The sequence below is a fragment of the Pseudomonas sp. NPDC090752 genome, assembly GCF_055584805.1.
Genome location: NZ_JBVJLI010000001.1, coordinates 55,676 through 171,018, shown reverse-complemented (window position 1 = coordinate 171,018; position 115,343 = coordinate 55,676). Strand labels below are relative to the sequence as shown.

Annotated in this window: 74 protein-coding genes, 1 other RNA gene and 4 pseudogenes (2 of these 79 running past the window's edge); 47 read left to right on the top strand and 32 right to left on the bottom strand. The window is 63.3% G+C overall.

Annotation, left to right across the window (positions count from 1 at the left end):
* Positions 1 to 11,651, bottom strand: partial view of a non-ribosomal peptide synthase/polyketide synthase gene (locus tag ACZ6YA_RS00680; protein WP_465894797.1) — the 5' portion only. Its footprint begins 6,046 nt before the window's first position; the window shows 11,651 of its 17,697 coding nt (coding positions 1-11,651); it begins with the start codon at positions 11,649 to 11,651; the stop codon falls past the left edge of the window.
* Positions 11,651 to 21,310 (bottom strand): amino acid adenylation domain-containing protein, encoded by a 9,660-nt coding sequence (locus ACZ6YA_RS00675; RefSeq protein WP_465894796.1) that lies wholly within the window; start codon positions 21,308 to 21,310, stop codon positions 11,651 to 11,653. The genes ACZ6YA_RS00680 and ACZ6YA_RS00675 overlap by 1 nt, the downstream gene beginning before the upstream one ends.
* Before the next feature lie 186 nt (positions 21,311 to 21,496).
* Between ACZ6YA_RS00675 and ACZ6YA_RS00670 the strand changes: the two genes are divergently transcribed.
* Both ACZ6YA_RS00670 and ACZ6YA_RS00665 read left to right on the top strand, forming a co-directional pair.
* The gene (locus ACZ6YA_RS00670; protein ID WP_465894795.1) at positions 21,497 to 22,618 is read left to right on the top strand and encodes a cupin-like domain-containing protein; all 1,122 of its coding nucleotides are present in this window, start codon (positions 21,497 to 21,499) and stop codon (positions 22,616 to 22,618) included.
* 72 nt (positions 22,619 to 22,690) lie between these two features.
* A complete protein-coding gene (locus tag ACZ6YA_RS00665; RefSeq protein WP_465894794.1) occupies positions 22,691 to 23,656 on the top strand; it encodes a siderophore-interacting protein in 966 nt (321 codons plus the stop codon).
* A 40-nt stretch (positions 23,657 to 23,696) separates the two neighbouring features.
* On the opposite strand, the gene ACZ6YA_RS00660 is transcribed toward ACZ6YA_RS00665, so the two are convergent.
* From ACZ6YA_RS00660 to ACZ6YA_RS00650, 3 genes are all read right to left on the bottom strand, one after another.
* Positions 23,697 to 25,088 carry a diaminobutyrate--2-oxoglutarate transaminase gene (locus ACZ6YA_RS00660; RefSeq protein WP_465894792.1) on the bottom strand — a complete coding sequence of 464 codons (1,392 nt, stop codon included), beginning with the start codon at positions 25,086 to 25,088 and terminating at the stop codon, positions 23,697 to 23,699.
* 157 nt (positions 25,089 to 25,245) lie between these two features.
* Positions 25,246 to 26,568, bottom strand: coding sequence for an ATP-binding protein (locus tag ACZ6YA_RS00655; protein ID WP_465894790.1), 1,323 nt, complete (start codon positions 26,566 to 26,568; stop codon positions 25,246 to 25,248).
* The gene (locus tag ACZ6YA_RS00650; protein WP_400803529.1) at positions 26,565 to 27,248 is read right to left on the bottom strand and encodes a response regulator; all 684 of its coding nucleotides are present in this window, start codon (positions 27,246 to 27,248) and stop codon (positions 26,565 to 26,567) included. Before ACZ6YA_RS00650 ends, ACZ6YA_RS00655 begins: the two co-directional genes overlap by 4 nt.
* A 587-nt stretch (positions 27,249 to 27,835) precedes the next feature.
* Here ACZ6YA_RS00650 and ACZ6YA_RS00645 point away from each other — a divergent pair.
* The 4 genes and pseudogenes from ACZ6YA_RS00645 (at position 27,836) to ACZ6YA_RS00630 (ending at position 31,296) form a co-directional block, all read left to right on the top strand.
* Positions 27,836 to 28,459 (top strand): GAD-like domain-containing protein, encoded by a 624-nt coding sequence (locus ACZ6YA_RS00645; protein WP_465894788.1) that lies wholly within the window; start codon positions 27,836 to 27,838, stop codon positions 28,457 to 28,459.
* A gap of 215 nt (positions 28,460 to 28,674) precedes the next feature.
* Positions 28,675 to 30,019 (top strand): annotated as a pseudogene (locus ACZ6YA_RS00640) (DUF6861 domain-containing protein).
* 19 nt (positions 30,020 to 30,038) lie between these two features.
* Positions 30,039 to 30,656 (top strand): GAD-like domain-containing protein, encoded by a 618-nt coding sequence (locus tag ACZ6YA_RS00635; RefSeq protein ID WP_465894787.1) that lies wholly within the window; start codon positions 30,039 to 30,041, stop codon positions 30,654 to 30,656.
* Positions 30,657 to 30,675: 19 nt separating this feature from the next.
* On the top strand, positions 30,676 to 31,296 hold the full coding sequence (locus ACZ6YA_RS00630) for a GAD-like domain-containing protein (RefSeq protein WP_465894784.1): 621 nt from the start codon (positions 30,676 to 30,678) through the stop codon (positions 31,294 to 31,296).
* Between the two features lie 15 nt (positions 31,297 to 31,311).
* Here the strand turns inward: ACZ6YA_RS00630 and ACZ6YA_RS00625 are convergent, their stop codons facing one another.
* Genes ACZ6YA_RS00625 through ACZ6YA_RS00605 form a run of 5 tightly spaced genes read right to left on the bottom strand, consistent with a single transcriptional unit; the run spans position 31,312 to position 37,424 of the window.
* Positions 31,312 to 31,878: a nucleotidyltransferase family protein gene (locus tag ACZ6YA_RS00625; protein ID WP_465894782.1), complete on the bottom strand. Its 567-nt coding sequence runs from the start codon at positions 31,876 to 31,878 to the stop codon at positions 31,312 to 31,314.
* The gene (locus ACZ6YA_RS00620) at positions 31,875 to 32,846 is read right to left on the bottom strand and encodes an XdhC family protein (protein WP_465894779.1); all 972 of its coding nucleotides are present in this window, start codon (positions 32,844 to 32,846) and stop codon (positions 31,875 to 31,877) included. The genes ACZ6YA_RS00625 and ACZ6YA_RS00620 overlap by 4 nt, the downstream gene beginning before the upstream one ends.
* Positions 32,847 to 32,849: 3 nt before the next feature.
* Positions 32,850 to 34,061: a cytochrome c gene (locus tag ACZ6YA_RS00615; RefSeq protein ID WP_465894777.1), complete on the bottom strand. Its 1,212-nt coding sequence runs from the start codon at positions 34,059 to 34,061 to the stop codon at positions 32,850 to 32,852.
* A gap of 2 nt (positions 34,062 to 34,063) precedes the next feature.
* Complete coding sequence (locus ACZ6YA_RS00610; RefSeq protein ID WP_400803540.1) at positions 34,064 to 34,600, bottom strand: (2Fe-2S)-binding protein; 537 nt, start codon at positions 34,598 to 34,600, stop codon at positions 34,064 to 34,066.
* Positions 34,593 to 37,424 carry a xanthine dehydrogenase family protein molybdopterin-binding subunit gene (locus ACZ6YA_RS00605; protein WP_465894774.1) on the bottom strand — a complete coding sequence of 944 codons (2,832 nt, stop codon included), beginning with the start codon at positions 37,422 to 37,424 and terminating at the stop codon, positions 34,593 to 34,595. Before ACZ6YA_RS00605 ends, ACZ6YA_RS00610 begins: the two co-directional genes overlap by 8 nt.
* A 270-nt stretch (positions 37,425 to 37,694) precedes the next feature.
* On the opposite strand from ACZ6YA_RS00605, the gene dsbD reads away from it, so the two are divergent.
* Genes dsbD through dsbG form a run of 3 tightly spaced genes read left to right on the top strand, consistent with a single transcriptional unit; the run spans position 37,695 to position 41,003 of the window.
* Complete coding sequence (dsbD, locus tag ACZ6YA_RS00600) at positions 37,695 to 39,407, top strand: protein-disulfide reductase DsbD (protein ID WP_465894772.1); 1,713 nt, start codon at positions 37,695 to 37,697, stop codon at positions 39,405 to 39,407.
* Positions 39,407 to 40,243 (top strand): TlpA family protein disulfide reductase, encoded by an 837-nt coding sequence (locus ACZ6YA_RS00595; RefSeq protein WP_465894770.1) that lies wholly within the window; start codon positions 39,407 to 39,409, stop codon positions 40,241 to 40,243. Before dsbD ends, ACZ6YA_RS00595 begins: the two co-directional genes overlap by 1 nt.
* Position 40,244: 1 nt before the next feature.
* The gene (gene dsbG, locus ACZ6YA_RS00590; protein WP_465894768.1) at positions 40,245 to 41,003 is read left to right on the top strand and encodes a thiol:disulfide interchange protein DsbG; all 759 of its coding nucleotides are present in this window, start codon (positions 40,245 to 40,247) and stop codon (positions 41,001 to 41,003) included.
* Between the two features lie 345 nt (positions 41,004 to 41,348).
* Here the strand turns inward: dsbG and ACZ6YA_RS00585 are convergent.
* Positions 41,349 to 41,537, bottom strand: a pseudogene (locus ACZ6YA_RS00585) (phosphopantetheine-binding protein); the annotation flags it as partial.
* A gap of 366 nt (positions 41,538 to 41,903) precedes the next feature.
* Here ACZ6YA_RS00585 and ACZ6YA_RS00580 point away from each other — a divergent pair.
* A complete protein-coding gene (locus ACZ6YA_RS00580) occupies positions 41,904 to 42,650 on the top strand; it encodes a hypothetical protein (protein WP_465894766.1) in 747 nt (248 codons plus the stop codon).
* Positions 42,650 to 43,351, top strand: a complete 702-nt coding sequence (locus tag ACZ6YA_RS00575) for an ATP-binding cassette domain-containing protein (protein ID WP_465894763.1) — start codon at positions 42,650 to 42,652, stop codon at positions 43,349 to 43,351. The genes ACZ6YA_RS00580 and ACZ6YA_RS00575 overlap by 1 nt, the downstream gene beginning before the upstream one ends.
* A gap of 43 nt (positions 43,352 to 43,394) precedes the next feature.
* On the opposite strand, the gene ACZ6YA_RS00570 is transcribed toward ACZ6YA_RS00575, so the two are convergent.
* Positions 43,395 to 56,342, bottom strand: a complete 12,948-nt coding sequence (locus ACZ6YA_RS00570) for a non-ribosomal peptide synthetase (protein ID WP_465894759.1) — start codon at positions 56,340 to 56,342, stop codon at positions 43,395 to 43,397.
* A 306-nt stretch (positions 56,343 to 56,648) separates the two neighbouring features.
* Here ACZ6YA_RS00570 and ACZ6YA_RS00565 point away from each other — a divergent pair, with 306 nt between their 5' ends.
* On the top strand, positions 56,649 to 57,179 hold the full coding sequence (locus ACZ6YA_RS00565) for an RNA polymerase factor sigma-70 (protein ID WP_465894756.1): 531 nt from the start codon (positions 56,649 to 56,651) through the stop codon (positions 57,177 to 57,179).
* Between the two features lie 106 nt (positions 57,180 to 57,285).
* Here the strand turns inward: ACZ6YA_RS00565 and ACZ6YA_RS00560 are convergent, their stop codons facing one another.
* Entirely contained in the window at positions 57,286 to 58,299 is a 1,014-nt protein-coding gene (locus ACZ6YA_RS00560) for a GNAT family N-acetyltransferase (RefSeq protein WP_465894754.1), read from the bottom strand.
* 64 nt (positions 58,300 to 58,363) lie between these two features.
* A complete protein-coding gene (locus ACZ6YA_RS00555; RefSeq protein WP_465895317.1) occupies positions 58,364 to 59,164 on the bottom strand; it encodes a substrate-binding periplasmic protein in 801 nt (266 codons plus the stop codon).
* A 164-nt stretch (positions 59,165 to 59,328) separates the two neighbouring features.
* Between ACZ6YA_RS00555 and ACZ6YA_RS00550 the strand changes: the two genes are divergently transcribed.
* Entirely contained in the window at positions 59,329 to 59,880 is a 552-nt protein-coding gene (locus ACZ6YA_RS00550; protein WP_465894752.1) for a 3'-5' exonuclease, read from the top strand.
* A 74-nt stretch (positions 59,881 to 59,954) separates the two neighbouring features.
* Positions 59,955 to 60,239, top strand: a complete 285-nt coding sequence (gene ppnP / locus ACZ6YA_RS00545; RefSeq protein WP_322364316.1) for a pyrimidine/purine nucleoside phosphorylase — start codon at positions 59,955 to 59,957, stop codon at positions 60,237 to 60,239.
* Positions 60,240 to 60,352: 113 nt separating this feature from the next.
* Here ppnP and ACZ6YA_RS00540 read toward each other — a convergent pair whose 3' ends face one another.
* On the bottom strand, positions 60,353 to 61,045 hold the full coding sequence (locus tag ACZ6YA_RS00540; protein WP_465894749.1) for an alpha/beta family hydrolase: 693 nt from the start codon (positions 61,043 to 61,045) through the stop codon (positions 60,353 to 60,355).
* Positions 61,046 to 61,096: 51 nt separating this feature from the next.
* Between ACZ6YA_RS00540 and ccoN (ACZ6YA_RS00535) the strand changes: the two genes are divergently transcribed.
* The 16 genes from ccoN (ACZ6YA_RS00535) (at position 61,097) to ACZ6YA_RS00460 (ending at position 76,568) form a co-directional block, all read left to right on the top strand.
* Positions 61,097 to 62,521, top strand: coding sequence for a cytochrome-c oxidase, cbb3-type subunit I (gene ccoN / locus ACZ6YA_RS00535; RefSeq protein WP_465894746.1), 1,425 nt, complete (start codon positions 61,097 to 61,099; stop codon positions 62,519 to 62,521).
* A gap of 13 nt (positions 62,522 to 62,534) precedes the next feature.
* The gene (gene ccoO / locus ACZ6YA_RS00530; RefSeq protein ID WP_465894745.1) at positions 62,535 to 63,143 is read left to right on the top strand and encodes a cytochrome-c oxidase, cbb3-type subunit II; all 609 of its coding nucleotides are present in this window, start codon (positions 62,535 to 62,537) and stop codon (positions 63,141 to 63,143) included.
* Positions 63,144 to 63,148: 5 nt separating this feature from the next.
* Positions 63,149 to 63,343 (top strand): cbb3-type cytochrome oxidase subunit 3, encoded by a 195-nt coding sequence (locus tag ACZ6YA_RS00525; protein ID WP_465894743.1) that lies wholly within the window; start codon positions 63,149 to 63,151, stop codon positions 63,341 to 63,343.
* Complete coding sequence (ccoP, locus tag ACZ6YA_RS00520; protein WP_465894742.1) at positions 63,340 to 64,275, top strand: cytochrome-c oxidase, cbb3-type subunit III; 936 nt, start codon at positions 63,340 to 63,342, stop codon at positions 64,273 to 64,275. Before ACZ6YA_RS00525 ends, ccoP (ACZ6YA_RS00520) begins: the two co-directional genes overlap by 4 nt.
* Positions 64,276 to 64,743: 468 nt before the next feature.
* Positions 64,744 to 66,186 (top strand): cytochrome-c oxidase, cbb3-type subunit I, encoded by a 1,443-nt coding sequence (gene ccoN, locus ACZ6YA_RS00515; protein ID WP_194792513.1) that lies wholly within the window; start codon positions 64,744 to 64,746, stop codon positions 66,184 to 66,186.
* Positions 66,186 to 66,794 (top strand): cytochrome-c oxidase, cbb3-type subunit II, encoded by a 609-nt coding sequence (gene ccoO / locus ACZ6YA_RS00510; protein WP_046785292.1) that lies wholly within the window; start codon positions 66,186 to 66,188, stop codon positions 66,792 to 66,794. The genes ccoN (ACZ6YA_RS00515) and ccoO (ACZ6YA_RS00510) overlap by 1 nt, the downstream gene beginning before the upstream one ends.
* Positions 66,795 to 66,799: 5 nt before the next feature.
* On the top strand, positions 66,800 to 66,991 hold the full coding sequence (locus ACZ6YA_RS00505; RefSeq protein ID WP_400803686.1) for a cbb3-type cytochrome oxidase subunit 3: 192 nt from the start codon (positions 66,800 to 66,802) through the stop codon (positions 66,989 to 66,991).
* Positions 66,988 to 67,968 (top strand): cytochrome-c oxidase, cbb3-type subunit III, encoded by a 981-nt coding sequence (gene ccoP / locus ACZ6YA_RS00500; protein WP_465894740.1) that lies wholly within the window; start codon positions 66,988 to 66,990, stop codon positions 67,966 to 67,968. Before ACZ6YA_RS00505 ends, ccoP (ACZ6YA_RS00500) begins: the two co-directional genes overlap by 4 nt.
* Before the next feature lie 290 nt (positions 67,969 to 68,258).
* On the top strand, positions 68,259 to 69,674 hold the full coding sequence (ccoG, locus tag ACZ6YA_RS00495) for a cytochrome c oxidase accessory protein CcoG (RefSeq protein WP_465894739.1): 1,416 nt from the start codon (positions 68,259 to 68,261) through the stop codon (positions 69,672 to 69,674).
* A 15-nt stretch (positions 69,675 to 69,689) separates the two neighbouring features.
* Entirely contained in the window at positions 69,690 to 70,220 is a 531-nt protein-coding gene (locus ACZ6YA_RS00490; RefSeq protein WP_465894738.1) for a FixH family protein, read from the top strand.
* On the top strand, positions 70,217 to 72,661 hold the full coding sequence (locus ACZ6YA_RS00485; protein WP_465894736.1) for a heavy metal translocating P-type ATPase: 2,445 nt from the start codon (positions 70,217 to 70,219) through the stop codon (positions 72,659 to 72,661). Before ACZ6YA_RS00490 ends, ACZ6YA_RS00485 begins: the two co-directional genes overlap by 4 nt.
* Before the next feature lie 13 nt (positions 72,662 to 72,674).
* Positions 72,675 to 72,887, top strand: a complete 213-nt coding sequence (gene ccoS / locus ACZ6YA_RS00480) for a cbb3-type cytochrome oxidase assembly protein CcoS (protein ID WP_400803600.1) — start codon at positions 72,675 to 72,677, stop codon at positions 72,885 to 72,887.
* The gene (locus ACZ6YA_RS00475) at positions 72,880 to 73,563 is read left to right on the top strand and encodes a sulfite exporter TauE/SafE family protein (RefSeq protein WP_465894735.1); all 684 of its coding nucleotides are present in this window, start codon (positions 72,880 to 72,882) and stop codon (positions 73,561 to 73,563) included. The genes ccoS and ACZ6YA_RS00475 overlap by 8 nt, the downstream gene beginning before the upstream one ends.
* 95 nt (positions 73,564 to 73,658) lie before the next feature.
* Positions 73,659 to 75,041, top strand: a complete 1,383-nt coding sequence (gene hemN, locus ACZ6YA_RS00470; protein WP_465894734.1) for an oxygen-independent coproporphyrinogen III oxidase — start codon at positions 73,659 to 73,661, stop codon at positions 75,039 to 75,041.
* A gap of 187 nt (positions 75,042 to 75,228) precedes the next feature.
* The gene (gene fnrA, locus ACZ6YA_RS00465; protein WP_465894733.1) at positions 75,229 to 75,963 is read left to right on the top strand and encodes a Crp/Fnr family transcriptional regulator FnrA; all 735 of its coding nucleotides are present in this window, start codon (positions 75,229 to 75,231) and stop codon (positions 75,961 to 75,963) included.
* Positions 75,964 to 76,019: 56 nt separating this feature from the next.
* Positions 76,020 to 76,568, top strand: a complete 549-nt coding sequence (locus ACZ6YA_RS00460) for an adenine phosphoribosyltransferase (RefSeq protein ID WP_003254303.1) — start codon at positions 76,020 to 76,022, stop codon at positions 76,566 to 76,568.
* 142 nt (positions 76,569 to 76,710) lie between these two features.
* Here the strand turns inward: ACZ6YA_RS00460 and recR are convergent, their stop codons facing one another.
* Positions 76,711 to 77,313 carry a recombination mediator RecR gene (gene recR, locus ACZ6YA_RS00455; protein ID WP_400803610.1) on the bottom strand — a complete coding sequence of 201 codons (603 nt, stop codon included), beginning with the start codon at positions 77,311 to 77,313 and terminating at the stop codon, positions 76,711 to 76,713.
* Positions 77,314 to 77,369: 56 nt separating this feature from the next.
* On the bottom strand, positions 77,370 to 78,683 hold the full coding sequence (locus ACZ6YA_RS00450; RefSeq protein ID WP_465894730.1) for an MFS transporter: 1,314 nt from the start codon (positions 78,681 to 78,683) through the stop codon (positions 77,370 to 77,372).
* A 347-nt stretch (positions 78,684 to 79,030) separates the two neighbouring features.
* On the opposite strand from ACZ6YA_RS00450, the gene proC reads away from it, so the two are divergent.
* Entirely contained in the window at positions 79,031 to 79,825 is a 795-nt protein-coding gene (gene proC, locus ACZ6YA_RS00445; protein WP_465894729.1) for a pyrroline-5-carboxylate reductase, read from the top strand.
* A gap of 78 nt (positions 79,826 to 79,903) precedes the next feature.
* Here the strand turns inward: proC and ACZ6YA_RS00440 are convergent, their stop codons facing one another.
* Both ACZ6YA_RS00440 and dnaX read right to left on the bottom strand, forming a co-directional pair.
* Positions 79,904 to 80,239, bottom strand: a complete 336-nt coding sequence (locus tag ACZ6YA_RS00440) for a YbaB/EbfC family nucleoid-associated protein (RefSeq protein WP_008093501.1) — start codon at positions 80,237 to 80,239, stop codon at positions 79,904 to 79,906.
* 63 nt (positions 80,240 to 80,302) lie between these two features.
* Positions 80,303 to 82,336: a DNA polymerase III subunit gamma/tau gene (gene dnaX / locus ACZ6YA_RS00435; RefSeq protein WP_465894728.1), complete on the bottom strand. Its 2,034-nt coding sequence runs from the start codon at positions 82,334 to 82,336 to the stop codon at positions 80,303 to 80,305.
* 125 nt (positions 82,337 to 82,461) lie between these two features.
* Here dnaX and ACZ6YA_RS00430 point away from each other — a divergent pair, with 125 nt between their 5' ends.
* Positions 82,462 to 83,229, top strand: a complete 768-nt coding sequence (locus ACZ6YA_RS00430) for a substrate-binding periplasmic protein (protein ID WP_465894727.1) — start codon at positions 82,462 to 82,464, stop codon at positions 83,227 to 83,229.
* A 313-nt stretch (positions 83,230 to 83,542) separates the two neighbouring features.
* On the opposite strand, the gene ACZ6YA_RS00425 is transcribed toward ACZ6YA_RS00430, so the two are convergent.
* Positions 83,543 to 83,830 (bottom strand): hypothetical protein, encoded by a 288-nt coding sequence (locus tag ACZ6YA_RS00425; protein WP_465894726.1) that lies wholly within the window; start codon positions 83,828 to 83,830, stop codon positions 83,543 to 83,545.
* 1,009 nt (positions 83,831 to 84,839) lie between these two features.
* Between ACZ6YA_RS00425 and ACZ6YA_RS00420 the strand changes: the two genes are divergently transcribed.
* Both ACZ6YA_RS00420 and ACZ6YA_RS00415 read left to right on the top strand, forming a co-directional pair.
* A complete protein-coding gene (locus tag ACZ6YA_RS00420) occupies positions 84,840 to 86,180 on the top strand; it encodes a DUF6861 domain-containing protein (RefSeq protein ID WP_465894725.1) in 1,341 nt (446 codons plus the stop codon).
* 11 nt (positions 86,181 to 86,191) lie between these two features.
* Positions 86,192 to 86,800: a GAD-like domain-containing protein gene (locus ACZ6YA_RS00415; RefSeq protein WP_465894724.1), complete on the top strand. Its 609-nt coding sequence runs from the start codon at positions 86,192 to 86,194 to the stop codon at positions 86,798 to 86,800.
* Positions 86,801 to 86,823: 23 nt separating this feature from the next.
* Here ACZ6YA_RS00415 and ACZ6YA_RS00410 read toward each other — a convergent pair.
* The 8 genes and pseudogenes from ACZ6YA_RS00410 to ACZ6YA_RS00375 form a co-directional block, all read right to left on the bottom strand.
* Positions 86,824 to 86,934: pseudogene (locus ACZ6YA_RS00410) on the bottom strand (transposase domain-containing protein); the annotation flags it as partial.
* Between the two features lie 22 nt (positions 86,935 to 86,956).
* A pseudogene (locus ACZ6YA_RS00405) lies at positions 86,957 to 87,049 on the bottom strand (transposase); the annotation flags it as partial.
* Between the two features lie 166 nt (positions 87,050 to 87,215).
* Entirely contained in the window at positions 87,216 to 88,298 is a 1,083-nt protein-coding gene (locus ACZ6YA_RS00400) for a type I restriction endonuclease (RefSeq protein WP_465894723.1), read from the bottom strand.
* A gap of 270 nt (positions 88,299 to 88,568) precedes the next feature.
* An RNA gene (gene ffs, locus ACZ6YA_RS00395) (signal recognition particle sRNA small type) lies at positions 88,569 to 88,665 on the bottom strand.
* A gap of 176 nt (positions 88,666 to 88,841) precedes the next feature.
* Positions 88,842 to 91,172 (bottom strand): NAD-dependent DNA ligase LigA, encoded by a 2,331-nt coding sequence (ligA, locus tag ACZ6YA_RS00390; protein WP_465894721.1) that lies wholly within the window; start codon positions 91,170 to 91,172, stop codon positions 88,842 to 88,844.
* Between the two features lie 100 nt (positions 91,173 to 91,272).
* Positions 91,273 to 92,157, bottom strand: coding sequence for a cell division protein ZipA (gene zipA, locus ACZ6YA_RS00385; RefSeq protein WP_465894720.1), 885 nt, complete (start codon positions 92,155 to 92,157; stop codon positions 91,273 to 91,275).
* A gap of 203 nt (positions 92,158 to 92,360) precedes the next feature.
* The gene (gene smc / locus ACZ6YA_RS00380) at positions 92,361 to 95,849 is read right to left on the bottom strand and encodes a chromosome segregation protein SMC (RefSeq protein WP_465894718.1); all 3,489 of its coding nucleotides are present in this window, start codon (positions 95,847 to 95,849) and stop codon (positions 92,361 to 92,363) included.
* Between the two features lie 3 nt (positions 95,850 to 95,852).
* Positions 95,853 to 96,512 carry a GntR family transcriptional regulator gene (locus ACZ6YA_RS00375; RefSeq protein WP_465894717.1) on the bottom strand — a complete coding sequence of 220 codons (660 nt, stop codon included), beginning with the start codon at positions 96,510 to 96,512 and terminating at the stop codon, positions 95,853 to 95,855.
* Positions 96,513 to 96,779: 267 nt separating this feature from the next.
* On the opposite strand from ACZ6YA_RS00375, the gene xdhA reads away from it, so the two are divergent.
* The 4 genes from xdhA to guaD all read left to right on the top strand — a co-directional run bounded on the left by xdhA (position 96,780) and on the right by guaD (position 102,925).
* A complete protein-coding gene (xdhA, locus tag ACZ6YA_RS00370) occupies positions 96,780 to 98,234 on the top strand; it encodes a xanthine dehydrogenase small subunit (RefSeq protein ID WP_465894716.1) in 1,455 nt (484 codons plus the stop codon).
* Positions 98,227 to 100,626, top strand: a complete 2,400-nt coding sequence (xdhB, locus tag ACZ6YA_RS00365) for a xanthine dehydrogenase molybdopterin binding subunit (RefSeq protein WP_465894715.1) — start codon at positions 98,227 to 98,229, stop codon at positions 100,624 to 100,626. Before xdhA ends, xdhB begins: the two co-directional genes overlap by 8 nt.
* 138 nt (positions 100,627 to 100,764) lie before the next feature.
* Positions 100,765 to 101,610 carry a xanthine dehydrogenase accessory protein XdhC gene (xdhC, locus tag ACZ6YA_RS00360; protein WP_465894714.1) on the top strand — a complete coding sequence of 282 codons (846 nt, stop codon included), beginning with the start codon at positions 100,765 to 100,767 and terminating at the stop codon, positions 101,608 to 101,610.
* A 10-nt stretch (positions 101,611 to 101,620) separates the two neighbouring features.
* The gene (gene guaD / locus ACZ6YA_RS00355; protein WP_465894713.1) at positions 101,621 to 102,925 is read left to right on the top strand and encodes a guanine deaminase; all 1,305 of its coding nucleotides are present in this window, start codon (positions 101,621 to 101,623) and stop codon (positions 102,923 to 102,925) included.
* Here the strand turns inward: guaD and aqpZ are convergent.
* On the bottom strand, positions 102,922 to 103,620 hold the full coding sequence (aqpZ, locus tag ACZ6YA_RS00350; RefSeq protein WP_465894711.1) for an aquaporin Z: 699 nt from the start codon (positions 103,618 to 103,620) through the stop codon (positions 102,922 to 102,924). The genes guaD and aqpZ overlap by 4 nt on opposite strands.
* A gap of 160 nt (positions 103,621 to 103,780) precedes the next feature.
* Positions 103,781 to 104,536: a GntR family transcriptional regulator gene (locus tag ACZ6YA_RS00345; protein WP_400803644.1), complete on the bottom strand. Its 756-nt coding sequence runs from the start codon at positions 104,534 to 104,536 to the stop codon at positions 103,781 to 103,783.
* A gap of 283 nt (positions 104,537 to 104,819) precedes the next feature.
* On the opposite strand from ACZ6YA_RS00345, the gene ACZ6YA_RS00340 reads away from it, so the two are divergent.
* Positions 104,820 to 106,169 carry an NCS2 family permease gene (locus ACZ6YA_RS00340; protein ID WP_400803646.1) on the top strand — a complete coding sequence of 450 codons (1,350 nt, stop codon included), beginning with the start codon at positions 104,820 to 104,822 and terminating at the stop codon, positions 106,167 to 106,169.
* Positions 106,170 to 106,398: 229 nt separating this feature from the next.
* Here ACZ6YA_RS00340 and uraH read toward each other — a convergent pair whose 3' ends face one another.
* Positions 106,399 to 106,752 carry a hydroxyisourate hydrolase gene (gene uraH, locus ACZ6YA_RS00335; protein ID WP_401071647.1) on the bottom strand — a complete coding sequence of 118 codons (354 nt, stop codon included), beginning with the start codon at positions 106,750 to 106,752 and terminating at the stop codon, positions 106,399 to 106,401.
* A gap of 376 nt (positions 106,753 to 107,128) precedes the next feature.
* Here uraH and puuE point away from each other — a divergent pair, with 376 nt between their 5' ends.
* The 7 genes from puuE to ACZ6YA_RS00300 all read left to right on the top strand — a co-directional run bounded on the left by puuE (position 107,129) and on the right by ACZ6YA_RS00300 (position 114,083).
* Positions 107,129 to 108,055 (top strand): allantoinase PuuE, encoded by a 927-nt coding sequence (puuE, locus tag ACZ6YA_RS00330; protein ID WP_019471481.1) that lies wholly within the window; start codon positions 107,129 to 107,131, stop codon positions 108,053 to 108,055.
* Positions 108,055 to 108,570 carry a 2-oxo-4-hydroxy-4-carboxy-5-ureidoimidazoline decarboxylase gene (gene uraD, locus ACZ6YA_RS00325; RefSeq protein ID WP_465894710.1) on the top strand — a complete coding sequence of 172 codons (516 nt, stop codon included), beginning with the start codon at positions 108,055 to 108,057 and terminating at the stop codon, positions 108,568 to 108,570. Before puuE ends, uraD begins: the two co-directional genes overlap by 1 nt.
* Positions 108,571 to 108,621: 51 nt before the next feature.
* Positions 108,622 to 109,125 carry an ureidoglycolate lyase gene (locus ACZ6YA_RS00320; protein ID WP_465894709.1) on the top strand — a complete coding sequence of 168 codons (504 nt, stop codon included), beginning with the start codon at positions 108,622 to 108,624 and terminating at the stop codon, positions 109,123 to 109,125.
* A gap of 43 nt (positions 109,126 to 109,168) precedes the next feature.
* Positions 109,169 to 110,497, top strand: coding sequence for a urate hydroxylase PuuD (locus ACZ6YA_RS00315; RefSeq protein WP_403136246.1), 1,329 nt, complete (start codon positions 109,169 to 109,171; stop codon positions 110,495 to 110,497).
* Between the two features lie 171 nt (positions 110,498 to 110,668).
* Positions 110,669 to 112,024: a nucleobase:cation symporter-2 family protein gene (locus ACZ6YA_RS00310; RefSeq protein ID WP_465894707.1), complete on the top strand. Its 1,356-nt coding sequence runs from the start codon at positions 110,669 to 110,671 to the stop codon at positions 112,022 to 112,024.
* 137 nt (positions 112,025 to 112,161) lie between these two features.
* Positions 112,162 to 112,947 (top strand): outer membrane protein OmpK, encoded by a 786-nt coding sequence (locus ACZ6YA_RS00305; protein WP_465894705.1) that lies wholly within the window; start codon positions 112,162 to 112,164, stop codon positions 112,945 to 112,947.
* A gap of 353 nt (positions 112,948 to 113,300) precedes the next feature.
* Entirely contained in the window at positions 113,301 to 114,083 is a 783-nt protein-coding gene (locus ACZ6YA_RS00300) for an outer membrane protein OmpK (RefSeq protein WP_400803657.1), read from the top strand.
* A gap of 137 nt (positions 114,084 to 114,220) precedes the next feature.
* Here ACZ6YA_RS00300 and ACZ6YA_RS00295 read toward each other — a convergent pair whose 3' ends face one another.
* Positions 114,221 to 115,135: a DUF808 domain-containing protein gene (locus tag ACZ6YA_RS00295; protein WP_465894704.1), complete on the bottom strand. Its 915-nt coding sequence runs from the start codon at positions 115,133 to 115,135 to the stop codon at positions 114,221 to 114,223.
* A gap of 132 nt (positions 115,136 to 115,267) precedes the next feature.
* Here ACZ6YA_RS00295 and ACZ6YA_RS00290 point away from each other — a divergent pair, with 132 nt between their 5' ends.
* Positions 115,268 to 115,343: the beginning of a TetR/AcrR family transcriptional regulator gene (locus ACZ6YA_RS00290; protein WP_400803662.1), read on the top strand. The gene runs 536 nt beyond the window's last position; only the first 76 of its 612 coding nucleotides appear in the window; its start codon is at positions 115,268 to 115,270; its stop codon lies off the right edge, out of view.

Sequence of the window (115,343 nt, the reverse complement as noted above, 5' to 3'; positions counted from 1 at the left end):
ACGCCGGTCGGCACCGGCTGGCCGGCATCGTCGAGCAGGTAGATGTCGCGGCCCGGCAGCGCCGTGCCGATCGGCAAGGTCGCCGGCACCGCTTGCTCGCCCAGCACATAGGGCGTGCACTCCAAGGTAGTGGCGGTCACCGTGGCCTCGGTCGGGCCGTAGGTGTTGAACAGCCGCACATGGCCGAGCCCGGCCTTGTGCCAGGCCGCCATGCCTTCCGGCGGCATCGCTTCGCCGCCGGCATGGATCTGCCGCAACTGGCCATAGTCACGCGGGCCGATGGCCGCAAACTGCTGGGCCAGCAGGTTCCAGTACGCGGTCGGCAGCAGCGCCACGCTGATGCCGTGGGCCAGGGCCTTCTGGTAGAAGGTCTCGCTGTCCCACAGCTCGTTGCCGCGCAGCACCACGGCCGCGCCGCACAGCAGCGGCGAGTACAGCTGCTCGACGAAGGCGTCGAAGTTGAAGGTGGAGAACTGCAGCACCCGATCGCTTTCGACGATGTTCGAATACCACTGGGCGACGTACGCGTGCTGGGTCAGCGACACGTGGTTGATCGCCACGCCTTTCGGCCGCCCGGTCGAGCCGGAAGTGAAGATCACATAGGCCAGGTTGTCGCCGTGCACGCGGTTGTCGGGGTTGCTTTCCGGCCAGCCGGCGTCGTCGAGCTGGTCCAGCAGCAGGCACGGCACCTGCTCGGCAAAGCCCAGCTGCTCGTGCAGGCTCGACTGGGTCAGCAGCAGGCGCAAGCCGCTGTCCTCGATCATGTGCTGCAGCCGCTCACGCGGGAATTTCGGGTCCAGCGGCACATAGCCGCCACCGGCCTTGAGCACCGCCAGCAGGGCGATGATCATCGGCGCGTCGCGCTCCACGGCGATACCGACCAGCACCTCTGGGCCGACCCCCTGGGCGATCAGGCGATGGGCCAGGCGGTTGGCCGCTGCGTTGAGCTGGGCGTAGGTCAGTTGCTGGGTTTCGCTGATCAATGCCAGATTGTCCGGCACGCGCTGGGCCTGCTGCTCGAACAATACATGGGTCGGCTGCAGGCTTGGGTATTGGCCTTCGGCCAGGCCCCAGTCCTGGATCGGCGCGCGCTGGCGACCGCCTTCGAACAGGGTCAGTTCACCCAGGCAACGCTGGGCCGAACCTTCGACCATCTGCGCCAGCAGGTGCGCCAGGTTGGCACTGACCTGGGCGATGCCTTCGGCGGCGAAATGCTCGCGGGCGTAGGTGTAGTGCAACCACAGGCTGGCACCGGCGTTGACGCTGACAGTCAGCGGATAGTTGCTCTGCTCGTGGTTGCCAATGCTGCCGAAACGCAGGTCCACCGGCGCCGCCTGCAGCGCTTCGGACACCGGGTAGTTCTCGAACACCAGGATGTTGTCGAACAGTGCCTCACCGCCCTGCCCGGCCCAACGCTGGATGTCGTACAGCGGCGTATGCTCATGCTCGCGCAAGGCCAGGTTGAGCTGCTGGACCTGTTGCAGCCATTGGCTCAGCGGCTGCTCCACCTGCGGGCTGGCGAGCACCGGCAAGGTATTGATGAACAGGCCGATCTGTTGCTCAACGCCTTTGATGGCCGCCGGCCGACCGGCCACGGTGGCACCGAAGGCCACGCAATCCTGGCTGCTGTAGCGTTGCAACAGCAGCAGCCACGCGGCCTGCACCACGGTGTTGAGGGTGACTTTCTGCTGCCGGGCGAACTCGCCCAGGCGCTGCGTCAGTCGCTCTTCCACGTCATGGAAGTGTTCGCCCTGGCCATGCCCAACCTCGACCGGCTTGAGGGCCTGAGCGAGGCGGGTCGGTTCTTGCAGGCTGGCCAGCTGACCGCTCCAGAAGGCTTCGCTGGCCTGGCGGTCCTGGCCCAGCAACCAGCCGATGTAATCGCGGTACTGGGTCGCCCCACGGGCAACCGGATTGCCGGCATAGCGCTGCAGGACTTCGCCCAGCAACTGCGAGTTGCTCCAGCCGTCCATAAGAATGTGATGGCAGGTGTAGATCAGGTGATAGTCATCCTCGCCCGTGCGTGCCAGCACCAGGTTCAACAACGGTGCGGCCTCAAGGTCGAAGCCGCGCTCCAGCGCTTGGCTGGCCAAGGCGTCCAGTGCGACGTCAGGCGCCGCGTGGTCGCGCAGGTCATGCAGGGTGAACGGCAACTCGACGTGGCGCAGCACCACCTGCAGCGCCTGCTCGAACTGCCAGCTGAAGCCGGTGCGCAGGATCGCGTGGGCATCCAGGGACGCCTGCCAGGCCTGGCGGAATGCCTGCGGATCGAGGCCGCCGATGTCCAGGCGCATCTGGTTGATGTAGTCGCCACTGCCCTGTTCGTAAAGGCTATGGAACAGCATGCCCTGCTGCATGGGCGACAGCGGGTAAATGTCCTCGATGTTGGCGGCAGGGATCGGCAGGCTGTCCAGCTCGGCCTGGGTCAACGCCGCCAGCGGGAAGTCGGACGGCGTCACGCAGTAATGGTCCGTTTCCAGGCAATGCTCGACCAACGCTTGCAATTCGATTGCGTAGTTATCGGCCAGGGTCTGGATGGTCTGGCTGTCGAACAGCTCATGGCTGAACGTCCAGTCCAGGCTCAGGCAACCGTCATACACACGGCCATTGAGGACCAGCCAGTTGTCCAGCGGGGCATCAAGGCTCTGTTCACGCCCGCCGCGTTCGCTGGCCGGGACGAACAGCGCGCCCTCGTCATCGGCGAAGCTGCCATCGAACTGGCCCAGGTAATTGAAAGTGATGCGCGGCTGCGCCAGTGCTGCCAGTGCCTCGCGGGTAGCGGCATCCCCCAGGTAACGCAGCACGCCGTAGCCGATGCCTTTGCCTGGGATCGTCCGCAGTTGCTCCTTGATCGCCTTGATCGAATCGCCCAGGCCTGCGGCCACCGGCAGTTTCACCGGGAACAGGCTGGTGAACCAACCCAGGGTGCGGGTCAGGTCGATGTCGTCGAACAGCTCTTCGCGGCCGTGGCCTTCCAGCTTGATCAAGGCGGCCTGCTCGCCGGTCCAGCGGCAGATCACCCTTGCCAGTGCGGTCAGCAGCAGGTCGTTAACCTGGGTGCGGTAGGCCGCCGGGGCCTGCTGCAGCAACTGACGGGTGTGGGTGGCGTTCAGACGGGTCTGCACGGTATGCGCGTGATGCCCTTGCAGGCCTGCACCGGGTTTGGCATCCGGCAAATCACTGCACTGGCCTTGCAACTGTGCTTGCCAGTAACCCAGCTCCTGCTGCAGCTCAGCGCTGCGCGCATGGTCCTGCAAACGTTGCGCCCAGGTCTGGTATGCCGAGGTCTTGGCCGGCAGTTTCACCCCCTGGCCAGTCAGGCACTGCTGGTAGGCCTGCTGCAGGTCCTCGAACAGGATCCGCCACGACACACCGTCCACCACCAGGTGGTGGATCACCAGCAGCAAGCGCTGGCTGCCGTCTTCCAGGCTCGCCAGCACCGCCCGCAGCAGTGGGCCTTCGCTCAGGTTCAGGCTGCGTTGCGCTTCGTCGCACAGCGCCGTCAGCTGCGCCGCGTCGGCGACGCTGGCCTGCCACAGCAAGTCCGACGTGCTTTCGCCGTGCACTCCCTGCCAGCCTTGCTCGCCTTCGCTGAAGCGCAGGCGCAGGGCGTCGTGGTGCTGCACCAGCGCCTGCAGCGCTTGCTCCAGGGCCGCGCCCTGCAGTGGCGACTGCGGCATCAGCAGCACCGACTGGTTCCAGTGCTGACGCTCAGGGATCGCCGTGGCGAAGAAGCCCTGCTGCACTGGCAACAGCGGCGTGCTGCCGGTCACCGGGCCCTGGTCGATCTGCACGGCCGCTTCGGCACTGCGCACCACCTGGGCCAGGGCACGGATGGTTTGGTGCTGGAACAGCTCCTTCGGCGTCAGGTGCAGGCCCAACTGGCGTGCACGGCTGACCACCTGGATCGAGATGATCGAGTCACCGCCCAGCTCGAAGAAGTTGTCGTCCAGGCCCACTTGCGCCAGTTTCAGGACGTCTTGCCAGACGCCCGCCAGTTGTTGCTCCAAGGCACTCTGCGGCGCCACGAAGGCCTGGCTGCTGGCCGCTTCCGGCAGCGGCAGGGCCTTGCGGTCGATCTTGCCGCTGGGGCTCAGCGGCAGGCTGTCGAGCAGCATCAGGTGGGCCGGCACCATGTATTCCGGCAGGCTGGCCTTGAGCGCTTCGCGCAGCGCCTCGACCGGCGCCTGGGCCACCACATAACCGACTAGCTGCTGGCCGCTCGGCCCGGGTTGGGCCATGACCAGCGCCTTGCTCACGCCGGGCTGATCCAGCAGGCAGGCTTCGATTTCGCCCAGCTCGATGCGGAAGCCGCGGATTTTCACCTGGTGGTCCACCCGGCCGACGTATTCGATCACGCCGTCGGTGCGGTAGCGCGCCAGGTCGCCGCTGCGGTACATGCGCCCGCCGTTGCCGGCGAACGGGTCCGGCAGGAAGCGCTCGGCACTCAGCCCGCTGCGGCCGAAGTAACCCCGCGCCAGCAGCTCGCCACCGATCATCAGCTCACCGACCACGCCGGTCGGCACCGGCTGGCCGGCATCGTCGAGCAGGTAGATGTCGCGGCCCGGCAGCGCCGTGCCGATCGGCAAGGTCGCCGGCACCGCTTGCTCGCCCAGCACATACGGCGTGCACTCCAGGGTGGTGGCGGTCACCGTGGCCTCGGTCGGGCCGTAGGTGTTGAACAACCGCACATGGCCGAGCCCGGCCTTGTGCCAGGCCGCCATGCCTTCCGGCGGCATCGCTTCGCCGCCGGCATGGATCTGCCGCAATTGGCCATAGTCACGCGGGCCGATGGCCGCAAACTGCTGGGCCAGCAGGTTCCAGTACGCGGTCGGCAGCAGCGCCACGCTGATGCCGTGGGCCAGGGCCTTCTGGTAGAACGTCTCGCTGTCCCACAGCTCGTTGCCGCGCAGTACCACGGCCGCGCCGCACAGCAGCGGCGAGTACAGCTGCTCGACGAAGGCGTCGAAGTTGAAGGTGGAGAACTGCAGCACCCGGTCGCTTTCGACGATGTTCGAATACCACTGGGCGACGTACGCGTGCTGGGTCAGCGACACATGGTTGATCGCCACGCCTTTCGGCCGCCCGGTCGAGCCGGAGGTGAAGATCACGTAGGCCAGGTTGTCGCCGTGCACGCGGTTGTCGGGGTTGCTGTCCGGCCAGTTGGCCTCGTCGAGCTGGTCCAGCAGCAGGCACGGCACCTGCTCGGCAAAGCCCAGTTGCTGGTGCAGGCTCGACTGGGTCAGCAGCAGGCGCAGGCCGCTGTCCTCGATCATGTGCTGCAGCCGCTCACGCGGGAATTTCGGGTCCAGCGGCACATAGCCGCCACCGGCCTTGAGCACCGCCAGCAGGGCGATGATCATCGGCGCGTCGCGCTCCACGGCGATACCGACCAGCACCTCTGGGCCGACCCCCTGGGCGATCAGGCGATGGGCCAGGCGGTTGGCCGCCGCGTTGAGCTGGGCGTAGGTCAGTTGCTGGGTTTCGCTGATCAACGCCAGGTTGTCCGGCACGCGCTGGGCCTGCTGCTCGAACAATACATGGGTCGGCTGCAGGCTTGGGTATTGGCCTTCGGCCAGGCCCCAGTCCTGGATCGGCGCGCGCTGGCGGCCGCCTTCGAACAGGGTCAGCTCGCCCAGGCAACGCTGGGCGGAACCTTCGACCATCTGCGCCAGCAGGTGCGCCAGGTGGGCGCTGACCTGGGCGATGCCTTCGGCGGCGAAATGCTCGCGGGCGTAGGTGTAGTGCAGCAAGATATCGGCCCCGGCGCTGACACTCAGGGTCAAGGGGAAGTTGTTCTGCTCACGGCTTTGCACCTCACCAAAGCGCAGCGCATCCGGCGCACCTTGCTGCAGCGCTTCGGACACCGGGAAGTTCTCGAACACCAGCAGGGTGTCGAACAACCCTTCACCGCCCTGCCCGGCCCAGCGTTGGATATCGCTCAGCGCACTGTGCTCGTGATCACGCAGCGCCAGGTTGATGCCTTGCAGGCGTTGCAACCAGCCATCGAGCGCAAGCTCAGGTGCAGGCTCGGCCACCACTGGCAAGGTATTGATGAACAGGCCAACCTGCTGTTCGATGCCAGCGAGTGCCGTTGGCCGGCCGGCCACGGTGGCGCCGAAGGCCACGCAATCCTGGCCGCTGTAGCGTTGCAGCAGCAACAACCACGCGGCCTGCACCACAGTGTTGAGGGTGACTTTCTGCTGCCGGGCGAATTCGCTCAGGCGGCGGGTCTGGGCCGCGTCCAGGCGTAGCTTGTGCTCGCCCTGGCCACCGATCAGCGCGGTACTCGGCTTGATCACCCGGCTCAACCAGGTCGGCTCGGCCAAAGGCGCCAGTTGCTCGCGCCAGAATGCCTCGCTGGCCTGGGTATCCTGACGTTGCAGCCAGCCGATGTAGTCGCTGTATCGCCCCACTGCAGCCTGGGTGGCTTGGCCGGCGTAATGCTGCAGCACTTCACCCAGCAACAGCGAATTGCTCCAGCCGTCCATGAGGATGTGATGGCTTGTATAGATCAGCTGATGGCTGTGTTCGCCAGTGCGCGCCAAGGTCAGGCGCAAAAGCGGTGCCTCGCCCAAGTCAAAACCGCGCTCGCGCTCGGCCTCGACCAGCCGGGACAATACCAAGGGCTGGTCATCGCTATTACGCAGATCGACTTCGACGAAGGGCACGGACAGTTGTTTGCGCACCCACTGCAGGGGCCGCGCAAGGTCGCCTTGCCAGATGAACCCGCTGCGCAGGATGTCATGGCGCTGCACCACCGCCTGCCAGGCCTGCTGGAAGCGCGCCGGGTCAAGCCCGTCGACCGTCACGCACAGCTGGTTGATGTAGTCGCCCGACGCGTGTTCATAGAGGCTGTGGAACAGCATGCCTTGCTGCATCGGCGACAGCGGGTAGAGATCCTGCACGTCCTGCCAAGGCAGCTGCAGGTTGTCCAGCTGCGCCTGGTCGAGCGTCGCCAGCGGGAAGTCCGACGGCGTCACGCCGACACTTTCCGGGGTCAGGCAGTGGGCGATCAGGCCCTGCAGTTCCTGCTGGTAGGCCTCAGCCAGCTGCTCGATGGTGGCGCGCTCGAACATCTGCTCGCTGAAGGTCCAGCCCAGGCGCAACTCGCCACCGTAGACCTGGCCGTTGATGCTCAACCAGTTGCCCAGCGGTGCGGCGGCGCCTTGTTCAGCACCGGCGTCTTCGCTGGCAGGCACGAACAACGCGCCCTGCTCGGCGGCAAAACTGCCGTCGAACTGGCCGAGGTAGTTGAAGGTGATGCGCGGCTCCGCCAGGCCACTCAGGGCCGCGCGGCTCTCGGCGCTGCCCAGGTAGCGCAGGGCGCCGTAGCCAATGCCCTTGTCAGGGATGGCGCGCAGCTGTTGTTTCACCTGCTTGATCGCCTGGCCCAGCGTGTCGTCGCTTGCCAGTCGGACCGGGAAGGCGCTGGTGAACCAACCGACGGTACGGGTCAGGTCGACTTGTTCGAACAGGTCTTCGCGGCCATGGCCTTCGAGCTGAATCAACGCCGAAGCCTCACCGGTCCAGCGGCAGATCACCCGTGTCAGGGCCGTCAGCAGCAGGTCGTTGACCTGGGTTCGGTAAGCGGCCGGGGCCTGCTGCAGCAATTGCTGGGTCTGCTTGCCATCCAGGCGCGTATGCACCGTCTGGGCGTGGCGCTTTTCCAGGCTGGCGTGTTCACGTGCCTGGGGTAGGCCGGTAGGTGCGTCGGCCACCTGGGCCTGCCAATAGTCCAGTTGTCGGGTCAATGCTTCGCCGCTGGCGTGGGCCTGCAAGCGCTCAGCCCAGTGCTTGAATGCGCTGGTCTTGGCGGGCAGTTTGGCGGCCTCCCCTGCCAGGCACTGCGTATAGGCCTGCTGCAGGTCGTCGAACAAAATCCGCCACGAAACGCCGTCCACCACCAAATGGTGGATGACCAGCAACAGGCGCTGGCTGCCATCGTCCAGGGTCGCCAGCACGGCCCGCAGCAAGGGGCCATTTTCCAAATCCAGGCTGCGCTGGGCCTCGTTGCACAGCGCGGTGAGTTGCTCGTCACTGGCGACCGTGCCTTGCCACAGCAACGGTTCCCGGGCAAAGGCTGCCTGTTGCTGTGCCAGGTCACGGTGCCAGGCCAGGCCCGTTTCGGCGTCGAAGCGCAGGCGCAACGCATCGTGATGCGACACCAGCGCCTGCAATGCCGCCTGTAGCGCCTGAGGGTCCAGCGCCTGAGCCGGCTTGAGCAGCACCGACTGGTTCCAGTGGTGCGCGTCGGCAATGTTCTGCTCGAAGAACCACCGCTGGATGGCCAACAACGGCATGCTGCCTTCGACCGGCCCTTGGTCAATCCGGGCCACCTCGCCGAAGCGGGCGATGCCGGCCAAGGCTTGCACGGTCTGGTGCAGGAACAGGTCTTTCGGGTTGAGCGCAATGCCCGCCTGACGTGCGCGGCTGACCACCTGGATAGAGATGATCGAATCCCCACCCAACTCGAAGAAGTTGTCGGTAACGCCTACCTGCGGCAGCTTGAGCACGTCCTGCCAGATTTGCACCAGGGTCTGCTCGACCTCGCCGCTGGCCGCGACATGATGGCGCTGCAGTTGGGAGAGGTCCACCGCTGGCAGTGCCTTGCGATCGACCTTGCCATTGGGGGTGAGCGGCAAGTGCTGGAGGAACTGCACGTGCGCCGGCACCATGTAGTCCGGCAGATCGACTTTCAGCAGGGCCTTGATCTGCTCGCGACGCTTGGCCTGGGCCTCGCTGTCAGCCGCCAGCTCCCGGGCATCGTCCACCACCACATAGCCCACCAGTTGCTGACCGCTCGGGCCAGCCTGGGCGACCACCACGGCGTCACGCACGCCCGGCACCGCCAGCAAGCGTGCCTCGACTTCACCCAGTTCGATACGGAAGCCCCGTACCTTCACCTGGCGGTCGATGCGCCCCAGGTAATCGATGATGCCGCTGCCCCGTTGGCTCACCAGGTCACCGCTGCGGTAGAGCCTGGCGCCATGGCCGAACGGGTCCGGCACGAAGCGTTCGGCAGTCATCGCCGGGCGCTTGAGGTAGCCGCGGGCCAGGCCCTGGCCACCGAGGTACAGCTCGCCGGGGATGCCCAGTGGCAACAGGTTGAGGTCGGCATCGAAGACATACGCCCGGCGCTCGCCGACGCGGTCACCGATCGGTGCATAGGCGGCGCCGCACGGGTCTTGTTCGGCAGCCTTCCAGATCAGCGGCGTGACCACTGTTTCGGTAGGGCCATAGCCGTTGATGATGTAGGTCGGGCGCAGCGCACGGCGGGCCAGGGCATAGCTGGCCTCGGCCACCGCGTCGCCACCGAAGCAGTAGACCCGCACCGGCGGCGGATTGCCATCGCGTTCGGCATGTTCGGCCAACTGTTGCAGGTACACCGGCGGGAATGCCGCCACGGTCACGCCATGGGCGTGCATGGCGTCGTAGGTCTGCTCCGGGGTCCACAGCTGCGGGTCGCGGATCAGCAGCGAGGCACCGTGGGTCAGTGCGGTCAGCCAGCGTTCGTGCGCACCGTCAAAGGCGAACGACATGAAGTGCAGTTCGCAGTCGCTCGGGCTCATTTCGTAACGGGCACCGATGGCCCGGCAATGCATGGCGATCGGACCATGGGCGACCGCCACGCCTTTGGGCAGGCCGGTGGAACCCGAGGTGTAGATGACGTACGCGAGGTTGTCGGCAGCCACCGCGACCGCAGGCGCATGGTTGGGCTGCGGGGTCAGGTCGATCTGGTCCAGCGCCAGCGTCGCCAGGCCTTCTGGCACCGGCAGGCGCTGCAGCAGCGGGCTGTCGCTGAGTAACAGGGCCATGCCGCTGTCCTGCATCAGGTAGGCCAGGCGCTCACGCGGGTATTCCGGGTCGAGCGGAGTGTAGGCGCCGCCGGTCTTGAGCACGGCGAGCAGGCTGACGACCATCTCCAGGCCACGCTCCAGGGCGATGCCCACCAACACCTCCGGGCCGACGCCTGCACTGATCAGGGCATGGGCCAGGCGGTTGGCCTGCTGGTCGAGTTCGGCGAAGCTCATGCGCTGCCCGGCAAACAGCAGCGCGGTAGCGTCCGGGGTTTGCGCCGCCTGCTCGGCGATGCGCTCGTGCACCAACGGGCCCTCGATGTGGCGCAGGTCCGGTGCGTTGCGCTCGCTCAGCAGATGATAGAGCTCGGTTTGCGCCAGCAGCGGCAGCTCGGCGATGCACTGAGCTGGGTTGGCGACGATGCCACGCAGCAAGGTCAACCAGTGGCCGCCCAGGCGCGCGATGGTCGGGGCGTCGAACAGATCGCAGGCGTAGGTCAGCGAGGCCCACAGGCCGTCTTCCCCCTCGACGGTGTCCAGGGTCAGATCGAAGGAGGCGGTGTGGCTCTCCCAGAACAGCCCTTCGATGCTCAGCCCCGGCAGCTGCCGGGCACGGTTGTCGCGGGCCTGGCGGTCCTGGCGCTGGTGGTTGTACATCACCTGGAACAAAGGGCTGTGGCTCAGGCTGCGGTCCGGCTGCAGGGCTTCGACCAGCTGTTCGAAGGGCAGGTCCTGCTGGGCCTGGGCACCGAGTACCGCCTGCTTGACCTGCTGCAACAGCGTGCGGAAGGCCAGCGGCCCCTCGACCTCTGCGCGCAGCACCTGGGTGTTGACGAAGAAGCCCAGCAGGCGGTCGGTCTCGACCCGGTTGCGGTTAGCGCTGGGCACGCCGACGCGGATGTCGGTCTGCCCGCTGTAGCGGTGCAGCAGCACCTGGAACGAGGCCAGCAACAGCATGAACAATGTCACTTGCTCTTGCTGCGCGACGGCTTGCAAGGCTTCGCTGAGCGCACTGTCCAGCGGCAGGTCGAAGCGCGCCCCGCGTTGACTGGGCTGGGCCGAACGCGGGCGGTCGGTGGGCAGCTCCAGCACCGGCTGGCGCTCGCCCAGTTGCTCGCGCCAGTAGGCCAGCTGCTGCTCGCTGCCCCCGGCCTCCATCCAGCGCCGTTGCCACACGGCATAGTCGGCGTACTGGATGGCCAACGCCGGCAGGGTGACCGGGCGCTGCTCGGCAAAGCCCAGGTAGAGTTGCATCAGCTCATCGACCATCACCTGCATCGACCAGCCGTCCGAGACGATGTGGTGCTGGACCATTACCAGCACATGCTCGTCGGCAGCCAACGCCAGCAGACCGACCCGCACCAGCGGGCCGCACTCCAGGTCGAAGGGCTTGGCCACCTGCTGCTCGATCAACGCCTGGATGCACGCCTCGCGCTCATCCACCGCGCTGCCAGCCGGCAGTTCGAGCCGTTCGATGGCCAGGGGCAATTGGGCCTGCACCTGCTGACGCGGCCGCTCGCCATCGAGGACGAAGGTGGTGCGCAAGGTTTCGTGGCGCGCGACCAGGGCATCGAACGCCTGTTGCAGGGCCGCGACCTCCAGCTGGCCACGCAGGCGCAGTGCGGTGGGTATGTGGTAGGCGCTGGAGCCCGGCTCCAGCTGCCAGAGGAACCACTGGCGCTCCTGGGCAAACGACAACGGCAGGCTGTCGAGCTCGTCACGGATCTCGGGGATCGGCAGGTTGGCCGGCGAAACGTTTTGCTCGGCCATTTTTGCCAGGTACTGGCGACGCTTGTCCAACGGCAAGGCGATGAAGCGTTTGGCAATGCGCAGGGCGGCGGAACGGTCCATTACACCTCCTCCATTTCGTCGAGCAGGCTTTCCAGCTGGTTGAGGGTGGCGTTGTCCACGCCTTCACCGCCTTGTTCCAGCTGATGGGCCAGTTCGCCCAGGGTCGGGTATTGGAAAATCAATTGCGCAGTTGCCTTCATACCAAGCTCGAGTTGAATGCGTGAAACCAGACTCACGACGAGAAGAGAGTGACCGCCCAGGTCGAAGAAGTGGTCGTTCAGGCCGACCTTCTCGAGCTTGAGCACGTCCTGCCAGATCGCTGCCAGCTGGCATTCGACCGGGCTTTGCGGCGCCACATAAAGATGTTGTTGCTGTGCCACTTGCGGCACGGGCAGGGCCTTGCGGTCCAATTTGCCGTTGGGGCTGAGCGGCCATTGTTCGAGCAGCACCCATTGGCTGGGCACCATGTACTCGGGCAGGTTGGCTTTGAGGTGGGCCTTGAAACGCTCGCGCAGCAGCGCCTGGCGTTTTGCCTCAAGGTCCGCTTCGGCGGCCAGCACATAGCCCACCAGTTGCGCGCCGGCGGCGCCAGGCTGGGCCAGCACCACGGCTTCACGCACCTCGTTCAGGTCGAGCAGGCGTGCTTCGATCTCGCCCAGCTCGATGCGCTGGCCACGGATCTTCACCTGGTGGTCCAGGCGACCGAGGTACTCGAGGGCGCCGTCGGCGCGGTAGCGCACCCGATCACCGGTTCGGTACAGGCGCTCGCCATCGCCCAAGGGGCTGGCGACGAAGCGCTCTGCGGTCAGCGCCGGGCGGCGGTGGTAGCCACGCGCCAGGCCGACGCCACCGAGGTACAGCTCCCCGGCCACGCCCGGCACCACCGGCTGCAGCGCAGCGTCCAGCACGTGGGTCTGCAGGTTGGCGATCGGCCGGCCGATCGGCACGTTGTCGCTGCCCTCCTCCACGCAGGTCCAGTGGGTCACGTCGATGGCGGCTTCGGTCGGGCCATACAGGTTGTACAGCGCCGCCTTCGGCAGGCGCGCGAACACCTGGGCCTGGGCATCCAGCGGCAGTGCCTCGCCACTGCAGACGATGCGCCGCAGGCTATGGCAACCGCCCAGGTCCGGCGACTGCAGGAACACCTGCAGCATCGACGGCACGAAGTGCAGCGTGCTGATCGCGTGCTGCTCGATCAGCTCGACCAGGCGCGCCGGGTCGCGGTGCGCGCCCGGCTCCGCGACCACCAGTTGCGCACCGGTCATCAGCGGCCAGAAAAACTCCCACACCGACACGTCGAAGCTGAACGGCGTCTTCTGCAATACCCGGTCGCCAGCGCCCAGGCCGTAGGCCTGCTGCATCCAGTGCAGGCGGTTGCCCAGGGCCAGGTGGCGGTTGCCGGCGCCTTTCGGCTTGCCGGTGGAACCGGAGGTGTAGATCACGTAGGCCAGGTGTTCTTCGCTCAACGCGACCTGCGGGTTGGCGCATTCGGCAAGCTCGCCTTCAGGCGCGTCCAGCAGCAGGGTCGGCAGATCGGCCGGCAGCGGCAACTGCAGGCCGCGCTGTTGCAGCAGCAGCGCCATGCGGCTGTCGTCGATCATGTAGGCCAGGCGCTCTTCGGGGTATTCCGGGTCCAGCGGCAGGTAGGCGCCGCCGGCCTTGAGGATCGCCAGCAGGCCGATGACCATCTCCAGCGAACGCTCGGCGGCGATGCCCACCAGCACATCCGGGCCGACGCCACGGGCGATCAGCGCATGGGCCAGGGTGTTGGCGGCGTTGTTCAGCTGGCGGTAGCTGAGCTGGCGGGCGCCGAACACCAGGGCGGTGGCTTCGGGGCTGCGCTCGACTTGCTGTTCGATCAGGCGCTGCACGCGGCATTCGTCCGGGTAGCGCTGGGCGGTCTGGTTCCAGGCGTGCAGGGTCTGTTCTTGCGCGGTGTCCATCAACGCCAGCTCGGCCACCCGCGCCTGCGGCTCGGCGAGCATGCCGCGCAGCAAGGTCTGCCAATGGCCAGCCATGCGCTCGATGGTGCTGGCGTCGAACAGGTCGGTGGCGTAAGTCAGGGTAGCGCCGAGGCCATAGGCGGTCTCGAAGGTGTCCAGGGCCAGGTCGAACTGCGCGCTCTGGTGCTCGCCACTCAAGGTCTCGACCTCAAGCTGCGGCACCTGGAAGCCCTCGCCCAGCTGCTGATCGAGGGCGTTGCGGTGGTTGAACATGACCTGGAACAGCGGGTTGTGGCTGAGGCTGCGGGTCGGCTGCAAAGCTTCGACCAGTTGCTCGAACGGCAAGTCCTGATGCTGTTGGGCACCCAGGGCCGCCTGGCGCACCTGTTCGAGCAGCGCGTCGACGGTCAGCGTGCCATGGAAGCGCGCGCGCAGGACCTGGGTGTTGACGAAGAAGCCGATCAGCCGCTCGGTTTCCAGGCGGTGGCGGTTGGCCACTGGCACGCCGACGCGGATATCGTCCTGGCCGCTGTAGCGCTGCAGCAGGGCCTGGAACGAGGCGAGCAGCAGCATGAACAGGGTCACGTTGTGCTGCTGCGCCAGATGCTGCAGGCCGGCGGCCAGGTCGGCCTCCAGCGTCAGCGCCAGGCGCGCCCCACGGTAGCTCTGCAGCGCCGGGCGGGCATGGTCGGTGGGCAGTTCCAGCACCACAGGTTCCGCGCCCAGCTGCTCGCGCCAGTACACCAGCTGCCGCTCGCGTTCACCGGCAGCCAGCCAGTCGCGCTGCCAGTGGGCGTAATCGAGGTACTGCACCGGCAACGGCGGCAGCGCGGGCTGGCTGCCGTTGGCCAGGGCGGCGTAGCTCTGCATCCATTCGTCGACCATCACCTGCATCGACCAGCCATCGGAGACGATGTGGTGCTGCACCAGGGTCAGCACATGGTCGCGGGCGCCCAGGCGCAACACGCCAATGCGCAGCAGCGGGCCGTTGATCAGGTCGAAGGCCTGTGCGGTCTGCGCCTGGATGAAGGCCTGAACGCGCGCCGCATCGTCACCGTCGCCAGCGGCCGGTTGCACGCTGATCGGCAGGCGCAGCTGCGCATGGATGACCGGCCGCACCTGGTCTTGTTCCTGGATGAACGTGGTACGCAAGCTCTCGTGGCGCGCCACCAGCACGTTGAAGCTGTCTTCCAGGGCTTGCAGGTCGAGATCCCCGCGCAGGCGCAGGGCCATCGGGATGTGATAGGCGGTGCTGTGCGGCTCCAGCTGCCAGAGGAACCACTGGCGCTCCTGGGCGAACGACAGCTGCAGCGGCTGGTTGCGGTCGATGGCTACGATCCCCGGTGCGCGGCTGCCTTGCAGCTCACCGAGGGCCTGGGTGAAGGCCTGCAGCGTGCTGTGCTCGAACATCAGCGCCAGCGGCACTTCCAGGTCGAGTTCCTGGGCCACGCGGGACACTACCTGGGTGGCAAGCAGCGAATGCCCGCCAAGGTCGAAGAAGTGATCGGCCAGGCCTACCTGTTCCAGGTGCAGCACCTGCGCCCAGATGGCCGCGACCTTGCATTCGAGGTCGCTCACGGGCGCCTGGAATTCGCGGCGCGATTGGGCCAGGTCTGGCGCAGGCAATGCCTTGCGGTCGAGCTTGCCGTTGGGGCTCAGCGGCATGGCGGGTAGCCACACCAACTGCGCGGGCACCATGTAGGCCGGCAGGCGGCTGGCCAGTTCGGCCTTGAGCTGCTCTTGCCAGGCCAGCTGGTCGACGGGCTGGCGTGGGTCGGCGACGTAACCGACCAGGTGCTGGCCCTGGGCGTCGCGCTGGGCGACCACCACGGTTTCACCGGCACCGGCCACTTCCAGCAGGCGTGCTTCGATCTCGCCCAGCTCGATGCGCTGGCCACGGATCTTCACCTGATGGTCCAGGCGACCGAGGTATTCGAGGGCGCCGTCGGCGCGGTAGCGCACCAGGTCACCGGTGCGGTAAAGGCGCTCGCCATCGCCCAAGGGGCTGGCGACGAAGCGCTCTGCGGTCAGCGCCGGGCGGCGGTGGTAGCCACGCCCCAGGCCGACGCCGCCGAGGTACAGCTCACCGGCCACGCCCGGCACCACCGGCTGCAGCGCAGCGTCCAGCACGTGGGTTTGCAGGTTGGCGATCGGCCGGCCGATCGGCACGTTGTCGCTGCCCTCCTCCACGCAGGTCCAGTGGGTCACGTCGATGGCGGCTTCGGTCGGGCCATAGAGATTAAACAGCGCCGCCTTCGGCAGGCGCGCGAACACCTGGGCCTGGGCATCCAGCGGCAGGGCCTCGCCACTGCAGACGATGCGCCGCAGGCTATGGCAACCGCCCAGGTCCGGCGACTGCAGGAACACCTGCAGCATCGACGGCACGAAGTGCAGCGTGCTGATCGCGTGCTGCTCGATCAGCTCGACCAGGCGCGCCGGGTCGCGGTGCGCGCCCGGCTCCGCGACCACCAGTTGCGCACCGGTCATCAGCGGCCAGAAAAACTCCCACACCGACACGTCGAAGCTGAACGGCGTCTTCTGCAGCACCCGGTCGCCAGCGCCCAGGCCGTAGGCCTGCTGCATCCAGTGCAGGCGGTTGCCCAGGGCCAGGTGGCGGTTGCCGGCGCCTTTCGGCTTGCCGGTGGAACCGGAGGTGTAGATTACGTAGGCCAGGTGTTCTTCGCTCAACGCGACCTGCGGGTTGGCGCATTCGGCAAGCTCGGCTTCAGGCGCGTCCAGCAACAACGTCGGCAGATCGGCCGGCAGCGGCAGGTGCAGGCCGCGCTGTTGCAGCAGCAGGGCCATGCGGCTGTCGTCGATCATGTAGGCCAGGCGCTCTTCGGGGTATTCCGGGTCCAGCGGCAGGTAGGCGCCGCCGGCCTTGAGGATCGCCAGCAGGCCGATGACCAACTCCAGCGAACGCTCGGCGGCGATGCCCACCAGCACATCCGGGCCGACGCCACGGGCGATCAGCGCATAGGCCAGGGTGTTGGCGGCGTTGTTCAGCTGGCGGTAGCTGAGCTGGCGGGCGCCGAACACCAGGGCGGTGGCTTCGGGGCTGCGCTCGACCTGCTGTTCGATCAGGCGCTGCACGCGGCATTCGTCCGGGTAGCGCTGGGCGGTGTGGTTCCAGGTGTGCAGGGCTTGCTGAGCGCTGGCGTCGAGCATCGGCAACTCGCCAATCGCCTGGCCAGCATCGGCAACCATGCCACGCAGCAGGGCCTGCCAATGGCTTGCCAGACGCTCGATGCTGGCGGCCTCGAACAGGTCGGCGGCGTACACCAGGGCCACGGCGATGCCCTGCGGGGTCTCCAGGGTTTCCAGGGACAGCTCGAACTGCGCGCCGCCGCCGTCAAGCAGCAGCTCGCGGGCCTGCAACTGCGGCAGGCTGCTGCCAGTGGCGGTGGCGCCGAGGGTGCTGAGGTGGTTGTACATCACCTGGAACAGCGGGTTCTGGTTCAGTGCGCGCTGCGGGTTGAGCACTTCGACCAGGCGGTCGAACGGCAGGTCCTGATTGGCCTGGGCACCCAGGGTCACGTCCTTGACCGCTTGCAGCCACTGGCCGACGGCAAGCTCCGGCTGCGGGCACAGGCGCATCACCAGGGTGTTGACGAAGAAGCCGACCACGCCTTCCAGCTCCTGGCTGTTGCGGTTGTTCACCGGCACACCGATGCGCAGGTCCTGCTGGCCGCTGTGGCGCTGCAGCAACAGGGCGAAGGCACCGAGGAACAGCTGGAACAGGGTCACGCCCTGGGCCTGCGCCAGTTCGCGCAGCTGCCGCTCCAGGTCCTGCGGCAGGCGCAGGTCGAGGCGTGCGCCCCGGTCGCTGACCTGGGCGCTGCGTGGGTGATCGGTGGGCAGCTCCAGCACCACCTGCTCGCCGCCCAGGCGTTCTACCCAGTAATCCTGCTGGCGCTGCATCTCGCCGTGTTCCAACCATTGGCGCTGCCAGTGGGCGTAGTCGGCGTACTGCACGGCCAGCGGCTTCAGGGCAGGTTCACGGCCGGCGTTGAAGGCGCTGTAGAGTTCGACGAACTCGTGCACCAGCAGGCTCATCGACCAACCGTCGGAGGTGATGTGGTGCAGGGTCAGCACCAGCACCCACTCTTCGGCGCTGCGTTCGAGCACCTTGACCCGCATCAGCGGCCCCTGGTGCAGGTCGAACAGGCGGGTGATCTCGGCACGCACCGCCAGCTCCAGCTGAGGCTGGCTGGCGTCGGGCAAGGCGGTCCATTGCAAGTCCACGGCAGTGGCCGGCTGGACCTGCTGATAAAGCTGGCCATCGTGCTGAACGAAGGTGGTGCGCAACGATTCATGGCGCGCCAGCAGGCCATCGACTGCCTGCTGCAGGGCCTGGCGGTCGAGGTTGCCCTGCAGGCGCACGGCCAGCGGGGTGTGGTAGGCCGTGCTGTGCGGTTGCAAGGTCCAGAACATCCACTGGCGCTGCTGGGCGAAGGATGCCGGCAGGCGCTCGCTGCGCGGCAGGGCCGGGATCGCCGCTTGCTCGCGATAACGTTCGCAGTGCGCCAGCGCCTCGGCCAGTTCGCCCAGGTTGGCAGTGTCGAAGATGGCCCGCAGCGGCAGGTCCAGACCCAGCTGGCGGCGGACCCGCGAAACGATCTGCACGGCCAGCAGCGAATGGCCGCCCAGGCTGAAGAAGTTGTCCAGCAGCCCCACTTCCGACACCTTGAGCACCTGCTCCCAGATGCCGGCCAGGGCTTGCTGCTGCGCCGTTGCAGGCGGCACATGGGCATGCGCCGTGCGCTCCAGGGTTGGCAGCGGCAGCGCGCGGCTGTCGAGCTTGCCGTTGGCGGTCAATGGCATGGCCTCCAACGCCTGGAAGACGCTGGGCACCATGTAGTCCGGCAGGCGCGTGGCCAGCCAGGCCTTGAGTTCGTCCTGCTGCGCCTGGCCATTGCCGTCGGCGTATACCACGTAAGCCACCAGTTGCGCCTCGCCGGCCTCACCGACCAGCAGCACGGCGGCATCGCGTACCTGCGGCGCCGCGCGAAGTACCACCAGGACCTCTTCCAGGTCGATGCGGTAGCCGCGCAGCTTGACCTGGCGGTCGACCCGGCCGAGGAAGGCGAGCTCGCCACTGACCAGACGGCGTACCCGGTCACCCGTGCGGTACAGGCGTGCCCCCGGCGCGCCAAACGGGTCGGGCACGAAGCGCTCGGCGGTCATGCCGGGGCGGCCGTGGTAACCACGGGCAAGGCCCGCGCCGCCGATGTACAGCTCGCCATGGCTGCCCGGTGCCTGCAACTGCAGGCCAGCGTCCAGCACATGGGTGCTGAGGTTGGGCAACGGAAAGCCGAGCACGATCGGGGTGCCTGCCGCAGTCAGGTTGTGGGTCAGCACGCCCACGGTGGTTTCGGTGGGGCCGTAGTGGTTGACGATGTCGCAACGGCCCAGCGCGCGTACGCGCTCGACCAATGCCTGGGAGCAGGCCTCACCCCCGACCACCAGGCAACGGGCTGGCAGCACGCGTTCCGGGCGCTCGGCACCGAGCAACGCTTCCAGGTGCGACGGCACGATCTTCAGCACGTCGATACCGTGGGCCTGGACATAGTCCCCGAAGCGCAGCGGGTCGAGCGCGACGTCCTGCTCGATGACATGCAGCACGCGCCCGGAGCACAGGGCGCCGAACAACACGGTGTGGCCGAGGTCGGCTGCCAGGGTGGAAACCACCGCCATGCTGCTCGCGCCGTCCAGCGGCAAGGCCTGGGCGATGCCCTGCAGGTAGTTGCCCAACGACGCATGGCTGACGGCCACGCCCTTGGCGGTACCGGTGGACCCTGAGGTGTAGATGACATAGGCCAGGTGCCGGCCATCGACCTTGCGCTGTGGGCCCTGGGCGCTGCGCTCGGGGCGTGCCGGGTCGAGCAGCAGCGTGGTCACCCCAGCCACCTGTGGCAGGCTGGCCTGCAGCGCCTGCTGGGTCAGCAGCACGCCGATGCGGCTGTCTTCGATCATGTAGGCCAGGCGCTGGGCAGGGAATCCCGGATCCAGCGGCACATAGGCCGCGCCGGCCTTCCACACGGCCAGCAGGCCGATCACCATCTCCAGGGACCGCTCGGCAGCCAGGCCCACGCAGACTTCCGCGCCCACACCCAGCTCCACCAGCTGCTGCGCCAGCGCATTGGCACGGGCATCCAGCTCGCGGTAGCTCAGGCTGTGTTCGGCGAACACCAGCGCCTGCGCCTCGGGCACGCGCTGCACCTGAGCTTCGAACTGCTCAAGGGCGGTCGACGCTGCAGCCGCCGGGCGGCCATTGGCCTGTTGCAACAGTTGCTCGGCCTGCGCTTCGTCGAGCATTGGCAACTGGTCGAGCACCTGATCACTCGCACCGACCATGCCGCGCAGCAGCTGCTGCCAGTGGCCGGCCATGCGCGCGATAGTGGCGCCCTCGAACAGTTCGCAGGCGTAGGTCAGCGAGGCGTGCAGCTTGCCGCCGCGCTCGAAGGTGGTCAGGGTCAGGTCGAACGGCGTCGAACGGCTGCTCCACTCCAATGGGCGCAGCTCCAGGCCGTCACCGACCGCCATCACTTCGACGTCGGCGACATTCGGCAAATGGTTGTACATCACCTGGAACAACGGGTTGTGGCTCAGGCTGCGGTCCAGGTCGAGGGCTTCGACCAGTTGCTCGAAGGGCAGGTCCTGGTGCGCCTGGGCACCGGTGGCGGTCTGCTTGACCGCCGCCAGCAGGCTGGCCACCGATTGCTGACCGTGCACGCGGGTGCGCAGCACCTGGGTGTTGACGAAGAAGCCGATCAGCCCCTCCACCTCGGCGCGGTTGCGGTTGGCGATCGGCACACCGACGCGCAGGTCGGTCTGGCCGCTGTGGCGGTACAGCAGCAGGTTGAACGCCGCCAGCAGCACCATGAACAAGGTGACGTTGTGCTGGCGCGCCAGCGCCCGCAGTTGCTCTGCCAGGGCTTCGTCAATGACCAGTTCATGGCGCTGACCCCGCTGGCTGGCCACGGCCGGGCGCGGGAAATCGGTGGCCAGTTCGAGCAACGGGTGCTCATCGCCTAGTTGCGCGCGCCAGTAGTCGAGCTGACGCTCCTGCTCACCGGCCTCCAGCCACTTGCGCTGCCACAGGGCGTAATCCTGATACTGGATGGGCAACGCCGGCAGCTGGGCTTCACCGCCTTGCACGAAAGCTTGGTAGCACTGCACGAACTCATCGATCAACACGTTCATCGACCAACCATCGGCGACGATGTGGTGCAGGGTCAGCAGCAGCACATGTTCCTGCGCCCCCAGCACCAGCAGGGTGACGCGCAGCAGCGGGCCATTGGCCAAATCGAACGGGCGCAAGGCCTCCTGTTCGGCCAACTGGCGCACGCGGGCGTCCTGGGCATCGGCACTCAGTGCCTGCAGGTCGACCTGCTCGACCTGCAACGACTGTGTGGCCGGCACTTGTTGCACCAGCCCGTCAGCGTCTTCGGCGAACACCGTGCGCAGGGTCTGGTGGCGTGCCACCAGGCCGGCAAACGCACGCTCAAGGGCCGGCACATCCAGTGGCCCGCTCAGGCGCACGGCGCTGGGCAGGTTGTAGGCCCCGCTATGGCGATCCAATTGCCAAAGGAACCACATGCGCTGCTGGGCATAGGACAGCGCATGACGATCGTCGACCTCGACATCGGCGGCGATGGGGAACTGGGAGAAGTCGATGCGCTCAGCGCGCAAGCCATCCAGGAACAGGCGGCGCTTTTCCACTGGCAGCTCAATGAAACGGCGGGCAAGCTTCAGGGACTTCTCGGCATTCATCTGCGATCTTCCATACAGTTGGGTATCGAGCGTTGGCTCGGCTATCCCTACGGGACGTAAGTGGGCGCAAAAAAATTAGCCGAGCACGCGCCAGCGCTGGCGGCAGGCGCTTTCGCCCGGCACTGGCTAAATCGGCGCCGGCCCTGTTCGTCATTCCTGCACAACGAAAGACCGACAGGGGTTACCGTGGACCTTCAGAGCATCCTCAGCAAACTGTTCGCCAACGCCCATGCCGTGGGCATCGAAGGCGTGTATCAGTTCGTCTTTGGCCAGGGCCGGGCGTTCTGGTCCGAAGTGCGCGAGCAGAGCCGTACCGGCGCGGGCCGCCATGCCGCGCCCGATGTCACCATCGAAGTCGCCGAGCGCGACTTTCTCGGCATCATGGGCGGCACCGCCAACGTCGAGGAGCTGTTCGCCAGCGCGCGCCTGAAGATCACCGGCAACATGGGCCTGGCCACGCTGCTGCCGCAGATCATCAACAGCGCGCGACAAGGGGCGACGACCAGCAAAGTGGCGATGAACCAGCGCTACCCGACCCCGGCACGCATCAGCGAGAGGATCTCCGCTTCACAACCGGTACAGCGCGAAGTGTCCCGCATCAGCCGTGCGGACATGTCCGTCGAGCGCTTTCGCCGCGATTACCTGCCAATCGGCATGCCGGTGGTGCTCAGCGACGCCCTGCAGGACTGGCCGCTGTTTACCATGGGCCGCGAGGCGTCGCTGGAACACTTCGCCGAATTGCAGGGCATCACCCGCCACGGCGACTATGTGAAGAAGACTTTTTCCAGCGACCGCGATTTCCGCTCGACCTCCATGGCCGACTTCATCGCCTCGCTGGACACGCCGGCCAAGCCAGGCGACACCCCTGCCTACATGGGCAACAACATCGTGCCGGAAAAACTGCTGACGCTGATCCGCTTTCCGGACTACTTCGAGCACTCGCGCTTCATCGCCCCGCGCATCTGGATCGGCCCTAAAGGCACGCTGACGCCGCTGCACCGCGATGACACCGACAACCTGTTCGCCCAGGTCTGGGGCCAGAAGTCGTTCATTCTCGCAGCGCCTCATCATCGCCCGGCCCTGGGCACCTGGTCGACCAGCCCCAAGGGCGGCCTGGACGGCTGCGACTTCAACCCCGACGCCGCCGATTACCAGCGCTTCCCCGCCGCCCGCGACGTGCCGTTCCTGCGCGTGGTGCTGCAGGCTGGCGACTTGCTGTTCCTGCCTGAAGGCTGGTTCCACCAGGTGGAGTCGGTGTCCACCTCGCTGTCGGTGAACTTCTGGGTGAATTCCGGGCGCGGCTGGTGAGGCCAGCCAGCGGTTAATTTGCGCAGGCGTCGGCTCGTTCATAGGGAAAGACGCCTGCAAGAGACCGCCCGCATGCCCAGCCCCGCCCGCATGACCCAAACGCTCCAGCAAAGCCTGCGCCGCCTGATTGGCGGGCGCACTTCAGCCGTCACCGGTTACCGCGTGTTCGACCTGGCGCTCAGCCACCGCATCAGCCTGAGCCCATCGCTCACGCGCCTGGTGTTCACCGGCCCCGACGTCGCCGAAATGAACACCCTGGCGCCCGACCAGCGGGTCAAGCTGTTTTTCCCCGCCGCCGACGGCTCATTGCCCCGCTTACCCATCGAACAGCACTGGAAAGCCGCGCACAACGCGCTGCCACCCGAGCAGCGCCCGCCCATGCGCACCTACACCATTCGCGCCCTGCGCCGTGAAACGCTGGAGGTGGATGTGGATTTCGTCCTGCACGGCGTGAACGGCCCGGCTTCGGCCTGGGCCACGCACGCCAAGGTCGGCGACTGCCTGCAGATGGTTGCGCCGAACCTGGCCTTTGCCGGCGACCCCGGGGGCTATGAATGGAAGCCGCCGCACGGCGTGCGCAATGTCCTGCTGGTGGGCGACGAAACGGCGCTACCGGCCATTGCCGGGATTCTCGAACAGTTGGCCGACCAGCAACCCACCTTGGCCGTAGAGGCGTTCATCGAAGTGCCGCTGCAAGCCGACTGCCTGCCCTTGCGCCACAGCGCCGCGACGCGCCTGCACTGGCTGCCCCGCGAGCTGCTGCATGGCGAGCATGGCCAGGCCATGCGCCATGCCGTGAGCGAACTGGCCACACTCGCCCAGGGTCGCAGCGCCGAGGTCAAGCTGGAGGACGTGGATATCGACACGCGCATTCTTTGGGAGCAGGCCAGCACGCGTGACAGCGCGTTCTATGCCTGGGTGGCGGGCGAGTCGGCCACGGTGATGGACATCCGCCGCTACCTGATCAAGGAGCGCGGTTTGCCGCGCGACTGCCTGACCCTGATGGGCTACTGGCGCGCCGGGCGGACGTTCGACTAATGGGCAGTGACCGGGGGCCGCCTTGCGATCCCCGGTACATTTAGACGGCTGCCGCCAGCGCCTCGGCAAAGCGCTGCGCGACTTCGTCGATCTGCTGGCCACTGATGATCAGCGGCGGCAGGAAGCGCACCACCGCACCATGGCGCCCGCCCAGCTCCAGGATCAGCCCGCGCTTGAGGCATTCACGCTGCACCTTGGGCGCCAGTTCACGGTTGGCCGGTGGATGGCCAAGTGCATCACGCGCGCCTTGCGGGTTTACCAGCTCGACGCCGAGCATCAGGCCACGACCGCGGACATCACCCAGTTGCGGATAGTCCTTCTGCAGCACCTGCAGATGCCCACCCAGGCGCTGGCCCATGGCTTCGGCATGCTCGGCCAGGCGGTGCTCGACCAGGTAGTTGATCACCGCAGAGCCTGCGGCCATGGCCATCTGGTTGCCGCGGAAGGTGCCGGCATGGGCGCCTGGCTTCCAGGTGTCGAGCCAATCACGGTAGACCACCACCGCCAACGGCAGGCTGCCGCCGATGGCCTTGGACAGGGTCACCACATCCGGCACGATACCGGCGTGCTCGAAGGCGAACATCCGCCCGGTGCGGGCGAAACCGCTCTGGATCTCATCGACGATCATCGCCACGCCGGCCTGCTCGGTGATGCGCCGCACGCCTTTGAGCCATTCGATATCGGCAGGCACCACCCCACCCTCGCCTTGCACCACTTCGAGGATCACTGCAGCGGGCAACGGCACGCCGCTTTCCGGGTCGAGCAGCAGGTTTTCCAGGTAATGCAGGTTGGCCTTGACCCCGGCTTCGCCACCCAGGCCGAACGGGCAACGGTAGTCGTAGGGGTATGGCATGAACTGCACGCCGTTGCCGAGCAAGGCCCCCAGCGGCTGCTTGGGCCCATGGCTGCCCATCAGGCTCAACGCGCCCTGGCTCATGCCATGGTAGGCGCCCTGGAAGGCCAGCACCGTGCTGCGGCCGGTGGCGCTGCGCACCAGCTTGAGTGCGGCCTCCACGGCGTCGGTGCCGGTCGGCCCGCAGAACTGCACCTTGGCCTCGCGGCGCAGCGCTTCGGGCAGGATGCCGAACAGGTCCTGGACGAAGCGGTCCTTGACCGGGGTGGTCAGGTCGAGGGTGTGCAGCGGTATTTCATCGGCCAGCACACGCTGGATCGCCTCGATCACCACCGGGTGGTTGTGGCCCAGGGCCAAGGTGCCAGCGCCGGCCAGGCAGTCGATGAACTGACGGCCTTCGACATCCTCGACATGAATGCCACGGGCGCGCTTGAGCGCCAGCGGGATGCGTCGCGGGTAGCTGCGGGCGTTGGATTCCTGTTGCTGCTGGCGTTGCAGCAAGGGTGAGTCAGTGAACTCGTACAGCGGCTGCGGCGCGCTGGCGGGCGGAACCTGGGCAAGGCTGGAAGCGGTGGACATGGGTAAATCCTCGCAAGCAAGCGAATGTGCGGGTAGTTATCGCTTGGAAAACGCTTGGCTGCGGGGAGGATTTAGCCGTTTTTGTGGGATTTTTCAGTCTTCTGATTAGGACTTTTCGCGAGATCTCCCGCGAAAAGGCCGAATCAGATCGATAAGGTCAAACGCCCGAGCGCGCTGGCACTTGCAGCAGCACCCGCAAACCATCGCTCTGGCTGTCGAAACGCAGACTGCCGGCACACCGCTGCACGATCGCCTGGACGATCGCCAGGCCCAGCCCGCAACCGCCGCTCTGGCCATGCCGCCAGAAGCGTTCGGTCAGGTGCTGCAGATCATCGTCGGCAATCCCCGGCCCATGGTCGCGCACCATGAAGCCCACTTGCCCATCGGCCATCTGCACCTCCAGCTCCACCTCGGTATCACCGCCATGGCGCAGGGCGTTGTCCAGCAGGTTGCGCAAGGCTGCCACGGCCAGGGGCGCGGGCATGCCCAGGTAGATGCGCGTGGCCTCCTCCGGCAGTCGCAGGACGATACGCCGGTTATCACCCCCACCGGCATCCTGCATCGCCTGGCGGGCAACCTGCTCGGCGCTGCATTGCACGCCGTCTTCGAACGACAGGCTGCCTTCCACCCGCGCCAGCATCAGCAGTTGCTCCAGGGTGCGGTGCATGCGGTCGGTGCCCTGCTCTGCGTGCTCCAGGGCCTGCTCGCGCACCGCGCCGTCGGTCATGCGGGCGACCTGCAGATGGGTCTTGATCGCAGTCAGCGGGCTGCGCAGTTCGTGGGCGGCGTCGTCGGTCAGGCGCCGCTCGCGCTCGATCGTCTGGGCGATGCGCAGGAACAGCTGGTTCTGGGTATCGAGCAACGGTTGCAGCTCGCTGGGCAAGCCTGCCACCTGCAGCGGCTCGACGCTGTCGGCTCGACGCCGGCGCAGGGCATCGCGCATGCGGTTGAGCGGTTCCAGGCCCTTGCCCAGGCCGATCCACACCAGCCCGAGGCTGCCGAGCAAGGCCATCAGCACCGGTGCCGAGGCAGCCAGCAGGATCGACTGGTTCAGTGCCTCCCGCTCCATGTGGCGATCGGCGGTGGTGATGCGCACATCGCCATGGTTGTAGGTAAAGGTGCGCCACGACGCGCCGTCGATGGTCTGGTCACGGAAGCCGCTGCGCTCATCGTCCATGGCGCCGTCGTGCTTGTGGTTGCTGGCGAGAATTTCGCCGCGCAGCGAACTCACCTGGCAGGCCATGCCATCGGGCACGCTGAACTGGTCGGCGGAAAAGTGCGCATCCTCGCCTTTGGCAGCCAGCGGCTGCGGCAGCTGGTCGATCAGCCCGGCGACCATGCGTGCCGAGGCCACCAGGCGCTGGTCGAGGGAGAACATCATCTGCTGGCGCAGGTCGCGCAGCATCCAGGCCGCGGCCAGCACCCAGATGATGATGAAGGCACTGCCGAGGATCAGGCTCAGGCGAACCCGCAGGCTCATGATGCCGCCTCCTCGGGCGCCTGCGCCGGGCCAAGGCGGTAGCCCAGGCCGCGCACGGTCTCGACGATGCTGTTGCCGAGCTTGCGGCGCAGGTGGTGGATATGCACGTTGAGGGCATTGCTTTCGACTTCGTCGCTGAAGCCGTACACGCAGTCCTTGAGCTGCTCGCTGGACAGCACCCGGCCGGGGTTCTGCAGCAGCGCCTGGAGCAACGCCTGCTCGCGCCGCGACAGGTCGACATGCACGCCAGCCAAGGTCGCATCGCAGCTGCTCGGGTCGTAGCGCAGCGGACCATGCTCGATCACGTTCACCGCCCGCCCGGCTACACGGCGCAACAGGGTATGCAGGCGCGCGGCCAGTTCGCGCAGGTCGAAGGGTTTGAGCAGGTAGTCATCGGCGCCGGCCTGCAGGCCATCCACCCGGTCGGTGACCGCATCGCGGGCGGTCAGCACCAGCACTGGCAGGTCGACGCCCTGCTGACGCAAGCGGCGCAACAGCTTGAGACCGTCTTCGTCGGGCAGGCCGAGGTCGAGGATCATCACGTCGAACTGCGCGGCCTGAAGCATCGCCCGGGCACTGGCGGCGTTGGCCACGCGGTCGACGGTCAGGCCCTGGGCGGTGAGGCCGGCGCAGATGCCGCTGGCGATCAGGTCGTCGTCCTCGCAGAGCAGAACGTGCATGGTGGGGCTCCCGGAGTGGTGTGGCTGGGATTGCACTATGGGGGGATTAAGGGGGGATTATGGGCTTTTTTTGGTTGTGGGGTGGTTTTCAGGTGTTTGTCTTGAGGGGTGTGGCGCCCTTGAGATCGAGCGCCGCCCGCGCGGCGCATCGCGGCTAAAGCCGCTCCCACGGTCTACCTTTGGCCAATTTTGTCAGTGATATCTCCGCCGTCAGCCTTGGTGCATGGCTTGATATCGAGTTGTACACACAAGGCGGACAGCGAAAATGTCATAGGCAGAACTGGCCGAAGGTAGACAGTGGGAGCGGCTTCAGCCGCGAAGCGCCGCGCGGGCGGCGCTCGATCTCAAGGGCGCCGAAGCAATCACGCCATGCACCCCAGAACCCACCACAATCCCCACCAATCACCGACGATAAAGACTTTTCCTACAACCTTCTCAGAAATGATTACGCTCGATCCATGATGTGATTTCCCCCTGCACTTACCTGTCAGGGAGACACACATGTTTCTGAACCACCTCGTGCCATCCTGGCACGAGACCGAATCACGCATCATCGATGAAATGGGCTATCAGACGAGGAAATTGAAGTGGATAGGATATTTTCCAGATTCATTGAAAATTTTGGCCCAGCGATCGACCGCCGAGAAGTACCCACCTCGACAATTGAACGATACAAAAACAAACTCCCACCCAAATTACTTGAGTATTGGTCAGAGCACGGGTGGGCTGGCTATGGGGAAGGAATTTTCTGGCTGGTAAATCCACAAGAATATGAAGCCGTGGTCTCATATTGGTTAGAAAACACCAAACTTAGCTCGTACGACACCTACCACTTAATTGCAAGAAGTGCCTTCGGAGACCTATACCTTTGGGGTGAAGCCACTGGCTTTTCGTTAAAGATCACAAGCGTTAGCTCTCAATTGGTATTCTACAAAAAGGAATTCACAAAAGAACAACTCAACGCAGAAATCCAAGGCTTCATACTTTCGAGGAAAGTCGATTCTAATGACTTCAACGATCTGTTCAAGCCTGCGCAAAAAAAACTCGGCAATCTCAAATATGTCGAGATGTACGGTTTTGTCCCCGCACTAATGCTTGATGGATCCGACTCGCTGGATCATCTCAAAAAAGTCAGCGCCGTCGAGCATTTAGTCTTTCTGGCACAGCTAACAGACCTTGAGCCCTACCCTTTCTCCGCCACACCGACGTAGGAGCGGATTCATCCGCGATGCGCCGCGCGGGCGGCGCTCTATCTCAAGGGCGCCAAAGCAATCGCGCCAAGAACCCAAGAACCCAAGAACCCAAGAAACCACCACAATCCCCACCAATCAGCGACGATAAAGACTTTTCCTACCGCCTTCTCAGAAATGATTACGCTCGATCCATGATGTGATTCCCCCTGCACAAACTTGTCAGGGAGACACACATGTTTCTGACCCACCTCGCGCCCTCATGGCACGAGATCGAATCACGCATCATCGACGAAATGGGCTATCAAGGAGGTGCCCATTTCGTCGATCAGTACAACCAACCGGTCGCCTCACTGGCGCTCAATATTCGCCGAATCCGGGCCGTCCAATCCGCTTTCAACCAAGCCGAATGGCAAGCCGCACAACTCTTGCGCCAACGCTTCGCCGACCTGGACATCGCCAGCATCCTCGACGAACTATTGGTTGTGGTCCGGCAGATGGCAATGATCGTCGTCGGCAGTGCCGTTACCGGCGGCGCCATCGGTGCCGGGATCGGTGCCTTTGGCGCAGGTGCCGGGGCTTTTCCCCTCGCCGGGGTCGGTGCCGCAATGGGCCTGAAGGTCAGCGGCTGGATCCTCGGCATACTCGGCCTGTCGTCCATCGCCGAGTTCTTCATCGAAGGCTTGCCGCGCATAGGCGGGTACTACCTGGACGGCATCCGCAGCGCCTGGGAAGGCACGCACGACGAAGGCTTGAGCCCGTTCGGCCGGGATGATCCGAATGCGATATCGCGGGCCGCGCATTCAATTGCCCTTGGCCATGTGGAAGTCGTGGTGCTGTTGCTGGGGGCCATTGTTTCGCACCTCACTCGGGGGCGCGGCGATGCCCGGATGCTGGCGCAGGAAATGGCGGCCAGCAACAAGGGGGCGCGGCTTGGGCAATGGATGCTCAAGCATGAAGAGGGGTTGAAGACGCGGCCGGACTTGCAGATGCCGGAGCGGCGCAGGGGAGCGGTTGATGATCCACAGCCCGCGCCGGCTAATCGGCCTGCGGGGAAAGACAAGGAGCCTTCGACAGGCAAGCCCGGTAGCATGCCGCTGCATACGGTGGCGTGCTTCAAGGCTGACAACTTGCCTGCCTCCAAGCATGGGGAGTTTGAGCGGCAACTGAAAGGGCAACAGGATGGATTGAACCGGCTAACCATTGCAGAATTTCTGGAAAACGTTGCTAACCCTGTGAAGCGTGACCCAAAGCTTGCAAAAAAAGCACGGCAAGACTTGCACATAGAACTAAAGGATAGAATTCACAAAGAATTATCGAAAACAATGGGACCGCGCGAAGCAAAAAGATTATCAGAAATACAAGCAAAGGAAACGATGTCAACGCTCGCAGCCCTGCATAATCCAGACTTAGCTGCAGGCGGACGGGACGCTATCTCGGACTTTGGCGACAGGCAGGTTAACTCGAGCATTGGACCTCAGTGGCGAAGTAGGATAGGCAAACTTAGGCAGTCCGCCGAAAAAATGGCGGCTACCGGTGGTCAATCAGGCCTTCTAAATGTAAAAACTACACAAGTGCTAGCACAGGCGGGAATTATCACATGGACGAAGCATTTTCAGTTTTTATTGAAACAGTCGGAGAGCCAACCTATAGACAGGAAGTGCCGACATCAACCATAGAGCATTACAGAGGAAGATTGCCGGCTCAACTTCTGCAATACTGGGCTGAGCATGGGTGGTGTGGCTACGGCAATGGAATGCTATGGACAGTGAACCCACAAGAATATGAGGGAGTGGTGGAGTCACTTCTTGAGAGCGCAAACTTACAGACGCACGACAAGTTTCACCTCACCGCTCGCGGAGCATTTGGAGACCTTTACCTTTTTGGTGAGAACACAGGGTTCTCATTAAAAATTGCAGCACACATTGGGCGATACATAGGAAACAGAGATAAAGTAACTCCGGCGGACATGGGCAGACTTGTGCAGAGCTTTTTTGCGAGTAGAGACTTAGGCTCGAATGATTTCGACAACATGTTTGAGCCTGCCACAAAGCGCCTCGGCGCGTTGGGACCGGATGAGATGTATGGCTTTGTTCCCGCCTTGGCGTTCGGCGGGTCCATTCGTTTAGAAAATCTAGAAAAACTCAAGACAATTGAGCATTTGTTCTTAATATCTCAGATTTGCACAATCGAACCCTACAGCTTCTCCGACTTTTAAACACATAAGGAACTAACCAATGAACGCAGTCTTCTCCATCTTCCTCGAAACCCTCGGCAACCCCATCGGCCACCAACCCGTCCCGCCTTCCGCCCTCGACCATTACAAGAACAAACTTCCCAACCAACTCCTCGACTACTGGAAAGAACACGGCTGGTGCGGCTACGGCGACGGTCTTTTCTGGCTGGTCAACCCGGGCGAATACGAAGCCGTAGTGGACGCCTGGGTGGGAGGTACCCCCCACGACAACTATCACCTCATCGCCCGCAGCGCGTTTGGCGAGTTGTACCTGTGGGGAGAAAACACCGGCACTATCCTGACCATTGCGGCCTACCACTCCCGATACTTCTTGAGTACTCCAAGCGCCAACAGCGAAGAACGCGACAGCAAAATCCAGAGCCTGCTCATGTGGGCCATGACGGAGAACATCGGCCTGGATCTTTTCGACGAGGCCCGAGAAACGTTGGGCGATTTGGAAGCTAACGAGATGTACGGCTTCGTGCCTGCCCTGGTGCTGGGAGGTTCTGCCACGCTGAAGGGTCTGCAGCGACTCGACGCCGAAGTGCATCTGATTCTGCTCTCGCAGATGGCTGAACTTCAGCCGTACGAACTCGACGAAGAGGAAGAAGAAAACGATTAGGCGCAACGAATGCGCTCAGCGATAAACCGCATCAGGCCGATCCACGTCCTGCAGCACGCCGGGGTCTTGCACTTCAAGCCTGTTGCAATACGCCAGATGGGCCTTCACCACAGAACGCGCCCCTTCATCACCCGTCAGGCGTGAAAGTGCCGGCCAGAAATCGCGCCCGAACAACACCGGATGCCCCTGCTGCCCGTCATGCCGTGGCACGACGATGGTGGATGCACCCGCAGCAGCAATCAGCTGGCTGAAGGTGGCCGGAGCGATCCACGGCATATCACCCAGCAATATCGCCACCGCCGATGCATCACTGTCGATCAGCGACGCAGCACCGGCTGCCAAACTGTGGCCCATGCCCAATGCAGCCTGCGGGCTGGCAATGACCCGGCAACCGGCAGGCAACCCAAGGTCATCCCCGCGCTCACCTTCGCGCAGCACTACCCGTACATCACTGAACACCGAGCAAGCCCGTTCGACGCTGTGCAGCAGCAAGCTGCGCCCATCGGCCAGCGTGGCGCGGCGTTTATCGCCACCGAAACGCACGCTGCTCCCCGCCGCCAATACCAGCGCAACGACGCTCACAACGCTGCCCGCTCAATGCCGTTACGCATGCGCAGGATATCGGCCAGCACTGCTAAAGCGATCTCAGCCGGAGTCTTGCTGCCCAGGTTCAGGCCGATAGGCGCATGAATGCGCGTCAGCTCGTCGCTGTTCAGGCCGCCAATGCGCTGCAGCCGCTCGCGACGCTTGTCGGAGGTGGCTTTGGAGCCCATCACGCCAATGTAGAACGCCTCGGTACGCACTGCTTCAAGCATGGCCAGGTCATCGATTTTCGGGTCGTGGGTCAATGCAACCACTGCTGTGTCGGCATGGCAACCCCCGTTGGCGATGAATTCCGACGGCAGTTCGCGGCGCACCTCGACACCCTCCAGCACCACACCTTCGAGCACCTCGTCACGCGGGTCGCAGAGGATGACTTCAAAGCCCATCCCCTTACCGAACTCGGCGCAAAAATGCGCGACGCTGGAGTAACCCGCCAACAGCAGGCGCTGGGCGGCGCCGACCCGCAGGCACACGCGGCTGCTTTCACGTTCCACACGCGGGCCTTGGGTTACATCATTGGTGAGCTGACGAACGCCCTGCGGCAGGCTCACTTCGCGCACCAGCCGACGCTGCCCCTGCAGGGCACTTTGCAGGGCCCGCAGGTGCCCCTGCACCTCGCAATCGGCCGGGAGGTTTTCCACCAGTACGTCGAGCACGCCGCCACAGGGCAGGCGAATGCTCGAACGTCGGTCGCTGCCATCGCCGTAACGCACGATCGCCAGCGGCTCGGGAAACTCGCCCAGTGCTACACGTTCGAGAAAGTCGTCCTCGACGCAGCCGCCCGACAACGAACCCACCCATTGCCCGCCGTCATTGACCGCCAGCAACGAGCCCGGCGCGCGAGGCGCCGAGCCGTAGGTGGCAAGCACCGTGCACAACCACACCCGCTGGCCGCAGCACGACCACTGCAACGCCTGGCGCACGACCTGCAGATCAAGATGTTGCACGCATCACTCTGCCTTCAGCTCGGCGAGCTGCTGCACACTCAGGTCACCGGGCAATCCACCCCAGGCCTGACGCAGGTAGTTGACCATATCCGTAACCTGGTCATCGTTAAGCTTGTCAGCGAAGCCCGGCATCGGCTGCATGCGTTCGAAGCCGGTGAACTGCTGCTCACGGATGCCGTCGACGATGGCCTTGACCAGGTTGCGCGAGTCTTCCTGGCGCAGCACCGTGTTGCCCTGCATGGCCACGGCGATATGCGGCTTGCCCTCGCCGTCGACGCCGTGGCAACCGGCGCAGACGTTGAGGTACTGCTGGCGGCCGCGCTTGGCGCTGTCGGTGAGCTGGTCCAGCGGCACCGCCTTGATGACCTTGGCCGCTGGCGGCTGGTCGCCGAGCAGGTAGGTGGCCATCGCCGACAGGTCGGCGTCTTCCAGGTGCTGGGTGCTGTGGTGCACCACCGGGAACATCTCGTTGAACATGCTGCCCTGGGCACTGATGCCGTGCTTCAGGAAAGTAGTCAGGTCGGGCTGGGTCCAGCCGCGCTCAGCCAGGTCCTGGGCCAACAGGCTAGGCGCCAGGTAGCCGTTGAGCAGGCCGCCGGTCAGGCGCTGGTGCTGCTGCAACGCGCCGATCGGGTTACGCGGGGTGTGGCATTCGCCGCAGTGGCCCATGACCTCGACCATGTACTGGCCGCGCTGCCACGCCGGGCTCTTGCCCTCGGTGGGCTGCAGCTGCACGCTCTTTCCGTACAGCATGTTCCAGCCGGCCAGGCCCATGCGCACGTTGAACGGGAAGCTCAGCTTGGTTTCCGGGGCCGGACGGTTGATCGGCGGCACGGTCATCAGGTAAGCCAGAATCGCGTCCGAGTCTTGCCGGCTGATCAGGTGGTACGAGGTGTAGGGCATGGCCGGGTAGAGGTTGGCGCCATCCTTGCGCTTGCCTTCGGTGACGGCGGCGAAGAACTCGTCGGCCGAGTAGTTGCCGATGCCGTATTGCTTGTCCGGGGTGATGTTGCTGCCATAGATGGTGCCGAACGGCGAATGGATCGGCAGGCCGCCCGCATAGGGCGCGCCACCTTCAGCGGTGTGGCAGGCCATGCAGTCGGCGGCACGGGCGAGGTATTCGCCGCGCTTGATCTGTGCCGGGTCATCCGCCTGGGCAGCCATCGACACGGCGAGGCCAAGCGCCAGCGCCAGGCTGGAACGTACGAACGCCATGTTCAACCCTCCTTGACCAGGCCGAGGTCGTTGAGGACCGTGCGGGTGGCGTCGTAGTAACGCACATAGCCGGTGCAACGGCAGATGTGGTGCCCAAGGCTTTCTTCGATGCGGTCTTCCAGCTCGCTTTTCTTCACCGGCTGGCGCTGGGCGTTTTCCACCAGCACGGTCGCCGCGTTGACGAAGCCCGGTGCGCAGTAGCTGCACTGGAAGGCGAACAGGTCGACGAACTTCTGCTGGATCGGGTTCAGCGTGACGTTGCCGGCCTCGTCCTGCTTGGCATGGCTCTCGACGGTGCGGACTTGCTTGCCTTCGAAGTAATGGGCGCCGGTGATGCAGGTGCGCACTTCCTCGCAGGTGCCGTCGGGGTTGTCGACGATCACCACGCAGGCGTGGCAGATGCCCTGGCCGCAGCCCAGGCGCGAGCCCGTGAGGTTCTGGTGTTCGTGCAGGTAGTCGATCATCGCCAGGTCATCGGGGACCTCGACCGGACCGACAGGTTGACCGTTGAGGGTCAGTTGAAGCGGACGGTTAGCCATTGAGGGCCTCCTTGATGCGGGCTGGAGTAATCGGAAGGTCACGCACACGCTTGCCGATGGCATGGGCCACAGCGTTGCCGATGGCACCGACCACCGGGATCATCACCACCTCGGCGATGCCCTTGGACGGGTCGGTCGGCGACAGCGGCGGGAGGATCTCGGAAGTCTGTTTCCACACCGCCACGTCCTTGGCGTACGGCAGGCGATAGCGGTTGAAATTCCAGTCGCCCTCCCCCGGGCCGCCTTCGTGCAGTGGCATCTCTTCGGTCAGCGCGTGACCGATACCCATGGCGATGCCGCCTTCGAGCTGGCCCTTGACCAGTTCCGGCACCAGCACGCGGCCGCATTCGACCCAGCTGTGGTGGTTGAGGACCTGAACTTCGCGGGTGCCCTTGTTGACCTTCACTTCGACGATGGTCGCCACCGGGCTGTAGTAGGTCACCATGGCGTTGTTCAGCTGGGTGGCCGGGTAAGCCGCGTTCTGCCGGTCGAGCAGGTGGAAACCGTTGCTGGTCATCTGCGCTTTCTTGGCGTTCGGCGCACCGTCGCCATACTTCACAGCTACCGCATCGAGCGGGAAGCGCTCGCGCACGCCGTCGATGACGAAATCGGCTTCGGCCCAGCTCCAACGGTTGAAACCGTGCACGCTGACGCCGGTGACCAGGCCCATTTCATGGGCTTTCTTGGCAAGCTCGGCGAACGGGATCGGTGCCAGGCCGTTGCCGGTCAGCTCACCATTGACCCACACCGCGTTCTCGCGGCGCACCACCAGCGGGTTGGCCTGGCCGCCGAACGGGCCTTGGCGCCACAGCGACAGGGCGGCGGGCCACAAGCCGTGGTTGAACAGCACGCGCGCCGCTTCACGGGTGGCGTGGCTGAAATAGAAGGCCGAGTTGGTCGCCGACGATGGCGACGCCAGCTTGCCGACCCAGCGCGGGTCGCGCAAGGCAGCGTCCTGCTCGGCCTGGCTGATCAGGTAGGGATTGCCGCTGGTGGTCAGTTGCAGTTCCGGCCACTCGGTGGCGGCGGTTTTCACCTCATCGGCCGAGCGGCCGAGGAAGTCGCTGACCACCAGGGCCTGGGAGGTGGACATGCCGGTGCCCAGCTCGGTACCGATATGGCGCAGGCTGATGCGGCCATCGGCGGTGAACTCGACGGCGGCCATCGGCGCTTCGGAACCGGTGCCGAAGTCCTTCTGACAGATGGCGAAACCGACGCCGTACCAGTGGTCCTTGTCCTTGGCGTCCATCTCGCGCTTGCGTGCGTCACGGTTGCGCCACCAGTCGTGGGCGGCGGCCTTGTCGAGGATCTCGTGCAGGCGCAGGGCACCGGCCGGGACCGCGCCCTGGGTGTTCTTCATACCCGATTTGAGCGCGTTGGCACGGCGCAGGTCGATGGCATCGACGCCCAGTCGCCCGGCCACTTCGTCGACCATCATTTCGGTGGCGGCCATGGTCTGCAGGGTGCCGTAGCCACGCATGGAGCCAGCCTCGACGCCACGCGAGTGGTAGGCAGTCACGGACAGGTCGTTCTGCGGCATGTAGTAGATCGACTGCGCCGCCGTGGCGCCAACTGCGGCCACGGATGGGCTGTAGTTGATGCGGCCACCGCCGTCGCAGCTCATGTCGGCGCGGAAGATCTTGAAGCTGTTGTCCTTCTTGTCCACGGCCAGTTGGTAGCGGATGTCGAAGGCATGGCGCTTGATGCCGCTCTGGAACTGCTCGTAGCGGTCGTTGGCCAGGCGGATCGGCACACCGGCGCCATACAACGCAGCGACCGCAGCGTAGAAGACGAAGATGTTGTTGTCCTTGGAACCATAGCCCACGGTGTAGCCCGGGTGCATGTTGAGGTTTTTCAGGGCGAAGCGCGACGGCTTGATCATGTGCACGCATTCTTGCGCCACTTCGAACGGGCACTGGGTGGCCACGACGAAATGCAGCGTGCCGGTGGCGGCGTCGTACCAGCCGTTGCCGTTGTCCGGCTCCAGCGCGGCCGGCTCGATGGACGGGGTTTTGTAGCGTTCGTCGAACACCAGCCAGTCTTCGGGCGGGCTGTCCAACTGCTCGCTAATGCGCTTGGCGTAGAAAAGGCCCTGTTCGGTCAGATCGCCATGCTGGTTGGGCTGCTTGGACCACACCGGTTTGCGGTTGAGGATGGTCGGGAACAGCATGGTGTTTTTCAGGCTGGAGAACTCGTCCTCGTCGAACGGCGTGGCACCGCCCACGCGCACGAAACGGAAGCTGCCGTACGGGTCACGCTGGTACAGCGGAGCCTGGGCGCCGTAGCGGATTGCCTTATCGTTGAACTGCAGCTTGCGTTTGGCCTGGCGGAAACGCTCGAAATCGTTCCAGATCAGGATCGCCACCGGGTGGCCGATGAACATCGGTACCTTGCCGGGGGGCAGCAGCGGGTCGGGCGAATGGGCTTCGGGCCAGGCGATGCCGTCCTGTTCCAGGTCGGCGGAGGTGACGATGCGGTCCGGTTGCAGCTCGGCGCCCAGCAAGCCGAGGTCGAAGCCAGCATAGATACGGTCCGCCTTGGTGGTCTTGAGCAGCATGGCGTGGCCTTGCTGGGTGGGCCAGCCGGGCATGTCTTTGGCGCGGATGTCGCGGGCGAAGACTTTGTTGCCGCACACCTTGGACAGCGCATCGTTACGGAAACGCGCCTTGCCGTCGTGGTTCATCCACTTCTGCGGCGAGGTGGTGACGCGGTCCTCCATCAGCGCGGCGAACGCCTGGCTGCCGAGCGGCGCCATCGTCACGCCGACACCGGCGATCAGGCCACCTTGCAGGAAGGAGCGCCGGGAAATATCACGGTTGGACATGCTTGATCCTCTGGGCAGAGCGGTGTCTGCCCATCTTTTGATTCTTGTGTCGGAGTACTCGGAAGGGGCCAGCCCGCGGGGAGCAGCATGAAGCTGACCATAAAGTCAGTTTTATACAGGAAATTTTACCTGTCCGCAAAGTCAAGCTGACAGTATGTCGCGGTGTTTCACCTGCTGATCCAGGCAAAGGCTTGCAACGATCCGGGTTAACCTTGGGTTAATCGTTAAAGGCCAGCATGGCCCCACTTCTCGTACTGCCAAGGCGAAGACATGCGCGTTTTCCTGCTCTTCCTGACATTGCTGCTGGCCGGCCCGTTGCAAGCCAACCCGTTTGAAACCAAGCCCGATTTTCTGCCGGTGAACCAGGCGTTCGTCCTGACCCACGACCGCCAGGCGGATGGGCAGATGCGCCTGTTCTTCCAGATCAAGCAGGGCTATTACCTGTATCAGAAGCGCCTCAAGTTCGATGGCCTGCCCGCCGAGCAGCACCCGCAACTGCCCCCTGCCCTGAATCACCACGACGAGTTCTTCGGCGACAGTGCGGTGTATCGCGACCAGCTTGAACTGCTGCTGCCGGCCAATGCCCAGGGCCAGTTGCGTCTAGGCTGGCAAGGCTGCGCCGATGCCGGCCTGTGTTACCCGCCGCAAACCTCCGTGATCGACCTGGGCGGCAGCGCCGCAGCGGTTGCCGACCAGGCCAGCGATCAGGCCCTGGCCAGCGGCCTGCAAAGCGCCAGTTTGGGCTGGAGCCTCCTGGCGTTCTTCGGCCTTGGGTTGCTGCTGGCCTTCACACCGTGTTCGCTGCCCATGCTGCCAATCCTGGCTGGCCTGGTGTTGGGCAATGGCGCCAGCGCGCGGCGCGGCTGGCTGCTGGCTGGGATTTACGTGTTTAGCATGGCCCTGGTATATGCCGCGCTGGGCGTGGTCGCCGCGCTGCTGGGCGCCAGTTTGCAGGCCTGGCTGCAACAACCTTGGTTACTGGGCAGCCTGGCAGCGTTGTTCGTGCTGCTGGCGTTGCCCATGTTCGGAGCATTCGAACTGCAACTGCCGGCTGCCGTGCGAGATCGCCTGGACCGCGCCGGGCAAGGCACCCGTGGCGGTAATCTATACGGCGCTGCTTTGCTGGGCGCGCTATCCGGGCTGCTGCTTGGCCCGTGCATGACCGCGCCGCTGGCCGGTGCGCTGCTGTTCATCGCGCAGAGTGGCGATGTGCTGCAAGGGGCACTGGTGCTGTTCAGTCTCGGTTTGGGCATGGGCCTGCCGCTGCTGTTGCTGGTGACCCTGGGCAACCGTTACCTGCCGCGCCCAGGCGCCTGGATGAATCGGGTGAAAGGCGTGTTCGGCTTCGTGTTCCTGGCCATGGCCCTGTATACGGTGCGCAGCCTGTTGCCCGCGCCACTGCTGCTGGCCTTGAGCGGCGCGTGGCTGGTGGCCCTGGGCTGGGCCATGTGGCCGGCCCTGCAGCGTTTGCCGGCCTTACGCGCCGTGCCGCTGCTCGGTGCGTTATGGGGTGGCCTGCTGCTGGTCGGCGCTGCTGCCGGGGGCGATGACCTGTGGCAACCGCTGCGACCGTTCGCCGGCAGCGGTGCACCGGCGGCCGCGCAGCACGCAGAAGACGCCTTCGTAACCGTCAGCAACCCGCAAGATTTGCAACGTGAGCTGGATGCCGCCAAGGCGCGCGGCCAGTGGGTGATGGTCGACTACTATGCGGACTGGTGCGTGTCGTGCAAAGTCATGGAAAAGCAGGTGTTCGCCCGCCCTGACGTGCAAGCCAGCCTGGCCGGCGTGCACCTGCTGCGCCTGGACGTGACCGCCGATACACCGGCCAGCCACGCCCTGTTGCAGCGCTATCAAGTCCCCGGCCCGCCGAGCATTCTCTGGCTCGGCCCGGAAGGCGAGGAACGCCGCGCGCGGCGCCTCACCGGCGAGGTGGATGCGGCCGCGTTCCTGCAACACTGGACGCAGACCAGGAGCCAAAGTTGATGCTGACGGTAACCCTGGGGCCGCTGACCATGGCCCTCAACCATTTGCTGATGCTGGCTGCCCTGGGCATCGCCACTCTGATCGGCTGGTGGGTCGCCAGGCGTGGCGGCGAGAGCCCGGAATCGGCGCTGTTCAACCTGTTCCTGATCGGCCTGCTCTGCGCCCGCGTGGGTTTCGTGCTGGTCTACTGGCCGATGTACCGCGACGACCTTGTGCAGGTCATCGACATCCGCGATGGCGGCTTCCTGCTCTGGTCGGGGCTGATCGGCATCGTCCTTGCCACCCTCTGGCAAGGCTGGCGTCACCCTGGGTTGCGCCGCCCACTGGGCTGGGCTCTTTTCAGTGGCGCGCTGTTCTGGGGCCTGGCCAGCCTGGGCAGTCACCTGTACAGCAAAGGCACCGAGCTCCCCGAGCTGAGCCTGCGCAATGCCAGCGGGCAATCGGTCGCGCTGCACAGTTATCGCGGCAAACCGCTGGTGATCAACATCTGGGCCACCTGGTGCCCGCCCTGCCGACGGGAAATGCCGGTGCTGCAACAGGCCCAAGGCGAATACCCCCACGTCACTTTCCTGTTCGTCAACCAGGGCGAGACCCCGGAAAACGTCAGCACCTTCCTCGCCACCACCGGCCTGAGCCTGACCCACGTGCTGTTCGACGGTACGGGCGTGCTGGCCCAGCAGGTCGGCTCGATGGCGCTGCCCACCACCCTGTTCTACGACGCCAACGGGCGGTTGGTCGGCAGCCATCTGGGCGAGCTGTCCCGGGCCAGCCTGCACCACGCCCTGGAACCTTTCGACCGGGCCACCGCGCCCACCCCTGCCGCACAAGGAAACTGACATGCGATTGACTGCCCTGCTGCCCCTGTCCCTGGCCCTGCTGGCCGCCCCACTGGTGCAGGCCGAAGCGCTGCCCAAGGCGATCCAGCAACTGCAAGCCAAGGGCGCCGTGATCAAGGGCAGTTTCGATGCGCCCAACGGCCTGCGCGGCTATGCCGCCGAGTACCAGAACAACGGCATCGCCTTTTACCTCACGCCCGACGGCAAGCACGTGCTGGTCGGCAGCCTGTTCGACGAACAAGGCAAAGACCTGAGCGCCGAGCCACTGGAAAAGCTGGTGTATGGCCCGATGTCCAAGGCCATCTGGGCCAAGCTGGAAAAGACCAGCTGGATCGCCGACGGCAAGGCCGATGCCCCGCGCAAGGTCTACCTGTTCAGCGACCCGAACTGCCCGTACTGCAACATGTTCTGGCAACAGGCGCGGCCTTGGGTGGAGTCGGGCAAGGTGCAGCTGCGGCATATCATGGTCGGCATCATTCGTGAGGACAGCCCGGGCAAGTCGGCAGCGCTGCTGGCGGCCAAGGATCCTGCCAAGGCGTTGGAGCAGCATGAGAAAGCTGGCAAGGCGAGCAACTTGAAGGCATTGGACAAGGTGCCCGAGGCGGTGCAGCAGAAGCTGGACGGGAACCTGGCGTTGATGGAGGAGATGGGGTTGCAGGCTACTCCGGCGATTTTCTATCAGGATGAACAGGGGAATCTGCAGAGCCAGCAAGGGGCTCCGCGGCCGGAGATGCTGGGGAAGATTCTCGGTAAGCGTTGAGGTGCATGTCTTGGTTTCTTTAGCGCCTGTGAGATCGAGCGCCGCCCGCGCGGCGCTTCGCGGCTGAAGCCGCTCCCACATTTATTGCAACGTGCCATGGCCTGATAGGCCATAGTTACCAGCCTTGTTGGCACGACGCAATATTTCGGCTGGCGCTGCCGCCGCCTCGCACATCTTCAGTCATGCACCAAGGCGAACAACCGTGGCCTCACTGACATAGGCACGTTGCAACAAATGTGGGAGCAACTTCAGCCGCGAAGCGCCGCGCGGGCGGCGCTCGATTTCACAGGCGCAGCAATAGCATCGACATGCGACAAGGGGCACAAAGCCCCTGCGTACCCCTCCAAGCCCCTCCAACTCCGCCATCAGATCACTCAACCGATCCACCTTGCCCTCATCCAGCGCACCGCCCTGCAACCCGCGCACGTACTCAGCCAATTCCTCGACCGTACTGCACTCGAACATCGCCCGCAGCGGCACATTGAACTGCAACTGCTTCTGCACCCTCGAGGCAATCTGCGTCGCCAGCAGCGTAGGGCATCTACTCCAGCCAAATTCCATCCGGTAAAACTTACGACTCGACATTCAAGCGCGGTCGAGCGCGCGAGTATAACTGCACGACACAATTAGCAACACTTGAGCCAACCCAAACATCAATTGCAGATAAATACCTTATCGCACGCACCACTCAGAATCCCCCTACAACAACTCAAGAAAATAAAAAGCAAACAGCGAAAAAATCAGCCACATGTAGGAAAAAACTTAAGAGCATTCTCACATTAGCTGTTAATTACAAACAACCACAAGCACAGCAATTACTTACTCATTACATCGAATCATTGACATAGGTGATGCGCACCTCTACACCTCTACATAGGCACCCAACCATGGCCCATTCCCATGAAACTAACTCTCACACTGCTCACCCTCAACGCCCACAAAATCCTTATCATCACCAGAGTACTGATAACGGAGCACACCCGAGAACCCACCGCGCTATTATGGTCCGCGATTGCCCCGTGTATATTATTCGTCATGACCACTCAGTCGAACCACACCCCTCAGCCCTATATCAACGCGGCCGCGTGGTTCTATTCATATATCTCAGCAAGCATCGCCTTTTTCGGATTCAGTTTTTACTTGATAGGCAGAAGAGAAAGCGGCTTTATCCGCTCATTCATTTATGAACGCACAGCAATAAGACGCTTCTTAATCGCGCACACTCTCAGCTACTCAGCCATCAGCCTCTTTTATGCCTTATTATTTTACCTGGCAACAAAACCCTTCTTTGGAGGTTATTCACTGGGCGAACTGCTGTATTTACTAGCCTGCTTCTACACCAGCTACCTTCTCTTTACATCCATCGGCCTTGGCATCGTTTCATTGCCGATCAAATTCAACACCGCCAGCACTCTATTTTCCCTTATGTCATTTCTCATGCTGATTTCAGGATATGCAGGCACTCTTCAAAGCCAAGACGTTTCGCATACGTTAGCGCAATACAACCCATTGCACTTCAGCACTCAGCTCTTTCTTGAAAAGTCTGTTCCAACCCAGAGCCTCCTCATTGCATTGACGACTTCATTCGCCGCACTTTACCTCACAGCGCGCTATTTCAGAATTCAACCCATCTGGAGTCGATACTGATGCGCTTACTGAACATAGAAGACCTAAGCTTTAGCTACCCCCACACAGATATAATCGACCACATAACGCTCCACGCAAACCAAGGTGAAATGATAGGTCTACTGGGTTGCAATGGCGCTGGCAAAACAACCCTCTTTGACCTGATATGCGGCATAAAAACATCCTCGCATGGTAAAATTACAAACGTCGCAAAGCGGCCGACTTATCTGACTCAGATCATTACTCCCCCACCTTTATTACGAATGAAGGATGTAGGTAATCTAATCAGCAGCCTCAATGCGAATAACACTCCCTGCCACACCACACGACTCTCGAAGTTGATCCAATGGTCGCCGTCCTTAGCTAATCGATACGAGGCTATATCCCAAAAAAAATCCTCCACCTGTAGTTATGGAGAAATCCGCAGTTTCTTCACACTTACACTACTGCTTTTGAATAGTGATCTGATCATCCTGGACGAGCCCACAGCTGGTGTTGACCCAGAATTCCGCCATTACATATGGCTCGGCATCAAAAACGCCTGCAAAGAAGGCGCGAGCGTGTTGATTTCCTCACATTACACCGAGGAAATCACTAACAACTGTGACCGTTTTTACATGCTTGCCAAATGTCGTTTGGAAGCATTCAACAATGGAAAGGAGTTCATGGCACGTCACCGTGCGGCTTCGCTTGACGAAGCATTCATCAATGCCTCGATGTGACACTTCACTGGCGAAAAGGGGCGCATAGCGCCCCCTTCGTCCCTCAAAGCCCCTCCAACTCCGCCATCAGATCACTCAACCGATCCACCTTGCCCTCGTCCAGCGCGCTGTCCTGCAACCCGCGCACGTACTCAGCCAACTCCTCCACCGTACTGCACTCGAACATCGCCCGCAGCGGCACATTGAGTTGCAGCTGCTTCTGCACCCGCGAGGCAATTTGCGTGGCCAACAGCGAATGCCCGCCCAGTTCGAAGAAGTTGTCGTGCACCCCTACCCGCTCAGCCTTGAGCACGTCGGCCCAAATGCCGGCGAGCACCTCTTCCAGCTCGTCACGCGGTGCCAGGTAGGCCTGGCTGTGCTGGCCGCCGATGTCGATGGCCGGCAGGGCCTTGCGGTCGAGCTTGCCGTTGGCGTTGTGCGGCAGGTTGTCGAACCAGCCCCAGTGCAGCGGGACCATGTATTCCGGCAACTCGGCGCGCAGGCGTTGCTTGACCTGCTCCAGCAGCACAGCGTCGGCGCTGATGCCTTGGTGAGCCACCAGATAGCCGACCAGGTGCTTGCCGTTGACGCCCTCCTGCACACCCACGGCGGCATCGCGGATCTCGGTTTGCTCGTGCAGGCGGGCTTCGATTTCGCCCAGCTCGATGCGATAGCCGCGGATCTTCACCTGGTGGTCGATGCGCCCCACATATTCGAGCACACCATCCGGCCGTTGCCGTGCCAGGTCACCCGTGCGGTACAGGCGTTCGCCTGGTGCGCCGTGCGGGTGCGGAATGAATGCCAGAGCGGTGCGTACGGGGTCGCCGACATAGCCTCGGCCCACGCCGGTACCGGCGACGCACAACTCGCCCACCGCGCCCAGCGGCACAAGGGTTTGATCCTCGCCGTACAGGTACAGGCGGTTGTTATCGGTCGGTGTGCCGATCGGCAGGTAGCTGCCCTGGGTCGAGGCCAGGTCGACGCGGAAGAACGCCACGTCATCGGAACACTCTGCCGGGCCGTAAGCGTTGACCAGGCCGATGTCCGGGTAGCGCTGCAGCCATTGCGCGGCCAGCTCCGGCGGCATGGCTTCGCCAGTCGGCAGCATCCAGCGCAGGCCGTCCAGCGCCTGGTGATCGTTGGCCAACATGCCCTGGATCAGCGAAGGCACGCTTTCCAGCACGGTGATGCCGGCGGCCTGTACATGGGCCAGCAGGCCCTGCGGATCGTGGGCGATGGCGTTCGGCACGATCTCGACCTTGGCGCCGAACAGCGGCGCGGCAAGGAACTGCCAGACCGAGATGTCGAAGCTCTGCGAGGCGGTCTGGGCGATCACGTCGTGCTCGCTCAGCGCCAGGTACGGTACCTTGCTCAGCTGGTTGTTGAGCATGCCGCGCTGCTCGACCATCACGCCCTTCGGCAAGCCGGTGGAGCCTGAGGTGTAGATCACATAAGCAAGGTTGTCCGGCCCGCTGTGGATACCTGGGTTGTGGCTGGCGACGTTGCTCGCCTGCACTTCTTCCCACACCAGTAGTTGCGGTCTGGCCACGCCAGCCAGCTCATCGAGCAGCAAGCGCGCCTGTTCGGCACAGGCGGCGCTGCACACCAGCACCGGCGTGCGGCTGAGTTCGACGATGCGCTGCAGGCGCGCCGACGGCAGGCCTGGGTCCAGCGGCAGGTAGCCAGCGCCGGCCTTGAAGCTGCCGACGATCATGCCCAGCAGCGGCAGGCCGCGCTCGGCCAGCAGCGCGACCGGTTGATCGAGGGTCACGCCCGCAGCGACCAGGGCATGGCCCAGGCGGTTGGCCGCGAGATTCAACCCGGCATAGTCGTAGCTTGCCTCCAGGCAACGGGCCACGGTGCGCTCGGGGTGCGCGGCGACCTGCGCCTCGAACTGCGCCACGTAGCTCTGCTCCAGGGCATAGGCGTGTTCGGTGCGGTTGCAGTCGTTGAGCAGGAAGCGCTGTTCGTCCTCACCCAGCAGCGGCAGTTCGCTCACCTCGCCTTCAAAGCCTTGCACCAGCGCCAGTAGCAGGCGCTTGAACTCGGCCAGCAGGCGTTCGACGGTTGGGTAGTCGAAGTAGCGCTGGTCGAACGACAGGTGCAGGCCCAGGTCGTCGCCTGGGTAGCACACGGCGGTCAACGGGAAGTTGGTGTGGGTACGGCCCGAGTCGGAGCTGGCGTTCAGGTGCTGGGCGTGGTCGAGCACGGCGGTTTCCACCGGGGCGTTCTCGAACACGAACAGGCTGTTGAACAGCGGCTGGCCTTTGGGCAGCTCGCTGCATTCCTGGATGGTCACCAACGGCAGGTATTCGTACTCGCGCAATTCCATGTTGCGTTCCAGCAAGCCTTGCAGCCACTGGCGCACGCTGCGGCGCTGGCCAAGTTCCGGCAGTTGCACACGCAAAGCGATGCTGTTGATGAACAGGCCGACGGTGCGCTGCATCTGCGGCATGCTCACCGGGCGCCCGGCCACGGTCACGCCGAAGGCCACGTCGCGTTCACCGCTGTAGCGGGCCAGCACCAGCGCCCAGGCCGCCTGGGCGAAGGTGTTGATGGTCAGCTGGTGGGCCTGGGCGAGTTCGCGCAGGCGCACGCCGTCGCTGACGTCGAGGCGGGTGTAGCAGTCGCCGACGACCATGCCGTCACCGGCGTGGTCATTGCGCAGCGGGCGGTCGCTGGGGATCGCCGTGGCATGTTCGAAGCCGGCCAGGTTGGCCTGCCACCACCCACGTGCTTCATCGAGGTCCTGGCGTTGCAGCCAGCCGATGTAGTCGCGGTAGCGCGGTGGCACCGGCAGCTGAGCCTGGCGGCCTTCGCCGAGGGCCTGGTAAAGCTCGAAGAAGTCGTTCATCAGCAGCGAACGGCACCAGGCATCGATGAGGATGTGGTGGTTGCTCATCATGAACCAGTAGCGCGCGTCGTCCACGCGCACCAGGCGCAGGTGGAACGGCGCCTCGCGCAGCAGTTCGAAGCCCGCTTCGCGCTCCTGCTTGTGCAGGGCTTGCAGGCGCTGCTCCTGGGTCGCCTCGTCGAGGCCGCGCCAGTCCTGGTAATCCACCGGCGTGTTGCCCGGTTTGTGGATGATCTGCAGCATCGCTTCGCCGGCACTCCAGCTGAACGATGCGCGCAGCGCCTCGTGGCGCGCAACCACCGCCTGCCAGGCCTGGGCAAAACGTTGCGGGTCAAGGGCGCTGTTGATGCGGTAGCGGTCCTGCATGTAGTAGATGCCGGTGCCCGGCTCCAGCAGGGTATGCAGCAGCAGGCCCTCCTGCATCGGGGTCAGCGGGTAGACGTCCTCGATCTGCGCGGCCGGGATCGGCAGCGCGTCGATCTGCTCCTGGGTCAGGTGCGCCAGCGGGAAGTCCGAAGGCGTGAAGCTGCCGTTGCCCTCGGCCAGGCAGTGGCTGACCAGGGCCAGCAGTTCCTGACGATAGGCCTCGGCCAGGTTGGCGATGGTCTGTTCGTCGAAACGCTCACGGCTGTAGGTCCAGCGCAGTTGCAAGGCACCGCCGTAAACCTGGCCGTCGACGCTGAGCCAGTTGGGCAGCGGCGCGTCCAGGTCGTGGGCCAAACCTGCCGGGGCGTCTAGCGGCTGGAACAGCGCGGCAGCGTCGAACTGCTGGTCGAACTGGCCGAGGTAGTTGAAGGTGATGCGTGCCTGGGGCAGCGCGGCCATGCTTTCACGCCCGGCGGCGTCGGCCAGGTAGCGCAGCACGCCGTAGCCCTGGCCTTTGTGCGGCACCTGGCGCAGCTGCTCCTTGATGCGCTTGATCGAGGTGGCGCGGGCGCTGTCGCCCTCACCGGCCTGCGGGTTCAGTCGCAGCGGGAAGGCATTGGTGAACCAGCCAACGCTGCGGGTCAGATCCATGTCTTCGAACAGGCCGTCGCGGCCGTGGCCTTCAAGCTGCACCAGCACCTCGTCGTCGCCGGTCCATTGGCACAGGGTGCGCGCCAGGGCGGTCAGCAGCAGGTCGTTGACCTGGGTGTGGTAGGCCGCCGGGGCCTGCTGCAGCAACTGGCGGGTCTGCTCGACGTCCAGGCCGATGGCCAGGGTGTCGGCGTGCCGGTGCCGGTTGCCGCCTTGCGGGTGATCACACGGCAGTTCGTGGCGCACATCCCCGAGCTGGCCTTGCCACCAGTCGAGTTCGTCGCGCAGCGAGTCGCTGCCAGCATAGCTGACCAGGCGCGCGGCCCAATCGGCCATGGCGTGGGTCTTAATCGCCAGCGGCTGGCCACGGTAGAGCGCCTGCAGGTCTTCGAGCAGCACGCGCCAGGACACACCGTCGACCACCAGGTGATGGATCGCCAGCAGCAGGCGCTGGGCGCCCTGCCCGTCACTGACCAGCAAGGCGCGCAGCAGCGGCCCCTGTTCCAGGTCGAGGCTGCGTTGCACGTCGGTGTACAGCGCCTGGCAGTCGTCGAGGTCGGCCACCGTGGCGGTCCACAGCAGTTGCTCGCCGGTCGATGCGGCGAAGTCGCCCTGCCAGCGGCCATTGGCCTGGGTGAAGCGCAGGCGCAGGCTGTCGTGGTGCTCCACCAGTGCATCCAGGGCGCGCTCCAGCAGGGCGCTGTCCAGCAGCTGGCGCGCTTCGAGCAAGACCGCCTGGTTCCAGTGCTGTGGCTGGGCCACCTCACTGTCGAAGAACCAGTGCTGAATCGGCGTCAGGGCGCTACGTCCCTGGCGCTGCGCCTGCTCGATGCTGCTTGGCGCTTCGCTGCGGCGGACCACGGCGGCGAGGGTCTGGATGGTCTGGTGCTGGAACAGATCACGCGGGGTGAACTGCAGGCCCAGCTGACGGGCGCGGCTGACCACCTGGATGGACAGGATCGAGTCACCACCCAGCTCGAAGAAGTTGTCCTGCACGCCCACGCGGGAGACGTTGAGCACCTCGCGCCAGATCTGCGCCAGTTGTTCCTCCAGCGCGTTGGCCGGCGCCTGATAGTGCTGGCGCGCCTGTTCCAGGTCGGGCATCGGCAAGGCGCGGCGGTCGAGCTTGCCGTTGCCCATCAACGGCAGGCTGGCGAGCAGCACCAGGTGCGCCGGCACCATGTAATCCGGCAGGTGCTGGCGGGCATCAGCCTTGACCGCCTCGCGCAGCTGAGCCTGGGCCTCGCTATCGGCGCCGGCCTGCTTGCACACCAGGTAGCCCACCAGTTGCTTGCCACCGGGCAGGTCGAGAGCGAGTACTACCGCCTCGTCGACATCGGCATGCTCCTGCAGGCGGCTTTCGATTTCGCCGAGCTCAATGCGGAAGCCGCGGATCTTCACCTGCTGGTCGGCACGGCCGATGTACTCCACCAGGCCGTCGGCGCGCAGGCGCACCAGGTCGCCGGTGCGGTACAGCCGCCCGCCGTCATGGCTGAACGGGTCGGCGACGAAGCGTTCGGCACTGAGGCCGGGGCGGTCGTGGTAGCCCTGGGCCAGGCCGGCACCGCCGACGTACAGCTCACCGATGCCGCCTTGCGGCAGCAGCGCCAGGTCCTCGTCGAGGATATAGGCGCTGCGGGCACCAATCACCCGGCCGATCGGCACGCTGCCGGCGTCGGCGGGCAGTGTGTCGGGCGCTACGCACGCCAGCGGCATGACCACGGTCTCGGTCGGGCCGTAGGCGTTGATGAACTGCTGCGGGGCGAAGGCTTGGCGGATACGCGTCAGGTGCTCGCCGGTCAGCGCTTCGCCACCGGTGATCACCAGGCGCACCGGCAGTTGCTCGCCCTGCCCGGCCAGGTACTGGGCCAGCTGGCTGCCATAGCTTGGGGTGAAGCCAAGGACGCTGACCTGCTGCTCGCGCACCAGCTGGCAGATCTCTTCGGCGCCCCATTGGCCCTGGGCACGCAGCACCACGCGGGCACCGCACAGCAGCGGCACCAGCAGGCGTTCGCTGGCGGCGTCGAAGTTGATCGAATAGAAGTGCAGTTCGCAATCGTCGCTGCGCATGCCGAAGGCGTCGATCACCGCTTGGCAATGCATGGCGATTTCGCCGTGGCTGACTACTACGCCCTTGGGCTTGCCGGTGGAGCCGGAGGTGTAGATCAGGTAGGCCGGGTGTTGCGGCAAGTTGAGGTTGTCCAGCGGCGCATCGCTGTAGGCCGACAGGCTCGCGGCATCGTCCTCCAGGCTCCAGCTGGCCACGCCGCCGGGCAACTCGCCGAGGGTTTCGAGCAGCGCGCGCTGGCTCAGCAGCAGGCCGATGCGGCTGTCCTCGATCATGTAGCGTAGGCGGTCGAGCGGGTACTCCGGATCGAGCGGCACGTAGGCGCCGCCAGCCTTGAGAATGGCCAAAAGGCCGACGACCATCTCCAGCGAACGCTCCAGGGCCAGGCCCACGCGCACCTGCGGGCCGACACCACGCTCGCGCAGGGCGCGGGCCAGGCGGTTGGCCTGCTGGTCGAGTTCGGCATAGCTCAGATGCTGGCCAGCGAAGGTCAGCGCGCCGGCCTGCGGCGTGCGCGCGGCCTGGGCGGCGAACAGGCCGTGCAGGGTCTGGTCGAGGGCGTAGTGATGTTCGCCCTGCAACTGGCCGATCATCACTTGCTGTTCGGCGTCGGCCAGCATCGGCAGTTCGCACAGGCGCTGCTCGGGGTCGTCCAGCAGGCCGATCAGCAGCTGCTGCCAGTGCTCGGCCATGCGTGCGATGCGCGGTTCGTCGAACAAGTCGCGGCTGTAGGTCAGGCAGCAACCCAGGCGGCCGTCGAGGTCGGTGACTTCCAGGTACAGGTCGAACTTGGTGGCGCTGGCGTCGTTGACCAGGTAGTCCACCTGCATGCCGGCCAGGTCACGGCTTTGCTGGAAGGCCCAGCGCTGCACGTTGCACATCACCTGGAACAGCGGGTTGTAGGCACTGCTGCGCGGTGGCTGCAGAGCTTCGACCAGCTGGTCGAACGGCAGGTCCTGGTGCGACTGGCCTTCGATGGCGGCCTGGCGCACCTGGTCGAGCAATGCGCCAGCGGTCATCTGCCCGTCCAGCTCGCAACGCAGCACTTGAGTGTTGAGGAAGGCGCCAATAAGCCCCTCGCTTTCCGGACGGATGCGGTTGGCCACCGGCGCGCCGATGCGCAGGTCGCGCTGGCCGCTGTAGCGGTGCAGCAAAGCGGCCAGGGTGGCGGTCATGGTCATGAACAGGGTCAGCCCGCGCTGGCTGTTGAACGCATGCACGCGGGCGACCAGCGCCGGGTCGAGGTCAAAGCGGTACAGCTCGCCACGGTGGCTTTGCACCGCCGGGCGTGGGCGATCGGCGGGCAGTGCCAGCACCGGGTGCTCATCGCCCAAACGGGCTTTCCAGTAGGCCAGCTGGCGGGCGCCCTCGCCGCTTTCCAGCCATTGGCGCTGCCACACGCTGTAGTCCAGGTACTGCACCGGCAGCGGTTCCAGTGGCGACTCGCGCTCGTCGACGAAGGCTTCATACAGCTCGCCCAGTTCGCGGGCGAAGATGTCCATGGCCCAGCCTTCGGTGACGATGTGGTGCAGGGTCAGCACGAAGTAGTGCTCGCGCTCTTCGGCCTTGACCAGGCAGGCACGCAGCAGCGGGCCGCGCTCCAGGTCGAAGGGTTGGTGCGCCTGCTCGTCGGCCAGCTGCTGCAGGCGCTGCTGGCGGGTGGCGGCCGGCAATGCACTGAAGTCTTGCCAGTCGAGCTTCACGGCGCTGTGCTCGGCCACGCACTGGTAGGCAACGCCATCGATGGCGGGGAACGTGGTGCGCAGGGTTTCGTGGCGCACGATCAACGCCTGCAGCGCACGTTCGAAGGCATCCACATGCAGTGTGCCGCGCAGGCGCGCCATGCCACCGACGTTGTAGGCCGGGCTGTCCGGCTCCATCTGCCAGAGGAACCACATGCGCTGCTGCGAGTACGACAGCGGCACGGCCTGGCGGCGGTCGACGCGGGTGATCTCGCCTTGCTGGTTGCGCTGGCCTGCCTCGCGGATGCGGGCGATCTCGGCGCAGAAGGTGCCTAGCTCGCTGGCCTCGAACAGTACTTTCAGCGGCAGTTCGACGTCGCACGATTGGCGGGTGCGCGAGACGATCTGGGTGGCCAGCAGCGAGTGGCCGCCGAGGGCAAAGAAGTCGTCGTGCAGGCCGATGCGCGGCAGGTTGAGCACTTCGCGCCAGATCGCCGCGACCTGCTGTTCAAGCGCCGTTTGCGGTTCGACATGCTCACGCTGTTGCCAGACCGGAGCCGGCAGGGCCTTGCGGTCGACCTTGCCGCTGGGGCCCAGCGGCATGTGTTCAAGCGCGATCAGCTGCGCCGGCACCATGTAGGCCGGCAGCCGCTCGGCCAGGTTGGCCAGCAGCGCGTCGGCCTGAGCCGGGCCGCTGTAGTAGCCGACCAGCTGCGCGCCGACGGCGTCCTGATGGATCAGCACCAGCGCCTGTTCGACATCCGGCTGACTGAGCAGGCAGGCCTGGACTTCCTCAGGCTCGACGCGGAAACCTCGGACCTTCACCTGCTGATCGAGACGACCGAGGTAGTCCAGGGCTTCAGCCTGCCAGCGGGCACGGTCGCCGCTGCGGTACAGGCGCTCGCCATTGCCATCAGCCTGGGGCACGAAGCGCTCGGCGGTCAGGCCTGGGCGGCCCAGGTAGCCTCGGGCCAGGCCCGCGCCACCGAGGTACAACTCGCCCGGCACGCCTGGCGCCGCCAGCTGCAGGTCGGCATCCAGCACGCGGCAGATCACGTTGCCCAGCGGGCGACCGATGGGCGAGCGCTGGCCGTCCTCGGCCTGGCAGTGCCAGTGGGTGACGTTGATGGCGGTTTCGGTCGGGCCGTAGCGGTTGTGCAGCTGCACCTGCGGCAGCAGTTGCAACACGCGGTCGCGCAGGTTCGCCGACAGCGCTTCGCCGCCGGAGAACAGCCTACGCAGGCTGGTGCAGCCAGCAGCCAGCGGCTCTTGCACGAACACCTGCAACAGTGGCGGCACGAAGTGCAGCGTGGTGACCTGATGCTGCTGCACCAGCGCGGCGATGCGCTGCGGGTCGCGGTGTTCACCGGGGCCGGCGAGCACCAGTTTGCAGCCGGTGATCAGCGGCCAGAAGCACTCCCACACCGACACGTCGAAACTGATCGGCGCCTTCTGCATCAGCACGTCGCTGGCATCCAGCGTATAGGTGGCCTGCATCCACTGCAGGCGCTCGGCCAGCGCCGCGTGGGTATTACCCACGCCTTTGGGCTGGCCGGTGGAGCCGGAGGTGTAGATGACGTAGGCCAGGTTGTCGCCGTGCAGGTGCAGGCCCGGCGCGTGGCTTGGCCAGCTGTCCAGGTGCAGCTGGTCGAGGGCGATGGCGCTGACGCCCTCGACCTGCGGCAAGCTGGCGAGCATGCCGCTGTTGCTCAGCAACAGACTGGCCTGGCAATCGCGCAGCATGTAGGCCAGGCGCTCGGCCGGGTAGTCGACGTCCAGCGGCACATAGGCGCCACCGGCTTTGAGGATGGCCAGCAGGCCGACCAGCAGTTGCGGTGAGCGCTCGACAGCGATGGCCACGCAGGTGTCCGGGCCAACGCCCTTGTCGCGCAGGTAATGCGCCAGGCGGTTGGCCTGCTGGTGCAATTCGGCATAGTCAAGGCTGCCGCCTTCCCAGGCCAGCGCAGTGCGCTCGGGGGGCTGGCGCGCTTGTTCGTTGAGCTGTTCGACCACCAGACGCTGCGGCACCGGCGCCGGTGCCTGGCCCCAGTTCAACAGCTGCTGACGGCCTTGCTCGCTCAGCAAATCGACGTCGCCCAAGGCCAGCTGCGGTTGCGCGCTCACCTGTTCGAGCAGCGCCAGCAGGTGCTGGGACAGGCGCTTGACGGTGCCTTCGGCAAACAGTTCGGCGGCATAGTCGAAGGCTAGGCTGAGGCGGCCCTGGTGGTCTTCCTCGCTGTGCAGTTGCAGGTCGAACTTGGCTTCGCGGCTGTGCCACGGCAGCTCTTCGGCCAGCAGGCCCGGCAGGCGACGCAACGCCGAGAGGTCGCGTTGCTGGTGATTGAACATGACCTGGAACAGGCCTTGCTCACGCGCCTCGGGCAGCGCTTCGAGCAGTTGCTCGAACGGCAGGTCCTGGTGGGCCTGGGCGTCGAGGGTGGCCTGGCGCACCTGGGCCAGCAGTGCGCTGAACGGCAGGCGGCCATCCAGTTGCGCACGCAGCACCTGGGTGTTGATGAAGAAACCGACCATGCCCTGGGTTTCCTGCCGCGGGCGGTTGGCGTTGGGCACGCCGACGCGGATTTCGCCCTGGCCGGTGTAGCGGTGCAGCAGGCCTTGCCAGGCGGCCAGCAAGACCATGAACAGGCTCGCTTGCTGATCGCGGGCCAGGCCCTTGAGGGCTTCGCTGAGCGCAGCGGGTACTTTGAGGTTCAAGCGCGCGGCGCGGTGTGCCTGCTGGCTGGAACGTGGCTGGTCGGGGTGCAGGTCGAGCACCGGCAGGGTATCGCCCAGCTGGGCCTTCCAGTACTCCAGCTGACGTGCACTTTCACCCTCGGCCAACCACTGGCGCTGCCAGTTGCCATAGTCGGCATAGCCCAACGGCAGGGGCGCCAGCGATGCCTCCAGGCCTTGGCAACGGGCAGCATAGAGCCTGGCGAATTCGTCGAGGAGGATGTTCAGCGACCAGCCATCGGCGACGATGTGGTGCAAGGTCACCCACAGCTGATGGTCCTCATCGTCCAACTGCGCCAAGGTCACACGCAGCAGCGGCCCTTGGGTCAGATCGAACGGTTGCTGGGCTTCGGCTTCGCGGCGCTCGGCCACTTCGCTGGTCGTCAGCCCTTGCAGGTCGAGGCGGTGCAGATTGAAAGGCAGCTCGGGCAGGATGCGCTGCAGGGCCTGGCCGCCTGCTTCGCTGAACACGGTGCGCAGAGCTTCATGGCGTGTAACCAGCGCCTGGAACGCAGCCTCCAGCGCGGCCTGATCCAGCTCGCCGCGTAGGTGCAGGCCGGCGGGAATGTTGTAGGCCGCCGATTGCGGCTCCAGTTGCCACAGCAGCCACAGGCGGTTTTGCGCCAGTGACTGCGGCAGGGCCTGGCCACGGCTTAGGGTCGCGATGGCTGCCGTTTCACCACCGCCCTGGGTGATGATTGCCGCCACGGCGGCGCTGTAATCGGACAGTGTCGGCGCTTCGAACAAGGTGCGCAGGTTCAGCGCGACCCCCAGCTCATCGGCCAGGCGCGCGGTGACCTGGGTGGCGGCGATGGAGTTGCCGCCCAGCAACAGGAAATGGTCGTCGGCGGCGACCGACTCGACGTTGAGAATCTCGCGCCAGATGCCGGCGATGCGGGCCTGCACGCCATCAGCGGCTGCAGCGGTCTCGGTCGGCCCGGTAACGCTAGGTAAGCGCGCATAGCAATCCAGGCTGCCATCATTCATGCGCAGGCGGCACGCCGACCGCTGCAGCTTGCCGCTGGAGGTCTTGGGCAGCGCGCCCGGGTTGAGCAGCAGGACCACGGCCGGCGCCTGCCGGCAGGCATCGGCGATGACCTGGCGCAGGGTCTTGATCAGCGCCTCGGGCTTCACCGCCTTCTGCACGTTGCGGCTGACTTCCACCGCCACGCCGATGCCCTCCTCGCCCTGGTCGTCGACGGCGAACACCGCGACACGGCCCTTGCGCAGCACGTCGACTTCACGCTCAAGGGTTTTTTCCAGGTCCTGTGGGTACAGGTTCTGTCCGCGCACGATGAGCATGTCCTTCAGGCGCCCGGTGACGAACACTTCGCCGTCGCGCATGAAACCCAGGTCGCCGGTACGCAGCCAGGTCTGGCCGTCCATTTCGACGAAGGTGCGGGCGCTGGCCTCGGGATTGCGCCAGTAACCCAGGGCGATGCTCGGGCCACCGGCCCAGATTTCGCCGACCAGGTTGTCATCCAGCACTTCCAGGTGCTGCGGCTCGACGATGCGCACCGCATGGCCGGGTTGCGGGTAGCCGCAGCTCATCAGCACGCTGCCCTTGCCGGTTTCGGCACGGTTGGCGGCAAACGCCTCGGCATCGATTTCCAGCGCGCCGATGCCCTGGCCACGGCGGCTGCCGCTAACGAACAGGGTGGCTTCGGCCAGGCCATAACTGGCAAAGAAGCTGCTCGGCGTAAAGCCGCAAGCAGCGAATTTATCAGCAAAGGTGTCCAGACTGTCCTGGCGGATCGGCTCAGAGCCCGAATAGGCCACGCGCCAACGGCTGAGGTCGAGGCCGGCCAGGGCCGCCTCGCTGACCCGCTCGCTGCACAGGCGGTAGGCGAAGTCCGGCCCGCCGCTGATGGTGCCGCCATACTCGCTGATCGCCTGCAGCCAACGCTGCGGGCGGGCGAGGAAGTAGCCGGGCGACATCAGCACGCATGGGACGCCGCTGAAAATCGGCTGCAGCAGCCCGCCAATCAGGCCCATGTCGTGGTACAGCGGCAACCAGCTGACGATCACATCGTCGGGGTTGAGGTCGATGCCGAAGCCATGGCGAATGAGTTGCTCGTTGGCCACCAGGTTGCCGTGGCTGACCTGCACGCCCTTGGGCAGCGCGGTGGAGCCTGAAGTGTACTGGAGGAAGGCGATGTCGTCGCCGGCCAGCGCAGGTTCGCGCCAGGCACTCGCCAACACAGGATCCAGGCCATCCACCGCCAACAGTTCGGGGGCGTTGTCGGCGGCCAGGGCTGGCAGGCCCTGCAAAACGTCGTGCAGCGCCGCCACGGTCAGCAGCAGGCGCGGCTCGGCATCGTCAATGATCGACAACAGGCGCTCCTGGTGATGCTGGCGCGTGGACTCCGGCGGATAGGCCGGCACGGCGATCACTCCGGCATAGAGACAACCAAAGAACGCTGCCACGTAGTCCGGCCCACTGGGGAACAGCAGCACGGCCCGGTCACCGAACGCGGCGCGGCTCTGCAAGGCGGCGGCGATGGTGCGCGCGCGCAGGTCCAGGTCGCGATAGCTGAGCACGGCCTGCTCGCCTGGAGCATCGGCCAAGAAGCGCAAGGCGATGCGGTCCGGGGTCTGCGCGGCGCGTTGCGCCAGAGCCTGGACCAGCGAAAGCGGGAGTTCGAAGGCGTCCGTCATGGAGTGTTCCTGCCAGTGTCTGGATAAGTCGGGCCGGTTGCCCCGCGCGAGGTCGGCGGGCAGCGTTCGGCGGCCGGATGTACAGAGGGGAACGGACGGGCGAGGGAAGAAATTACCGGGATGAGGCGGCTTTGTAGGCTGTGAAAGGTGAACCGCGTCACGCTCGCCTGCTTAGAACTGAAACTAACGGATACTCATTAACTTTCGTATTTGACAATCATTATCATTCTGAATAGTTTGTCGCACGTCGCAGGAAGCTTCCCCATGAGGGGTGCTCCTATCCCCCTCTGAGACAAGGTGATTTCCATGGCGGAACAACTATCCACAAGTAAGTGCGATTCACCATTACTCCAGGCGTTCGTCGACAACCGCAGCATCCTGGTCAAGATCGCGGCGCGCATCACCGGCTGCCGCTCGCGCGCCGAGGATGTGGTGCAGGACGCCTTCTTCCGGCTCAGCTCCGCCCCACAGATCACTTCTTCATTCAAGGCCCAGCTCAGCTACCTGTTCCAGATCGTGCGCAACCTGGCCATCGATCACTACCGCAAGCAGGCGATGGAACTGAGGTATTCGGGCAGCGAAGAAGAAGGCCTGAACGTGGTGATCCCAAACGCCTCGCCCGAAGCCACGCATATCAACCTGGCGGCGCTCGAACACATTGCCGAGGCGCTCAACGAACTGCCGCAGCGCACTCGCTACGCCTTCGAGATGTACCGCCTGCACGGCGTGCCGCAGAAAGACATCGCCAAAGAGCTGGGGGTGTCGCCGACGCTGGTCAACTTCATGATTCGTGATGCCCTGGTGCACTGCCGCAAGACTGCAAGCCGGCAAGCCTGATAGATCGGTGTCGCCCTTTTCGCGGGGCAAGCCCGCTCCCACAATGACCTTGCCAATGCCGATCCGTGTGGGAGCGGGCTTGCCCCGCGAAGACGGCGACACGGTCTCAGACTAACTTGCAGTGATCGAAAAACCGCTCCCGCCCCAGAATCATCAGCGCTGCGCGCTTGTGCGGGAAATCGAATTCCTTGTCGCAATGGAAGCACTGGTCGTGCATGTAGCCGATCATCTTGCCGTTGTCGGCACGCGGTTCGGCGACCACCCGTTGGGTGCGCGGGTCATCCAGGAACAGATAGTGCACCAGCGCCGACAGCCAGCTGGCCACCTTGTGCGGACCACGGTGCGCCTCCTCCCCCACCAGCATGTGGATGCCACGGTCGTAGTCGTCGGCCGGATAGAACGGCGCGATGCGGTCTTCCTTTGCCCAGTACGCCTCGAAGTAGGCGAACGGCTGATCGTCGAAGCAGCCGATCAAGGTCACGGTATGCGGATCGGCTTCCAGCTTGGCCAGGTACTCACGGTGCTGCTCCAGTGATCCGCCTTCCTGCCAGAACTGCTCCACCCGCGGGTTGTTCTGCCAACGATTGAAACGCTGCAGGTCCTGGTCGAGCTCCAGAGTGCGCAGCGAGACCCAGCTTCCCAGGCGTGCGTCAAAGCGCCGATAGACCTCGCCACGGGGCTTGGGCGCGCGACGTGGGTGGCGTTTGCCGTTGCTGATCTGCATCTGTTGCGGGTAGCCACCACTGATCGCCTGGCCAAGCCATGGCTGGGGCAACTGCCAGAACAGGGTGCGCTCGCACAGGTACACGCCCGCCTGCTCGGTCATCAACAGCAGGCCACTGGCGAGTGCCTCGGGTACTGCATTCGGCAGGTGCCAGGCCAGGCGCTGGCGGGTGGGGTCGCGCGACAGCAGCCAATAGCAGGCAGCCCACAGGGCTTGGTGCGGGCGTTCTGGACAAAGGCTTTCAACATGCGCCGCGAGGGTCTCGCCAGGTACCAGGCGTACCTGGATCAATGGCCGATCCTCGAGGGTCAGGCTCAACCAGCAATCACCTTCGTCGGCATTGAGGCTGCGCCAGCGTGGCGCTGTAAGGGGCTGTGAAGCGGCATCGAACGGCATGGGCAGGGCTCACAGTTAATGAAAAGGAGGCTCACTGCTGAAAACGTGGCGGCACACCGGGAATTTAGTCGAGGGGCGCGGCGACGGTGATCCGGTAGGGCTCGAAGATGCGGGTCAGCTCTCCGGCGTCGCGCAGTCGATGCATCAGCGCAGCAAACTGCTCGCCATTGATGGCAGCACCAGGGCGTAACAAGGCGTAGTGGTGATAGACCTGATCAATGCGCGTGGAAGGCATCAACTGACTTAAGCTGGCCGGGTTGCGCCTCAAGAAATCGCTGAGGTAGGAGCGGGTCACCAAGGCGATGTCGGCACGGCCGGCCTGGACCATCAGCAGGTTGCTGTCATGAGAATACGTCAGCGTGGCGTTGTAGGCCTTGCGCAGATAGTTGGGGTCGGAATTGAAGCTGGCGAAGGCGTAATGGTAGCCGTTGAACAGCGCCAGGCGTTTACCGGCCAGGTCGTCGAAGTAATGCTGGTCACGGCCATCGGCCTGCTTGGCAACGAACACTTCGGCATCTTCCAGGCCCATGTCCACTGTCTGGTGGGGGATCTGCTCCCAGCCCCATTCAGGGTTCTCGAAAATGGCCATATCGGTGCGGCCCTGCTGGAAATCACCGAAGCGCCGCTGGATCGAGGTGGGCACCAGCACGAAGCGGTAATCCTGCTGCAGGCGATTCAAGGCCTCGACCAATTGCGGCAACAGGCCGGTGTCGGCGCCTTGCTCGGGGCGCACGGTGTACGGCGGAAAATGCGCGGCGCCAATCTTCACATCGGTGACGACGGCTGCCCATGCCGGCACCGCCAGCCATACCGCAGCCAGCATCAACAGGGTGGACATAGCCTTCAGGCCGGGCGCTGGAGTCAAGACGGACACTCATCACGGTTCATACCTGGATGCGCCCTAAGCTAGGCGTTTTCCCTGCCAGGCACAACCGCTGGTTATGCCAAAGTGAGGGCATTTTGCCAGGGGATGCCGTGTGGCCAGACATTGGCTACGCTGCTCTAGCATGAATGGCGAGGGAGCCTGGTATGGGCCACTGGTTGGTGATCGACCTGGAAGCCACCACCGATGAGGGTGGCTGGCCGGTGACGGAGATGGAAATCATAGAAATCGGCGCCAGCCTGGTGACCCGTGAGGGCCGTGAGGTGGACCACTTCCAGCGCTTCGTGCGGCCGCGGCGGCGGCCGCAGCTGACGCCGTTCTGCCGCGAGCTGACGCACATCAGCCAGGCCGATGTCGACAATGCCGCAACATTCCCGGAGGTCTGGGGACGCTTCGAACGCTGGCTGGGCCACCACCGTGGGCAGTTGCAGGCGTGGGTCAGTTGGGGGGATTACGACCGCCAGCAGCTGCTGCAGGAATGGCAGCACCATGCGCTCGACAGCCTGCTGCGCAACCTGCCGCACATCAACCTCAAGCAGCGCTTCGCCAAGGCTCGTCACTTGCAGCGCCCGGCTGGGCTGAACGGCGCGCTGCAACTGGCCGGCATGCACTTTTGCGGGCAACAGCACCGGGCCCTTGAGGATGCGCGCAACACTGCGCGGTTGCTGCCTTTGAGCCTGCCCGCCAATGCGCCCTGAAAGCAGATGACGGGGCGGATGGGCTTGGGCATACTGGCCAGCCATTTTTAATCCCCCTTTTTCAGGAGTCGCCCATGTTCAAGGTCAACGAATACTTCGATGGTACCGTCAAGTCGATCGCCTTCGAAGGCACTGAAGGCCCGGCCACCGTCGGCGTCATGGCTCCGGGCGAATACGAGTTCGGCACCGCCAAGCGCGAAATCATGCACGTGGTTTCGGGCGCGCTGACCGTCAAGCTGCCGGGTAGCGACAATTGGGAAACCTTCAATGCCGGTGACAAGTTCAATGTGGCGGCGGACAGCAAGTTCCAGCTGCAGGTGAAGGTAGACACCGCCTACCTGTGCGAGTACCGCGACTAAGCGCAAGCCTGCACCGGCCTTTTCGCGGGCAAGCCCGCTCCCACAGGTACCCCACTGGGTCTTAATACAGTGGGGTACCTGTGGGAGCGGGCTTGCCCGCGAAGAAAACAACACTATTTCAACAAGAACCCCGCGACTTTCTCAGCCGCCGCCTGCAAATGCTGCTCATGACTGAACCCCGAAGCTTTCAGCGGTTTCAGGTCATGATCCCCCGCCACCAGCCAGCTCACCTCGATCGACGGTGACAGCGCATACCCTGCAACTGCCTCGCGATTACCCAGCGCATCGCGCTCGCCCTGGACGATCACTGTAGGGGTCTGCAACTCCGCCAAGTGCTCGACCCGTGGCTTCTCCGGCTTGCCCACCGCATAGAACGGATACCCCAGGCACACCAGCGCATCCGCGCCCAATTCATCCGCCAACAAGCTGGCCATGCGCCCGCCCATCGACTTGCCGCCAATCGCCAGCCTGCCCGTGACCAAAGGTCGCACCTGCCGGTACAGCTCGCGCCAGCATTCGAGCAGCACCTTCTGCGGATTGGGCGGGCGCTTGCTCCCCCCGGCCCTGCGCTCGGCCATATAGGGAAACTCGAAGCGGACCACGCCAACCCCAAGCGCCGCCAGCCTTTGCGCCATTTCGTCCATGAACCCGCTGTCCATCGGCGCCCCCGCGCCGTGGGCCAGGATCAGGCAGGCCGAAGTGCGGCTATCGCCTTGATTGCGTGGAGGATCGCAGCGCAAGCCTGGGACATTTGCGATCTTCGCCCATTGATCCCCGTCAATACCGGCACTTTGCCCATTAATCATGCTTGCCTCGTTTCATAGCCTGCCAAAATAACCGTGGATGGGAACCCATACATGAACACAACCAGCAGTACCGCCTATAACTACAAGGTGGTCCGCCAATTCGCCATCATGACGGTGGTGTGGGGAATCGTCGGGATGGGGCTCGGCGTCTTCATCGCCGCCCAGCTTGCCTGGCCTTCCCTCAACTTCGACCTCCCCTGGACCAGCTTCGGCCGCCTGCGCCCACTGCATACCAATGCGGTGATCTTCGCCTTCGGCGGCTGCGCGCTGTTCGCCACTTCCTATTATTCGGTGCAACGTACCTGCCAGACCACCCTGTTTTCGCCAAAGCTTGCGGCGTTCACCTTCTGGGGCTGGCAGCTGGTAATCCTGCTAGCGGCCATCAGCCTGCCGCTGGGCTACACCAGCTCCAAGGAATACGCCGAACTGGAATGGCCGATCGACATCCTGATCACCGTCGTCTGGGTCGCCTACGCCATCGTGTTCTTCGGCACGCTGATGAAACGCACCACCAAGCACATCTATGTGGGCAACTGGTTTTTCGGCGCCTTCATCCTGACCGTGGCGTTGTTGCACATCGTCAACAACCTGGAGCTGCCAGTCAGTCTGACCAAGTCCTACTCGGTGTACGCCGGCGCCACCGATGCAATGGTGCAGTGGTGGTACGGCCACAACGCCGTGGGCTTCTTCCTCACCGCGGGCTTTCTCGGGATGATGTACTACTACGTGCCCAAGCAGGCTGAACGCCCGGTGTATTCCTATCGCCTGTCGATCGTCCACTTCTGGGCGCTGATCACCCTGTACATCTGGGCCGGCCCGCACCACCTGCACTACACCGCCCTGCCCGACTGGGCGCAGTCGCTGGGCATGGTGATGTCGCTAATCCTGCTGGCACCCAGCTGGGGCGGCATGATCAACGGCATGATGACCTTGTCGGGGGCCTGGCACAAACTGCGCAGCGACCCGATCCTGCGCTTCCTGGTGGTGTCGCTGGCGTTTTACGGCATGTCCACCTTCGAAGGCCCGATGATGGCCATCAAGACGGTCAACGCTCTGTCCCACTACACCGACTGGACCATCGGCCACGTGCATGCCGGCGCCCTCGGCTGGGTGGCGATGATCTCGATCGGCGCGTTGTACCACACCATCCCGGTGGTGTTCGGCAAACAGCGCATGTACAGCCTTGGCCTGATCAACGCGCACTTCTGGCTGGCGACCATCGGTACCGTGCTGTACATCGCCTCGATGTGGGTCAACGGCATCGCCCAAGGCCTGATGTGGCGCGCGGTCAACAGCGACGGCACGCTCACCTACTCGTTCGTGGAAACCCTGGTGGCCAGCCACCCGGGCTTCGTGGTGCGTTTCGTGGGTGGCGCGATCTTCCTCAGCGGCATGTTCCTGATGGCCTGGAACACCTGGCGCACCGTGCGTGCATCGGCCACTGAAGCCGCCCCTGCCAACGCCCAGCTGGCCTGAGGAGACCCGCCTGATGAAACATGAAGTGATCGAGAAAAACGTAGGCCTGTTGGCCTTGTTGATGGTGTTCGCCGTCAGCATCGGCGGCCTGACCCAGATCGTCCCGCTGTTCTTCCAGGACGTCACCAACAAGCCGGTCGAGGGCATGAAGCCCTACACCGCCTTGCAGTTGGAAGGCCGCGACATCTACATCCGTGAAGGCTGCGTGGGCTGCCACTCGCAGATGATCCGCCCATTCCGCGCCGAGACCGAGCGCTACGGCCACTATTCGGTGGCCGGTGAAAGCGTATGGGACCACCCGTTCCTGTGGGGCTCCAAGCGTACCGGCCCTGACCTGGCGCGCGTGGGCGGCCGTTACTCCGACGACTGGCACCGTGCGCACCTGTACAACCCGCGCAACGTGGTACCGGAATCGAAGATGCCGGCCTACCCGTGGCTGGTCGCCGCACAGGTCGACAACAGCCACACCGACACCAAGATGCGCACCCTGCGCACCCTCGGCGTGCCCTATACCGATGCCGACATCGCCGGCGCCCGTGACGCGGTCAAGGGCAAGACCGAAATGGACGCGTTGGTCGCCTACCTGCAGGTGCTCGGCACCGCGATCAAGAACAAGAGGTGAGTGCGATGGAAATAGACATCGGCATGATCCGCGGCCTGGGCACCCTGGTGGTGATGATCGCCTTCATCGGCCTCACGCTGTGGGTGTTCAACCGTCGCCGCGACCGTGATTTCTCCGAAGCGCGCTTGCTGCCCTTCGTCGACGACCGCCTGCCCGCAGCCGGGCAGGCACCTGCTGCAAAAAGGAGTAACGGGCAATGACCACCTTCTGGAGTACGTACATCAGCGTACTGACCATTGGCAGCCTGATTGGCCTGACCTGGTTGCTGCTGTCGACCCGAAAGGGCCAGAGCAACAGCACCACCGACCAGACCATGGGCCATAGCTTCGATGGCATTGAGGAATACGACAACCCGCTGCCCAAGTGGTGGTTCTACCTGTTCGTCGGCACCTTGGTGTTCGGCGCCGGCTACCTGGTGCTGTACCCGGGCCTGGGCAACTGGAAAGGCATTTTGCCCGGCTATGAGAACGGCTGGACCGGCGTCAATGAATGGCAGAAGGAAATGGACAAGGCCGACGCCAAGTTCGGGCCGATCTTCGCCAAGTACGCGGCCATGCCCGTCGAGGAAGTGGCCAAGGACCCACAGGCGTTGAAGATGGGCGGCCGCCTGTTCGCCTCCAACTGCGCGGTGTGCCACGGCTCGGACGCCAAGGGCGCCTACGGCTTTCCCAACCTGACCGACAATGACTGGCGCTGGGGCGGCGAGCCCGAGACCATCAAGGCCTCGATCATGAACGGCCGCCACGGGGTGATGCCAGCCTGGGCCGAGGTGATCGGCGAACAAGGCGTGGCGGATGTTGCCGCCTACGTGCTGACCAACCTCGATGGCCGCAGCCTACCGGAAGGGGCCAAGGCCGACGCGGCCAAGGGCAAGGAAATCTTTGCCGGCAACTGCGTTGCCTGTCATGGGCCTGAGGGTAATGGCACGCCGGCCATGGGTGCGCCGAACCTGAATCATCCGCAGGCGTTTATCTATGGGTCGAGTTTTGCTCAGTTGCAGCAGACCATTCGCTATGGGCGCCAGGGGCAGATGCCGGCGCAGGTGGAGATACAGGGTAATGACAAGGTGCATTTGCTGGCGGCTTATGTGTTTAGCCTTTCGCAAGACGCTGAATCAGTGACTGCCAAGTAATACCTTGGGGCCGCTTTGCGGCCCATTCGCGGGACAAGCCCGCTCCCACAGGATCGCGCCATATCCAGATCCAGCGCAGAACCTGTGGGAGCGGGCTTGTCCCGCGAATGGATGCGAAGCAGCCCCGGCACTTCCCCGCCCTACCCCTCCCCTTGCACCCCCTCCGAACGGAACTAAGCTTGTTGCCACAGTGGGCTTCGCTATCAATCCAGCGAAGCAGACGCGGCGCATCGCCTGACGCCGCCCAAAAAAAAGCTTGACCGATCGATCAGAAAAAGGTGAAAAACGGTACACATTACAAATATTTATTTGTGTACAATCGCCCAGACCCAATTGCCGCGGGACGTCGGCAAACGGGCCCGGACACGGGTCGGCGTAGGTCGCCTTGCGTTGCCATAACCCTGGTGGTTATCGATACTGGCGCCGATTTTTCAACCAACAAGAACACCAAAACCGTGGAACCTTAGAATGAGCACAGCAATCAGTCCGACTGCTTATAACTATAAGGTCGTCCGCCAGTTCGCCATCATGACGGTGGTCTGGGGGATCCTTGGCATGGGCCTCGGCGTCTTCATCGCCTCGCAGCTGGTGTGGCCGCAACTGAACCTGGACCTGCCCTGGACCAGCTTCGGCCGCCTGCGCCCGCTGCACACCAACCTGGTCATCTTCGCCTTCGGCGGCTGCGCGTTGTTCGGCACCAGCTACTACGTGGTGCAGCGAACCTGCCAGACAAGGCTGATCTCCGACAGCATGGCCGCCTTCACCTTCTGGGGTTGGCAGGCGGTGATCGTCGGCGCACTGATCACCTTGCCGATGGGCTATACCACCACCAAGGAATACGCCGAGCTCGAGTGGCCGCTGGCGATCCTGCTGGCCATCGTCTGGGTCACCTACGGGCTGGTGTTCTTCGGCACCATCGTCAAGCGCAAGACCAAACACATTTATGTCGGCAACTGGTTCTACGGCGCTTTCATCGTGGTGACCGCGATGCTGCACATCGTCAACCACATCTCGCTGCCGGTGAGCCTGTTCAAGTCATACTCGGCCTACGCCGGCGCCACCGACGCGATGATCCAGTGGTGGTACGGCCACAACGCCGTGGGCTTTTTCCTCACCACCGGTTTCCTGGGGATGATGTACTACTTCGTGCCCAAGCAGGCCGAGCGGCCGATCTACTCGTATCGCCTGTCGATCGTGCACTTCTGGGCACTGATCACCCTGTACATCTGGGCTGGCCCGCACCACCTGCACTACACCGCGCTACCTGACTGGGCGCAGTCGCTGGGCATGGTGATGTCGATCATCCTCCTGGCGCCGAGCTGGGGCGGCATGATCAACGGCATGATGACCCTGTCCGGTGCCTGGCACAAACTGCGCACCGACCCAATCCTGCGCTTCCTCGTGGTGTCGCTGGCGTTCTACGGCATGTCCACCTTCGAAGGCCCGATGATGGCCATCAAGACCGTGAACTCGCTGTCGCACTACACCGACTGGACCATCGGCCACGTCCACGCCGGCGCCCTCGGCTGGGTAGCGATGATCTCGATCGGCGCGGTGTACCACATGATTCCCAAGCTGTATGGCCGGGTGCAGATGCACAGTGTCGGGCTGATCAACGCGCACTTCTGGCTGGCGACCATCGGCACCGTGCTGTACATCGCCTCGATGTGGGTCAACGGCATCACCCAGGGCCTGATGTGGCGCGCCATCAACGATGACGGCACGCTCACCTACTCCTTCGTCGAAGCCCTGCAGGCCAGCCACCCGGGTTACATCGTGCGGGCACTGGGCGGTGCGTTCTTCGCCTCCGGCATGCTGCTGATGGCCTACAACGTGTTCCGTACCGTCCGCGCTGCCAACCCGGTAGAAGCCGATGAAGCCGCCAAGATCGTCGTCGTGGGAGCGCACTGATGAAGCATGAAGCTGTCGAGAAGAACATCGGCCTGCTGGCGTTCTTCATGGTCATCGCCGTGAGCGTCGGTGGCCTCACCCAGATCGTCCCGTTGTTTTTCCAGGACGTGACCAACAAACCTGTCGAAGGCATGAAGCCGCGCACTGCGCTGGAAGTCGAAGGCCGCGACATCTACATCCGCGAAGGTTGCGTGGGCTGCCACTCGCAGATGATCCGCCCGTTCCGCGCCGAAACCGAGCGCTACGGCCACTACTCAGTGGCCGGTGAAAGCGTGTGGGACCATCCGTTCCTGTGGGGCTCCAAGCGCACCGGCCCGGACCTGGCACGCGTCGGCGGCCGTTATTCCGATGACTGGCACCGCGCGCACCTGTACAACCCGCGCAACGTGGTGCCGGAATCGAAGATGCCATCCTATCCGTGGCTGGTCGAGAACACGCTGGACGGCAAGGACACCGCGAAGAAGCTGGAAGTGCTGCGTACCCTGGGCACGCCGTACACCGACGCCGACATCGCCGGCGCCCGCGACGCGGTCAAGGGCAAGACCGAGATGGACGCGCTGGTCGCGTACCTGCAGGGTCTTGGCACCATCATCAAGAGCAAACGGTGACGCTGATGGATATCGGGATGATTCGCGGCCTGGGCACCGTCGTGGTGATGGTGGCCTTCGTGGGCCTGGCGCTGTGGGTGTTCAACCCACGGCGTAAAAAGGACTTCGACGAAGCGACCCAATTACCCTTCGCGGATGACCCCTCCGCCAGCAAGCACGTCGAGCAAGCAAAAGCGTCTGGGAGCAAACAACAATGACAACCTTCTGGAGTCTGTACGTCACCGTCCTGACCCTGGGCACCATCTTCTCGCTGACCTGGTTGCTGCTGTCGACCCGTAAGGGCCAGCGCGAAGAAGTCACCGACGAAACCGTCGGGCATGCCTTCGATGGCATCGAGGAATACGACAACCCGCTGCCGAAATGGTGGTTCTGGCTGTTCGTCGGCACCATCATCTTCGCCCTTGGCTACCTGGTGCTGTACCCGGGCCTGGGCAACTGGAAGGGCGTGCTGCCGGGTTATTCGTACCTGGATAACGACAAGCAGACCGAGTTCACCAATGGCCAGCCGGGCTGGACCGGCGTGCACGAGTGGGAAAAGGAAATGGCCAAGGCCGACGCCCGCTTCGGGCCGATCTTCGCCAAGTACGCAGCCATGCCCATCGAAGAAGTGGCCAAACAGCCGCAGGCGCTGAAAATGGGCGCACGACTGTTCGCCTCCAACTGCTCGGTGTGCCACGGCTCCGACGCCAAGGGCGCCTACGGCTTCCCCAACCTGACCGACAACGACTGGCGCTGGGGCGGCGAGCCGGAAACCATCAAGACCACCATCATGGGCGGCCGTCATGGCGTGATGCCGGCCTGGTCGGAAGTGATCGGCGAACAAGGCGTGGCTGATGTCGCGGCCTTCGTGGTCAGCAAGCTCGATGGCCGCACGCTGCCAGAGGGCGTGAAGGCCGATGCCGAGAACGGGCAGAAGATCTTCGCTGCCAACTGCGTGGCCTGCCATGGGCCGGAAGGCAAAGGCACCCCGGCCATGGGCGCGCCAAACCTGACCCACCCGCAGGCGTTCATCTACGGTTCGAGCTTTGCTCAGCTGCAGCAGACCATCCGTTATGGTCGCCAGGGGCAGATGCCGGCGCAGGAGCAGTTGCAGGGCAATGACAAGGTGCATCTGCTGGCGGCTTATGTGTACAGCTTGTCGCATCAAGAGCAGGTTGAGGCCAAGACCGAGTAGAGCGGGCCTGGCCTCTCGCGGATGAATCCGCGCCTACACGGGTTGCGCGATCCCTGTAGGAGCGGATTCATCCGCGATGAGGCCAGCTAAACCACCACCCACTGACCTGCATCAATTGACACCCGCCATAACACGATTAACACCACGAACCCAACGCGACTAAAGGTCGCAGTGCGTCCCCAGAGTGCCATCACCGGCGTATCATGGGCCACAGAGCGCTAGCAGAATGCGCGAGACTGCGGTCGGCACGCACTGGCCGCGGCGTTTTTCCACTGCCGTGGGACTTGATGATGAGCAAGCAAATTCCGGTACATGATGTCACCCCGCCTGCCAGCAAAGGGAAGGATTCCGTCGACCTCTACGCCTCTCGCGAGAAAATCTACACCCGCGCCTTCACCGGTATCTTCCGCCGCCTGCGGATGGTCGGCGGGGCGTTTCTGTTCCTGCTCTACTTCGGCACCGTGTGGCTGAACTGGGGCGGCCACCAGGCCGTGTGGTGGAATCTGCCCGAGCGCAAGTTCTACATCTTCGGCGCCACCATCTGGCCACAAGACTTCATCCTGCTCTCGGGCATCCTCATCGTCGCCGCCTTCGGCCTGTTCTTCGTCACCGTGTACGCCGGCCGCGTCTGGTGCGGTTACACCTGCCCGCAAAGCGTGTGGACGTGGATTTTCATGTGGTGCGAAAAAGTCACCGAGGGTGATCGCAACCAGCGCATGAAGCTCGACAAGGCGCCCATGAGCGGCAACAAGTTCCTGCGCAAGTTCGCCAAGCACAGCCTGTGGCTGCTGACCGGCTTCGTCACGGGCATGACCTTCGTCGGCTACTTTTCGCCGATCCGTGAACTGGTCATCGAATTCTTTACCGGCCAGGCCGACGGCTGGGCTTACTTCTGGGTCGGTTTCTTCACCCTCGCCACCTATGGCAACGCCGGCTGGTTGCGCGAGCAGGTGTGCGTGTATATGTGCCCCTATGCGCGCTTTCAGAGCGTGATGTTCGACAAGGACACGCTGATCGTCTCCTACGACCCGCGCCGCGGTGAAACCCGCGGACCACGCAAAAAGGACACGGACTACAAGGCCCAAGGCCTGGGCGACTGCATCGACTGCACGATGTGCGTGCAGGTCTGCCCTACCGGCATCGATATCCGCGACGGCCTGCAGATCGAATGCATCGGCTGCGCCGCCTGCATCGACGCCTGCGACAGCATCATGGAGAAAATGAACTACCCCAAGGGCCTGATCAGCTACACCACCGAGCACAACCTGTCGGGACAGAAAACCCACATGCTGCGGCCACGGCTGATCGGCTATGCGCTGGTGCTGCTGGTGATGATTGGCGCCCTGGCCACCGCCTTCGCCACCCGCTCGCTGGTCGGCTTCGACGTCAGCAAGGACCGCGTGCTTTACCGCGAGAACGCCCAGGGCCGGATCGAGAACGTGTACAGCCTCAAGGTCATGAACAAGGATCAGCGCGACCACGTCTACGTGCTCGACGCCGCCGGCCTGCCCGACCTGCGCCTGGAAGGCCAGCGCGAAATCCGCGTGGCCGCCGGCGACATCGTCAGCCTGCCCGTGCAATTGTCAGTCGCCCCCGAGAAGCTGCCCTCGACTACCAACGAAGTTACCTTCATCCTCAAAAGCGCCGATGACAGCGCCGCCGAGGTCGAAGCCAAGAGCCGTTTCATCGGCCCACAGATCCGCTGAGAGAGAATTTGCACAATGCCTGCCGCCACCGCCACCAGCCCCTGGTACAAGCACCTCTGGCCCTGGATCATCATCGGCATTCTCACCACCTCGGTGTGCCTGAGCCTGACCATGGTCAGCATCGCCGTGCGCAACCCGGACAACCTGGTCAACGACAACTACTACGAGGCCGGCAAGGGCATCAACCGCTCGCTGGACCGCGAACTGCTGGCACAGACCCTGAACCTCAAGGCCAGCGTGCACCTCGACGAACTCACCGGTGAAGTGGACGTGCGCCTGACCGGCAACAGCGACCCGCAGAACCTCGAACTGAACCTGATCTCGCCGACCCAGCCGGACAAGGACCGCAAGGTGCTGCTCAGCCGTGCCGAGCCCGGGCGGTATGTCGGCCAGCTGGATAACAAGGTTGATGGCCGACGCTTCGTCGAATTGCTGGGCAGCCAGGATGAGCATGTGTGGCGGTTGTTCGAGGAAGAGAAAGTCGAGCACGGCGTGACCTTGCAGCTGGGCGATGAAGCGCTGCAGGGTGCCGAGCATCAGCAATGAGTCACCCAACACTCTGCTACCACTGCGCCCTGCCCGTCCCTGCCGGCAGCCGCTTCACTGCCGTGGTGCTCGGTGAACAGCGGCAATTCTGTTGCCCGGGTTGCCAGGCAGTGGCCGAATCAATCGTCGCCGGCGGCCTGGAGCATTACTATCAACACCGCAGCGACAGCAGCGCCAACCCCGAAGCGCTGCCCAAGCAGGTGCCGGACGAGCTGGCCCTCTATGACCGCAGCGACGTGCAGCAGACCTTCGTCCACCACGCCGGCGAGCTGGCAGAGGCCACCTTGCTGGTCGAGGGCATCAGCTGCGCCGCGTGCGGCTGGCTGATCGAGAAGCACCTGCGTAACGTGCCGGGCGTGGCCGAAGCACGCCTCAACCTGTCCAACCACCGTCTGCAGCTCAGCTGGCAAGACCATCAGCTGCCGCTCTCCCGACTGCTGGCCGAGCTGCGCCAGATCGGCTACGCCGCGCACCCGTACCAACCCGACCTGGCCGCCGAACAACTGGCCCAGGAAAACCGCAGCGCCCTGCGCCGGTTGGGCGTGGCCGGGCTGCTGTGGTTCCAGGCAATGATGGCGACCATGGCCACCTGGCCGGAATTCAACATCGACCTGTCGCCCGAGCTGCACACTATCCTGCGTTGGGTGGCGCTGTTTCTGACCATCCCCATCGTCTTCTACAGCTGCGCACCGTTCTTCAAAGGCGCCGCACGCGACCTGCGCACCCACCACCTGACCATGGACGTGTCGGTCTCGCTGGCCATCGCCCTGGCCTTCGGCGCCGGGATCTGGACCGCCATCACCGGCAGCGGCGAACTGTATTTCGACACCGTGGGCATGTTCGCGCTGTTCCTGCTGACCGGCCGCTACCTCGAACGCCGCGCCCGTGAACGCACGGCGGCCGCCACCGCGCAGCTGGTCAACCTGCTGCCAGCCTCGTGCCTGCGCCTGGACGCCATCGGCCGCACCGAGCGCATCCTGCTCAGCGAACTGCAGCGCGGCGACACGCTGCAAGTGCTACCCGGTGCCGTGATCCCCGCCGACGGGCGCATTATCGAAGGCCGCTCCAGTGTCGACGAGTCGCTCCTGACAGGGGAATACCTGCCGCAGCCGCGACGCGTCGGCGACCGGGTCACCGGAGGCACCCTGAACGTCGAAAGTACCCTGAACGTCGAAGTCGAAGCCCTCGGCCACGACTCGCGGCTATCGGCGATCGTCCGCCTGCTGGAACGCGCGCAGACGGAAAAACCCCGCCTGGCAGAGATCGCCGACCGCGCCTCGCAGTGGTTCCTGCTGTTCACCCTGGTGGCCGCCGTGGTAATCGGCCTGTGGTGGTGGCACCTGGACCCGACGCGGGCGTTCTGGATCGTCCTGGCCATGCTGGTGGCGACCTGCCCTTGCGCGCTGTCGCTGGCCACGCCGACCGCACTGACAGCGGCCACCGGCACCTTGCACAAACTTGGCCTGCTGGTGACTCGCGGCCATGTGCTTGAAGGCCTGAACCAGATCGATACGGTAATTTTCGACAAGACCGGCACGCTCACCGAAGGCCGCCTGACCCTGCGCAACATCCGCCCACTCGGCGCACTCCCCGCCGACCGCTGCCTGGCCTTGGCCGCCGCCTTGGAAAACCGCTCCGAACACCCCATTGCCCGCGCCTTTGGCCGCAACGCCGCGCCTGCGGACGATGTGCAAACCGTGCCAGGCCTAGGCCTGGAAGGCTTGGTAGAAGGCCAACGCCTGCGCATCGGCCAAGCGACCTTCGTCTGCGCCCTGAGTGGCGCCGAAATCCCTGGTGTCCCGGAGCCTCGCGGCCAATGGCTGTTGCTGGGGGACCGCCAGGGCCCGCTGGCCTGGTTCGGCCTGGACGACCGTCTGCGCGAAGACGCCCCCAGCCTGCTGGCGGCCTGCAAGGCCCGTGGCTGGCGCACCCTGCTGCTGTCGGGCGACAGCTCGCCGATGGTTGCCGAAGTGGCCGCGCAGCTGGGCATCGACCAAGCCATCGGCGGCCTGCGCCCGGACGACAAGCTGGACCGGCTCAAGGCGCTGCAAGCAGCCGGGCGCAAGGTGCTGATGCTGGGCGACGGGGTCAATGACGTGCCGGTGCTGGCCGCCGCCGACATCAGCATCGCCATGGGCAGCGCCACCGATCTGGCCAAGACCAGCGCCGACGCCGTGCTGCTCAGCAACCGCCTGCAGGCGCTGGTCCAGGCCTTCGACCTGGCCCGCCGCACCCGCCGCAACATCGTCGAGAACCTGCTTTGGGCGACCCTGTATAATGGCCTCATGCTGCCGTTTGCCGCGCTCGGCTGGATCACCCCGGTTTGGGCCGCCGTCGGCATGTCGGTCAGTTCGCTGATCGTGGTCCTCAACGCCTTGCGCCTGACCCGGCTCAAGGGCGCTGCGACTACCAGCAGCCCCCCACAACCCGCCATCGCCTGATCAGGAGCCACCCATGCCAGCCCTCTATGTCATGATTCCGGCCGCCCTGCTGCTGGTAGGCGTGGCCGTTTACATCTTCTTCTGGGCGGTGGACAGCGGCCAGTACGACGACCTCGAAGGCCCTGCCCACAGCATCCTGTTCGATGATCAGGACCCGCGTCACCAGGCGGCGGTGAAACCCGAAGACGCCAAACCGCAAGACAAGGACCCTACCCCCCGTGCCTGACCTGCTGCCCCTGCTCGGCTCGGCGCTGGTCCTCGGTTTGCTCGGTGGCGGCCACTGCCTGGGCATGTGCGGCGGCCTGATGGGCGCGCTGACCCTGGCCATCCCACCCGAACAACGCGGCCGACGTGCGCGGTTGCTGTTGGCCTACAACCTTGGGCGCATCCTCAGCTATGCCTGCGCTGGCCTGCTGCTCGGCCTGGCCGGCTGGGCCGTGGCCAGCAGCCCGGCGGCGCTTGCACTGCGGGTGGTGGCGGCGCTGTTGCTGATTGCCATGGGGCTGTACCTGGCCGGCTGGTGGAGCGGGCTGACGCGGATCGAAGCGCTGGGCCGGGGCTTGTGGCGGCATATTCAACCGCTGGCCTCGCGGTTGCTGCCGGTGTCCAGCGTGCCCCGTGCGCTGCTGCTGGGTGCGTTGTGGGGGTGGCTGCCGTGTGGGTTGGTTTACAGCACCTTGCTGTGGGCGGCCAGCCAGGGGAATGCGGGGTACAGCGCGGCGCTGATGCTGGCGTTTGGGCTGGGGACCTGGCCGGTGTTGTTGGCTACCGGGTTGGCGGCTGAGCGAGTGAACAGCCTGCTACGTCGGCGTAGCGTGCGGATGGCGGGCGGGTTGCTGGTGATTCTGTTCGGTATCTGGACCTTGCCGGGGCCGCATCAACATTGGTTGATGGGGCACTGACAGCGGCCCCAAAAGCTCTTGATGCAAATCAACACAGCGCCCTACGGACAGCCCTAGACTCCAGAGCATTGCTGCTCATTCCGGGGACCGCCCACATGCTCGAAGATCTACGCTGGGATGCCGACCTGATCCGCCGCTACGATCTGGCCGGCCCGCGCTACACCTCCTACCCCACCGCCGTGCAACTGCACAGCGAAGTGGGTTCATTCGACCTGCTCCACGCACTGCGCGAAAGCCGCCGGGCCGTGCGCCCGCTGTCGCTGTACGTCCACGTGCCGTTCTGCGCCAACATCTGCTACTACTGCGCCTGCAACAAGGTCATCACCAAGGACCGCGGCCGCGCCGCGCCTTACCTGCAGCGTATTGAGCAGGAGATCCAGCTGATCGCCTGCCACCTGGACCCTCAACAACCCGTTGAACAGCTGCATTTCGGCGGTGGTACGCCGACCTTCCTCAGCCATGTGGAATTGCGCCAACTAATGGCCACCTTGCGCCAGCACTTCAACTTGCTGGATGACGATTCCGGCGACTACGGCATCGAGCTCGACCCACGCGAGGCCGACTGGTCGACCATGGGCCTGCTGCGCGAACTGGGCTTCAACCGCGTCAGCCTCGGCGTGCAAGACCTGGACCCAGCCGTACAGCGCGCGGTCAACCGCCTGCAGAGCCTGGAACAGACCCGCACCTTGATCGAGGCAGCGCGCACCCTGCAATTCCGCTCGGTCAACCTGGACCTGATCTACGGCCTGCCCAAGCAGACCCCGGAAGGTTTCGCGCGCACCGTCGAAGAAGTGATCCGCCTGCAGCCTGACCGCCTGTCGGTGTTCAACTATGCCCATCTGCCGGAGCGCTTCATGCCGCAACGGCGCATCGACAGCAACGACCTGCCGGCCCCGGCAGCCAAGCTGGAGATGCTCCACACCACCATCGAACAGCTCACTTGCGCCGGCTACCGCTATATCGGCATGGACCACTTCGCCCTGCCCGACGACGAGCTGGCCGTGGCCCAGGAGGAAGGCACCCTGCAACGCAACTTCCAGGGATACACCACCCATGGACATTGCGACCTGATCGGCCTCGGCGTCTCGGCGATCAGCCAGATCGGCGACCTGTACTGCCAGAACAGCAGCGACCTCAACGCCTATCAGGACACCCTCTCCAACGCTCAGCTGGCGACCCAGCGGGGCCTGGTGTGCAACCACGATGACCGCCTGCGCCGGGCCGTGATCCAGCAGCTGATCTGCCACTTCGAGCTGGACTTCGAGCCGATCGAAGACGCCTTCACCATCGATTTTCGCGGATACTTCAACGACCTGTGGCCCGAACTATTGACCATGCAACGCGACGGCTTGATCCGCCTCGACGACAAAGGCATCCGCATCCTGCCTGCCGGGCGCCTGCTGGCCCGCTCGGTGTGCATGGTATTCGACGCCTACCTGACGATGCACAACTGCCAGCGCTTCTCACGCGTTATCTAGCCAGGCGAGTCGTTTGACCGCATGGACAACTTTCCTGGCCAGGCACATGATTGGGACGAACGTACCCCCGGCATCACGCAACCGGGGTTCGGCCAGGGCGCACCACAATAGCGCACGCTGGCCTACACCCTATGCCGTAGGTTACCCTTACGACTTATGTGTGCTTTCCCACAAGGATCGATTCAAAATGTCCGAGCCAGTCAAACTGCGCGCCCACAACCAGGCCCATTGCAAGGACTGCAGCCTGGCCCCCCTGTGCCTGCCTCTTTCGCTCAACCTGGAAGACATGGACGCACTGGATGAAATCGTCAAACGGGGACGACCGCTGAAAAAAGGCGAGTTCCTGTTCCGTCAGGGTGACAATTTCGGCTCGGTCTACGCGGTACGTTCCGGCGCCCTCAAGACGTTCAGCCTCAGCGACAGCGGCGAAGAACAGATCACCGGCTTCCACCTGCCCAGCGAGCTGGTCGGGTTGTCCGGCATGGACACCGAAGCCTACCCGGTCTCGGCCCAAGCCCAGGAGACCACTTCGGTCTGCGAAATCCCCTTCGAGCGCCTGGACGAGCTGTCGGTGCAACTGCCGCAGCTGCGCCGCCAACTGATGCGGGTGATGAGCCGAGAGATCCGTGACGACCAGCAAATGATGTTGCTGCTGTCGAAGAAAACCGCCGACGAGCGCATCGCCACCTTCCTGGTCAACCTGTCCGCGCGCTTCCGCGCCCGCGGCTATTCGGCCAACCAGTTCCGCCTGAGCATGTCGCGCAACGAGATCGGCAACTACCTGGGCCTGGCGGTGGAAACCGTGTCGCGGGTGTTCACCCGCTTCCAGCAGAACGGCCTGCTCCGCGCCGAAGGCAAGGAAGTGCACATCCTTGACCCGATCCAGCTGTGTGCGCTGGCCGGTGGTGCAATGGAGGCCTGAAAACCAGGCTGAAAAAGGTATACTGGCGCATTCGTTTTTCCAGGATATCTGCACCCATGCACAGCGAAGCCTTCGACCTCAAAGCCCTGATCCGCCCGGTAGTGGACTTCCCCAAACCGGGTGTGATCTTTCGCGACATCACCCCGCTATTCCAGTCGCCTCGCGGGCTGCGCTATGTCGCTGACCAGTTCATCGAGCGCTATGTGGAGGCTGAGTTCAGCCACATCGGCGCCATGGACGCGCGGGGTTTTCTGATCGGCTCGATCATCGCCCACCAGCTGAACAAACCGCTGATCCTGTTCCGCAAGCAAGGCAAACTGCCGGCCGATGTATTGTCGGAGGGTTACCAGACCGAGTACGGCGAAGCTTTCCTGGAAGTGCACGCCGACAGCCTGTGTGAAGGCGATTCGGTGTTGATCTTCGATGACCTGATTGCTACCGGCGGCACCTTGCTGGCTGCGGCCAACCTGGTGCGTCGTACGGGTGCGCAGGTGTTCGAGGCGGCGGCTATCATCGACCTCCCAGAGCTGGATGGTTCGCGTCGATTGCAGGCAGCAGGCGTGCCGACGTTCTGCCTGACTGAGTTCTCGCTGAGCGAATACTGAGTTGCTTTCTGGGGCTGCTTTGCAGCCCATCAAGGCCAGCAGGCCTCTGTGGGAGCGGCTTTAGCCGCGAACACCGGCGAAGCCGGTGCCATCCAACGGGTCGCCTGCTTCGCGGCTAAAGCCGCTCCCACATGGCCCCGATTTACAGCGAAATCGGCCTACGCCCCGCAAAGGCATGCGCCAGGGTGCCGCCATCAACCAACTCCAGCTCACCGCCCAGCGGCACACCATGGGCAATCCGCGAAGCCACCAAGCCCTTCTCGGCCAGCAACTGGGCGATGTAATGCGCCGTCGCTTCGCCTTCCACAGTCGGGTTGGTCGCCAGGATCACTTCGGTAAAGCTGCCCTGCTCTTCGATCCGTGCCATCAGCTGCGGCACACCAATCGCCTCAGGCCCCAGGCCATCGAGCGGCGACAAATGCCCCTTGAGCACGAAGTAGCGACCGCGGTATCCCGTCTGCTCCACCGCATACACATCCATCGGGCCTTCCACCACGCACAGCTGGGTGTCGTCGCGGCGCGTATCGGCGCACTGCGGGCACAGTTCCTGCTCGGTCAGGGTGCGGCACTGGCGGCAATGGCCAACCCCTTCCATGGCCTGGGTCAGCGCCTGCGCCAGGCGCAGGCCGCCGCTGCGGTCACGCTCCAGCAGCTGCAGGGCCATGCGCTGGGCGGTTTTCTGGCCGACACCGGGCAGGGTGCGCAGGGCGTCGATCAGTTGGCGGATGAGGGGGCTGAAGCTCATGGTCATGGCCTGATAAATCAATAAGGGGCGGTTTATACCCACCAGTGCCTGTGCCGTCAATTCAACGCTGGCTTGCCGGGTATTTCACCTTTGCCTGAACGCACTGCCAGCACGGCCACCAGGGAGATTGCCACAGTCCCCAGCAGATACAACGCGACCGGCTGCCAGCTGCCGTTGTAGCGGCTGAGCAGGAAGGTGGCGATGAGCGGTGCGGTACCGCCAGCCAATGCGGCGCCCAGCTGGTAACCCAGTGTAATGCCGGTATAGCGCACACGGGTGGAGAAAATCTCCGAACTCATGGTGCCCAGCACGGCGGTGACCGGCGCCCACAGCACACCGAAGGCGATCACCGTGGCCAGCATCAGCCCCCAAGTGGTGCGGGTGTCGAGCAGCATGAAATAGGGCACGATGAAGGCGGCAATCAGCAGGATGCCGGCAATATATACCGCCTTGCGCCCCACCTTGTCCGACAGCCAACCCATCAACGGAATCATCAGCGAGGCGACTGCCGCACCGATCATCACCGCATTGAGGGTGGTGACCTTGCTGTAGCCCAAGGTCGTTACTGCGTAGCTGACCACGAAGGTGGAGAAGATGTAGAACGGGGCTGTCTCCACCACTTTCAAGCCAGCAGCGATCAACACTTCGCGCCAGTGATCGCGCAACGTCTCGACCAGCGGCATCTTGGCCACGTTGCCGGTCTCCTTGGCTTTCTTGAAGTCTGGTGTTTCATCCAAGCCATGGCGAATCCACAAGCCGAGGAACACCAGGCCCGCGCTGAGCACGAACGGCACACGCCAGCCCCAGCTCATGAATTGGTCTTCCGGCAGCATGGCCATCAGGCTCACCGCCATGGTCGCCAGGAGCATGCCCACCGTCACCCCCACCTGCGGCACACTGCCGAACAGCCCCTTGCGCTTGGCCGGCGCGTACTCGTAGGCCAGCAACAAGGCGCCGCCCCACTCGCCACCAATGCCCAGGCCCTGAATTACACGCAAGCTGATCAGCAGGATCGGTGCCCATACACCTATGTGCTCATAGGTGGGCAAACAGCCGATCAGCACCGTTGCGCCACCCATCAACGACAGGGTGATGACCAGGGTTTTCTTGCGCCCGATGCGATCACCGATGTGGGCAAACAGTACACCACCGATGGGCCGGACGAAGAACGTCAGGGAAAACGACAAGTACGCCAGCAACAGGCCGACTACCGGGTCGAAGGTGGGGAAGAACAGCTTGTTGAATACCAGGGCGGCGGCGGTGCCGTAGAGGAAGTAGTCGAACCATTCGATGGAACTGCCAGTGAGGCTGGCGACCAAGGCTCGGCCACGCCCCTGGATTGCAGAGGGGGTTGCACTGGATGGCGTCATTCGAGTCTCCGTTTTTTTGATGTTATGTCGGCGAGCACTAGGTGAATAGGCGCAAGAGAGCAACCGGGTTGCACCGTTGCCAGCTGATCTTATTCAAAGCGTGAAATAAGGTGCAACCTAAGTTAAACGATTAACCATCAAATAAATCAGATAAATTTTGGAGAAGCCCTCTTTTGATCCGCTAAAACAGGATAAACAACTGCACTCACCAAAATGGTGCAACATGACCACAGAGTCACAAGAGCTGATCTTTATTGTTCATCCATTCAAAGTTGCACCTGGTTGCACCCAAAGCGGTAATGCCCTTAATCTAAAAACATCACAACAACAAACACTGAGGGCATCCAATGAACGTGCTTTTTATTGGTTATGGGCGCATGGGTGGCGCGCTGGGCAACGCCTGGCTTGCGTCTGGGAAGGTCGAGCAACTGATCATCGTCGATCCGGGGATTGCGCCTGATGCTGCGGCAGGCCGGTATGGCCGGCTGGAGGATTTGCCTGCGGACCAGGCCTTCGACGTGATTGTCCTGGCAGTGAAGCCGGCTTACGCCAGCGAGGCACTGGCCGGGCTGAGTGATCGACACTGCGAGCGGGCCGTGGTGGTCTCGGTAGCGGCGGGCATCACACAAGGCACCTTGAGCCGTGCGCTCGGCGGACGCAGCCCAGTGGTACGGGCCATGCCTAATACTCCAGCGCTGTTGGGAGCGGGTTGCACCGGGCTGTATGCGACCGAGCAGCTGGACACGCCGCGCAGAGCCATCATTGGCCAATTGTTCGAAGCAGTCGGCGCAGCTTATTGGGTGGACCAAGAAAAACAGCTGGATGCCGTTACCGCCATTAGTGGCAGCGGGCCGGCGTATTATCACTTGTTCAGCGAGGCACTCGCTGAAGCCGGAATAAACTTGGGCTTGGCACCTGAACTGGCGCGAAACCTGGCAGCGCAAACCGCATTTGGCGCAGCGACATTGCAACATCAAGCGCATGCCGATTTCACCGAACTGCGAGTTGCCGTCACTTCGCCAAATGGCACTACAGCAGCGGCTATCGAGATACTTGAAACTCAGCAGCAACTTCGTGAACTGGTAAAGTCAGCAACTTGCGCTGCACACCGGCGATCGGTGGAATTGTCAGAAGGCGCTTGATTGCCGCCACTTCCAACATCAATTGATCAATAAAAAGCCGCCCTGGAACCCAGCGGCGGCTTGTCGGAGCGCAATGCCTTAGAACGGCATCTTGAAGCCCGGTGGCAGCTGCATGCCCGCAGTCATGCCGCCCATTTTTTCCTGGCTGCTCTGCTCGACCTTGCGCACGGCGTCGTTCAGTGCTGCAGCGATCAGGTCTTCCAGCACTTCCTTATCGTCTTCGTCGGTCGACATCAGGCTTTGATCGATGCTGACGCGCTTGACGTCATGACGACCGGTCATCACCACGCTGACCAGGCCACCACCGGATTGGCCAGTCACTTCGGCGTTGGCCAGCTCTTCCTGCATCTTGGCCATTTTTTCCTGCATCTGCTGGGCCTGCTTCATCAGGCCGGCCATGCCACCTTTCATCATGGGGTATACCTCGATTGGGTCGTGTGATGCGGCCCGGCACACGGCCGGCCGCATGGTTGTCGATTACTGGCCCTGGCTGACCAGGGCTTGTACAGGCTCAATAGTATCCTGCCGCACGGTGGCACCGAACTGCTTGATCATCTGCTGGATCAACGGATCCTGCTCGATCGACGTTACGGCGTCCTGCTGGCGCTCGGCACGCTTGCGCGACGCTGCCTGGGCCGGGGTTTCCTGCTCAGGCAAGATCAGCTCGATGCGCAGGTTCAGGGTGCGGCCCAGGTGCTGGTTGAGCGCATCGTTCAGGCGACGCTGCTGGGTAGCGTTGAACAGCGCACCCTGGCCCGGGTCCAGGTGCAGCAGCCAGTCGTCACCGTCCGCAGCGATCAGTGTACAGTTTGCGGCGATGTTGCCTGTCATACCGGACACAGGCAACAGTGGGAATAATTCCAGCCATTGCAGAGCCAGGCCCGTGGCGGGTTTGGCTGCGGGTAGCGGCTCAGGGATGGCGACGGGAGCCTCTTCCTGGACATGCTCGACCAACTCATCCAGATAGCTGAAGCCAACCGGGTCGCTGTCGCCGCCATAGTAGTCCTCATCCATCGGCGGCTCGTCATCACGTTCCATGCCTGCCGAGGCGTAGGCAGACGGATCGAATGGCGGCTCGTCGTAGCCCGGCGCGACATTTTGCGGCTTGGCGGCTGCAGGCGCAGATTCCGGCTCAGGTTCTGGTTCTGGTTCTGACTCCCGCTCTGGCTCAACAGCCACCGCTGCAGGCTTGGCAGCAGGCTCTTCCCAGGGCAGGTCGATGACCTCCACCACGGCTGCAGGCTCAGGCTCAGGCTCGACGATTACTTGCGGCGCAGGCGCTGCCTCGACCACAGCTGTAGGCGCCACGGCAACGACGGTTGGCGCCTCGACAGCCTCCGCCGGCGCTGCCACCGGGGTTGCAGGATCAGCTGTGGCCTGGCTGATCCCCACCGGCTTTAGTACCGGTTTTGGCGCATCGTCGCTGTCGGCCGGGCGGAACGCCAGCATGCGCAACAGGACCATTTCGAAGCCACCGCGCGGGTCCGGCGCCAAAGGCAGATCGCGACGGCCGATCAAACCCATCTGGTAGTAGAACTGCACATCCTCGGCCGGTAACGCAGCGGCCAGCGCCAACACCCGCTCGCGATCACCCTGGCCGTTGTCCACCGCTTCCGGCAGGGCCTGGGCGATGGCCACGCGGTGCAGCACATTGAGCATTTCGGCCAGCACGCCACTCCAGTCCGGCCCCTGCTCGGCGAGATTGCGCACCGCTTCCAGCAGTGCCCGCGCATCCCCCTCCAGCAGCGCTTGCAGCACGCCATAAACCTGGCCGTGATCGAGGCTGCCGAGCATCGCACGCACATCGGCGGCCAACACCTTGCCTTCGCCAAAGGCGATGGCCTGGTCGGTCAGGCTCATGGCGTCACGCATCGAACCATCGGCAGCGCGGCCCAGCAGCCACAGGGCGTCCGGCTCGAACGGCACGTTCTCGGCCGCAAGCACGTGGCTCAAGTGCTCAACCACGCGCTCCGGGCTCATGTTCTTCAGCGAGAACTGCAGGCAGCGCGACAGGATGGTGGCTGGCAGCTTCTGCGGGTCAGTGGTGGCGAGGATGAACTTGACGTAGGGCGGCGGCTCTTCCAACGTCTTGAGCAAGGCGTTGAACGAGTGAGTGGAGAGCATGTGCACTTCGTCGATCAGGTAGACCTTGAAGCGCCCACGGCTCGGCGCGTACTGCACGTTGTCGAGCAGTTCGCGGGTATCTTCGACCTTGGTGCGGCTGGCGGCGTCGATCTCGATCAGGTCGACGAAGCGGCCTTCATCGATCTCCCTGCAAACCGAGCAGGTGCCACACGGCGTGGAGGTGATGCCGGTTTCGCAGTTCAGGCATTTGGCGATGATGCGCGCAATGGTGGTCTTGCCCACGCCACGGGTACCTGTAAACAGGTAGGCATGGTGCAGCCGCTGGTTGTCCAGGGCATTGATCAAGGCCTTGAGCACATGGGCCTGGCCGACCATTTCGCGGAACGAGCGCGGACGCCATTTACGTGCAAGAACCTGATAACTCATCGAAAAACCATCGCAGCCTGATCCAGCGGAAGATCGCTAATGCTAGCGGAGCGGGGCCAAAATTGCACCCTGCATGGTTCGTCTACGCTAAGTTACTGGCGCACGTTGTTCAGGGAGGATGTGCCTTGCGAAGAATGCTGGCCTTGTTGCTGCTGTGGAGTGCCCACAGCCTGGCAGAACAGCCCGTGCTGCGCTTCTCGGTGGCCGAGAGCTGGAGCATGCCGTTGGTGCGCGTCGAAGGTGAGCAGCCGGTCGAAGGGCTGATGTTCGACCTGATGCAAGCCATCGCCCGCGAAGCCGACGCCCGCCCCGAGTACCACGTCATGGCCCGCCTGCGCCTGAAACAGGCGATGGACGAGGGTGATATCGATGTGCGCTGCTATGTGAGCACGCAATGGTTCAATGATCGGCCGGGGCATTTTGTCTGGAGCATACCGTTGTTTCAGCAGCGCGATGTGCTGGTGGGGCGACCGGGCGACAGGGATGCCATTGGGCCGGAGCAATTGTCGCAGCAGGCGCTTGGTACGGTGCTGGGGTACACCTACGCCACGCTGGAACCGCTGTTCGCCCGCGGGCAGTTGCACCGTGAGGACAGCCGTAGCCAGGAATTGGCGCTGCAGAAGCTGCAGATAGGGCGTTATCGGCATGCGGTGAGCAATGAGCTGTCGTTGCAGTGGTTCAACCGGCGGTTGCCGGCCGAACAGCATTTGCAGGCGCTGGCGGTGCTGGAAGAGCAGGCGCTGGGGTGCATGGTGAGGGATGATCCGGCGCTGCCGACGCAGGGGGTGTTGCGGGCGCTGGTGAGGATGAAGGAATCGGGGGAGATCGAGCGGATTACGCGGCGGTATGGGGCGGCGGTTTATTCGGGGGAGGTTTTGGGGGTTCGGCCTTGAATGGGGGTGGACCTTGGAGCTGATCGCCTTGATGGTGATGTCGTTCATCAGATCGAGCGCCGTCCGCGCGGCGCATCGCGAGCAACGCTCGCTCCCACGTTTGTTTCTGGCCAATTATGTCTGTGGGATTTGTGCGCGGCCGCCTTGGTGCCCGACGCGGTACCGAGTCATACAAACAAGGCGGTCGCGCGCGCCTGTCACTGACATAACTGTCCGGAAACAAACGTGGGAGCGAGCGTTGCTCGCGATGCGCCGCGCGGGCGGCGCTCGATCTCAAGAACGAAAAAACCCTCAAGACAAGCACCTGCCAGCCCTAACGCAATCTAACCCGCAGCCCCCGCTCAACCGCCATCGCCACCGCATCCGCCTGCCCCCAGGCGATCTGCATCGCGCGCAACCCATGCTCCAGCTGCTGCCGCGCCTCCTCATCCTCAATCCGCTCCAGCGCCCGCCGACTGTCGCTATAGGCGAACATCAAATAATGCGAAACATTCATCAACACGAATTCCATCGGCACGATGCCTTCGCTGATGGCGCGGGAGAGGGATTTACCTGGAGGGAGTTCAAAAGTGTGGGGTGGATCAGGAACAATTTTTTTCATGACAGCTCCACGTTATCTGAGCTGCGCCCTTCTGCTTCCACGCATGAGGGGTGGCAGCTGTACACGGAGTGGAAGACCAGGCACGTGGGACACCCGGCAGGTACGAATACCTCCCGCGCACAGCTGCCATAAACGACAACCGCCCAACGTTACCCAACCCAGGCTTCCACACCCGATCGCTGAACCGACAGCGACCGCAAAAGCCTATAGAGCGAGGTTTCCAGGAACAATCAGACGGGTGTCGACAGGCTGCGTAGGATAATTCACCAACCCTTCATTTTGGAGCAGGAGAATTCCGAGAATTGAGCAGGCCGTTTGGCACGAGGCGGATAGATTTTCCGACCCCAGAAATGGAGGCGGCCCCACCAGCCACACCCCGGCACTCGATGTTCCCGCTATGGCTGCTCCCTTCCGGGCCTTACCATGTGGCATGCAAGCATGCTCAGTAATTAATGCGGGCCTTATTGGGGCAAGGGTTTCAGGCTGATGAGGCAGCCAGAGTTTTAGCCGTACGCGCACCCAGCATGGGTGCTCAAAACTTGGGGTGTAGCTAGCACTGTCACACTTTGCTGTAACACTTTGGTGTCACACCCATGGCCTACATCATCAAGCGCGGGGCGCTCTACTACCCGAATCTCAAACTGCCAAAGCGCCTCTTTCCGAGGTATAACACTTTGCGTTTGAGCCTGAACATTCGGCATCGTCAGAGCGCCCTGTTCGTTGCTACATCGCTGGCTCAAAGGCTGCACCACTACCTAAGCGAGCACCCTTTAGCAGACCTTCAGACGCGACGTGCGATGTGTGGTAACCGTACGTAGAACACATCTTGCGTAAACTTGCCATCCACCTCCCGATGCGGAAAAGTTAACGATCTCATCGGCCTTTTGCGTCAGCACATCCTTAAGGTACCCTTCTAGGCGATGTCGCTATACCGTTTGCCAGTATCCTATCCAGACCAGAAAGCGGGCTATTGCCCCCTCAAGCATTCAAATTGTCAGGGAGACATCGGGTGTTTTTATGGCATATTGTGCCGTCGTGGCAGCAGATTGAAGATCGGATAAGGCGGGAAATGGGCTATCAAAGTGGTGCCCGATATCGGAACCACTGGGGTGAACCTGTCCCTTCCCTGAGCCTCAATATCCGCCGCGTTGCAAGCATCCGCTCTGCGTTTCATCAGGCTGAGTGGCAAGCGAGTGACCTACTTCGCCAACGTTTCGCCGATCTCGACATTTCCAGCATCCTCAAAGACCTCATCGATGTTGTCACGCAGATGGCAATGATCGTCGCTGGTAGCACCTTGACCGGAGGTGCTATCGGCGCCGGTGTGGGTACATTCTTTGGAGGTGCTGGCGCTGTTCCGATGGGGGCTGCGGGAGCTGCAATGGGTTTGCAGGCTAGCAGCTGGATACTGGGGATACTTGGCCTGCAGTCTATTGCAGAATTTTTCGTCGAAGGCTTGCCGCGCATTGGCAGTTATTATCTGACAGGAATTAAAACTGCATGGGAAGGAACACGAGGTGATGATGGTTTAACCCCATTCAGCCAGGATGATCCCCTAGCAATTCGAAGCGCTGCCCATAACATCGCGCTAGGCCACGTTGAAGTCGTCATTCTGTTACTGGGCGCCATTGTCGAATACTTGACTCGTGGTAGAGGTAACGCTGGCAGGCTAGCATTAGAGATGCGTGCCAGTCCAAAAGGGGCAAGAATTGGCCAGTGGATGGTCGAGCATGAAGATGCGTTGAAGCGCAGACCTGACCTGCAAAAGGCGGAGCCGCTCAGAGGGCCGCTGGCGAGCCAGAAGTCACCTCCAAACCACTCAGAGAGAAGAGACAAAGAGCCCGCCAAGGGTAAGTCGAACACCATGCCGCTGCATGAGGTTGAATGCTTCAAGGCAGATAAAATGCCTGCCTCCAAAATTGGCGAGTTCGAGCGGCAGTTGCAGGGGCAAGAGAACGGGTTAAATCGACTTACTGTTGATGAGTATTTGAAGAATATTGCTAATCCCGTGAAACGAAGCCCTGCGGCTGCTAAAAAGGCACGCAAGGATCTACAAGATCAATTGGAAGAGCGTTTTCTGAATGATTTTCCAGACTTGGATGTACTCGAAGCAGAGGAAGCTGCAATTAAAAAAGCCAAGGAAACGATGGCAAACCTTGCTGGGCTGCACAACCCCGATCTGAGTGCTGGTGGCAAGGATATCATTGGCGACTTCGGTGACCGACAGGTTAACTCCAGCATTGGGCCTCAGTGGAGACCAAAAATTCAAAACCTTAAAGCAGCTGCTGAGAAGGTACCTGAATCCTTGCGGGATTCAACTTTCCTCAACGTGAAATTACACAAGTGCTGAAGGAGGCATCCGTGGACAAAGTATTTGCTAGATTCCTAGAAAAGTTTGGTGGCCCGGTTGATCGTCAGGAAGTGCCAGCTTCGAGTATCGAGCGTTATAGGGGTAAACTACCCAATCAGCTTTTGGAATATTGGGCTGAGCACGGCTGGTGCGGATACGGTGATGGAATTTTTTGGATAGTGAACCCGCAAGAATACGAAGGGGTGGTGGCTTCGTGGCTTGAAGGAACGGAATTTGAAAAACGCGACACTTACCACCTGATTGCCCGTGGAGCGTTCGGCGATCTCTATCTATGGGGCGAGAAAACGGGATTTTCACTGAAGATAACCAGCGTCTTTTCGCGATGCGTAATTCATGACTTTGAACCCACCCCCGAGCAAATGGATCGTAAGCTTCAAGACTTTATCGTGTCCAGAAAAGTGGACTCTAACGATGTGGAAGATTTGTTCAAGACGGCAAGAAAAAAGCTCGGCACTCTTTGCCATGATGAGATGTATGGTTTTGTTCCAGCGTTAATGCTTGGTGGGTCGGCATCCCTTGATCATGTTGATAGACTAAAAGCAGTGGAGCATTTAATTCTGCTGTCTCAGCTCGCAGAGCTTGAGCCATATAGTTTTTAAGGCATGCTTGCCGCCTGAAGTATCTAAGCTAGTTGCCACTTATGCGGCAGCAATTGATCGATTTCACTGACCCGCTGCGTCGGCAGCCGCATCAAAACGTCTTTGAGGTAGGCGTACGGATCGTGCCCACTCAGCTGGGAGTGAAGTTGCTGCGGGCTGATCTCGATAGAGCGGCATCCATTTGCGGATGACGTTGGCATTGATGCCGTGGCTGATGGCGACACTGGACACGGTTGCGCCAGGTTGCAGGCATTCTGAACGACTTGGGCTTTGAATGGTTTCGGATAAGAGCTTCGTTGGCGCATGGGAATCCTGGCGATAAGGGTGATCGCGTCCGCTTAAAATACGCGGACACCATCGCCCTTAAAGCTGGAGTTCGGAAGGTGAGTTCGCCGGACGCTTACACATCGGCAAACTATTCGTACAGCGAAATAGTCCCTTTCAGCTGTTCTGCAAATCCGTAAATATCATCCACAGACCCAATCGGATGACGCGTCTCGTTCTTCTCAGCATCGAAGATACCTATGTACTTCTGGCTGCGATTGAAGTGAAGGCGGCAAATCGGCTTACGATTGTTATCGTCCAACAGAATCCCGAAGTAACTTTGGGTATCACGATGAACGATCCGCTTTGCATCCACGACCGCCCGCACAATTGCCTTGACGATATGGAAGCCTTCAAGCTCCTCAAGGGTGGTCTGGATACGGTCATCGTCGGCTTCCTCAGCAGACTCAGGGGCCGTTGCCGCTTGAACGGCCATCATCGCATAAGACGGCTCGACCGCACCGCTCATAGCCGATTTCAGCCTGTCGTTGATCTGATCTCCTAGGAATTGAATTGCCGCCTTCCTAGTCAAGGTAGTGAACTGCTCTCTCACCTTCTGGGTAATGATCCCGTCGTAGACCCGAGTAGCGAAGAACTTCACAAACTCGTCACTAGGCTGGCTGAACTGCGAAGCCATCTCTTTCTTGATCTGGCCAACGTACTTCAGCTCACCAGCCGCACTGATAATCGAGTCCACATCGAACGCAGACTTGGTTAGCTTCTGAAGTTCAGGGAGGGCGTGCTCGTCCAGATCGAGAAGGTCCAGCTCCAAGAACGGCTTCTCATCCATCTTGTTAGGGGCATCGAGGTCGGTGAAAAACCGGTAGACCTGGCCGTTGGTGAGGATCGAGATACGGGCAGTGGTGACGTGGAAATAGCGGAAGAGCTGGCTCGCGTGATTGATATGCAGTGGCTCACCGATCTTCTTGCACTCGATCAGGATCTGAATCTCGCCGTTCTTCATGATGGCGTAGTCGATCTTCTCACCCTTCTTCGTTCCCACGTCGCAGACGTACTCGGGTGTCACCTCCGAAGGGTCAAAGACGTCATAACCCAAGACGGAGTTGATGAAGGGCATGACAAAGGCGATCTTGGTCGCCTCTTCTGTCTGGATAGCAGGGCCCTGCTGGCGGATCTTGGCTGATAATGCGTTCAGTCGCTCTAAGAATTCCATCTCTTGCTCCTCGCTCAGATGCCACATCCTAGTAGCACAGCTACCGTACTGGCAATTGCAAATCACAGCGAGGGACAAGGACAAACCGCCACATGAGCGGATGACAGGGCGGTGCCGAGATTGGCGTAATGAGAAGGGATTGGAGAGACGAGATGACGAAGCTAAAATGCTCAGCACAGTGCACCACTTAGGTGCACTACGGCACTGGTCCACTTCGAAATTTTAGCGAGAAAAGCCCTTTAGAATTAAGGACTTATAGAATGGAGGCGGCCCCACCAGCCACACCCCGGCACTCGATGTTCCCGCTATGGCTGCTCCCTTCCGGGCCTGACCAGGTTAACGGGTAATCAATGCGGGGGGACCGATGGGGCCACCACTACGCGGCTCGCCAAGCAGCGAGCCGCGCCATTGTACCGGTCTGGGGCGAAGTTACAACCTCTGCGGTAGAAAAAGTCATCATTTCTCAATGACTTGTCCAGATTGGAAGGGCTGCCTCGGCCTCTTCGCGGGGCAAGCCCGCTCCCACAGGGGGTGTTTCAGCGATCAGACGGAGATGCCCTGCTCGCTCAGGAACACGACGAACGCATCTTCATCCAGCACCTTCACACCCAGCTCGCTGGCCTTGGCCAGCTTGGAGCCGGCGCCTGGCCCAGCTACAACGCAATGCGTCTTGCCGGAAACCGAACCCGCCACCTTGGCACCGAGGCTTTCCAGCTTCTCCTTGGCGATGTCGCGGCTCATGCGCCCCAGCGTGCCGGTCAGCACCCAGGTCTGGCCAGCCAGCGGCAAACCTTCCGCGACTTTCTTCTCGCTGTTCCAGTGCATGCCGAAGGCCAGCAACTGCGCTTCGATATCACGCGCCAGTTGCTGATTGGCTTCGTCCTTGAAGAACTCGCGCACGGCGTCAGCCTGCTTGGCCGCCAGGGCCTGGCGCAAGTCGATACCGTCAGCGGCGATGATCTTGTCCAGGTTGTCGAGTTTGGCCACCAGCTTTTCCGCACCCGTTGGCCCCACCGAGGGGATATCAAGCTTGGCGATCATCCCGGCCAGGGTGGTGCTCGCCGCGAACTCGGCGGCCAGCTCACCTTCATCCTGCAACTGCATGCCACTGGCCAGCAATTGCTCGATGACCTTCTGGTTGTGCTCGTCTTCGAAGAAGTTGTGGATTTCGTACGCCACTTCCAGCCCGATGTCCGGCAGATAGGTCAGCACCTGCGGCAATGCTTGCTGTACCCGCGCCAGGCTGCCCAACGAGCGGGCCAAGACCTTGGCGGTTTCCTCACCCACGTCCGGGATGCCCAATGCATAGATGAAGCGCGCCAGGCTCGGGCGCTTGCTGGCCTCAATGGCATCCAGCAGCTTCTTGCTGGAAACTTCGGCAAAGCCTTCGAGGCCGACGATCTGGTCGAATTCCAGCTTGTACAGGTCGGCCGGCGATCCGATCAGGCCTTCGTCCACCAACTGCTCGACGCTCTTCTCGCCCAGGCCATCGATATCCATGGCGCGGCGCGACACATAGTGAATGATCGCCTGCTTGAGCTGGGCACCGCAGGCGAGGCGACCGACGCAGCGGTACACTGCACCTTCGCTGGTGGTTTCCTTGCCCTTGCTGCGCTTGACCAACTGGGTACGCTCGACCTGCGAGCCACATACCGGGCACTCTGTGGGCACCTGAACCGGGCGGGCATTTTCAGGACGCCGTTCGAGTACCACCTGCATGACCTGCGGGATCACGTCACCGGCACGGCGGATGATCACCGTGTCACCAATGCGCAGGCCCAGGCGGGCGATTTCGTCCATGTTGTGCAGCGTGGCATTGGACACAATCACACCGGCCACCTTGACCGGCTTCAGGCGTGCCACAGGCGTTACTGCACCGGTGCGACCAACCTGGAATTCAACATCCAGCACCTCGGTGAGCTCTTCCATGGCTGGGAATTTGTGGGCGATGGCCCAGCGCGGTTCGCGAGCGCGGAAGCCCAATTCACGCTGGGACGCCAGGCTGTTGACCTTGAACACCACGCCATCGATCTCATACGGCAGGCTGTTGCGCCGCTCACCAATGTCGCGGTAGTAGGCCAGGCATTCTTCAATGCCAGCGGCATGGCGCAGCTCACGGCTGATCGGCAGGCCCCACGCCTTGAGCTGTTCGAGGATGCCGATGTGGCTGTCGCCGATGCTGGCCGAGACCTGCCCCACGCCGTAGCAGCAGAACTCCAGCGGGCGGCTGGCGGTGATCTTCGAGTCCAGCTGGCGCAGGCTCCCGGCTGCGGCGTTGCGCGGATTGGCGAAGGTCTTGCCACCGGCCTCGGATTGGGCGGCGTTGAGGCGGTCGAAACCGGCCTTGCTCATGAACACTTCGCCTCGCACTTCTAGCACCGCCGGCCAGCCTTCGCCCTGCAGCTTGAGCGGAATGTTGCGCACGGTGCGCACGTTGGCGCTGATGTCTTCGCCCGTGGTGCCATCGCCACGGGTTGCGCCCTGCACCAATTGCCCATCACGATACAGCAGGCTTACCGCCAAGCCATCGAGCTTGGGCTCGCAACTGAAATCGACTGCACCCGGCTGGTCCAGGCCATCCACGACACGGCGGCCAAATTCCCGCAGGTCGGCTTCCTCGAAGGCGTTACCCAGGCTGAGCATGGGCACTTCGTGGCGCACCTGGCTGAACGCGGCCAGAGCGGCACCGCCGACACGTTGGGTCGGCGAGTCAGGCGTTATCAGATGCGGGTGCTCGGCTTCGAGGGCCTTGAGCTCGTTGAACAGGCGGTCGTACTCGGCGTCTGGCACGCTGGGCTCGTCGAGCACGTAGTAACGATAATTGTGCTGATCAAGCTCGGCGCGCAGGGCGTGGATTCGGGATTCGGCGTTCATTCTTCAGGTTCTCTTGCAAAGCAAAAGAGCAGCCCTAGGCTGCTCTTGCGCTTGAAACGAAGCGAGCAAGACCAGGGCATGGTCCGCTCGCTCAATGACATCAGCGTTTCTGGGTCAGCGCGCGGCGCTCGAACTCGACGATGCGCTGGCGGTAATGCTCGATGGTCTGCGCGGTTAGCACGCTGCGCTGGTCATCCTTGAGTTCGCCATCGAGCTCGTGGGCCAGCTTGCGCGCTGCTGCGACCATCACGTCGAAAGCTTGCTTCGGATGACGCGGGCCTGGCAGGCCGAGGAAGAAACTCACCGCACGGGTGCTGAAGTGGTCGATGTCGTCCAGGTCGAAAATGCCGGGCTTGACCGCATTGGCCATGGAGAACAGCACTTCGCCATGACCGGCCATGCTTTCATGGCGGTGGAAAATGTCCATTTCGCCGAAACGCAGGCCACTTTCGAGAATGTTCTGCAGCAGCGCCGGGCCCTTGAAACCACCTTCATCGCGGGAGATCACGCTGATCACCAGCACCTCTTCCACCGGCGGCAGCTCCTTGGCGGGATTGCCACTGGTAGCAAAGCCGTTGCTGCGCTTGTCGTCGGCGGCAAAATCGTCGTTGCTGTCGGCGAACAGGTCTGGCTCACGCGGCTCGGCCACCAGGTCCAGGTCGCCCTGCGGCTGAACTTCGGCGGTACGCTTGCCACGCTTGCTGGCCTTGGCCGGCTTCGGTTCACGTTCGCGCTCACGCACAGGAGCGCTGAGCGACGGCAAGTCGCTTTCGTCCAGCTCCGGCTCCTTCTGGGTCTCCAGCACCCGCGACGGGCCGAGTACTTCAGCGCCGCCCTCGTCGTCCGGCACATTGGAGTAACTGCGGTCCAGACGGAATTTCAATTTGCCTTTTCCGCCGCGCATGCGGCGCCAGCCGTCGAAAAGAATACCGGCGATGACAATGATGCCGATGACGATCAGCCACTCGCGCAGACCGATTTCCATGTAATCCCGTGCCTCTATAAAATATGCTTGAAAACAAAGGCTTCAAAGCCCTTTAACACGTGGCGCCAACTCTATGTTCTGACAGGCGTTTTACCCACGCAAAAAACGAGTGACATTAAGCTAGCACGACCAAAGACAACTTTACACCGTCTGTCGCACATGGCGGGGCCATTTACCTACAGAATTCGCCCTATCTTCGCTCATCAGGCGTCGACCATGGCCAGCGCCTCCTCTACATCAACTGCAACAAGACGTGAACAGCCCGGTTCGTGCATGGTCACCCCCATCAACTGGTCCGCCATTTCCATGGCAATCTTGTTATGGGTGATGTAGATGAACTGCACGCTTTCACTCATTTCCTTGACCAGCCGGGCATACCGCCCGACGTTGGCATCGTCCAGCGGCGCATCGACCTCGTCGAGCATGCAGAACGGTGCGGGGTTCAGCTTGAAAATGGCAAACACCAGCGCCAATGCGGTCAGTGCCTTCTCGCCGCCGGACAGCAAGTGGATGGTGCTGTTCTTCTTGCCCGGAGGTCGCGCCATGATCGTCACCCCTGTATCGAGTAGATCTTCGCCCGTCAGTTCCAGATAAGCGCTGCCACCACCGAAAACTTTTGGGAAAAGTGCCTGTAATCCGGCATTTATCTGATCAAAGGTATCCTTGAAGCGGTTGCGGGTTTCTTTGTCGATCTTGCGGATGACGTTTTCCAGCGTATCGAGTGCTTCGACCAGGTCGGCGTCCTGGGCGTCGAGGTAACGTTTGCGCTCGGACTGCTGTTCGTACTCCTCGATCGCCGCCAGGTTGATCGCGCCAAGGCGCTGGATGCGCGCATCGATTTGCTCCAAATCCTGCTCGGTGCCCTGCTCGCTGGCATCGGCCTCGACGGTGGCCAGCACAACCAGCAAATCGTAGCCATCTGCCAGCAATTGTTCCTGCAGGGTTTTGCGCCGTATATCCAGGCCCTGGTTCTCCAGGCGCATCTGCTCGAGCTGTCCGCGCAGCAACTGGGCCTGCTGCTCGGCCTGGGTGCGACGTTTTTCGGCATCGCGCAGGGCGCGGTCGGCTTCGTCCATGTGCAGGCGGGCCTGGCGCATTTCCTCGTCGACGCTCATGCGCCGCTCCAGCAACTCTTCCAGTTTCAGGCGCAGCTCTTCCTGCGGTGCCTCGCCCTCGTCCAGGTTCAGGCTCAGTTGTTCCTGTCGCTCGCTCAGGCGCGCGGCCTGTTGTTCCAGGCGTTCCAGCGCTTGATGAGTGGAGTCGTGCTGGGCGCGCAGCGAACCGAGGCGCACGGCCAGCTGGTGGGCGTGGTCCTTATGCTGCCGGGCGTCCTGGCGAATGCGGTCGAGCCCCTCACGCAGGGTATCGCGGCGGGCCATCAGTTGCTCGCGCTGCTCGGTATCCTCGGCCATCAGCTCCAAGGCTTCCTGGAGCACCAGACGCGCCTCGCCCAGCTGCTCATGCTCCAAGGCACGTTGTTCCTGGAGTTCGGTCAATTCTTCATTTATACGGCGACGACGCAACTCGACCTGCTCGGCACGGGCGCGGCCTGCTGAAAGGCTGGCCTTGAGCTCGCCGTGCTGGCGGCTTTCTTCCTGGGTGCGACGACGCAGCTGCTCGCGCCCTTCTTCTAGGCCCAGTTGCTGCTCGCGCAACGATTGCAACTGATTTTCCAGCTGCCCAAGCGCAGCTTCCAGCGTCAATTGTTCTTCACCAAGGCGCTCGATTTCCTGAGCGCGCGCCAGCAGGCCACCCTGGGCGTCGCCACCCCGGCTGATGCGCAGGAAATGCCGACCGACCCAGTAACCATCGCGGCTGACCAGGCTCTGCCCTTCAGCCAGCGCTGAACGCTCGGCCATGGCTTGGGCGAGGTCCTCGACGGGCCTGACCTGGGCCAGCCAGGGGGCGAGGTCGGTGTGCCCTTCGACCTTGTCGAGCAGGCTGCCGGGCTGACGGGCACCCTCTGCGCCCGCCACCAGCAAGCGCAACTCACCTTGTTCGAGTTCGGCAAAGTCGAGCCCGGCAAAATCGTCCACCAGCACGGCTTGCAGATCGGCACCCAGCACGGTTTCCACCGCCAGCTCCCAACCTGGTTCAACCCGCAGCCCTTCGGCCAGGCGCGGACGCTGTTCCAGGCCCTGGCCGCGCAGCCAGTCAGCCGCACCCGCACCAGGCTCCAGCGCAGCTTGCTGCAAAGCCTCCAACGAAGCCAGGCGGCCACCCAGGCGCTGCAGGTCGCCCTGCTGTTGCTGCTGGGCGTGTGTCGCCTGCTGCAACAGTTCGCGCACGCCCTCCAGGCGTTCGACTACCTGCTCTTCCGACAGCTGCAATTCTTCCAACTGCATCTCGCTGGCGGCCAACTGTTCAGACAATTCCAGCAAGGCGCCGTCTTGCGGGTCGGCAGCCATCTGATCGTGCTCCTCGCCCAGCTTGCGCTGGCGCTCGGCCATGCGTTCCAGGCTGGCCTCGAGCTGCTGCAGGCGCGACTGCTGCACTTCGGCCTGGCGTCTCGGCTCGGCGGAGCGGGTGTTGAAGCTGTCCCACTGCTCCTGCCAACCGTGCATGCCCAGCTCGGCTTCTTCGAGGGTAGCGGCGGCCTCTTCGGCCGCGGCCAGGGTCATTTCCTGCTCGGGTTCGAGCATGCCCAGCTCTTCGCCGAGGGTGGCCAGCAGCGTGCGGTCGTGCCCAAGGTGCGATTCGGTCTCCAGGCGCGTGCGCTCGGCTTCCTTGAAGTCATCCTGCAACTGGCGCAGGCGCTGCTGGCCGTGCTGGATGCTCTGCTCGACCCGGGCGATATCGCCGGCCACCGAATAGAAGCGGCCCTGCACCTGGTTGAAGCGTTCGGACAATTCATGATGGCCGTCGCGCAGGCGCTCGATGCTGGCATCGGCGTTGCGCTGCTCGGCGACCAGTGCCTCGTGGGCCACGTCCTGATCGCCAATCACCACTTCGCGCTGACGCACGCGTTCATCCAGGTCGCGCCAGCGCAGGGCCGACAGGCGCGCCTTGAGCTGACGTTCCTGGGCTTTGTATTCGCGGTACTTCTCGGCGGCCTGGGCCTGGCGATGCAGGCGTTCGAGCTGACGCTCCAGCTCTTCGCGCAGGTCGGTCAGGCGCGCCAGGTTTTCCTGGGTGCGGCGGATGCGGCTCTCGGTCTCGCGGCGGCGCTCCTTGTACTTGGAGATGCCAGCGGCCTCTTCGATGAAGTTGCGCAGCTCCTCGGGCTTGGCTTCGATCAGCTTGGAGATCATCCCCTGCTCAATGATCGAATAACTGCGCGGACCCAGACCAGTGCCGAGGAAAATGTCGGTGATGTCGCGGCGACGGCACTTGGTGCCGTTCAGGTAATAGGTGTTTTGCCCGTCGCGAGTGACCTTGCGGCGGATGGAAATTTCCGCATAAGCCGCGTACTCGCCCAGCAGCGTGGTTTCGCTGTTGTCGAAAATCAGCTCGATGCTCGCCTGGCTCACCGGCTTGCGGCTGGTGGAGCCATTGAAGATGACGTCGGTCATCGACTCGCCGCGCAGGTTTTTCGCCGAGCTTTCGCCCATCACCCAGCGCACCGCATCGATGATGTTGGATTTACCGCAGCCATTGGGGCCGACCACGGCCGCCATGTTGCTGGGGAAGTTGACCGTGGTGGGGTCGACGAACGACTTGAACCCGGCCAGGCGAATGCACTTAAGGCGCATCGGTCAGCCTCGGGCCAGCGCCGCCAGTACCAGCTCGCAGCTGCGCTGGCAGTAGGCGGTCAGCACCTCGCGGATGCGCGGTAGATCACGGGCGACCACGGCGTCGAGCAGGCGGGCGAACAGTTCCAGGTAATCGATCATGTTGGCCTGGCGCTGATCCAGGGCCAGATAATAGGCGCGGCTCATGGCCGGTTGCAGGTTTTCCACGGTTTCCTGCAGGTAAGGGTTGTCGGCGAACGGATAGGCGGCGCGCATCACCGCGAAACTGTCGGCGACGAACGCCTTGATGTCTGCTTGCTCGCGGGCGTGCTGCAGACGTTGCTGGATGTCCAGGAACGGGCGCAGGTCGCCGTCGGTGCGCCATTTTTGCGCGACGGCATTGCCCAGCAGGATGTAGAACTCGCCCATCAATGCGCAAAGGCTGCGCACGCTGCGCTCATCCAGCTTGGTCACATGAGCCCCACGGCGTGGCAGGATCGCAACCAGATGGCGACGTTCGAGGATCAACAGCGCTTCGCGCACCGAGCCACGGCTGACATTCAGCGCCTGGGTGACCTTCTGCTCCTGGATGCGCTCACCGGGCACGAGCTCGCCGCGAATGATGCGTTCGGCCAGGTAGTCGGCGATCTGCTCGGAGAGGCTGTCCGGCGCCTTGAACGTCATGGTTTTCCTTCAAAATCATTGAACTGGGCACAAGTGGGCGATTGTAGCGCACTTGGCCAGCACTCGCGCAGAGGGACGACGGGCTTTATTTGACCCGCCGGGCAGTCACGTGCGCGGCGCGATCTATGCTTCAGGTATGGGTATTCCGGGCGGCCAGATTGGCTCACGCGCAACTTCTTGACCTTTGAGTCAGAAAATTATTGACCAGCGCGTCAGCTCTGCTTATTGTCCGCCCAACAACAATAAAACCATTGCGAGGCCATCCCCGTGATCCAGTTTCTCGTCAACCAGGAGCTACGCAGCGAGCACGCCCTGGACCCGAACATGACGGTGCTGCAATACCTGCGCGAGCACCTGGGCAAACCCGGCACCAAAGAGGGCTGCGCCAGCGGCGACTGCGGCGCCTGCACCGTGGTGGTCGGCGAGCTGACCCAGGATGATGATGGCCAGGACAGCCTGCGCTACCGCAGCCTCAACTCCTGCCTGACTTTCGTCTCGTCGTTGCACGGCAAGCAGTTGATCAGCGTCGAAGGCCTCAAGCATCAAGGTCAACTGCACAGCGTCCAACAGGCCATGGCCGACTGCCACGGCTCGCAATGCGGTTTCTGCACCCCCGGTTTCGTCATGTCGTTGTTCGCCCTGCAGAAGAACAGCCAAGGCCATGACTTGCATCAGGCCCAGGAAGCCCTGGCCGGCAACCTGTGCCGCTGCACTGGCTACCGGCCGATTCTCGACGCCGCCGAGCAGAGCTGCCGGCTGCCCTGCCGCGACCAGTTCGACGCCCAGCAGGCGCAGACCATCAGCCGCCTCAAGGCCATCGCGCCGACCCAGACCGGCGAACTCAACAGCGGCGACAAGCGCTGCCTGGTGCCATTGACCGTCGCCGACCTGGCCGACTTGTACAGCTCGCACCCCGAAGCGCGCCTGCTGGCGGGTGGCACCGACCTGGCGCTGGAGGTCACGCAGTTCCACAAGACCCTGCCGGTGATGATCTACGTCGGCCACGTGGCTGAACTCAAGCGCATCGACAAAACTGCCAGCCACCTGGAAATCGGCGCCGCCACTTCGCTGACCGACTGCTACGGCGCGCTGAACGAGGAATACCCCGATTTTGGCGACCTGCTGCACCGCTTCGCCTCGCTGCAGATCCGTAACCAAGGCACACTCGGCGGCAATATTGGCAACGCCTCGCCGATCGGCGACTCGCCGCCCCTGCTGATCGCACTCGATGCGCAGATTGTCCTGCGCCAGGGCGAACGCCAGCGCACGATGCCGCTGGAAGACTACTTCATCGACTACCGCATCACTGCCCGCCAGGACAGCGAGTTCATCGAGAAGATCATCGTGCCACGAGCCAGCAACGACTGGGCCTTCCGTGCCTACAAAGTATCCAAGCGCCTGGACGACGACATCTCGGCCGTGTGCGGCGCCTTCAACCTGAGCATCGAAGACGGCGTGGTCAGCGGTGTGCGCATCGCCTTCGGCGGCATGGCTGCCATCCCCAAGCGCGCCCGTGCCTGTGAAGCCGCCCTGCGCGGCAAACCCTGGAATCAGGCCAGCATCGAACGTGCCTGCCAGGCCCTGGCCGAAGACTTTACGCCGCTCAGCGACTTCCGCGCCAGCAAGGAGTATCGCCTGCTGACCGCGCAGAACCTGCTGCGCAAGTACTTCATCGAACTGCAAACGCCGTACATCGAAACCCGGGTGACCGACTATGTCTAACCATCACGTCGTCAAGAGCCAGGCCGAGATGGCCGAACTGTTCAGCCAGGACCTGACCACCGGAGTCGGTCGCAGCGTCAAGCACGACAGCGCCGACAAGCACGTGGCAGGCGAGGCGGTGTACATCGACGACCGCCTGGACTTCCCAAACCAGCTGCACGTCTATGCGCGCACCGCCGACCGCGCCCACGCGCGCATCCTGCGCATCGACACCACGCCGTGCTATGCCTTCGAAGGCGTACGCATCGCCATCACCCACGAGGACATCCCCGGCCTCAAGGACATCGGCCCAGTGGTCGCTGGCGACCCGCTGCTGGCTATCGACAAGGTCGAGTTCTTCGGCCAGCCGGTGCTCGCCGTCGCCGCCCGCGACCTCGACACAGCGCGCCGCGCGGCGATGGCCGCGATCGTCGAGTACGAAGACCTGGAGCCGGTTCTGGACGTGGTCGAGGCATTTCGCAAAAAGCACTTCGTGCTCGACAGCCACACCCACCAGCGCGGTGATGCCGCTGCCGCCCTGGCCAGCGCCCCGCACCGCCTGCAAGGCACGCTGCACATCGGCGGCCAGGAGCACTTCTACCTGGAAACGCAGATCTCGTCGGTAATGCCCACTGAAGACGGCGGCATGATCGTCTATTGCTCCACGCAAAACCCCACCGAAGTGCAAAAGCTGGTCGCCGAAGTGCTCGACGTGCCAATGAACAAGGTGGTGCTCGACATGCGCCGCATGGGCGGTGGTTTTGGCGGCAAGGAAACTCAAGCTGCCAGCCCGGCCTGCCTGTGTGCAGTGATCGCGCGCTTGACCGGCCAGCCGACCAAGATGCGCCTGCCGCGCGTCGAAGACATGATGATGACCGGCAAGCGTCACCCGTTCTACGTGGAGTACGACGTCGGCTTCGATGACGATGGCCGCCTGCACGGCATCAATTTCGACCTGGCCGGCAACTGCGGCTACTCGCCCGACCTGTCCGGTTCGATCGTCGACCGCGCCATGTTCCACTCCGACAACGCCTATTACCTGGGAGATGCCACGGTGCACGGCCACCGCTGCAAGACCAACACCGCTTCCAACACGGCCTACCGGGGCTTTGGCGGCCCGCAGGGGATGGTCGCCATCGAGCAGGTGATGGACCACATCGCCCGCCAACTGGGCCGCGACCCGCTGGCCGTGCGCAAGGCCAACTACTACGGCAAGACCGAGCGCAACGTCACCCACTACTACCAGACCGTCGAGCACAACATGCTCGAGGAAATGACTGCCGAACTGGAAGCCAGCAGCGACTATGCCGAGCGTCGCGAGTCGATCCGCCGCTTCAACGTCAACAGCCCAGTTCTGAAGAAAGGCCTGGCGCTGACCCCGGTGAAGTTCGGTATCTCGTTCACCGCCACCTTCCTCAACCAGGCCGGCGCGCTGATCCACATCTATACCGATGGCAGCATCCACCTGAACCACGGCGGCACCGAGATGGGCCAGGGCCTGAACACCAAGGTCGCGCAGGTGGTGGCGGAAGTCTTCCAGGTCGATTTCAGCCGCATCCAGATTACCGCCACCAACACCGACAAGGTGCCCAATACCTCGCCGACCGCCGCATCCAGCGGTGCCGACCTGAACGGCAAGGCCGCGCAAAATGCGGCCGAGATCCTCAAGAAGCGCCTGACCGAGTTTGCCGCACGGCACTATAACGTGACCGAGGAAGACGTCGAATTCCGCAACGGTCACGTGCGCACGCGCGACCAGATCGTCAGCTTCGAGCAACTGGTGCAGCAGGCGTATTTCGCCCAGGTGTCGTTATCGACCACCGGCTTCTACCGCACGCCGAAGATCTTCTACGACCGCAGCCAGGCCCGCGGCCGGCCGTTCTACTACTACGCCTTCGGCGCAGCCTGCGTCGAGGTGATCGTCGACACCCTGACCGGCGAGTACAAGATGCTGCGCGCTGACATCCTGCACGACGTTGGCGACTCACTGAACCCGGCCATCGACATTGGCCAGGTGGAAGGCGGCTTCATCCAGGGTGCTGGCTGGCTGACCACCGAAGAACTGGTGTGGAACGCCAAGGGCAAGCTGATGACCAACGGCCCGGCGAGCTACAAGATCCCGGCCGTGGCCGACATGCCGCTGGACCTGCGGGTGAAGTTGGTTGAAAACCGTAAGAACCCGGAAGACACCGTGTTCCACTCCAAAGCCGTGGGTGAACCACCGTTCATGCTCGGCATCGCCGCCTGGTGCGCGCTCAAAGACGCGGTGGCCAGCATCGCCGACTACCGCGTGCAACCGAATATCGACGCACCGGCGACGCCGGAGCGGGTGTTGTGGGGGTGTGAGCAGATGCGCAGGGAAGTGGCTGCGGCGCAGCCGGCCTCACCCGAACTGGAAACCGTAACGCAGTAACCGGTGCACCACCGAACCCTGTGGGAGCGGGCTTGCCCGCGAACAAGGGCGAAGCCCTTGCCATGCACCGCGGTGTGTTCTTCGCGGGCAAGCCCGCTCCCACAAGGACCGCGTGCATCTTTGTAGAGAGGTTGAATCATGCACCAATGGATCAACGCCCTCGCCGACCACCAGTCCCGCGGTGAACCCTGCGTGCTGGTGACCATCATTGAGGAACGCGGCTCGACCCCGCGTAATGCCGGCTCGAAAATGGTCGTCAGCGCCAGTGCTTTGTACGACACCATCGGCGGCGGCCACCTGGAGTTCAAGGCGCTGCACATCGCCCGGCAGATGCTCGAAGAGCATCGCAGCACCCCACACCTGGAGCGCTTCAGCCTGGGCGCCAGCCTCGGCCAATGCTGCGGTGGCGTCACCGTGCTGCTGTTTGAACCGATGGCCGCCGTGCAGGCGCAGATCGCCGTGTTCGGTGCGGGCCATGTTGGCCGTGCTCTGGTACCCTTGCTCGCCGCGCTGCCCTGCCGGGTGCGCTGGATCGATTCGCGCGAACAGGAATTCCCCGCGCTCATCCCCAACGGGGTGATCAAGGTGGTCAGCGAGGAGCCAGTCGATGAAGTCGCCGAGCTGGCGGCCGGTTGCTATTGCATCGTCATGACCCACAATCACCAGCTCGACCTGGAACTGACCGCCGCCATTCTCAAGCGCAACGATTTCACCTGGTTCGGCCTGATCGGCTCGAAGACCAAACGGGTCAAGTTCGAGCACCGCCTGCGCGAGCGCGGTTTCGATGACGCCGTAGTGGCGCGCATGCGCTGCCCGATGGGCATCGCCGAGGTCAAGGGCAAGCTGCCCATCGAGATCGCCGTGTCCATCGCCGGCGAAATCATCGCCACCTACAACGCCTGCTTCGGCCAGCACGACGCTGGCGTCAACGCCGGCCCCATTGCCCAGTTGCTGCCGCCCTCCCGGCGCAGCCAAGCCCTATGACGAGTGTGTTATGACCGTTACCCGCAAAGCCTACCGTGCCGCCATTCTGCACAGCGTCGCCGACCCGGCCGAGGTCGGCCTGCAAGCCTCCCATGAGTATTATGAGGACGGCCTGCTGGTGATCGACGACGGCCGCATCAGCGCCCTCGGCGACGCCAGCGAGTTACTGCCGACGCTCGATGCCGACATCGACGTAGTGCATTACCAGGATGCCTTGATAACCCCGGGCTTCATTGATACCCACATCCACTTCCCACAGACCGGCATGATCGGCTCCTACGGCGAACAGCTGCTGGACTGGCTCAATACCTACACCTTCCCGTGCGAAAAGCAGTTCGCCGACAAGGATCATGCCGACAAGGTGGCGAAGATTTTCCTCAAGGAACTGCTGCGCAACGGTACCACCACTGCGTTGGTATTCGGCAGCGTGCACCCGCAGTCGGTCAATGCCTTGTTCGAAGAGGCCGAGCGTCTGGACCTGCGGATGATCGCCGGCAAGGTGATGATGGACCGCAACGCACCGGACTACCTGACCGACACCGCCGAAACCAGCTATACCGAGAGCAAGGCACTGATCGAGCGCTGGCACGGCAAGGGCCGCCTGCACTATGCGGTTACCCCGCGCTTCGCGCCGACCAGCACCCCTGAGCAACTGTCGGTGGCGGGGCAACTGCTCAAGGAGCACCCGGGCGTATACATGCACACCCACCTGTCCGAGAACCTCAAGGAAATCGACTGGGTCAAGGAGCTGTTCCCTGAGCAGAAAGGCTATCTGGACGTCTACGACCACTTCGAGCTGCTCGGCGAGCGTTCGGTGTTCGCCCACGGCGTGCACCTGTGCGACGACGAATGCCAGCGCCTGTCCGAAACCGGCTCGGCCATCGCCTTCTGCCCGACGTCAAACCTGTTCCTCGGCAGCGGCCTGTTCAACTTGCCGCAAGCGGAGAAGTTCAAGGTCAACGTCGGCCTGGGCACCGACGTGGGCGCTGGCACCAGTTTCTCGCTGCTCAACACCCTGAACGAGGCGTACAAGGTGATGCAGCTGCAAGGCGCACGCCTGCACCCGTACAAATCGCTGTACCTGGCCACCCTCGGCGGCGCCCGTGCGCTGCGTCTGGATGACCGTATCGGCAGCCTGCGCCCCGGCAACGATGCCGACTTCGTGGTGCTCGACTACAAGGCCACGCCGTTGCTGGACTACCGCATCCAGCAGTCCACCAGCATCGAAGAAACCCTGTTCGTGCTCACCACTCTGGGCGACGACCGCACGGTGCGTGAAACCTTCGCCGCCGGGCGTTGCGTGCACCAGCGCTAAGGTTCTTTCGCCAGGCCCCGGTACAACGCGCCGCCGATCGCCGCCCCGATCAGCGGCGCCAGCCAGAACAGCCACAGCTGCTGCAAGGCCCAGCCACCGACGAACAGTGCCGGCCCCGTGCTACGCGCGGGGTTGACCGAGGTGTTGGTGACCGGGATCGAGATCAGGTGAATCAGAGTCAGGGCCAGACCAATGGCGATAGGCGCGAACCCCGCCGGGGCCCGCGCGTCGGTGGCGCCCATGATGATCACCAGAAACATCGCCGTCATCACCACTTCACTGACAAAACCCGCCGCCAGCGAATAGCCGCCGGGCGAGTGGTCGGCGTAGCCGTTGGACGCCAGGCCCGACGATAGCTCGAAACCCGCCTTGCCGCTGGCAATGAAGTAGATCACCGCCGCAGCCAGAATGGCCCCGATCACTTGGGCGATGACGTAGGGCAGCAACTCCTTGGCCGGAAAACGCCCACCCACTACCAGTCCGAACGACACAGCGGGGTTGAGGTGGCAACCGGAAATATGGCCGATGGCGAATGCCATGGTCAGGACAGTCAAGCCAAAAGCGAAGGCGACACCGAGAACACCAATGCCGACCGGAGAGCTGGCCGCCAGCACGGCACTGCCGCACCCGCCCAGCACCAACCAGAAAGTGCCAACCAGCTCGGCACCCACGCGCACACCCAGAGACGTAGTCATGGACCTCTCCTCAAGTAGTGGAACGCAGCGACTGCGCAAGCCCAACCACATTGAAAAGGGGTTTGCAACTAGCAAATTTATCAGGTATTCGGCGAATGGCCAGCAGGCAGCGCAACAAAAAGGGGCCGCTTAGCGGCCCCTTCGATACACAGGCAAACGATCAACCCTTGGCTGCAGCCTTCGGCTTTTTCAACAGGTGCGAGAACACCGCATGCAAGTCGTCCGAGGCGCTTTCCTCGTCCAGGTTCAGCTTGCTGTCGATGTGGTCCATGTGATGCATCATCAGGCTCACCGCCTGTTCGGCGTCACGCGCCTCGATGGCATCGATCAGCTGCATGTGCTCGTCATACGAGCAGTGTGAGCGGTTGCCGCTCTCATATTGGGCAATGATCAGCGACGTTTGCGAGACCAGGCTGCGCTGGAAACTCACCAACGGCGCATTGCCGGCCGCCTCGGCGAGCTTGAGGTGGAACTCGCCGGAAAGGCGAATACCGGCACCGCGATCGCCCCGCGAGAAGCTGTCGCGCTCCTCGCGTACCATCTGACGCAGCTCGTTGAGTTGCTCCAGGGTGGCGTGCTGCACGGCGAGCTCAGTGATGGCGCGCTCGACCATGCGCCGCGAGAAGAACACCTGACGCGCTTCTTCGACCGTTGGGCTGGCCACCACCGCGCCACGGTTGGGCCGCAGCAGCACCACGCTTTCATGGGCCAGGCGCGATAACGCACGGCGAATGATGGTGCGGCTGACGCCAAAGATCTCACCCAGCGCTTCCTCGCTCAACTTGGTGCCCGGCGCCAGACGCTGTTCGAGGATCGCCTCGAAGATATGCGCATAGACGATGTCGTCCTGGGTACCACTGCGGCCAGCCTTGCCAGCACGTGAAGGTTTCTTCAGAGGTTGCAGCTGTTCGTTCATGAGCTCTCGAAGCGCGAAGGAAAGTATGGCGCCATTGTACACAGGCTGAGCCGTTTCTGCAGGTGGGCTTTTACCTATATAGCCGATGCGCGGCAGATTGTGCGCACAAAACATAAAACATTATTTGCTTTCTTTGTACACAAAAGCATAATCCATCGGGCAACTTCTTGACCCGTAAGTCAACTAAGCGCGTCAGACGTCTGCCATCCCTCGCGGAGCCACCAAGTGCATTGCGCAGGTCACTGGCTCCAAGAACAACAAGAAAGACTTGAGGAGTATCGCTGTGGAAAGCCGCAAATCCGACGCACCTACGCTGGATCTCGCTCCACCGCTCGAAACGAGTTGGCTGGAACGGATTTTCAAACTCAAGCAACACGGCAGCACCGTCAGAACCGAGCTGATCGCCGGGGTGACCACCTTCATCACCATGGCCTACATCATCTTCGTCAACCCCAACATCATGGCCGACGCCGGCATCGATCACGGGGCGGCATTCGTCGCCACCTGCATCGCCGCCGCGCTCGGCTGCCTGTTGATGGGCCTGTACGCCAACTGGCCGGTAGGCCTGGCACCCGGCATGGGGCTGAACGCCTTCTTCACCTACACCGTGGTCGGCACCATGGGCTACAACTGGGAAACGGCGCTGGGCGCGGTATTCGTCTCGGGCGTGCTGTTCATGTTTCTGACCCTGTCCAAAGTGCGCGAGTGGCTGCTCAACAGCATCCCGGTAAGCTTGCGCCATGCCATGGGGGCTGGCGTCGGATTGTTTCTCGGGCTGATCGGCCTGAAGACCGCGGGCATCATCGTCGACAGCCCGGCCACGCTGATCAAGCTGGGCTCGCTGCATGAGCCTGGCCCGCTGCTGGCGGCCATCTGCTTCCTGTTGATCGCCATCCTCAGCTACAAACGCGTGTTCGGCGCGATCCTGATCAGCATCATCGGCGTGACGCTGGCCGGCTGGGGCCTGGGCCTGGTGAAGTTCGGCGGGGTGATGTCGATGCCGCCGAGCCTGGCACCGACCTGGATGGCGATGGATGTGGCGGGCGTGTTCAACGTCAGCATGATCAGCGTGGTCCTGGCGTTCCTCTTCGTGCACATGTTCGACACTGCCGGCACCCTGATGGGCGTGGCCCAGCGGGCCAACCTGGTGGCACCGGACGGGCGTATCGAAGGACTGTCGAAGGCACTGAAAGCAGACAGTGCATCGAGTGTGTTCGGCGCCGTGGTCGGCGTGCCGCCGGTTACCAGCTATGTGGAGAGTGCTGCCGGCGTGGCCGCCGGTGGGCGTACCGGCCTGACGGCGGTGGTGGTTGGCCTGCTGTTCGTCGCGGCGATGTTCTTTGCCCCACTGGCCGGGATGATTCCTGCCTACGCCACTGCCGGTGCGTTGATCTACGTGGCCATGCTGATGATGGGCAGCATGGCGCACATCCACTGGGACGAAGCCACCGACAGCATTCCGGCGATCGTCACGGTGATCATGATGCCGCTGACCTTCTCGGTGGCGGACGGTATTGCCCTGGGCTTTATCAGTTATGTGGCGCTGAAGGCCGGTACCGGCAAGTACAAGGAGATCTCGGCCAGCTTGTGGGTGCTGTGCGCGATCTTCATTGCCAAGTTCGTGTTCCTCTGACACTCCATTTGCACCAACAAAGGGCGCCTCGTGCGCCCTTTTGTTTTGTGTGGGGTCTACCGGCCTCTTCGCGGGGCAAGCCCGCTCCCACAGGTGTCACCACAAGTCTTGTGGGAGCGGGCTTGCCCCGCGAAGAGGACCATACAAACAACACAAAAACAGCAGACGAAAAAAAGCCCGCCAGTGTGAGAGCGGGCCAAGGACCTACGAAGATTCTTCTAGCGACCAACTAGCTCCCGCGGTAGGTCGAATAGCTATACGGCGAAATCAGCAGCGGCACGTGGTAGTGATCCTGCTTCTCGTCGATGCCAAAGCGCAGCACAACAACATCCAGAAACGCCGTGTCCGGCAGCTGAACGCCGCGCGCACGGTAGTAGGCGCCAGCACTGAACTGCAGCTGGTAAACGCCGGTACGGTAATCGTCACCCTGCAGCAGCGGCGCGTCGACGCGGCCATCACTGTTGGTCAGGGCAGTGTTCACCAGCTCGAGCTGCTGGCCTTCGACGCGGTACAGCTCGACCTTGATCGCGCTGCCCGGGCAGCCGTGAGCGGCATCCAGTACGTGTGTAGTCAAACGTCCCATTGCTTGTCGCCTCTTGTTCAATCTGTGGGCAAAAAATACACAGCCATCCGCACGGTAAAGCACCTGCGATGGGCGGGAATGGCGTTATTAAGACATTTCATCGACAAATTGTACACAATTTTTTATACCCTCCTTTCGCCTCCCCATCCGAGTGCCTATAAGACGCAAATTCAGGCGCTGTGCCGACGTCCATGTCATTAACTGACCAATCAGGCAGGTTTCTTGCAACACATTCTCAAGCGACAAAAGGGAAGAAATGCGGAAAAACAGGCTTACAAAAGATTTCAGAAGTTGTATACAATCAGCCCATCCGGTGGTGCGACATCCCGACGCGGTCCGCCCACCCCCGCACAAACGCACAAGAAGGAAGACTGCAGTGAGCGCTGACTACCCTCGCGACCTGATCGGTTACGGCAACAACCCTCCTCACCCGCAATGGCCGGGCAACGCTCGCATTGCGCTGTCCTTCGTGCTCAATTACGAGGAAGGTGGCGAGCGCAACATCCTGCACGGTGACAAAGAGTCCGAAGCCTTCCTGTCCGAGATGGTCGCTGCCCAGCCGCTGCAAGGCCAGCGCAACATGAGCATGGAATCGCTGTACGAATACGGCAGCCGTGCAGGCGTGTGGCGCCTGCTCAAGCTGTTCAAGGACAGCGGCGTGCCGCTGACGGTCTTCGCCGTGGCCATGGCCGCCCAGCGCCACCCCGACGTGATCCGCGCCATGGCCGAAGCCGGCCACGAGATCTGCAGTCATGGCTATCGCTGGATCGACTACCAGAACATGGACGAGGCCCAGGAGCGCGAGCACATGCTCGAAGCCATCCGCATCCTCACCGAACTGACCGGCGAGCGCCCGGTTGGCTGGTACACCGGCCGCACCGGACCGAACACCCGCCGCCTGGTCATGGAGGAAGGTGGCTTCCTCTACGACAGCGACACCTACGACGACGACCTGCCCTACTGGGAACCGAACAACCCGACCGGCAAGCCGCACCTGGTGATCCCCTACACCCTGGACACCAATGACATGCGCTTCACCCAGGTACAGGGCTTCAACTGCGGCGAGCAGTTCTTCCAGTACCTGAAGGACGCCTTCGACGTGCTCTACGCCGAAGGTGCCGAGGCGCCGAAGATGCTTTCGATCGGCCTGCACTGCCGCCTGGTCGGCCGCCCCGCGCGCCTGGCTGCGCTGAAGCGCTTCGTCGACTACGCCAAGAGCCACGACCAGGTCTGGTTCGCCCGTCGCGCGGACATCGCCCGCCACTGGCACGCCACCCACCCGTACAAGAAAGAGAACGCCTGATGACCGCTTTCAAGACCCTCAAGCCATCGACCCTGAGCCGCGACGCGTTCGTCGAGGCCTTCGCCGACATCTACGAGCACTCGCCGTGGGTCGCCGAAAAAGCCTATGACCTGGGCCAGTTGGTCGAGCTGGACGAGATCGAAGCGCTGCACCAGCGCATGAGCGACATCCTGCTCAGTGCCGACCATGCAGACCAGCTGGCACTGATCAACGCTCACCCGGACCTCGCCGGCAAAGCCGCCGTCCAGGGCGAGCTGACCGAATCGAGCACCAACGAGCAGGCCGGCGCCGGTATCCACCAGTGCACCGCCGAAGAGTTCGCCCGCTTCACCGAGCTGAACGATGCCTACAAGGCCAAGTTCCAGTTCCCGTTCATCATGGCGGTCAAGGGCAGCAACCGGCACCAGATCCTCGCTTCGTTCGAAAAACGCATCCACAACGATGCCGATGCCGAATTCAAGGAAGCCCTGGCGCAGATCAACCTGATCGCCCTGTTCCGTCTGCTGCAGCTGTAAGCGACAGCCGAACCGTATTTAAAAAAATCGAATAACAGAAGAGATAACCGCATGCGCACCCTGATGATCGAGCCCCTGACCAAAGAAGCCTTCGCCCCGTTCGGTGACGTGATCGAAACCGATGGCAGCGACCACTTCATGATCAACAACGGCTCGACCATGCGCTTTCACAAGCTCGCCACGGTCGAGACCGCCGAGCCTGAAGACAAGGCGATCATCAGCATCTTCCGCGCCGACGCGCTGGACATGCCGCTGACCGTACGCATGCTGGAACGCCATCCGCTGGGCAGCCAGGCTTTCATCCCGCTGCTCGGCAACCCCTTTCTGATCGTGGTCGCGCCCGTTGGCGATGCACCTGTATCAGGCTTGGTCCGCGCCTTCCGCAGCAACGGCAGGCAGGGCATCAATTACCATCGCGGCGTTTGGCACCACCCGGTGCTTACGATCGAAAAGCGGGATGATTTCCTGGTGGTTGATCGCAGTGGTTCTGGCAACAACTGCGATGAGCATTACTTCAGCGAGGAACAGATGCTGATCCTCAATCCCCACCAATAAGAAAAGGTCCGTCATCGTTTGGTGACTGGCAGAGGTACATACTGTGGAAGCTCATCTTCACGAGTGGCTGAACCTCAGCATTCGCTGGGTTCACATGATCACCGGTGTCGCCTGGATCGGTGCATCGTTCTACTTCGTCTGGCTGGAAAACAACCTGAACCGGAGCAATCCGCGCGACGGGCTGTCGGGTGACCTCTGGGCCATCCACGGCGGTGGTATCTATCACCTTGAGAAGTACAAGCTGGCGCCCCCGAAAATGCCCGAGAACCTGCACTGGTTCAAATGGGAAGCCTACTTTACCTGGATGTCCGGTATCGCCCTGCTGTGCGTGGTGTTCTACTGGAACCCGACCCTGTACCTGCTGGCCCCTGGCAGCACCCTGAGCGGTGCCGAGGGCGTGGCCATCGGTATCGGCTCGCTGGTGGCCGGCTGGTTCATCTACGACCTGCTCTGCGATTCGCCCTTGGGCAAACGCCCGGCACTGCTCGGCGGCGTGCTGTTCGTGCTGATCATTGCTGCCTGCTGGGGCTTCAGCCTGGTGTTCAGCGGCCGTGGCGCGTACCTGCACACTGGCGCGATCATCGGCACCATCATGGTCGGTAACGTGTTCCGCATCATCATGCCAGCCCAGCGCCAGCTGGTGGCAGCGATCGAAAGCAACACTACCCCCGACCCACGCCTGCCGGCCAAAGGCCTGCTGCGTTCGCGTCACAACAACTACTTCACCCTGCCGGTGCTGTTCATCATGATCAGCAACCACTTCCCGAGCACCTACGGTAGCCAGTACAACTGGCTGATCCTGGCCGGCATTGCGGTAGCTGCGGTACTGATCCGCCACTACTTCAACACCCGCCACGACAGCAGCAAGTACGCCTGGACCCTGCCGGTCGGTGCCCTGGCGATGATCTGCCTGGCCTACGTCACCGGCCCCAAGCCGATGGCTGTTGCGCCTGAGCAGGCGGCGGCGAAGATCGAATACCAGCCACTGCCAGCTACCGCTGTAGGCGGCAAGACCGCTGCCGAGCAACGTGCCGAAGACGCCGCCAAGGCAGCTGAAGCCCCTGCTGCTCCCGCCGAGGCTCCGGCCCAGGCCACCGCTCAGGTTGGCGGCGGCGCATTCGACAAGATCCACACCGTCATCCAGGAACGCTGCACCGTGTGCCACTCGTCGAAACCGACCAGCCCACTGTTCAGCGCCGCCCCTGCCGGCGTGATGTTCGACACACCGCAGCAGATCCAGGCCCAGGCCGCGCGCATTCAGGCGCAAGCGGTCGCCAGCCAGATCATGCCGCTGGGCAACATCACCCAGATGACTGCCGAAGAGCGCAAGCTCGTCGGTGACTGGATCGCCAAAGGCGCCCAGGTCAACTGATACACCTCTCCTGCCGGGGCGTCCGCGCGCCCCTGTGGGAGCGGCCTTGCGCCGCGAAAGGGCCGGCACTGCCGGCCCTCGTTACAAGAAACACGCAACAAGCAAGCATCGAGCGTTCAGCCACGAACTGGCGCTTGGATCCGAGAATAAAAACAAAACTCGAGGTGCTGCATGTCCGAGTCACGCAAGGCGTACATTCCCGTTGCGCCGCCGCGAGAACCTCTGCCCCTGTTCCAATTGATCCTGGTTGGCCTGCAACACGTTCTGCTGATGTACGGAGGCGCGATTGCCGTGCCTCTGATCATCGGCCAGGCAGCCGGGTTGTCCCGTGAAGAAGTCGCCTTCCTGATCAACGCCGACCTGCTGGTCGCTGGCGTCGCCACCATCATCCAGTCGTTCGGTATCGGCCCGGTCGGGATCCGTATGCCGGTGATGATGGGTGCCAGTTTCGCTGCCGTCGGCAGCATGGTAGCCATGGCTGGCATGCCCGGCGTGGGCCTGCAAGGGATCTTCGGCGCGACCATCGCCGCCGGGTTCTTCGGCATGCTGATCGCGCCGTTCATGTCCAAGGTCGTACGCTTCTTCCCACCGCTGGTTACCGGCACCGTAATTACCTCCATCGGCCTGTCGCTGTTCCCGGTGGCGGTCAACTGGGCCGGTGGCGGCCATGAAGCTGAAGCCTTTGGCTCGCCGATCTACCTGATGGTGGCTGGCCTGGTACTGGCCGTGATCCTGTTGATCAATCGCTTCATGCGCGGCTTCTGGGTCAACGTGTCGGTGTTGGTGGGCATGGGCCTGGGTTACATCCTGGCCGGCTCCATCGGCATGGTCGACCTCTCCGGTCTGAACGAAGCACCGTGGCTGCAAGTGGTCACCCCACTGCATTTCGGCATGCCGACCTTCAGCCTGGCGCCGATCCTGTCGATGTGCCTGGTGGTGGTGATCATCTTCGTCGAGTCCACCGGCATGTTCCTCGCCCTGGGCAAGGTCACCGACCGTGAAGTCACCCCCGGGATGCTGCGCCGCGGCCTGCTGTGCGATGCCGGTGCGTCGTTCATCGCCGGGTTCTTCAACACCTTCACCCACTCCTCGTTCGCGCAGAACATCGGCCTGGTGCAGATGACCGGCGTGCGCTGCCGCTTCGTCACCATCGTCGCCGGCGCACTGCTGATTCTGCTAAGCCTGCTGCCCAAAGCGGCGTTCCTGATCGCCTCGATCCCGCCTGCGGTACTGGGTGGCGCGTCCATCGCCATGTTCGGCATGGTCACTGCCACCGGGATCAAGATCCTTCAGGAAGCGGACATCGGCGACCGTCGCAATCAGCTGCTGGTCGCCGTCAGCGTCGGCTTCGGCCTGATCCCCGTGGTGCGCCCGGAGTTCTTCGCACAGATGCCACAGTGGATGGAACCCATCACCCACAGTGGCATCGCCATGGCCACGGTCAGTGCCCTGGTGCTGAACGTGCTGTTCAACATCCTCGGTGGTGCCGAACGCGCCGTGCATAACGACGCCTGTCACGAGCATTGAGTTGCAGGGCGGCGCAACGCCGCCCTTTCCTCCTTTCGCAATAAACGCTGTGCCGTCGGCCCGCCGGAATGGGCCGCCCGGGGCGCCTGCGCGCCGAAAAAACCGCCAACAAAAACAATAAGTCCGGGAATCACAACATGAAGCGCATCACATCGAGCTTGCTGCTGGGCAGCAGCCTGCTGGCCACCCTCCCCGCGCATGCAGGCGAATGGCTGCTGTGGCATGGCGAAAGCCTGACGTACTTGTACGGCAAGGACTTCAAGGTCAACCCTGATATCCAGCAGACCATCACCTTCGAGCACGCCAACAAATGGAAGTACGGCGACACCTTCATGTTCGTCGACAAGATCTTCTACAACGGCAAGCCCGACGCCAGCAAAGGCGTGACCACCTACTACGGTGAGTTCAGCCCGCGCCTGTCGCTCGGCAAGATCTTCGACCAGAAGCTTGCCTTCGGCCCGATCAAGGATGTGTTGCTGGCCATGACCTACGAGCGCGGCGAAGGCGACAACGAGGCCTACCTGATCGGCCCTGGCTTCGACCTGGACATTCCCGGCTTCAACTATTTCACCTTGAACTTCTACGTGCGTAACACCGAGGGCAGCCGCCCGGGTGACAACGTCTGGCAGATCACTCCCGGCTGGTCCTACACCATTCCCGTGGGCAGATCGGACATTCTGATCGACGGTTACATGGACTGGGTCACCGACAACGACCAGACCCGCCGTGGCACCTACCACGCCAACCTGCACTTTAACCCGCAGGTAAAATACGACCTGGGCAAAGCCCTGAGCCTCGGCGCCAAACAGCTGTACGTGGGCTTCGAGTACAGCTATTGGAAGGACAAGTACGGCATCGACAGCCGCGGCAATCTGGAGAGCAACCAGAGCGTGGCCAGCGCGCTGATCAAGGTGCACTTCTGATAACCTGACCAAACGCCCAAGTTTGATACACCGTGCTCCAGGACGGAGCACTTGAGGCCAGGCGCGCAAGCCAGTAATCTGCGCGCCCCCTCGATCAGGGCAGGACGGATCCTGCCTGCGTTTACTGACCGCTCAGTCAATGAATTCGGGCGGTTGGCCAACGTGTTGCCAGCCAGAAAGACCCATTTCATCCGTTCAGAACGAGTCGAGCAGGAAGGTTGTAGCTAACCCGGAAAAGTTGGCGCAGCTCTTGCCAAACAGCTGTGGCCTATCGAAAAAAGCTGACTCAAAAGACAAAAACAGCGCCAACACCGAGCGCTGACAACAGATCAATCAAGGGAGCGACACTCGCAATGCGTACCATCAATAGCCTGATTCTCGCGGGCGGCCTGCTGGCCTGCGGCGCCACCCAAGCCGACGACCTGCTGCAGTGGCAGAACAACAGCCTGACCTACCTGTGGGGCAAGAACTTCAAGGTCAACCCGGCGATCCAGCAGACCGTGACCTTCGAGCACGCCGACGGCTGGAAGTACGGTGACAACTTCATCTTCGTCGACAAGATTTTCTACAACGGCAAGAAGGACGCGGGGAACGGCGACAACACCTATTACGGTGAAATCAGCCCGCGTTTGTCGTTCGGCAAGATCTTCGACCAGAAGCTGGCCTTCGGCCCGGTCAAGGACGTGCTGCTGGCCATGACCTACGAGTTCGGCGAGGGTGATACCGAGTCCTACCTGATCGGCCCAGGTTTCGACCTGGACATCCCGGGCTTCGACTACTTCCAGCTGAACTTCTACCAGCGCACCACCGACGGCAGCCGCGCCGGTGACAACGTCTGGCAGATCACCCCGGTATGGTCCTACACCATTCCCGTGGGCTCGTCCGACATCCTCATCGACGGCTTCATGGACTGGGTGGTCGACAACGACGAGAACCGTCGCGGCACCTATCACGCCAACCTGCACTTCAACCCACAGGTCAAATACGACCTGGGCAAGGCGTTGCACCTGGGCGAGAAACAGCTGTACGTGGGCTTTGAGTACGACTACTGGAAGAACAAGTACGGGATCAAGGATTCCGACGGGTTCACCACTGACCAGAACACTGCGAGCTTCCTGGTCAAGGTTCACTTCTGATAGCCAGCGGGGCTGCCATGCAGCCCATTCGCGGGACAAGCCCGCTCCCACAGATTCAGGACAATCCCTGGAACCTGTGAAATACCTGTGGGAGCGGGCTTGCCCCGCGAACCGGGGCAAAGCCCCGGCCATCCACATCAATGAGCCGGCCTAACTGCGCGCCAAAGCTTCCCGACAATACCCACTACCGCCAACACCAGAGCCCCGGCCAACACACCTACACCACCGTTGAGCAACGCGCTGGTGACCACGCCACCCCGCCCTTCACTGAAGGCCTCGATGGCATGATGCAGCGGCGCAACGCCATGCACCAGAATCCCCCCACCGACCAGAAACATCGCCGCCGTCCCGATCACCGACAGACTCTTCATCATGTACGGCGCCGCCCGCAGGATGCCATTGCCCACCGCCTGTGCGACCTTCGAAGCCTTCTGGGTCATCCACAACCCCAGGTCATCGAGCTTGACGATACCGCCCACCAGCCCATACACACCGATGGTCATGACGATCGCAATACCCGACAGCACGATGATCTGCTGGGTCAGCGGCGCATCGGCCACGGTGCCCAGGGTAATGGCGATGATCTCGGCCGAGAGAATGAAGTCGGTGCGCACCGCACCCTTGATCTTGGTTTTCTCAAAGGCCACCAGATCCACGTCGGCATTGGCGACGGCCTCGCTGCGCGCGGTGTGCTCCGCGGCGTCCTCTTCCTTGCTGTGGAGGAACTTGTGCGCGAGCTTTTCAAAGCCTTCGAAGCACAGGTACGCACCACCGATCATCAGCAGCGGCGTCACCGCCCAGGGAATGAACGCGCTGATCAGCAGCGCCGCCGGCACCAGGATCGCCTTGTTGACGAACGATCCCTTGGCCACCGCCCACACCACCGGAATCTCGCGCTCGGCACGCACGCCGGTGACCTGCTGGGCATTGAGCGCCAAGTCGTCGCCCAGCACGCCTGCGGTTTTTTTCGCCGCGACTTTGGTCATCAGCGAAACGTCGTCGAGCACCGTGGCGATGTCGTCGATCAGTACCAGTAGACTGCTTCCTGCCATGTTTGCATGTTTCCAAATAATTCAATTTGCCGGATTCTAGCCCAAAGCCGCTGCCTTGAGCCCCCGTCGGGCGCGGTGCTACCATGCCCGATCCCTCTTAGAGGTGGCCAGACACGAGGAAGATCCCTGACCATGAGCACCATTCGCGAGCGCAACAAGGAATTGATCCTGCGCGCGGCCAGCGAGGAATTCGCCGACAAGGGCTTCG

What these genes read in the sequence shown, in the direction of transcription:
- ACZ6YA_RS00580 (WP_465894766.1), top strand. Translation starts at nt 41,904, where the DNA reads ATGAAACTAACTCTCACACTGCTCACCCTCAACGCCCACAAAATCCTT.
- ACZ6YA_RS00400 (WP_465894723.1), bottom strand. Translation starts at nt 88,298, where the DNA reads ATGGAATTCTTAGAGCGACTGAACGCATTATCAGCCAAGATCCGCCAG.
- xdhB (WP_465894715.1), top strand. Translation starts at nt 98,227, where the DNA reads ATGTCTAACCATCACGTCGTCAAGAGCCAGGCCGAGATGGCCGAACTG.
- ACZ6YA_RS00320 (WP_465894709.1), top strand. Translation starts at nt 108,622, where the DNA reads ATGCGCACCCTGATGATCGAGCCCCTGACCAAAGAAGCCTTCGCCCCG.
- ACZ6YA_RS00505 (WP_400803686.1), top strand. Translation starts at nt 66,800, where the DNA reads ATGGATATCGGGATGATTCGCGGCCTGGGCACCGTCGTGGTGATGGTG.
- aqpZ (WP_465894711.1), bottom strand. Translation starts at nt 103,620, where the DNA reads ATGACTACGTCTCTGGGTGTGCGCGTGGGTGCCGAGCTGGTTGGCACT.
- ACZ6YA_RS00675 (WP_465894796.1), bottom strand. Translation starts at nt 21,310, where the DNA reads ATGAATGCCGAGAAGTCCCTGAAGCTTGCCCGCCGTTTCATTGAGCTG.
- guaD (WP_465894713.1), top strand. Translation starts at nt 101,621, where the DNA reads ATGACCGTTACCCGCAAAGCCTACCGTGCCGCCATTCTGCACAGCGTC.
- ACZ6YA_RS00615 (WP_465894777.1), bottom strand. Translation starts at nt 34,061, where the DNA reads ATGGCGTTCGTACGTTCCAGCCTGGCGCTGGCGCTTGGCCTCGCCGTG.
- ACZ6YA_RS00295 (WP_465894704.1), bottom strand. Translation starts at nt 115,135, where the DNA reads ATGGCAGGAAGCAGTCTACTGGTACTGATCGACGACATCGCCACGGTG.
- smc (WP_465894718.1), bottom strand. Translation starts at nt 95,849, where the DNA reads ATGCGCCTTAAGTGCATTCGCCTGGCCGGGTTCAAGTCGTTCGTCGAC.
- ACZ6YA_RS00525 (WP_465894743.1), top strand. Translation starts at nt 63,149, where the DNA reads ATGGAAATAGACATCGGCATGATCCGCGGCCTGGGCACCCTGGTGGTG.
- ccoP (WP_465894740.1), top strand. Translation starts at nt 66,988, where the DNA reads ATGACAACCTTCTGGAGTCTGTACGTCACCGTCCTGACCCTGGGCACC.
- dsbD (WP_465894772.1), top strand. Translation starts at nt 37,695, where the DNA reads ATGCGCGTTTTCCTGCTCTTCCTGACATTGCTGCTGGCCGGCCCGTTG.
- ccoP (WP_465894742.1), top strand. Translation starts at nt 63,340, where the DNA reads ATGACCACCTTCTGGAGTACGTACATCAGCGTACTGACCATTGGCAGC.
- ACZ6YA_RS00490 (WP_465894738.1), top strand. Translation starts at nt 69,690, where the DNA reads ATGCCTGCCGCCACCGCCACCAGCCCCTGGTACAAGCACCTCTGGCCC.
- ppnP (WP_322364316.1), top strand. Translation starts at nt 59,955, where the DNA reads ATGTTCAAGGTCAACGAATACTTCGATGGTACCGTCAAGTCGATCGCC.
- ACZ6YA_RS00635 (WP_465894787.1), top strand. Translation starts at nt 30,039, where the DNA reads ATGGACGAAGCATTTTCAGTTTTTATTGAAACAGTCGGAGAGCCAACC.
- ACZ6YA_RS00570 (WP_465894759.1), bottom strand. Translation starts at nt 56,342, where the DNA reads ATGACGGACGCCTTCGAACTCCCGCTTTCGCTGGTCCAGGCTCTGGCG.
- ACZ6YA_RS00660 (WP_465894792.1), bottom strand. Translation starts at nt 25,088, where the DNA reads ATGTCCACCGCTTCCAGCCTTGCCCAGGTTCCGCCCGCCAGCGCGCCG.
- ccoO (WP_465894745.1), top strand. Translation starts at nt 62,535, where the DNA reads ATGAAACATGAAGTGATCGAGAAAAACGTAGGCCTGTTGGCCTTGTTG.
- ACZ6YA_RS00540 (WP_465894749.1), bottom strand. Translation starts at nt 61,045, where the DNA reads ATGATTAATGGGCAAAGTGCCGGTATTGACGGGGATCAATGGGCGAAG.
- ccoN (WP_194792513.1), top strand. Translation starts at nt 64,744, where the DNA reads ATGAGCACAGCAATCAGTCCGACTGCTTATAACTATAAGGTCGTCCGC.
- dnaX (WP_465894728.1), bottom strand. Translation starts at nt 82,336, where the DNA reads ATGAGTTATCAGGTTCTTGCACGTAAATGGCGTCCGCGCTCGTTCCGC.
- ACZ6YA_RS00665 (WP_465894794.1), top strand. Translation starts at nt 22,691, where the DNA reads ATGCCCAGCCCCGCCCGCATGACCCAAACGCTCCAGCAAAGCCTGCGC.
- ccoG (WP_465894739.1), top strand. Translation starts at nt 68,259, where the DNA reads ATGAGCAAGCAAATTCCGGTACATGATGTCACCCCGCCTGCCAGCAAA.
- ACZ6YA_RS00575 (WP_465894763.1), top strand. Translation starts at nt 42,650, where the DNA reads ATGCGCTTACTGAACATAGAAGACCTAAGCTTTAGCTACCCCCACACA.
- ACZ6YA_RS00560 (WP_465894754.1), bottom strand. Translation starts at nt 58,299, where the DNA reads ATGCCGTTCGATGCCGCTTCACAGCCCCTTACAGCGCCACGCTGGCGC.
- uraH (WP_401071647.1), bottom strand. Translation starts at nt 106,752, where the DNA reads ATGGGACGTTTGACTACACACGTACTGGATGCCGCTCACGGCTGCCCG.
- ACZ6YA_RS00630 (WP_465894784.1), top strand. Translation starts at nt 30,676, where the DNA reads ATGAACGCAGTCTTCTCCATCTTCCTCGAAACCCTCGGCAACCCCATC.
- zipA (WP_465894720.1), bottom strand. Translation starts at nt 92,157, where the DNA reads ATGGAAATCGGTCTGCGCGAGTGGCTGATCGTCATCGGCATCATTGTC.
- ACZ6YA_RS00655 (WP_465894790.1), bottom strand. Translation starts at nt 26,568, where the DNA reads ATGAGCCTGCGGGTTCGCCTGAGCCTGATCCTCGGCAGTGCCTTCATC.
- hemN (WP_465894734.1), top strand. Translation starts at nt 73,659, where the DNA reads ATGCTCGAAGATCTACGCTGGGATGCCGACCTGATCCGCCGCTACGAT.
- ACZ6YA_RS00440 (WP_008093501.1), bottom strand. Translation starts at nt 80,239, where the DNA reads ATGATGAAAGGTGGCATGGCCGGCCTGATGAAGCAGGCCCAGCAGATG.
- ACZ6YA_RS00345 (WP_400803644.1), bottom strand. Translation starts at nt 104,536, where the DNA reads ATGAACGAACAGCTGCAACCTCTGAAGAAACCTTCACGTGCTGGCAAG.
- ACZ6YA_RS00310 (WP_465894707.1), top strand. Translation starts at nt 110,669, where the DNA reads ATGTCCGAGTCACGCAAGGCGTACATTCCCGTTGCGCCGCCGCGAGAA.
- fnrA (WP_465894733.1), top strand. Translation starts at nt 75,229, where the DNA reads ATGTCCGAGCCAGTCAAACTGCGCGCCCACAACCAGGCCCATTGCAAG.
- ACZ6YA_RS00425 (WP_465894726.1), bottom strand. Translation starts at nt 83,830, where the DNA reads ATGAAAAAAATTGTTCCTGATCCACCCCACACTTTTGAACTCCCTCCA.
- ACZ6YA_RS00460 (WP_003254303.1), top strand. Translation starts at nt 76,020, where the DNA reads ATGCACAGCGAAGCCTTCGACCTCAAAGCCCTGATCCGCCCGGTAGTG.
- ACZ6YA_RS00605 (WP_465894774.1), bottom strand. Translation starts at nt 37,424, where the DNA reads ATGTCCAACCGTGATATTTCCCGGCGCTCCTTCCTGCAAGGTGGCCTG.
- ACZ6YA_RS00550 (WP_465894752.1), top strand. Translation starts at nt 59,329, where the DNA reads ATGGGCCACTGGTTGGTGATCGACCTGGAAGCCACCACCGATGAGGGT.
- recR (WP_400803610.1), bottom strand. Translation starts at nt 77,313, where the DNA reads ATGAGCTTCAGCCCCCTCATCCGCCAACTGATCGACGCCCTGCGCACC.
- ccoS (WP_400803600.1), top strand. Translation starts at nt 72,675, where the DNA reads ATGCCAGCCCTCTATGTCATGATTCCGGCCGCCCTGCTGCTGGTAGGC.
- uraD (WP_465894710.1), top strand. Translation starts at nt 108,055, where the DNA reads ATGACCGCTTTCAAGACCCTCAAGCCATCGACCCTGAGCCGCGACGCG.
- ccoN (WP_465894746.1), top strand. Translation starts at nt 61,097, where the DNA reads ATGAACACAACCAGCAGTACCGCCTATAACTACAAGGTGGTCCGCCAA.
- proC (WP_465894729.1), top strand. Translation starts at nt 79,031, where the DNA reads ATGAACGTGCTTTTTATTGGTTATGGGCGCATGGGTGGCGCGCTGGGC.
- xdhC (WP_465894714.1), top strand. Translation starts at nt 100,765, where the DNA reads ATGCACCAATGGATCAACGCCCTCGCCGACCACCAGTCCCGCGGTGAA.
- ACZ6YA_RS00375 (WP_465894717.1), bottom strand. Translation starts at nt 96,512, where the DNA reads ATGACGTTCAAGGCGCCGGACAGCCTCTCCGAGCAGATCGCCGACTAC.
- ACZ6YA_RS00650 (WP_400803529.1), bottom strand. Translation starts at nt 27,248, where the DNA reads ATGCACGTTCTGCTCTGCGAGGACGACGACCTGATCGCCAGCGGCATC.
- ACZ6YA_RS00610 (WP_400803540.1), bottom strand. Translation starts at nt 34,600, where the DNA reads ATGGCTAACCGTCCGCTTCAACTGACCCTCAACGGTCAACCTGTCGGT.
- ACZ6YA_RS00305 (WP_465894705.1), top strand. Translation starts at nt 112,162, where the DNA reads ATGAAGCGCATCACATCGAGCTTGCTGCTGGGCAGCAGCCTGCTGGCC.
- ACZ6YA_RS00485 (WP_465894736.1), top strand. Translation starts at nt 70,217, where the DNA reads ATGAGTCACCCAACACTCTGCTACCACTGCGCCCTGCCCGTCCCTGCC.
- dsbG (WP_465894768.1), top strand. Translation starts at nt 40,245, where the DNA reads ATGCGATTGACTGCCCTGCTGCCCCTGTCCCTGGCCCTGCTGGCCGCC.
- ccoO (WP_046785292.1), top strand. Translation starts at nt 66,186, where the DNA reads ATGAAGCATGAAGCTGTCGAGAAGAACATCGGCCTGCTGGCGTTCTTC.
- ACZ6YA_RS00300 (WP_400803657.1), top strand. Translation starts at nt 113,301, where the DNA reads ATGCGTACCATCAATAGCCTGATTCTCGCGGGCGGCCTGCTGGCCTGC.
- ACZ6YA_RS00565 (WP_465894756.1), top strand. Translation starts at nt 56,649, where the DNA reads ATGGCGGAACAACTATCCACAAGTAAGTGCGATTCACCATTACTCCAG.
- ligA (WP_465894721.1), bottom strand. Translation starts at nt 91,172, where the DNA reads ATGAACGCCGAATCCCGAATCCACGCCCTGCGCGCCGAGCTTGATCAG.
- ACZ6YA_RS00595 (WP_465894770.1), top strand. Translation starts at nt 39,407, where the DNA reads ATGCTGACGGTAACCCTGGGGCCGCTGACCATGGCCCTCAACCATTTG.
- ACZ6YA_RS00450 (WP_465894730.1), bottom strand. Translation starts at nt 78,683, where the DNA reads ATGACGCCATCCAGTGCAACCCCCTCTGCAATCCAGGGGCGTGGCCGA.